Origin of the sequence: Psychrobacter sp. Ps2, from assembly GCF_022129405.1 — a bacterium.
Lineage (GTDB): Bacteria > Pseudomonadota > Gammaproteobacteria > Pseudomonadales > Moraxellaceae > Psychrobacter.
Map to the genome: position 1 here is coordinate 1 of NZ_JADQAM010000043.1, position 87,529 is coordinate 87,529.

The 87,529-nt window shown below is 42.3% G+C and carries 69 protein-coding genes, 5 tRNA genes and 1 other RNA gene; 27 read left to right on the forward strand and 48 right to left on the reverse strand.

What is annotated here, in order from left to right:
- Positions 1–334 precede the first annotated feature (334 nt).
- The 10 genes from I3254_RS04460 to I3254_RS04505 form a co-directional block, all read right to left on the reverse strand.
- Positions 335–652: a DUF6122 family protein gene (locus tag I3254_RS04460; protein ID WP_102078394.1), complete on the reverse strand. Its 318-nt coding sequence runs from the start codon at positions 650–652 to the stop codon at positions 335–337.
- A 209-nt stretch (positions 653–861) separates the two neighbouring features.
- Positions 862–936 (reverse strand) — tRNA-Thr (locus tag I3254_RS04465).
- A gap of 103 nt (positions 937–1,039) precedes the next feature.
- Positions 1,040–1,113: transfer RNA gene (locus I3254_RS04470), tRNA-Gly, on the reverse strand.
- An 84-nt stretch (positions 1,114–1,197) separates the two neighbouring features.
- Positions 1,198–1,281, reverse strand: a tRNA-Tyr gene (locus tag I3254_RS04475).
- A 67-nt stretch (positions 1,282–1,348) separates the two neighbouring features.
- Positions 1,349–1,424, reverse strand: a tRNA-Thr gene (locus tag I3254_RS04480).
- A 192-nt stretch (positions 1,425–1,616) separates the two neighbouring features.
- On the reverse strand, positions 1,617–3,113 hold the full coding sequence (gene trpE / locus I3254_RS04485) for an anthranilate synthase component I (protein ID WP_238051628.1): 1,497 nt from the start codon (positions 3,111–3,113) through the stop codon (positions 1,617–1,619).
- A gap of 175 nt (positions 3,114–3,288) precedes the next feature.
- On the reverse strand, positions 3,289–4,533 hold the full coding sequence (locus I3254_RS04490; protein ID WP_238051631.1) for an FHA domain-containing protein: 1,245 nt from the start codon (positions 4,531–4,533) through the stop codon (positions 3,289–3,291).
- A 157-nt stretch (positions 4,534–4,690) separates the two neighbouring features.
- Positions 4,691–5,542, reverse strand: a complete 852-nt coding sequence (locus tag I3254_RS04495) for an RsiV family protein (protein WP_238051634.1) — start codon at positions 5,540–5,542, stop codon at positions 4,691–4,693.
- A 203-nt stretch (positions 5,543–5,745) separates the two neighbouring features.
- The gene (locus tag I3254_RS04500; protein ID WP_102090519.1) at positions 5,746–7,341 is read right to left on the reverse strand and encodes a peptide chain release factor 3; all 1,596 of its coding nucleotides are present in this window, start codon (positions 7,339–7,341) and stop codon (positions 5,746–5,748) included.
- Positions 7,342–7,546: 205 nt separating this feature from the next.
- Positions 7,547–8,449 (reverse strand): hypothetical protein, encoded by a 903-nt coding sequence (locus I3254_RS04505; RefSeq protein ID WP_238051637.1) that lies wholly within the window; start codon positions 8,447–8,449, stop codon positions 7,547–7,549.
- Between the two features lie 268 nt (positions 8,450–8,717).
- Here I3254_RS04505 and I3254_RS04510 point away from each other — a divergent pair, with 268 nt between their 5' ends.
- From I3254_RS04510 to I3254_RS04525, 4 genes are all read left to right on the forward strand, one after another.
- The gene (locus tag I3254_RS04510; RefSeq protein ID WP_057758473.1) at positions 8,718–9,131 is read left to right on the forward strand and encodes an Ohr family peroxiredoxin; all 414 of its coding nucleotides are present in this window, start codon (positions 8,718–8,720) and stop codon (positions 9,129–9,131) included.
- A 263-nt stretch (positions 9,132–9,394) separates the two neighbouring features.
- Entirely contained in the window at positions 9,395–12,373 is a 2,979-nt protein-coding gene (gene polA / locus I3254_RS04515) for a DNA polymerase I (RefSeq protein WP_238051640.1), read from the forward strand.
- Between the two features lie 365 nt (positions 12,374–12,738).
- Entirely contained in the window at positions 12,739–13,197 is a 459-nt protein-coding gene (locus I3254_RS04520; RefSeq protein WP_238051642.1) for a hypothetical protein, read from the forward strand.
- 288 nt (positions 13,198–13,485) lie between these two features.
- Entirely contained in the window at positions 13,486–13,860 is a 375-nt protein-coding gene (locus I3254_RS04525; RefSeq protein ID WP_238051644.1) for a hypothetical protein, read from the forward strand.
- 114 nt (positions 13,861–13,974) lie between these two features.
- Here I3254_RS04525 and hemH read toward each other — a convergent pair whose 3' ends face one another.
- A complete protein-coding gene (gene hemH / locus I3254_RS04530) occupies positions 13,975–14,994 on the reverse strand; it encodes a ferrochelatase (protein WP_238051649.1) in 1,020 nt (339 codons plus the stop codon).
- Between the two features lie 488 nt (positions 14,995–15,482).
- On the opposite strand from hemH, the gene I3254_RS04535 reads away from it, so the two are divergent.
- The 4 genes from I3254_RS04535 to I3254_RS04550 all read left to right on the forward strand — a co-directional run bounded on the left by I3254_RS04535 (position 15,483) and on the right by I3254_RS04550 (position 19,720).
- Complete coding sequence (locus I3254_RS04535; RefSeq protein WP_238051741.1) at positions 15,483–16,832, forward strand: homoserine O-acetyltransferase; 1,350 nt, start codon at positions 15,483–15,485, stop codon at positions 16,830–16,832.
- Positions 16,829–17,437 carry a methionine biosynthesis protein MetW gene (gene metW, locus I3254_RS04540; protein WP_057758464.1) on the forward strand — a complete coding sequence of 203 codons (609 nt, stop codon included), beginning with the start codon at positions 16,829–16,831 and terminating at the stop codon, positions 17,435–17,437. Before I3254_RS04535 ends, metW begins: the two co-directional genes overlap by 4 nt.
- A 413-nt stretch (positions 17,438–17,850) precedes the next feature.
- Positions 17,851–18,432, forward strand: a complete 582-nt coding sequence (locus I3254_RS04545) for a tetratricopeptide repeat protein (RefSeq protein ID WP_057758462.1) — start codon at positions 17,851–17,853, stop codon at positions 18,430–18,432.
- Positions 18,433–18,661: 229 nt separating this feature from the next.
- Entirely contained in the window at positions 18,662–19,720 is a 1,059-nt protein-coding gene (locus tag I3254_RS04550) for a rhodanese-related sulfurtransferase (protein WP_238051651.1), read from the forward strand.
- Between the two features lie 149 nt (positions 19,721–19,869).
- On the opposite strand, the gene serA is transcribed toward I3254_RS04550, so the two are convergent.
- Positions 19,870–21,096 carry a phosphoglycerate dehydrogenase gene (serA, locus tag I3254_RS04555; RefSeq protein WP_057758460.1) on the reverse strand — a complete coding sequence of 409 codons (1,227 nt, stop codon included), beginning with the start codon at positions 21,094–21,096 and terminating at the stop codon, positions 19,870–19,872.
- A 336-nt stretch (positions 21,097–21,432) separates the two neighbouring features.
- On the opposite strand from serA, the gene I3254_RS04560 reads away from it, so the two are divergent.
- Positions 21,433–22,869 carry an FAD-binding oxidoreductase gene (locus I3254_RS04560; protein ID WP_238051652.1) on the forward strand — a complete coding sequence of 479 codons (1,437 nt, stop codon included), beginning with the start codon at positions 21,433–21,435 and terminating at the stop codon, positions 22,867–22,869.
- A 90-nt stretch (positions 22,870–22,959) separates the two neighbouring features.
- Here the strand turns inward: I3254_RS04560 and I3254_RS04565 are convergent, their stop codons facing one another.
- Positions 22,960–23,589 (reverse strand): BLUF domain-containing protein, encoded by a 630-nt coding sequence (locus I3254_RS04565; RefSeq protein ID WP_238051653.1) that lies wholly within the window; start codon positions 23,587–23,589, stop codon positions 22,960–22,962.
- Between the two features lie 538 nt (positions 23,590–24,127).
- On the opposite strand from I3254_RS04565, the gene I3254_RS04570 reads away from it, so the two are divergent.
- From I3254_RS04570 to lspA, 4 genes are all read left to right on the forward strand, one after another.
- Entirely contained in the window at positions 24,128–25,765 is a 1,638-nt protein-coding gene (locus I3254_RS04570) for a carbon-nitrogen hydrolase family protein (protein WP_134292634.1), read from the forward strand.
- Positions 25,766–25,951: 186 nt separating this feature from the next.
- Positions 25,952–26,500, forward strand: coding sequence for a protein disulfide oxidoreductase (locus I3254_RS04575; RefSeq protein WP_238051655.1), 549 nt, complete (start codon positions 25,952–25,954; stop codon positions 26,498–26,500).
- Between the two features lie 450 nt (positions 26,501–26,950).
- Positions 26,951–29,812 carry an isoleucine--tRNA ligase gene (gene ileS / locus I3254_RS04580; RefSeq protein ID WP_238051657.1) on the forward strand — a complete coding sequence of 954 codons (2,862 nt, stop codon included), beginning with the start codon at positions 26,951–26,953 and terminating at the stop codon, positions 29,810–29,812.
- A complete protein-coding gene (gene lspA, locus I3254_RS04585) occupies positions 29,805–30,461 on the forward strand; it encodes a signal peptidase II (RefSeq protein ID WP_238051661.1) in 657 nt (218 codons plus the stop codon). The genes ileS and lspA overlap by 8 nt, the downstream gene beginning before the upstream one ends.
- 137 nt (positions 30,462–30,598) lie before the next feature.
- On the opposite strand, the gene I3254_RS04590 is transcribed toward lspA, so the two are convergent.
- A complete protein-coding gene (locus tag I3254_RS04590; RefSeq protein ID WP_238051664.1) occupies positions 30,599–31,267 on the reverse strand; it encodes a DUF1294 domain-containing protein in 669 nt (222 codons plus the stop codon).
- A 175-nt stretch (positions 31,268–31,442) separates the two neighbouring features.
- Between I3254_RS04590 and I3254_RS04595 the strand changes: the two genes are divergently transcribed.
- The gene (locus tag I3254_RS04595) at positions 31,443–31,940 is read left to right on the forward strand and encodes a peptidylprolyl isomerase (protein WP_238051666.1); all 498 of its coding nucleotides are present in this window, start codon (positions 31,443–31,445) and stop codon (positions 31,938–31,940) included.
- 48 nt (positions 31,941–31,988) lie between these two features.
- Positions 31,989–33,029 (forward strand): aldo/keto reductase, encoded by a 1,041-nt coding sequence (locus tag I3254_RS04600; protein ID WP_238051668.1) that lies wholly within the window; start codon positions 31,989–31,991, stop codon positions 33,027–33,029.
- A gap of 169 nt (positions 33,030–33,198) precedes the next feature.
- On the opposite strand, the gene I3254_RS04605 is transcribed toward I3254_RS04600, so the two are convergent.
- Complete coding sequence (locus tag I3254_RS04605; RefSeq protein WP_238051670.1) at positions 33,199–33,999, reverse strand: lysophospholipid acyltransferase family protein; 801 nt, start codon at positions 33,997–33,999, stop codon at positions 33,199–33,201.
- A 306-nt stretch (positions 34,000–34,305) separates the two neighbouring features.
- Between I3254_RS04605 and hflX the strand changes: the two genes are divergently transcribed.
- The 4 genes from hflX to I3254_RS04625 all read left to right on the forward strand — a co-directional run bounded on the left by hflX (position 34,306) and on the right by I3254_RS04625 (position 38,542).
- Entirely contained in the window at positions 34,306–35,733 is a 1,428-nt protein-coding gene (gene hflX / locus I3254_RS04610; RefSeq protein ID WP_057758442.1) for a ribosome rescue GTPase HflX, read from the forward strand.
- Between the two features lie 376 nt (positions 35,734–36,109).
- Entirely contained in the window at positions 36,110–36,544 is a 435-nt protein-coding gene (locus tag I3254_RS04615; RefSeq protein WP_057758440.1) for a hypothetical protein, read from the forward strand.
- Between the two features lie 16 nt (positions 36,545–36,560).
- Positions 36,561–37,250, forward strand: coding sequence for an LrgB family protein (locus I3254_RS04620; protein WP_102094604.1), 690 nt, complete (start codon positions 36,561–36,563; stop codon positions 37,248–37,250).
- Positions 37,251–37,735: 485 nt separating this feature from the next.
- Positions 37,736–38,542 (forward strand): lytic transglycosylase domain-containing protein, encoded by an 807-nt coding sequence (locus I3254_RS04625; protein ID WP_179799031.1) that lies wholly within the window; start codon positions 37,736–37,738, stop codon positions 38,540–38,542.
- A 171-nt stretch (positions 38,543–38,713) separates the two neighbouring features.
- Here the strand turns inward: I3254_RS04625 and tsf are convergent, their stop codons facing one another.
- The 11 genes from tsf to I3254_RS04680 form a co-directional block, all read right to left on the reverse strand.
- Entirely contained in the window at positions 38,714–39,595 is an 882-nt protein-coding gene (gene tsf / locus I3254_RS04630; RefSeq protein ID WP_179799032.1) for a translation elongation factor Ts, read from the reverse strand.
- Positions 39,596–39,955: 360 nt separating this feature from the next.
- Positions 39,956–40,747 (reverse strand): 30S ribosomal protein S2, encoded by a 792-nt coding sequence (gene rpsB, locus I3254_RS04635; RefSeq protein ID WP_238051672.1) that lies wholly within the window; start codon positions 40,745–40,747, stop codon positions 39,956–39,958.
- A 465-nt stretch (positions 40,748–41,212) separates the two neighbouring features.
- Complete coding sequence (locus I3254_RS04640) at positions 41,213–41,662, reverse strand: chemotaxis protein CheX (RefSeq protein ID WP_057758429.1); 450 nt, start codon at positions 41,660–41,662, stop codon at positions 41,213–41,215.
- Positions 41,663–41,697: 35 nt separating this feature from the next.
- A complete protein-coding gene (locus tag I3254_RS04645; RefSeq protein WP_238051674.1) occupies positions 41,698–42,147 on the reverse strand; it encodes a chemotaxis protein CheX in 450 nt (149 codons plus the stop codon).
- A gap of 30 nt (positions 42,148–42,177) precedes the next feature.
- Entirely contained in the window at positions 42,178–42,540 is a 363-nt protein-coding gene (locus I3254_RS04650) for a response regulator (protein WP_102091535.1), read from the reverse strand.
- A gap of 61 nt (positions 42,541–42,601) precedes the next feature.
- On the reverse strand, positions 42,602–44,326 hold the full coding sequence (locus tag I3254_RS04655; protein WP_238051676.1) for an ATP-binding protein: 1,725 nt from the start codon (positions 44,324–44,326) through the stop codon (positions 42,602–42,604).
- A gap of 51 nt (positions 44,327–44,377) precedes the next feature.
- Entirely contained in the window at positions 44,378–44,782 is a 405-nt protein-coding gene (locus I3254_RS04660; RefSeq protein ID WP_238051677.1) for a hypothetical protein, read from the reverse strand.
- A gap of 12 nt (positions 44,783–44,794) precedes the next feature.
- The gene (locus tag I3254_RS04665; RefSeq protein WP_238051679.1) at positions 44,795–45,547 is read right to left on the reverse strand and encodes a transporter substrate-binding domain-containing protein; all 753 of its coding nucleotides are present in this window, start codon (positions 45,545–45,547) and stop codon (positions 44,795–44,797) included.
- 478 nt (positions 45,548–46,025) lie between these two features.
- Positions 46,026–47,285, reverse strand: a complete 1,260-nt coding sequence (locus I3254_RS04670; protein ID WP_191114724.1) for a multidrug effflux MFS transporter — start codon at positions 47,283–47,285, stop codon at positions 46,026–46,028.
- A 355-nt stretch (positions 47,286–47,640) separates the two neighbouring features.
- On the reverse strand, positions 47,641–48,453 hold the full coding sequence (locus I3254_RS04675; RefSeq protein ID WP_238051681.1) for a crotonase/enoyl-CoA hydratase family protein: 813 nt from the start codon (positions 48,451–48,453) through the stop codon (positions 47,641–47,643).
- A 223-nt stretch (positions 48,454–48,676) separates the two neighbouring features.
- Positions 48,677–52,291 (reverse strand): ATP-binding protein, encoded by a 3,615-nt coding sequence (locus I3254_RS04680; RefSeq protein ID WP_238051683.1) that lies wholly within the window; start codon positions 52,289–52,291, stop codon positions 48,677–48,679.
- Between the two features lie 608 nt (positions 52,292–52,899).
- On the opposite strand from I3254_RS04680, the gene cysM reads away from it, so the two are divergent.
- From cysM to I3254_RS04710, 6 genes are all read left to right on the forward strand, one after another.
- On the forward strand, positions 52,900–53,856 hold the full coding sequence (gene cysM / locus I3254_RS04685) for a cysteine synthase CysM (protein WP_238051743.1): 957 nt from the start codon (positions 52,900–52,902) through the stop codon (positions 53,854–53,856).
- Between the two features lie 148 nt (positions 53,857–54,004).
- Positions 54,005–54,829 (forward strand): 3'-5' exonuclease, encoded by an 825-nt coding sequence (locus tag I3254_RS04690; RefSeq protein ID WP_238051684.1) that lies wholly within the window; start codon positions 54,005–54,007, stop codon positions 54,827–54,829.
- A gap of 101 nt (positions 54,830–54,930) precedes the next feature.
- On the forward strand, positions 54,931–56,463 hold the full coding sequence (gene rlmD / locus I3254_RS04695) for a 23S rRNA (uracil(1939)-C(5))-methyltransferase RlmD (RefSeq protein ID WP_238051745.1): 1,533 nt from the start codon (positions 54,931–54,933) through the stop codon (positions 56,461–56,463).
- A 422-nt stretch (positions 56,464–56,885) separates the two neighbouring features.
- Entirely contained in the window at positions 56,886–59,411 is a 2,526-nt protein-coding gene (locus tag I3254_RS04700) for a bifunctional (p)ppGpp synthetase/guanosine-3',5'-bis(diphosphate) 3'-pyrophosphohydrolase (RefSeq protein WP_238051685.1), read from the forward strand.
- A 55-nt stretch (positions 59,412–59,466) separates the two neighbouring features.
- On the forward strand, positions 59,467–60,408 hold the full coding sequence (gene mutM, locus I3254_RS04705) for a bifunctional DNA-formamidopyrimidine glycosylase/DNA-(apurinic or apyrimidinic site) lyase (RefSeq protein WP_238051687.1): 942 nt from the start codon (positions 59,467–59,469) through the stop codon (positions 60,406–60,408).
- 290 nt (positions 60,409–60,698) lie between these two features.
- Positions 60,699–61,139 carry a hypothetical protein gene (locus I3254_RS04710; protein ID WP_114701175.1) on the forward strand — a complete coding sequence of 147 codons (441 nt, stop codon included), beginning with the start codon at positions 60,699–60,701 and terminating at the stop codon, positions 61,137–61,139.
- A 112-nt stretch (positions 61,140–61,251) separates the two neighbouring features.
- On the opposite strand, the gene mscL is transcribed toward I3254_RS04710, so the two are convergent.
- The 3 genes from mscL to I3254_RS04725 all read right to left on the reverse strand — a co-directional run bounded on the left by mscL (position 61,252) and on the right by I3254_RS04725 (position 65,461).
- Positions 61,252–61,707 carry a large conductance mechanosensitive channel protein MscL gene (gene mscL / locus I3254_RS04715; protein WP_057758404.1) on the reverse strand — a complete coding sequence of 152 codons (456 nt, stop codon included), beginning with the start codon at positions 61,705–61,707 and terminating at the stop codon, positions 61,252–61,254.
- 279 nt (positions 61,708–61,986) lie between these two features.
- On the reverse strand, positions 61,987–63,837 hold the full coding sequence (typA, locus tag I3254_RS04720; protein WP_057758402.1) for a translational GTPase TypA: 1,851 nt from the start codon (positions 63,835–63,837) through the stop codon (positions 61,987–61,989).
- Positions 63,838–64,186: 349 nt separating this feature from the next.
- The gene (locus I3254_RS04725) at positions 64,187–65,461 is read right to left on the reverse strand and encodes an OmpA family protein (protein ID WP_238051689.1); all 1,275 of its coding nucleotides are present in this window, start codon (positions 65,459–65,461) and stop codon (positions 64,187–64,189) included.
- Between the two features lie 584 nt (positions 65,462–66,045).
- On the opposite strand from I3254_RS04725, the gene I3254_RS04730 reads away from it, so the two are divergent.
- Positions 66,046–66,774 carry a GspH/FimT family pseudopilin gene (locus tag I3254_RS04730; RefSeq protein WP_238051691.1) on the forward strand — a complete coding sequence of 243 codons (729 nt, stop codon included), beginning with the start codon at positions 66,046–66,048 and terminating at the stop codon, positions 66,772–66,774.
- A 20-nt stretch (positions 66,775–66,794) separates the two neighbouring features.
- Here I3254_RS04730 and I3254_RS04735 read toward each other — a convergent pair whose 3' ends face one another.
- From I3254_RS04735 to coaD, 19 genes are all read right to left on the reverse strand, one after another.
- Complete coding sequence (locus I3254_RS04735; protein WP_238051702.1) at positions 66,795–67,568, reverse strand: pyridoxine 5'-phosphate synthase; 774 nt, start codon at positions 67,566–67,568, stop codon at positions 66,795–66,797.
- A gap of 67 nt (positions 67,569–67,635) precedes the next feature.
- On the reverse strand, positions 67,636–68,427 hold the full coding sequence (locus tag I3254_RS04740; RefSeq protein WP_238051704.1) for a DNA repair protein RecO C-terminal domain-containing protein: 792 nt from the start codon (positions 68,425–68,427) through the stop codon (positions 67,636–67,638).
- Positions 68,428–68,490: 63 nt separating this feature from the next.
- On the reverse strand, positions 68,491–69,456 hold the full coding sequence (gene era / locus I3254_RS04745) for a GTPase Era (protein WP_057762330.1): 966 nt from the start codon (positions 69,454–69,456) through the stop codon (positions 68,491–68,493).
- A 346-nt stretch (positions 69,457–69,802) separates the two neighbouring features.
- The gene (rnc, locus tag I3254_RS04750; protein WP_057758394.1) at positions 69,803–70,600 is read right to left on the reverse strand and encodes a ribonuclease III; all 798 of its coding nucleotides are present in this window, start codon (positions 70,598–70,600) and stop codon (positions 69,803–69,805) included.
- Positions 70,601–70,703: 103 nt separating this feature from the next.
- Positions 70,704–71,096, reverse strand: coding sequence for a DUF4845 domain-containing protein (locus I3254_RS04755; protein ID WP_238051706.1), 393 nt, complete (start codon positions 71,094–71,096; stop codon positions 70,704–70,706).
- 131 nt (positions 71,097–71,227) lie between these two features.
- Entirely contained in the window at positions 71,228–72,130 is a 903-nt protein-coding gene (lepB, locus tag I3254_RS04760; RefSeq protein WP_238051709.1) for a signal peptidase I, read from the reverse strand.
- A 102-nt stretch (positions 72,131–72,232) separates the two neighbouring features.
- On the reverse strand, positions 72,233–74,032 hold the full coding sequence (gene lepA, locus I3254_RS04765; protein WP_101204270.1) for a translation elongation factor 4: 1,800 nt from the start codon (positions 74,030–74,032) through the stop codon (positions 72,233–72,235).
- A gap of 363 nt (positions 74,033–74,395) precedes the next feature.
- Positions 74,396–75,637, reverse strand: coding sequence for a capsular biosynthesis protein (locus I3254_RS04770; protein WP_238051711.1), 1,242 nt, complete (start codon positions 75,635–75,637; stop codon positions 74,396–74,398).
- 145 nt (positions 75,638–75,782) lie between these two features.
- Positions 75,783–78,266, reverse strand: coding sequence for a capsular polysaccharide biosynthesis protein (locus I3254_RS04775; RefSeq protein WP_238051713.1), 2,484 nt, complete (start codon positions 78,264–78,266; stop codon positions 75,783–75,785).
- A gap of 71 nt (positions 78,267–78,337) precedes the next feature.
- Positions 78,338–80,110 (reverse strand): polysaccharide biosynthesis/export family protein, encoded by a 1,773-nt coding sequence (locus I3254_RS04780; RefSeq protein ID WP_238051714.1) that lies wholly within the window; start codon positions 80,108–80,110, stop codon positions 78,338–78,340.
- Positions 80,111–80,165: 55 nt separating this feature from the next.
- Positions 80,166–81,272: a capsule biosynthesis protein gene (locus I3254_RS04785; RefSeq protein ID WP_238051715.1), complete on the reverse strand. Its 1,107-nt coding sequence runs from the start codon at positions 81,270–81,272 to the stop codon at positions 80,166–80,168.
- On the reverse strand, positions 81,250–81,921 hold the full coding sequence (locus tag I3254_RS04790) for an ABC transporter ATP-binding protein (RefSeq protein WP_238051717.1): 672 nt from the start codon (positions 81,919–81,921) through the stop codon (positions 81,250–81,252). The genes I3254_RS04785 and I3254_RS04790 overlap by 23 nt, the downstream gene beginning before the upstream one ends.
- 57 nt (positions 81,922–81,978) lie before the next feature.
- Positions 81,979–82,791: an ABC transporter permease gene (locus tag I3254_RS04795; protein ID WP_238051719.1), complete on the reverse strand. Its 813-nt coding sequence runs from the start codon at positions 82,789–82,791 to the stop codon at positions 81,979–81,981.
- Positions 82,792–83,017: 226 nt separating this feature from the next.
- A tRNA-Met gene (locus I3254_RS04800) sits at positions 83,018–83,094 on the reverse strand.
- A 121-nt stretch (positions 83,095–83,215) separates the two neighbouring features.
- Positions 83,216–83,582, reverse strand: an RNA gene (gene rnpB, locus I3254_RS04805) — RNase P RNA component class A.
- A gap of 74 nt (positions 83,583–83,656) precedes the next feature.
- Positions 83,657–84,373 carry a dethiobiotin synthase gene (gene bioD / locus I3254_RS04810; RefSeq protein WP_238051735.1) on the reverse strand — a complete coding sequence of 239 codons (717 nt, stop codon included), beginning with the start codon at positions 84,371–84,373 and terminating at the stop codon, positions 83,657–83,659.
- Entirely contained in the window at positions 84,370–85,680 is a 1,311-nt protein-coding gene (bioA, locus tag I3254_RS04815; RefSeq protein ID WP_238051736.1) for an adenosylmethionine--8-amino-7-oxononanoate transaminase, read from the reverse strand. The genes bioD and bioA overlap by 4 nt, the downstream gene beginning before the upstream one ends.
- Positions 85,681–85,840: 160 nt before the next feature.
- Entirely contained in the window at positions 85,841–86,089 is a 249-nt protein-coding gene (locus tag I3254_RS04820) for a YfhL family 4Fe-4S dicluster ferredoxin (RefSeq protein WP_021814308.1), read from the reverse strand.
- Between the two features lie 95 nt (positions 86,090–86,184).
- Positions 86,185–86,703, reverse strand: a complete 519-nt coding sequence (gene coaD, locus I3254_RS04825; RefSeq protein ID WP_238051739.1) for a pantetheine-phosphate adenylyltransferase — start codon at positions 86,701–86,703, stop codon at positions 86,185–86,187.
- Between the two features lie 257 nt (positions 86,704–86,960).
- Between coaD and smpB the strand changes: the two genes are divergently transcribed.
- Positions 86,961–87,437 (forward strand): SsrA-binding protein SmpB, encoded by a 477-nt coding sequence (gene smpB, locus I3254_RS04830; RefSeq protein ID WP_057758370.1) that lies wholly within the window; start codon positions 86,961–86,963, stop codon positions 87,435–87,437.
- The last annotated feature ends 92 nt before the right edge of the window (positions 87,438–87,529 follow it).

Sequence of the window (87,529 nt, forward strand, 5' to 3'; positions counted from 1 at the left end):
CCGATTGTACCGACGTTGACGTGTGGCTTGTTACGTTCAAACTTGGCCTTTGCCATGGGTATTTCCTCTTTTTTTGGTGAATGATCAATAAAAAGCTGTTTAATGGCTCATAATAGAATTAAATCATCATAAACCTAGCTATCAACCGCACGAACCACTGCTTAAACAATGCTCCGAACTAATTCTTGTATCCGTTATTATACGCTGACTTGTCTTAAATAGTCATACATCTCTCAATCGAAATCAACTTCTCTCTAACTAGTAGATATAAAGCTCGATTGATTATAACCTTTCTTATAACCGTATAATTATCTTGATATGCAAGGTCGCGATATTAGCTGACCGACATCATCAAACAATCCGTAAAATCCGTTAACATATGGAACAGCAATCCAATTCCAATGATATTAAGAGGCTTACGAAGAAAGAGTAAAGCAAAATACACTAGCATCGCATAATAAGTATGTAACGGATGAAAATTAATGCTACATCTATTTGCCTGAAATATTGGGTTTGCTACCAGATGGTCTATATCAACCAGCATGGTCGCAAGCAAAATCAGATATGCTTTTTTCCACTCTTTTCTAAAAAACGCAATCGCAATAAAAAGAGGAAAACCAAAGTGCAAAAAATAATGTATTAATGTCTGCATACTGACCTATTAGTTTTAGTCTTCTCTATATAAGACCATCAAAACCAATATTTATTAATATACTGACAGCACTAAAAGGCAACACCTCAGTGTCACCTTTGAATCATTGTCTACCGCACTACTGTTATATATTTCAATATTCTATAATTTCGATATCGACGCAAAGTTATATAAATAGCAAAACAAGCATAAAAGGTATAAACAATAAATGGAGCTCATATCGAGAATTGAACTCGAGACCTCTCCCTTACCAAGGGAGTGCTCTACCGCTGAGCTATATGAGCGTATATTGAAACCTTTGAGTTGCACTAAAAAAAATATCACGATGCAGCAATAATTACTGACTCTCGTGATGATTTATTGTTATGCTTTGCGATGGTGTATATATGGAGCGGGTGGCGGGAATCGAACCCGCGTCATTAGCTTGGAAGGCTAAGGTGTTACCATTATACCACACCCGCATTTACTCTTATTCAGGATAACTCTAATCGAGAGTTATGAGATATAGAGAGTATGCTTGGCGCTATGACAAACTTTAGAAAATATGGTGGTGGGGGAAGGATTCGAACCTTCGAAGCTTTCGCGACAGATTTACAGTCTGTTGGGTTTGACCGCTCCCCAACCCCACCTTAGGTTGCTTTGAACAAAAATGACTTACATTTAAGACAAATTCATAAAAAGCTACTTTAAGAGAGATGGTGCCGACTGCCGGGATCGAACTGGCGACCTACTGATTACAAGTCAGTTGCTCTACCAACTGAGCTAAGTCGGCTTGTTCTCTTAAAGTGGTGGCTATTCTATCAAATTTTTTGAGATGCGCAAGTACTTTTTCATCTTTTTTTAAATTAATTTGATATAAATATTTAAGTCACTGATTAAGCTAGTTTTTTTATAAATAAAAATATGGCAATAAATTGGCTTTTTACTTGCAGCCTTTATTTTTGCCACATCACTGGCTATTTAATTAGCGAATACGCAAGCCATTACAGGCCATTTCTACCGCTTTTATTAGGGCCAATGCTTTTTTATTGGTTTCATCCCATTCTTTTTCTGGTACAGAATCAGCAACAACCCCTGCTCCGGCTTGAATATGTATCTCACCACGGCGCATCACCGCAGTACGGATAGCAATGGCCGTGTCCATATTACCATTCCAACCTAAATAACCAACTGAACCACCAAATACTGTTCGACGTACTGGTTCTATCTCATCGATGATTTGCATGGCGCGGATTTTGGGTGCACCCGATAGCGTACCAGCTGGGAAAGTGGCACAAAATACATCTAGTGCATCTTTGTCAGCTCGTATCGTACCCTCAACGTTAGATGCGATATGCATCACTTGTGAGTAGCGCTCTATAAACATCTTTTCTGTGACTTTGACACTGCCATACTCGCAAACGCGGCCAATATCATTGCGACCCAAATCAATGAGCATCAAATGCTCGGCCGTTTCCTTCTCATCATTTAACAGATCTTGCTCAAGCGCTAGGTCTTCAGCCTCATCTCGGCCACGTTGCCGTGTCCCTGCCAGCGGCCTTACCGTCACTTTGCCATTTTCGATACGGGATAGGATTTCAGGAGAAGCACCGATAATATCAAAGCGTTTGTGATCGTCGAGTGTATAACCATGCACCAAAAACAGATATGGTGATGGATTTAGGTAGCGAAGCGCACGATAGACGGCTAGAGAGTCACCTGTATAGTCCGCGGTCAAGCGCTGCGCTGGTACTACCTGCATGACGTCACCTGCGGCAATGTAATCTTTTATTTTATTGACATCGCTACAGTATTTTTCGGCACCTGTTTGCGATATAAATTTAGGCGTAGGCTTTACAGGTGCGCGCAAGTTAGACGGTTCTGCTAGCTTTTCCTCGATTTGTTCTAGCTCACGGATAGCTGAACTATAGCCATCTTCAGACTGACAATCAGCATAAACGATGATTGATAGCGTATTCTCTAAATTATCAAATACAATCACGCTCATCGAAAGCATCAGCCACATATCTGGCATCGACATTGGATTGGGCGCATCAGATAAGCCGACACTTTGCTCAATAATACGTACCATATCGTAGCCAAAGTAACCGACTAGACCGCCGCTAAAGCTCGGCATCGTCGGCACATCTTCAGCGGTTGGCATATGATATTGCGCCATCAGCTCACGCAGGTAATCAAAGGGATTCTCTACTGACTCTGTATCGATATGCTCGTTTCGTTTGGTCGTCATATTGCCATCAGCGTACTGCAAAATCAGATCACTACCCAATCCAATCATGGAGTATCGTGCCCAGCGCTCACCGCCTACCACAGACTCAAACAGATAGGCAGAGCCATTTAGGTCACGCACTTTTGAGAATACAGATACGGGAGTCTGCGCATCCATCAGACGCTTTTTTACTAGCGGTGCGTGACTAAAGCCTCTATCTCTAAAAGCTTGGTATTCTTCAAAAGTCATCATAATAGCGCTCTCTTAGCACCTTATAGGCAATAACAAAACTATAAGCTGCTCTATAAAATATAGCGCCAATATTCGCTAAAATATCGACGCTATAATGAGTCATTTGTTTAAAAAACGGTAAGCACAATAAGGCTCTCTATCAAAAATTACGACAAAGACCGAGTGTAAAATTGAATTATGCACCGCCCATATTAAACAACCATAAGGCCAAACCGATAATTAGAATGGTCACAAATACCCATATAAACCAGCCGCCGCTCGCTTTTTTCTCTACATGACCTGCATGTGCAGGGTTGCTGATTTCTTGATCCATCGCATTGTTGCCTTCGGTACCAAGATCGCGCGGCTGCCCTAAATTAGCCGTGCCTGAAAACTGTGCACTAGCTGCTTGTTTGGCTTTTAAAACTTCAGGGTCAGCTTCTTCTTGTAACTCTGTTTTTGTCGTTTTGTCGTGTTCGTCTTGGACTGCTGGCTCTTCATGCATTACTGGCTCTTCATGCACTGCTGGCTGCTCTTCATGCACTGCTGGCTGCTCTTCTACCACTGGCGCGCTATCAGTAGATGCTGTCTTTGGTGGCTCTGTAGTCGTCACAGCCTCTGTTTGGGTTGCTGTTGGTACAGATGCGTCAGCTACTACTTCTGTAGCAACTGGCGTGTCTTCTACTGGCGTAGGCGATGCTGCATCCGCGTCAGACAGTACTTCATCAATCCCTGTTTTTTTGACAACTGGCTCTGTAGCAACGGCTTCTTCAGTAGCTAGCTCTTCAACAGCTGGTTCTTCAACAGCCGGTTCAACGGTTTCGTGCGTAGGGGTTACTGATTCTTCGGTCATATCTGAGCCGGCATCTACAGATAAAGATTCTACAGGTACAGTATCATCTGTAGCAGGCAACATTTCTTCGATGCCAGTCTCTTTGATCACTGGCTCATTAACTGTTTGCTCTATGATCGGCTCTTCCTCAAGAACGCTTTCCTCAATTATCTGATCTTCAGTCACAGGCTCACTAGCAGTAGTTTCCAGCACGGCAGCTGTGTCAGCATTTTCATGTGCATCTGCTACTAACTCCTCTGTGGTCACTGACGCAGCAGATGCCTGTACTTGAAAGCTAAAACTTGCAAAGCCAAGCGTATCGTCTGCTTTTAGATGACTAGATTCATTACCTGCAATACGTTGCTCATTGATAAACGTGCCATTAGAAGAATCTAAGTCTTTTACGTACAGCTGACCATCTAGCACACTGAGCACTGCATGGTTGCGAGAAACCTGCTTGCTACCTAGCACTACGTCGTTGTCACTACCACGACCTATAGATGAGCTATCACTAACCGTCAGTGTCAGGTCACCTAATGCTTCCGTCAATGCATTCAGCTGCCAAGTTGTACTTGCTGCCGTATTCATACTATCTGTCTCGTTTGTCATGTTATAACTCCTTATTTTTCTATTGAATATCCAATGATGCTAAAAATAATAACTCTAAAATATTACTGCCAATTTATGATAAGTATTGTCGCTATTTTTTTAATAATATTTGCCTAGCACGGTTTATTAAGTACTTTCCTCAAACACCATACAGCATTTACTTTGGTATAAAGCGAGGTTTTATAACTTTATCAAGCTTGCTATACGGTATATTAAGGACAGGCATACCGTAAGCGTATGGACCGATAGAATAATGCTGGTAACGAATGCTAACGCCTGTATCAGTCAAGGTCACATTATCGCTTAACGTAAATGGCCAGTTTTTCTCATAACTGCTCACGTCTTCGGCAACCGTTTTAACCCATCCTTTATACGCATCATAGGCAAGCGCCTCAAAACGAGGTTTTTTACCTGAGATAAGCATATCGTCAAGCGTGACTTGCTTTTTGGTACTTGGGTCAAACACTAGGTACTCGCTATAAGGCATGCCGTGTGCACCGCCCGTATAGACATAGGAACTAATCTCAAACAGTTCAAACTCATCGACATGACCTAGATAATTGGGCGTTACCATCAGATTATAACCCCACGACACATCATCAGGCATATCTCGGAATTGCGAGCTCACAAAGCTATCAAGAGCATCCGTAATTTCTTTTTCGCTGCTTTCACCCTTGATAGGTGCTGACTCTGTCATCTGACTATTGACGACTAAGTTATCGATACGGGCATTGGCAATCTCATCTATCCAGTTTTGACTACTTTTGAGATATTTAACTTCAATCTCTGGACAGTTATCACGCTTGTCACATGTCTCTTGTATATTACTGGGTAGTTGATACGGTAGATATTCAGTGCTACTAAGAAAGCTTCCTGCATTTACCGACATACTAACGGCACTTAATAATAGGCTGCCAGTCAACATAGCAATTGAACGTCTCTGGCTTACCTTTATCGAAAATAGATCAGCCGATATAGATTTATCATCAGTTTGAGTCGTAGTGTGCATATGTCCTCTTTTATAAATATAAAATGTTGTTTATCATTCTACCGTAACAATTGCACTGTATTGTAGGAACACTGTTTGTGTTTTTAAGGTTCTGTTGACAATTAAATGCTTATCTCCTCGCATTTATCACATAAATAACAGACAATAAAAAAGACACGGCTAGCGTGTCTTAATAGATAAACAATACAGCGATGTGGCTGATTTTAATGCTCACGCGTACTGCTAAAAGTCACTTCTGGATAACGATCTTGCATCAACTGTAAGTTAACACGTGATGGTGCAAGGTACGTTAAATAACCACCACCATCTATTGATAATTGGTCATGAGCTTTCTTCTTGAACTTCGCCAATGCTACTTCATCATCGCAATGAATCCAGCGTACCGTAGCTATCGATACTGGCTCAAAGGTACATTGAACCTTGTACTCTTCTTTGAGACGATGCGCGACCACCTCAAACTGTAGGACACCGACCGCACCCAAAACCAAATCATTATTAATCTGCGGCATAAAGACCTGCGTTGCGCCCTCTTCACTTAATTGTTGAAGACCTTTTTGCAGAGCTTTTGATTTAAGCGGATCTTTTAGTACCACACGGCGGAACAATTCAGGAGCAAAATGCGGAATACCGGTAAAGCTTAACTCTTCGCCTTCAGTGAAGCTGTCACCGATGGAGATGGTGCCATGGTTATGCAAACCAATGATATCACCCGGATAGGCTTCTTCTAGCGCCTCGCGGTCACCTGCTAAAAAGGTCAGCGCATCAGCAATACGTACGTCTTTCCCCAGACGCACATGTTTCATTTTCATGCCCTTCTCGTACTTACCAGAGCACACTCGCAAGAACGCAATACGGTCACGGTGACGCGGATCCATATTGGCCTGAATCTTAAAGACGAAGCCTGTAAAATCTGTCTCGGTGGCTGATACTTCACGCTCAGTCGTTGGATGAGCTTTTGGCGGCGGTGCATACTTGACTAAGGTATCAAGTACCATGTTTACCCCAAAGTTACCCAATGCCGTACCAAACAATACTGGCGTCATCTCGCCAGCCAAAAATGCGTCAACACTGAACTCTTCTAACGCCATCTGTACCAGCTCAAGCGACTCTTCAAAAGCGTCAAACATCAACTGTCCTAGACGCTCACGGATATCTGGATAATCGTAGCCTTCTCGGGTCTCAGAGACCGTCATCTTGCCGCCATTACCTTTTTCATAAAAGTAAGTTTTATTTTCAGTCAGATGATAGACACCGATGAAGTCTTGACCCATACCGATAGGCCAAGTCACTGGGATACATTTGATTTTTAGAACGGCTTCGATTTCGCTAAGCAATTCAAGCGGCTCACGAATCTGACGATCTAGCTTGTTGACGAATGAGATGATAGGTGTATCGCGCATACGACACACTTCCATCAGCTTGATGGTTCGTTCTTCGACACCTTTTGCGCCATCGACCATCATCAGCGCACTATCCACTGCGGTCAAAGTGCGGTAGGTATCTTCACTAAAGTCGGCGTGACCTGGGGTATCTAGTAGGTTGACCATATGGTCTTTATACGGAAACTGCATGACAGACGTCGTAATCGAGATACCACGCTCTTGTTCCATGCTCATCCAATCTGAGGTTGCATGACGATCTGTCTTACGGCCTTTTACTTCGCCCACTACCTGAATCGCTTGACCCCACAACAGGAGTTTTTCGGTCATGGTGGTCTTACCAGCATCGGGATGCGAGATAATGGCAAAGGTGCGGCGCTTAGCAACTTCTTTGTTTAATTTCTTTGGATCTACGCTCATAATTTTCAGCTTCAACAGTTATGTGATTTAGAAGTGACTCTAAATAAATAAAATAAATAATGGGCGTATTGTAGCGGATTTAGCATCAGGGTGCAGAATTAGCGTATAAAAAAACACGCTCCGTTATTTCAACGAAGCGTGTTTTTGGGCTTTTAAATTGCGATTATCCTGCTTAATTAGCGCGACTAATAACCATCACTCCATCTCAATAGTAGCGTTCTATTTGCTCAGCCAAGAAATCGCCAGCTACTTCATTGACGATTATACAATCAACTACGTCAAAACGACTGTCTGTGTTCGGGTCAGTGCTACCTTTGGCGACATAGTTTGCCTCATAGACGTCTTTTCCATACTCAACACCGCTATATTCATAAGCAGGCTGATCATCGTATTCGAAAAACATGACTTGCGCGGCTTGTTGCTGATTGCCTACGCCCACTCCGAACTGAGAAGTTCTATGATCTCTATCAGCACTAAAGCGGGTTTTGGCCACTTCAATCCACCTCTCTATGGAGGCGTATCCAGTCTTGTTTTTATCATTAAAAGCCAAAAACGAACGCTCACTGGTTACCACAGGGATATAACAAACTGACCCTTCAGGAAAAGCAACATTGGTCGGAATTTCAGAATAATTATTTAAGTCGGTAATAATACCGTATCTATTGTTCACGTTTGTACTAGCAACATAGCTGTTCGCATGCAAACCCGATAAGTTGAGCGTCTTATAAATGGTTTTGTATTCTAGCTGGTTATTGGTGTTTTTTTCATAGATGGGGCGTTTGACCGTCCGATTATTAACCTCGATGTCTTTATTTTCAAGTCGACCCTCGAAATCATCTGCCAGTACGGTTCTGTCTAAATCATTCAGGCTTTGATTGCTATAACTGTTGATGAGATTGGTTGTTTTGATCTCGCGCGCACCAGTACGATACGTCTCGTCAATTCGCGCAATTGCCGTAGCATTGGCTTTGCTATCATAACTATTAGCAAAGCTTGTCAATGTAATCTTGCTACTAGCCGTCCCATAAGCGCCGTCTTCTTCTTCGCACCCTATCAAAGCGAGCGTCGTCAAAAAGCAAACACTAGGTATCGCAATCCATCTATTCATCAAACAATGTCCTTATGATTCAGATTTCTATTATCTGTACTGATAACGTATATATGGCTCATTACCGCTATTGTACCTCTTTGACAACTGTACGATAAGATTGTAAATCTAAAAACGAATAAAACTGAGCCCGAAATCTCATTTACAAACTAGCAGTATATATTTACTCTCTATGCACTGAGCTGCGTGAGCGATTTGTTATGCTAGGTTTCATATTAAGATTTACCACTTAAATATAAACATAAAAACTCACAACAAAGGATGTGTCATGAAATCTTTATACTCTACCAAATCTACTGTTACTGGCGGCCGCATGGGTACAGCAACCTTAAGCGATAGTGACCTTGAAATCAATATGGTACCACCAGGCGGTAATGAAAAAGGTAATAACCCTGAGCAATTACTGGCGATGGGTTATGGCGCTTGTTTTGATGGCGCTTTAGGCGTGGTCAAAAAAATGGAAAGCGCAACATTTGGCTCAACTGTTGAGACCTCTGTAGACCTGTTACAAGGTGATAATCATGAATATAAGCTTGCCGTAAAAATTCACGTCATCGCTGATAATACAGACCTATCTGCTGACGAGATTCAAAAATTGGTCGAAAAAGCGCATGAAGTATGCCCATATTCGAAAGCAACCAGCGGTAACATCGATGTCGAAGTCTCATCAGAAGTAAAATAATGCATTCAAAGATTTCTTATCAACTATTTAATAACAAATAGTTGATAGTCATCAGACATTAAAAGAACTCAGTTTATCTGGGTTCTTTTTTTGTTTTTACCAATTCATTTGTCTCGGAAATAGAATATCGAAAACTCAGTGTAGATTTCAATAAAAAAGAACACGATAGAACATCTCGTAACGGTTAAGCAGTTCGGCACACGATGATTTTATCGTTATAATAAGCGTATATATTTTTATCTAATAGCTGATAAGTGACTTTTATGACTGATGACATAGCTGACAATACCACCGATAACGACCACAACTCTCACCAAGCGCTTGACCCCAAAGCACTACCGAACTTCGATACCATGCCTAATGTGGCGCTGATGGATACCAGTCATGTAGACAAAGATCAGCCGCCTTTTATTTTAGTTGATGGCTCCTATTATCTGTTCCGCACTTATCACGCCTTGCCAAAAACCATGCAAAACTCGCAGGGTCTAATCACCAATGCGATACGCGGTACACTCAACGCACTACTAAAGCTGATGCGTCGCTATCATCCTACTCACATGGCTGTTTGCTTCGATACCAAATCACCGACTTTTCGCCATCATATGTCTGCTGATTACAAGGCCGCTCGTCCACCCATCGATGTCGAGCTAGTAGAGCAAATTCCTTATATTCATCGTTTGGTCACTGCATTAGGTATTCCGCTGTTACGTATCGAAGGTGCAGAGGCCGATGATATCATCGGTACACTTGCCCATCGCGCTGTCGAGCAAGGTCATCATGTGGTCATCTCAACGGGTGATAAAGACATGATGCAGCTGGTCAACGACTGCGTAATATTGGAAGACAGCTTTACGGGTAAAGTCACGGATACGCCAGCGGTAATCGATAAATTTGGCATTAACCCAAATCAAATGATCGATTTCTTAACGCTAATGGGCGATGCCTCTGACGGCATCAAAGGCGTACCTGGTATCGGTAAAAAGACCGCTAAAGACCTGCTCGTTGAGTATGGTGATATCGAAAACATGCTCAAGCACATTGGCTTTATCAAAGGTCGCGGGGCGAAAGGTCTGATCGAACACGCCGACGATATTCCTTTTAACAGAAAGCTTGCTACCATCGTCACCAACTTAGCCATCGGTCAAAATTGGAATGATCTAAAAATCAATACCGACCCTTGTGCGCATATAGACGAATTGCGCGACTTATATAATGAGCTTGAGTTTAGAAATGAGCTGGCATCGCTTGATCATCCAAATCATCCTGCCAATGGCTCTAAAAGTGTTGCTGATAGCCAAGCCGATACTGAGTCACAGGCACAGGTGGCAAAATCGCTCCAATCAACCAAGAGCGACAACATCAAAGACAGCACTAACCATGATAAAGCGTGGCACACTGTACTCGATGAGCCAGCGTTTGATAGCTTGGTCGAATTGTTAGAAGCTGCTCCGCATTTTGTCATTGATACCGAAACCACTAGCGTTCATTGGCGCGATGCACAAATTGTCGGTTTATCTTTCGCATTGCAAGCACACGAAGCCTATTACATTCCGCTTACGCATAGCCTAGAAGGTGATGAGCTAATAGCCAAGCAGCTTGATCGCGATACAGTATTAGCTCGCTTAAAACCTGTCTTAGAAAATCCAAATATCGGTAAAATCGGTCAGCATCTAAAGTATGATGCGCACATCCTCGCTCACTATGATATTGATCTAGTTGGCGCCATACATGAGCAGCCAAATAACTGGGCAATGGACACCATGCTTGCCAGCTATGTCATCAATGCGGCAGCTACTCGCCACGGTATGGATGATTTGGCACGTCATTATCTACAAACGCAAACCATCAGCTTTGAAGATGTGGCAGGTAAAGGCGCTAAGCAAGTTACCTTTGACCAAGTGGCCATCGATATCGCGAGCGACTATGCGTGTGAAGATGCCGACATCACCTATCAGTTATTTGACGTGTTCAGCGTTGAGCTGGCTAACGATGCCAATAATGCCAAACTGTTACACGAGCTAGAGATTCCAACAGCAGAGATACTTTGCCAAATGGAAGCGCATGGTATTTTGATTAAACGTTCATTCTTAAACGAGCTATCAAAACGCTTCGACGAAGAAATCATCGCCCTAGAGAAGCGCGCCTATGAAGTGGCAGGTGAAGAGTTTAACTTAGGCTCTCCTAAGCAGCTCGGTGAGATGCTGTTTGAAAAGCTGGGCGTGCCGGGCGGCAAAAAAACCAAGTCTGGTCAATACTCGACTGGTGAGGCGGTACTATCAAAAATCGATCATCCATTGGTCGATATTACGCTAGAGTATCGTGGATTATCTAAGCTCAAAAGTACTTATACCGATGCGCTGGATAATGTCGCAGATAGCGAAACCGATCGTGTGCACACTAGCTACCATCAGGCATTAACGAGCACTGGGCGTTTGTCCTCAACAGATCCTAACTTACAAAATATCCCAATTCGTACTGCGACTGGTCGCCTCATTCGTCAAGCCTTTATCGCCCCAGAAGGTCGCGTTATTTTGGCAGCGGATTATTCACAAATTGAGTTGCGTCTAATGGCGCATTTCTCAGGTGATAAAAACCTAACTCATGCCTTTAACGAAGGATTAGATATTCACGCGGCCACCGCTGCCGAAGTACTTAGTAAGGATGTCGCAGACGTCACCTCGACCGAGCGTCGTAATGCTAAAGCCATTAACTTTGGTCTGCTATACGGGATGAGTGCCTTTGGACTTGCCAAGCAACTACAGATGAGCCGCGGCGAAGCACAAGACTATATTGATATGTACTTTGAGCGCTATCCAGGCGTCAAAAACTATATGATCAATACGCGTGCCAGCGCCTATGAGCAAGGTTATGTCGAGACGATATTAGGTCGTAAGCTCTATACGCCTGATATCAATCATAGTAACCGTATGGTCAAGCAAGGTGCTGAGCGCGCGGCGATTAACGCCCCACTACAAGGCTCTGCTGCTGATCTAATCAAGCTTGCTATGATTGCCGTTGATAAAGTGTTGCCAAAAGAGCAAGCCAAAATGCTGCTACAGGTTCACGATGAATTGGTGTTCGAAGTAGATGTCGATAAAGTAGACGAAGTTAGCCAGCTGATTACTGACGCTATGCAAGATGTCTTAACGACTACAGCAGTAGAAAAAGGCTGGAATGTCGACTTTGCAGTGCCTTTATTAGTCGAGACTGATAGCGGTCAAAACTGGGATGAGGCGCATTAATCACTCACTGATATTTTATTAAGCATGCAAGGTACGATTATCGATGTACCTTGCAGATATGAGAGTTTTTGATAACTGATACTACAATAAGTCATTATATATTGTTTATATTAACAATCACTTATGACCAGTTAGTTATATTTCATAACAGTAATATCTAAATATGGGGTTTATAATAGGTCATCTGTTAAACCCTAACTATTCGATATTTTTTGCTTTAAAGTGAGCCTTTGGGCTCACTTTTTTGTTTTTAACACATTCTTTTTGATACGCAGGAGCCAGTTATTTTGAGTTCAGATGGCATCGTTGAAGTCCCTGGAATTATACTTTTGATAGTATGCCTATTGCGCAGTTCACAGTATTTTATGAAAAGTCATGTCAAACAAATTAAGGCTTTTTGGCTAGGAGCCGTACTTATATTTGTCTCTGTCATTCGTCGAGAGTTGAACTATCTACCAGACTTACTGGTTCCAAGCGATTTTTTGATGCTTGGTCAGTCTTATGACTGGTGGGAGGACAGCGTCCTTACCCTTATCTATCTCGTCGCCCTTGGTTTGCTGGTCTACTCGAGGCATTACCTATGGGCAGTGCTAAAAAACGTACCCGTTTCGCTCTATCTTAGCGTTACTGTACTGGCTATCATTCAGTACATGGGTGAGAACGCTATTGTGTTCCCGCATACATTTGGTGAAATTGTCGAAGAGCTGGCTGAGACTGCCATTTATGGTATTGCCTTGACCTATTTATGGCAATTTAAACTGGCTGACTATGAGTCATGTCTGGTACAGAAGTTAAATTATAAGTTCGACCACGCCAATAATTAACACTATAAGTTTGATTATTTATGTAGCGACTTTGCTATCTTACAAAGATTTAGCACAAATTTTATAAATAATTACGGCTACTCATCTTGAGTAGTCGTTTTGCATTCTAATCATCGTCTTACATTTTTTGAACATCCTGTCACACCTTACTACTAGTGAAAAGTTGATTAAGCGTACAAACTGAGAGGCATATTATCTACATTGCAATGAGCGATGATCTGATAAGCCAGTGCGATATTTTTACTTCTAATGATGGCAACGTCTAATAACTACAATAAGGAATTATTCATGGAAAACTCAAAAAACCCACTACCAGAAGAGATGGATCATATTGATGGTAACCGTCGTGACAACAATGACAGCGTCGATAATTTAGATAGCAATAATCAGGATGAACAAGACAACCAATTGGTTGATTTGGATAATCCTATGCTGCATACCATCGATAACGATGATGTGATTGATAATAGTGCAGGATTTAATAACTCAGAAGTCGGTAGTGATGCGACCCAAGGACTAACACCTGCGCATCGTCAAAATATCGATGAGTCACGTGTCGATGAGATTTTGGTTCAAGACAACCTTGATGACAGCGATTATCCAGATGCGATGGATATTGTTGATAGAGAAGCGGCCGAACGTAGCAACGATGATGATTTTTAGCACTTAATACGATTGTTGTTCTACCCCTCTAAACAAAAAAAGCACGCTTAACTATATTAAGCGTGCTTTTTTTATTCTACTATTCAACTTACTAAAACAGCGACTTTCGATTATCTAAACCCAGCCATCTAATGTACCAGCCCAACCTTTTACTAGAGGCAAGCTCAACGCTTCAAGCAATTCAATATGTGTTTCATCAAGGTTTAGTGCAGGAATATAATGATACTCTTGCCCGCCAGCATTAAGGAAGTTGTCACGGTTTTCAATGGCTAACTCTTCTAGTGTCTCTAGACAGTCTGCTGAAAACGCCGGACTGATTACCTGTACCGAGCTCACACCTGACTTACCCCAATCTTCCAACACCACATCGGTATACGGCTTGACCCACTCTTGCTTACCAAAGCGTGACTGGAAACTGATAATCCATTCGTCATCGTTCAGGCCAAGCTCATGTGCCACTTGTGCAGCGGTACATTTACAGCGCTTAGGATACGGATCACCTTTATCAGCATAAGGCTGCGGAATACCATGAAAACTAAACATTAACTTTTCAGGCTTGCCATGCTTCTCTTGAAAACGGCGAATAGAGTTGGCCAAAGCTTGAATATATAGCGGATGGGCAAAGTAGTCTTTGACAATCGTATAATTTGGCAAGTTGCGTTGCTTGAGCGTCCACTTCGTCAGCGCATCATATACAGCACCGCCTGAAGAGGCAGAGTACTGTGGAAACAACGGCAGTATGACAAAGTGATCAACCCCTTCACCACGTAGCGCGTCCATGACATCAGGCAAACCAGGATTACCATAGCTCATCGCAGGATGCACAGAGACACGAAACGGTGCCACACTATCGGCCAAACGTGGTTCTAATAGCCCAACTTGGCTTTTTAGTATTTTACGAATCGGTGAGTCACCTTCCCAAATGCTCGCATAAGCCTTTGCTACGCGTTTAGGACGACTGGGCAAGACAAATAGATTCAGAATAATAGCCCATAGGAATTTGGGAATCTCGATCACTCGTGGGTCTGACAAAAACTGTTTGAGGTAGCGACGTACGGCAGGTGCCGTTGGCTCATCTGGCGTACCAAGATTCACTAACAAAACGGCAATACGTGGGGGCAATTTAGGTTTCATAGCAGCACTTTATTAGCAGTAAGTTATTAAGGGTTAGGTCAAAGTAATAAGAGACGATACTGTTAAGACATAGTTGAATAGACATCTCATTAGTGTAGCATTTTATCCATTAATGACGCGGGCTAAAAGCGCCCCTATACAATTTGATACGCAGTTGCTATTTATTAACTCTTGATTACTTGATGCTAGGACTTGTTCATTATTTGCCTATGGCGAATTTTACATACAAACTATGATCGATACGCTCGAAAGGCGCGCTCGACGGTTGTACTCCAACGCGCATCACCATACAATAGGCAGGCCCAGTTTATAAAAACCGTGTAGGTAAAATAGCCTGTTAGTAACGTGCCATTTTGCTTTTATTTTATTGATGATTGTAGTCTTGCGAGGTAGCTTTGAACGCACGCTCTGATAATACCAGTGACCAGCATCCTAATTCACAACCTCACCCTAATAGCTCAGCCGATACCGACAGTGCTGTAGGGTCTGTGGGTGTCGTTACGCCTCAGAATTTTCATTTTGCTGAGCCCTTAACGTTAGAATGCAACCGTACCCTACCCTCGTTTGACTTGATGGTAGAGACTTACGGTACGCTCAATAGCGACAAATCAAATGCAATTCTGATTTGCCACGCGTTGTCCGGCAATCATCATGCAGCTGGCTTCCATAGCTCTGATGACAAAAAAGCAGGCTGGTGGGACAATATGATTGGTCCCAATAAAGCAATTGATACCAATCAGTTTTATGTGGTGTGTGTCAATAACATCGGCAGCTGTTTTGGTTCAACAGGGCCTACCACTATTAACCCTGATAGCGTTGATTCGGATAGTGTTAGTTCGGACAGCCTTGATTCAAATAGTAGCGATGAGCCGCAAGTGTATGGCCCTGATTTTCCGCTGATCACCATCAAAGACTGGGTGAAAACCCAAGCCATGCTTTCAGATCGTTTAGGCATCGACGTTTGGCATGCGATTGTCGGCGGCTCAATGGGTGGCATGCAAGCGCTACAATGGTCTGTTGATTATCCAGAGCGGTTAAAGCGCTGTGTGGTCATCGCCAGTACGCCAAAGCTATCTGCTCAAAATATCGCCTTTAACGAAGTGGCGCGCCAATCTATATTATCCGATCCTGACTTTAAAGACGGGCGCTATATACAAGAAGGCACTTATCCTCGTCGCGGACTGATATTGGCGCGTATGGTTGGGCATATTACCTATTTAACTGATGACGCGATGAAAGCCAAATTTGGCCGTGATTTAAAATCAGGTAAATTCATGTATGGCTACGATGTTGAATTTCAGGTCGAAAGCTACCTACGCTATCAAGGCGAGCGCTTTAGTGAAAACTTTGATGCCAATACTTATCTACTCATGACTAAAGCCTTAGATTACTTTGATCCGACGCGCGACTACCCATCAACCGTAGCAAAAGATACTACAGAGTCGGCAGTGCAAATAGAAGACTCAATCGCGGCGTCAGTCGAATCTAGCAAAGCCAAGGCACAGAGTGAGTTAGAAGATGCGGTCACGACGATTGAAGATATTGAGTCTGATCGTCAACAAGAGCTTTCTGCGCTTAAAGCTGCCTTTGCTCATACACAATGCCAATATCTGGTCGTATCATTCACCACTGACTGGCGCTTTGCACCTGAGCGCTCGCAAGAGATTGTCGATGCGCTGATGGCCACTGGCAAACCAGTCAGCTATATCAATATTGACGCGCCGCACGGACATGACTCATTCTTGTTTGATATTCCTCGCTACATGGGTGCGGTTAAAGGGTTTTTGACTGCGCCATTTATTACCCCTAGCCGCCCAGCCACAGGAGAGCGCTCATGAGAATGGATCACCAACTGGCAGAGCGCTGGATTGCGCCGCAAGCACATGTACTGGACTTAGGTTGTGGCAATGGCGAGCTACTTGCCCACTTACAGCAAAAACTAGGCGTAACAGGTTACGGACTAGAGATTGATGAAGACAAAATCAATGAGGCAATTGGCAATGGCTTATCAATTGTCGAGCAGGATCTCAACGATGGTCTAGCTCGTTTTGCTGATAACAGCTTTGACACGGTCGTCATGGCACGTGCCCTGCAAGCAGTAAAAGCACCTGATGAGTTGTTGCTTGATATGCTGAGAGTTGCTCGTGAAGCAGTCATCACCTTCCCTAACTTTGCGCATTGGCAAAACCGTATCCATTTAGGGCTAAAAGGTATGATGCCTGTCTCTGAAGCGCTGCCTTACGAATGGTACAACACACCAAACATTCACCTATGTACTTTCAAAGATTTTGAACTGTTATGTGCGCAGCATGATATTCATATTATTAATCGTTTTGCGGTTAGTGATTCTGAAAAAGGTCACACACCGCTAATGAAAGCGTTAATTAGGCAAGCGCCGAACTTGTTAGCAGACGTCGCTATCTACCGAGTGACCAAGAAATAGCCGATAAATCATTAGCTATCTTTGTATTTTATAGACTGCTAAACAGTACTTTACGAGTTGGTATTAACCTTAATAGATTGTTAACTTAATATAATTTTTTAGTAACTGTCTGATTTTGTTAAGGACAATCAGGTACAAACGTCTATGTGACCTTGTAATTAGTATTTGAGTTTCGTAAGTTTGGGTGTTAAGCTAGCAAAATATTGTCAGCCACCCCACTATTACGACCGTTTGTCTAATCAGTTAGGGTGAAATCTCTGATTTAGAGATGACAACCCCCTTTTGCTAATGATTAGGTAAGTTCATATCGCAAGATTACACCTAATTGTTATCGCCGTCTGACTGTCTTTAGCGAGACAATGTTTAGCGGTACAATTCTTTTTGCTTATTAACTGCCTAATTTTGGAGCTGCTATGAAATTATTAAAAGCTGCGTTGTTTACTGCATTATTTTCTTGTGCTGGTTTAGCCAATGCTGAGTTAATATCAAACGTACCGCTTGATACCTCACGTTTTGAGCTGATGCCTGTGAGCGAGTTGTCTAGTCGTGCCGCCCAAGGTAACGATCACGCTCAGTTCTATCTGGCCAAGCGTTTGCAAAAAGGTGAAGGTATTGCGCAAAATACCCAACAAGCAATCCAGTGGTACACCAAAGCCGCTCAGCAAGGTGTTGCCCCTGCTCAGTTAAACCTTGCCATCATGTATTTGCGCGGCGAAGGTGTACAGCCTAACTTGCAACAAGCCCGTCTGTGGTTAGAAAAAGCTGCGATGCGTGGCGATAACCGTGCCAGTTACACGCTTGCGCTATTAGATGAAAAGCAAAAAAATCTGGTCGATGCCTATAAATGGTATGACTTGGCTGCCCGTGATGGCATGTTAGACGAAAAAGTCCGTAACAAAGCACGCGGTAAAATTGGTCAGTTGGCATTAAACTTATCAAGTGATGACATCGCCAGTGCTCGTAGCAAAGCAGATACTTGGTTCCAGAGTAAGTAAACTCTAACTTTCGTATTACGAATTGAATATAAAAAAAGCTCAGTATTTTACTGGGCTTTTCTGTTTTCTATAACATCAAGCCAAGCAATACAAACTATTCAAAACCCATCTAAAATTTGCTACACTACGCGCGCATTAATCAATTCCACAATTGAGATAATGTTATATACCTATCTACTTTTTTATTATCATTGCACTAGGTTTGCGACCTAGCCAGCAGGAGAAAGACATGAGCATCAACAAAGAAACCGCGATAACTGACAACAATTCAGCCCCTGTATACGATAGTGTAACTAATAATATCGTCGTTGCCGCACTATATAAGTTCACGCGCTTTGCTGATTTTGAGCAATATCGTGAGCCTATCCTAAACACTATGCTCGATCACGATGTGAAAGGTACGTTGTTACTTGCAAGCGAAGGCATTAATGGTACGATTTCTGGTACGCGTCAAGGTATCGATGCCGTACTTGACTACCTGCGTAGTATTGAGGCGATTGGTACGTTTACCTTTAAAGAGTCCTATACTGACGCACAGCCTTTTTATCGCACTAAGGTGAAGCTAAAAAAAGAAATCGTCACTATGGGTGTCGAGAATATCGATCCATTGGAATCCGTTGGTCGCTATGTAAAACCAAGCGAGTGGAATGCGTTGATCTCAGATCCTGAAGTCACTTTGATCGATACGCGTAACGATTATGAGGTGCAAATCGGCACCTTCCAAAATGCAGTCAATCCGAACACTGAAACGTTCCGCGAGTTTCCAGAATACGTTTCAAAAGAGCTTGATCCAACCAAGCATAAAAAAGTGGCGATGTTCTGTACAGGTGGTATCCGCTGCGAAAAATCTACTGCCTATTTACGCGAGCAAGGGTTTGAAGAGGTCTATCATTTAGAAGGCGGTATCCTAAAATACCTAGAAGAAGTTCCTGCCAGTGACTCTATGTGGCAAGGCGACTGCTTTGTTTTTGATAACCGTGTATCCGTCAACCACAACTTAGAAAAAGGCAGCTACGAGCAGTGTTTTGCATGCCGTATGCCGATCACTGTCGATGAGATGCAAAGCCCTGCCTATATCAAAGGCGAGTCATGCCCACACTGTATCGACAAAGCGACCGACGAGCAGAAAGCCCGTTTCCGTGAGCGCGAGCACCAAATGCAGCTAGCCAAAAAGCGTGGCGAAGCCCATATCGGTAGCGACGTGATGGATGTAATCGAAAAACGTAAAGCCGCTAAGATGGAAGCTCGTCTACAAGCGGAAGCTGCAAACAATACTAAAGCCAATTAAACTTAGCATTAGTACAATAAAAAAGAAGTAAAATAAAAAAGAGAGGCTCTAATCAATAGAGCCTCTCTTTTTTTATGATAAATCTTCAATGCGTATCAAAACTATTAGCACTGATACAGTTAATCCAATTTGAAAGCGGATTGACTATATTAAAATAAGATACGTACGCGGATAGTCTCTTCTACATCTTTTAATTGGTCTAGTGCAGCGGTCGAATCGTTATAATCGACATCCATCACTAGATAACCAACATCACCTTCTGTCATCAGGCTCTGCGCTAGGATGTTGATGCCAGCTTCAGCAAATAAGCGGTTAATCTGAGACAGTACGCCTGGCACGTTTTTGTGAATGTGTAGTAGACGATGCGAGTTTTCTTTGAACGGAATAGAAACTTCTGGGAAGTTCACAGCAGTCGCCGTATCACCTTGGTCAGAGTATCTAACAAACTTATCTGCTACTTCCAGTCCGATATTGGCCTGTGCTTCTTGGGTTGAACCACCGATATGCGGCGTCAAAATCACATTATCAAACTTACGTAGTGGTGACTCAAACTCTTCGTCAGCTGATTTTGGCTCTTTTGGGAACACATCGATAGCCGCGCCCAAAATTTTACCAGACTCAAGCGCATCTGCTAGATCATCAATCTCGACGCACGTACCGCGAGCCGCATTGATAAAGTAGCTGCCTTCTTTCATTTGAGCGAATTGCTCAGCTTTCATCATATAGCGAGTGCTTGGTACATCAGGTACATGCAATGTCACGATGTCAGCCGTTGACAGTAGCTCTTCTAGGCTACCAACTTGTACCGCGTTGCCTAGTGGCAATTTGGTCACAGCATCATGATAGATGACTTTCATACCGAAGCTTTCTGCCAAGACAGACAGTTGCGAGCCGATAGAGCCATAACCGACGATACCGATAGTCTTGCCACGCACTTCGTGTGAATTGGTCGCAGACTTACCCCAGCCACCGCGATGTACGGTTGCATTCTTTTCGGGAATACCGCGGTACAGCATAATGGCTTCGGCCAATACTAGCTCAGCTACCGAACGAGTGTTCGAGAATGGCGCGTTAAAGACAGGGATACCAAGATCACGAGCGGCATCTAGATCTACTTGGTTGGTACCAATACAAAAGCAACCAATGCCGATAAGCTTATGTGCGTGCTCAAGTACTTCACGCGTCAACTGAGTGCGCGAACGAATACCGATAAAGTGAGCATCTTTGATCTTTTCAATCAGCTCGTCTTGATCTAAGGCGTGACTGATATTCTCGATGTTATGGTAACCAGCTCCTTCCAATACTTTTAGGGCATTGTCATGTAGACCTTCAAGCAATAAAAACCGGATTTTGTCTTTTTGTAGTGATAACGCCATATGAGAACTGTCCTATAATTGTTTTATAAGATTACCTGTTGGATAATCTATGATGGAGGAAACGAAAACAGTCCCGATATCTTACACAAAATTTGAGGTCGATGTTAGCAGATTAGATGAATTATTGGTTATCAAGCCTGAAAAATTTTTATGCTATAGTGAATTATTCTGTTTGAAACCGTTCGAATCAATTATTTATTACTTACCTCTTCTTATAGATAAAAATTATCATCCACTTATTACCTCTACGAGCTGACTCATCACTGAATTTATAGTTATTTCGCTATATAATAAACAGTCCCAGCATCGTGCTTACGCCAATATTGAGATTTGACCATGACGCCAACTACCGCTCAGAACACATCCGAAACCAATGCCGTGCAAACCATCTTGAGCACGCTTACTGATACCCATGATTTTGACCCGACCCAAATCAAAACCGATGCTGAGAGTTTAGAGCATTGGGGTAAAGACTGGACCAAACACTTTGCTCCTGCTGCTGCTGCCATCGTCTTTCCAAAGACCACCGAACAAGTACAGACTATCGTCCTGCTTGCCAATGAGCATAATGTTGTCCTGACGCCTAGTGGTGGTCGTACTGGTCTGTCTGCTGGTGCCGTCGCTGCTAACGGCGAAATCGTCGTTAGCATGGATAAAATGAACCAGATCGGACAGTTCTATCCTGCCGATCGCATGGTTGAAGTCGAAGCCGGTGTCGTCACCCAGCAGTTGCAAGAATTCGCTGAATCAAAAGACCTATACTACCCTGTCGACTTTGCCTCAGCAGGCTCTAGTCAGATAGGCGGCAACATCGGCACCAACGCAGGCGGCATCAAAGTCATTCGCTATGGCATGACCCGTCAATGGATTATGGGACTGACTGTTGTCACTGGTAAAGGTGATATCTTGCAGCTGAATCGCGGCATGGTAAAGAATGCCACCGGTTATGACCTACGCCAACTATTCATCGGTAGCGAAGGCACGCTTGGTCTTGTTACTCATGCGCAAATCAAACTTGAGCGTCAGCCACAAGACTTAAACGTCATGGTACTTGGTATGGATAGCTTTAACGATGTGATGAACGTACTCTCTGCTTTTCAAGCACAGATTGATTTAACAGCGTTTGAGTTCTTTGACGATGTAGCGATTGATAAGCTGATGGCACATGGTCAAGTACAAGAGCCCTTTGAATCACGTACCAAGTTTTATACGCTATTAGAGTTTGAAGCGCCTTATGAGCCGATTATGGATAAAGCCATGGCCATATTTGAGCATTGTATGGAGCAAGGTTGGGTTGTCGATGGGGTGATGAGTCAAAATCTCACACAGGCTGAAGAGCTATGGAAGCTACGTGAGTATATCTCAGAGACCATCTCAGTCTTTACCCCTTATAAAAACGATGTCTCGGTGCTAATAAGTCACGTACCGACCTTTATCGAAGAGATTGATCACATTGTCAGTAGCAACTATCCAGACTTTGAAGTCTGTTGGTTCGGTCATATTGGCGATGGTAATTTGCATCTCAATATCTTAAAACCTGAGAATATGAATAAAGATGATTTCTTTGCTGAGTGTCAGGTCGTCAATAAATACGTGTTTGAGACGGTACAGAAATATGGCGGTTCAGTGTCTGCTGAGCATGGGGTTGGTATGACGAAGAAGCCGTACCTGCACTATAGCCGCAGTGAGACGGAGATTGATTATTTACGAGAAGTCAAAAAAGTATTCGATCCAAACAACATTATGAACCGCGGTAAGATTTTCGATATGTGATTAGTACTCTAAACGCTTAACCCAAAAAAAAGACGCTAACCCGAGAGCTAGCGTCTTTTTTATGGCTTTATAATTCGCAAAAACTACAATCTATAAATATAACAGTATCAATGCGACGACCAGTAGTATGCTCAAAAACCCTTGAATAATCAGAAATGCCTGATGCGGTGCCGCGATATGGCGCACCATATTACCTAAAGCATTATAAGTAATACCTGCCGCCTTAATATGGGGTGGACTATCGAAAGTTTTGATAATTTGCAAAAACTGTTCGGTCCGATCAGATGACCAACCGTGCGGCGCAAATGGTAAAAACGGAGATAATTGTGCGGCCTGTTTCTTGGTCGCGGGTGACCATAACCAACGCTCCAAAAACAGCAAGCGCATACGCCAGTCGGCAAAGCTGCGATGATTGATGACTTGTAATAGCAATACTTCTACATTCTTATGACGACTATCGACAAAGATACGCTCTTGCAGATTAAATACATCTGACTTTTTGCCTTCGATACATTGCAGGAAGTGACCATTGCCGTAGCATAGCGTGCCTGTGATGTTATGCTGCTGATTGTAGTTGCGTGCGTGGCCTTCTACTTCGTCAAAGATAGAGGTGCTTAGACGCGAGCCAAGAGTCAGCGTACTGACATAAACCAACTGAACCAAAGCGGAGTCATCTATGTCATCCCACTTCATGATTCTATTGGTATGATTTAAAGGCATAATAAAATAATCCTAAGAAGCCGATGAGATACGGCTAAACGAAACAAGCAACACAATACTATGCCTGAGTTGAACCAAAAAATTGACTCACAAAAACGTAGCAAATATTTACTACGTGAGACTGTTATTACCGTTACAGCTTGCTATGATAACAAGCAAAACAAAAGGTGCTGATTAGATATTATTTAGATTCTATATTGAGATAATAAATAACAAGAAAGTCGCAGGTACAATGATAATGCAGAGTTGTGCGCTTATCGATGTTTACTAACCTAATAGATATAAAGCGATATAGAATGCGGCAGTCGCTATCCTTTAGCCCTCTACGTTAATCGAAACAAGCACCAAACATAATGAGTAAAACAGTCTAAGATATCAACATAACCTATTGTAAATACGGCAATAAATTATTGTAACGACAATATCTTCCTATTGGAATGTTTTTATTACTTTTTTGCACAAAAATCGGCACACCAATGTGCTATGACACCATTATTTGATACCACTACATTCAATAGCTATTCAAAACAGGAAACTTATGAGTAAGATGGAAAAACTAGATGACTTTCACCTCACGATTGCTGAGATCAAGAAAAAAGATTATCCACAATTAAAAGCCTTAATGGATCGTGTCTATGTAAACTTGGGTGGCGCGTGGTCAAAGACAACCATTCATACTTTAATCGATGCTTTTCCAGAAGGTCAGATTGCTTTGTTTGATCATGATCAGCTGATTGGTATCGTGCTCTCCATGCGCGTTGACTATGCCAAGTTTTCAAATCCACATACCTATGACGATTTGATTGGGCAAAAAGAAATCATTAGAGACAATCCAGAAGGTGATGCCATTTATGGTTTAGATGCACTCATCGACCCTGATTATCGCGGCTACCGTCTCGGTCGTCGTCTTTATGATGCACGCAAGGAGTTATGCCGACAGTTGAACTTCCGCGCTATCTTAGCTGGCGGGCGTATACCTAACTATCATAATCACAAGGATCTGACTCCAGGCGAATATATTGATGCCGTTGAAAGCCGTGAAATTCACGATTCAGCTTTGTCGTTCCAGCTGTCTAATGGCTTTATCGTTAAACGTATTTTGACCGCTTATCTGCCAGATGATAAGCAATCAAAAGGCTTTGCTACCTTGCTTGAGTGGGCAAATATTTACTATGAGCCTAAAGACTATAAGCCTAATACTCGCAAGTCTGAGGTACGTATTGGTGGTATCCAGTGGCAGATGCGTGAAGTCGAATCCCCTGAAGAATTACTGCAACAGGTTGAGTTCTTTGTGGATATTATGGCTGACTACAACTCAGACTTTGCCTGCTTACCTGAGTTTTTCAATGCGCCATTGATGGGTCTGTGTGAAGAAACCGATCAAAATATTGCTATTCGATTTTTGGCGGGTTATACCGAGTGGTTCAAAAATGAAATCTCGCATTTAGCGGTCAGTTATAACGTCAACGTCATTACCGGTTCGATGCCGTTACTGGACGAAGACGATACCTTATACAACGTCAGCTATCTGTGCCGCCGTGATGGTACGGTTGAAGAACAACGTAAAATTCATATTACTCCGCATGAGCGCAGCGCTTGGGTAATCGAAGGTGGCGATGAAGTCAAAGTGTTTGATACAGATGCGGGTCGTATCGGTATCTTGGTCTGCTACGATGTTGAGTTCCCTGAGCTTGCACGTCTGATGGCACTTGATGACATGGATATCTTGTTTGTGCCCTTCTGGACCGACACCAAAAACGGCTATCTACGTGTCCGCCACTGTGCACAAGCCCGTGCTATCGAAAACGAATGCTATGTGATGATTTGCGGTTCAGTGGGTAACTTACCGCAAGTTGAGAGTTTGGATATTCAGTATGCTCAATCGTCGATTTTTTCACCGTCAGACTTTGCGTTCCCGCATGATGCGATTATGGCAGAGACCACTGCCAACACGGAGATGGTATTCTTCTCTGATGTAAACTTGGACAAGCTGACTCACGTTCGTCACGAAGGCTCAGTACATAACCTGATTGACCGCCGTGATGATTTGTTCAGCTTAAAGTGGAAGCGCAAGGCCAAAGTTCCAGCGAGCAAATTGAGTGATGAGCAGCGCCTTGAAAATTCAGGCAGCGTGCTTATTGGTGATCCATTACAAAACCGAGCACAAAAGCCATAATAGGTTGACGTCGCACACTTATAGTAGACTTTATAAATAATGCGGCTGATTTTCAGCCGTTTATTTTTATCTACTGTCGACTCTTTGTGCAATGACTATATAGGCAATCACGATAAGATAAGCAGTGACGATAAGCCATCATTTGGAAATAACTGAGAACAATATGCAAACCAAAAAGCGGATGTCATGACGACCGATATTGAGCAAACAGAAGTAAAGCCAAAGAAGCAGCCGAAGCGAAAGATCATTTCGATACTTAAAACGATAATGTTATATGGTCTCATGTTTGTCGTGATCTATAGCGTGGTCAATTGGTGGCGACAGCCTGTCATGCCTGCCAACCCTCAATTGCAACTGACCGATTACCAAGGGCAAACTATCGACTTGGCAGCGATGAGCCACGAGCGTCCTACGCTGGTATACTTTTGGGGTACGTGGTGTTCAGTCTGTAGTTTCACCTCACCTACCATCAATAAGCTCGCAGCGGATAATTATCCCGTTGTCACTGTTGCCGTACAGTCCGGCTCAAACCAAGAGTTACGCGGCTACCTCGATCAGCATCAGTTTGATTTCACCACCATAAATGATCAACAAGGCAATATCTTTGCAGATTGGCAAGGACAAGTCACACCGTCTTATGTGGTATTAGAAAATGGCGAGATGACACAAGGGCTGACAGGTATTCAGCCGTTATGGTCATTGAAACTGCGCTTGTGGTTAGCATCTGTTTTTTAGCACTTGAGCCGTACTTTATATTTCAATAAATAAGCATTCAAGGAGCTTATAGCTGCATCTTTGCTGAGGATATATGACGTAGATAAACGATTGATATTGGACAAAATTGGGCTGACCTCGCACAGCTCTTTTTACCCTACCCTTTTTGTCATATAATAGCTGCCGATCTAAATATTTTTTTGAATTATTTTTACTAGCATATTTTATGTTGCAATCGTCTCGTTACCATTTATTATTGACGTAACTATTTGCGGACTAATGAGCGACAATGGGTATTTATTGACATGATGGTTGATAAACCGACTATGATGAGCAATATACCTACTATTAGTAATTAAGCATTATCAATACCGCGTGACACTCAGTACTATATTGAACTACATTGAACATCGAGCCTTGTATCCGGTTTTGAACCGACACACAAACCTACCTTTTAAAAAGACACCTTCTATGACTGATAAAAGCACTGACACACCAAGCCAAGATTACAAAGACACGCTGAACCTTGCGGATACGCCATTTGCGATGCGCGCAAACCTTGCCAAACGCGAGCCAGATTGGTTGGCTGCTTGGGAAGCGGATGACGTGTACGGTAAAATTCGTCAGGCGCGTGCTGGTGCAACCAAATATATTTTGCACGATGGCCCTCCATACGCCAACGGTCAGATTCACTTGGGTCATGCGGTCAATAAAGTACTAAAAGACATTATTGTAAAATCAAAAACCTTATCAGGATTTGATGCGCCTTATGTCCCTGGTTGGGATTGTCATGGTCTGCCAATCGAACAAAAAGTCGAAGCCAAGGTCGGTAAAGTTGGTCAAAAGGTTTCTGCTACTGAATTCCGTGGTCTATGCCGCGAATATGCGAGTACTCAGATTGAACTGCAAAAGGCAGACTTCAAGCGCTTAGGTGTGTTTGGTGATTGGGACAATCCGTATCTGACCATGAACTTCCATCAAGAAGCCAACATCGTACGCGCGCTTGCCAAAATCTATGACAATGGTCATGTGACTCGCGGTATGAAGCCAGTCAACTGGTGCTTGGACTGTAGCTCTGCCCTAGCAGAAGCAGAAGTAGAATATCAAGACAAAGTCTCTGATGCAATCTATGTCAGCTTTGATGTGCTCGGTACGGATAAAGTAGCCGCCTTGGCTGAAGTAGCAGGAAATGTTGCTGCTGTTATTTGGACCACCACGCCTTGGACACTACCTGCCAACCAAGCTATCTCAGTACATCCTGAGCATAACTATAGCGTGGTTGCGACCGAAAAAGGCAACTTGCTACTAGCAGCTGATCTTGTAGAAACGGCGTTGAGTGAGCTGAAATTAGAAAATAATGGCATCTTAGCGACCGTATCAGGCAGTGAGCTTGAAGGCCTACATGCCCAGCATCCACTAATTGCAGACCGTCAAGTGCCGCTCATCTTGGGCGATCATGTAACCACAGATAGTGGTACGGGTCTGGTACATACTGCACCTGGTCACGGTTTAGACGATTATATCGTTGGTCTAAAATACAACTTACCAGTGGAAAACCCAGTAAGCGGTACAGGCGTTTATTTAGATAGCGCTGCTGTATTTGCAGGCGAGCACATCTATAAAGCCAATCCAAAAATCATCGCTGCACTACATGAAAATGGTCATCTAATCAGCCATACCAAAATTGAGCATAGCTATCCGCATTGCTGGCGTCATAAGTCGCCAATCATTTTCCGTGCTACGCCTCAATGGTTTATCAACATGGAAACTAAAGGCTTACGTGCTCGCGCGCTTGCTGATATTCCTACAGTCAACTGGACCCCAGCGTGGGGACAAAACCGTATCGAATCAATGATGACGGGGCGTCCTGATTGGTGTATCTCACGTCAGCGTACGTGGGGCGTGCCGATTACCTTCTTTACGCATAAAGAAACAGGCGAACTGCATCCAAACACGCTTGAGCTAATGGAAACTGCGGCGCAAAAAATCAATGAAGGCGGCGTAGAAGCGTGGTTCGATGCTAGCTGTGAAGACTTCTTAGGTAGTGAAGCCGCTGACTATGACAAAGCAACTGACACATTGGACGTTTGGTTTGACTCAGGAACGACGCATTTTGCGGTACTGGATCAGCGTGATGAATTGACCAATCCAGCTGATATGTATCTAGAAGGTTCTGACCAACATCGCGGTTGGTTCCAGACGTCACTACTGACGTCAGAAGCCATGTATGAGCGCCCACCATTTAAGCAAGTACTGACCCATGGTTTTGTGGTCGATGAAAACGGTCGCAAGATGAGTAAGTCACTTGGCAATATCATCACCCCGCAAGAAGAAATCAATAAAACAGGTGCGGATATGCTGCGTCTGTGGATTGCCTCAAGTGACTATCGTTATGAGATGAGCGCAGGTAAGACGGTCTTTAAAGGTGCGATCGATATGTATCGCCGTATCCGTAATACCTTACGTTTCTTACTTGCCAATACCGATGACTTCAATCCAGCGACCGACAGCATTGATATCAATGAATTGGTTAGCCTTGATAAATTCATCATTGAGCGCGCACAAACCGTACAAGCGCAAATCATTAGCGCTTACGATGCGATGGACTTTCACCAAGTCACTCAGCACGTGACGGCGTTTTGCTCGCAAGACTTGGGTAGCTTCTATCTAGATATTATCAAGGATCGCCAGTACACCACGCAGGCGGATGGTCAGCCTCGTCGTTCTGCGCAGACGGCTATCTACCATATTACTCATGCGCTGATTCGCTGGATTACCCCAATCCTATCATTCACGGCGCAAGAGGCTTGGGAAGTACTGAACCAACGTGATACGGATAAAGGCGGCTATGTATTCACTCAAGAGTGGTACGAGTTCCCAGCGTTTGAGCTAAGTGCTATTAGCAATGATGACTGGCAGCGCATCATGTTCGCCAAAGACATGGTGAACAAACATATCGAGACTGCACGTGGCGAAAAAATCATCAATGCCAACTTGTCTGCCGACGTGAGTCTATATGCTGACGGTGCTATGTATGAAAGCCTAGCTAAGCTTGATGAAGAGCTTCGTTTTGTACTAATTACTAGTAACGCTGCACTAAAGCCAATGAGCGAAGCACCTGCTGATAGCATCGCACAGACAGACGAAGCGACCGACACCAATACCGAAGAGGCTGTAGATTTAGTGGTACAAGTAAGTGCGGCTACTGGTACTAAGTGCGTACGCTGCTGGCACATTCGTGATGACATCGGTACAGATAGCGCACACCCTGAGCTATGCGCGCGCTGCGTAACCAATGTCAGTGGCGATGGCGAGGTACGTCACTATGCCTAACCCAACTGATTCGTCTGAAAGCCAGCATGACCAGCAGCCGCAGGTTGAGGTTGACCATTCGCCTAAGCCTGCTCATGCAACCACGGGTAGCTCGACTACACCTAGAAGTCGTCTGAACAAGTCAACAAATAGGACACCAAAGCTGGTGGCCAATGGTAGTCGTGCTTTTATGTGGTACTTTCTGGCATTGGTTATTGTCATCATCGATCAGTGGACTAAATGGTTGGCAGAAACTAAGCTGACCTTTCATGATCCAGTGCCGGTGATTGAGCCATTTCTCAATTGGACATTGGCTTATAACTATGGCGCGGCATTTAGCTTTTTGGCAGATGCTGGCGGTTGGCAGAAGTGGTTTTTTTCAGGATTGGCACTCGTCATGTCGCTATTTTTAATCATCTATCTGATTAAAGCACCGCGCAAAGCCACGCTGTTATCTTTTGGTCTAGCCTTAGTGTTGGGCGGTGCAGTTGGTAATTTAATCGACCGCTTACTACATGGTCATGTGATTGATTTTATCCATGTGCATTATGCTGATGTTTGGCATTATCCGATTTTTAATATCGCGGATATCGGTATATCTATCGGTGTACTATTAATTGTCATTGATATGCTATTTTTGGAAAAAAAGCGTGAAATGCCACGGTCATAATTATGTGTAGTTAGATAAACCAGTTCAATTCATAAACAAAAAAGGTGGGTTACGTATTCGTAACCCACCTTTTTTATCGATCGCTTTAGTGCTTTCGTCATACCCGTAGCAATACTGCTAATCGTGAATGCTATTATTTATAGCAATTCTGATAGTAAATCAGTGACAGTCTCTAACCCACCACCTGCCAATAAAAACAGTAATCCTGCCATGTTCACAACGACGGTCAAATAATAGGTGACACGAAACTCAGGCTTTTGTGATTTGTGACGCAAATACGTCTGAGCCAATAGTGCGCCTACCCAACCGCCAAGCGCGCTTAGTATATGCAGTGTAGACTCCGGCGTACGCCAGTCGCCACTTTGCGCAGCAGCTTTGTCTTTGGCATACATTATATAAGTGATTAACCCTAGTGCAGCATACCAACCGACCACTAGCCAGCTTAGTTTATCTGTCGCTGCTAATAAAGCTAAGACACCATAAAAAGCCAGTCCAAGAAACGAGCGTTTCTTTTGGCCCGCTTCAAACTCTGCTTGATGGCTACGTTTCTGATTGCGCTGACGGATCTGATGATTTTTTTGTGCCATTTTTTGCTGTACAAGCCCAAGCTCTTGTACTTGCTTGGCTCGCTTGCGTCCCTCCGCATCCTGTCCAATGCTAAAGACCACTGCCTCACCGATATTAGGACGGCGCTGAGCCTTAAACTCACTCACATGAAAGAAGACAGACTCGCCCGCTTCAGTTTCAATAAAGCCAAACCCTTTATCGTCCTGCCATTTTTTGACAGTGCCTTGTTGTTTATTCACTACCGACACCTCATATCTTTTAGAATTGCCAATTATAGTACACCATCTGCGTTACATTATTGACGCTTACATCTGGTCTTAGATGGCTTATTATTTCTTACACTATAATACTGCAATTAAAAACACTTTAATCAAACTCATTATTTTCTATTCTAGCAACCGATGGCTTTTTATTATGACTCAATCTCAATTTATTAACCCAAACGAAGACACTCGTATCGCTTACGGCAGCCTCGTTAAGCTGCACTTTGAAGTTTCACTAGAAAATGGCACTATCATCGACTCAACCTTTAATCGTGATGCACCTGTGTCTTTGACAATTGGTGATGAGAGCTTGTTACCTGGTTTTGAGCAAGTACTGATGAATCTACGCGCCGGTGACACTCGTACCGCACACCTTGAGCCAGAGCAAGCATTTGGTGAGTGGAATCCTGAAAACATCCAACATTTTAGCCGTACTCAATTTGCGCTAGTCGCTGACAATCCAGAGATTGGCATGATGGTTGAATTCGAAGACAAAGGCAAAAACACCTTGCCCGGTACGATCAGCGCCATTGATGTTGACCAAGTCGAAGTGGACTTCAATCATCCGCTGGCTGGGCAAGACGTATTATTTAAAGTAAAAATCTTTAAGGTCACACCACCTGGCGTCACTGGTATACAACTTATGTAGTTGCCCAAACGCACAATCCACAATAAAAAAACGAGAAAGGACAATCGAATGCAATATACAACGCTACCGCAGCTCGATGAAAAAGTATCTAAGATCTGTCTAGGTACGATGACTTGGGGACAGCAAAATAATAAAGCTCAAGCACATGAGCAAATGGACATGGCACTCTCTGAGGGTGTGAACTTTTGGGATACTGCCGAGATGTACCCATCACCACCAGACAAAGACAAACAGGGTGATACCGAACGATTCATGGGTACTTGGTTTGATAAAACCAAACAGCGTGACAAAGTCATCCTTGCCAGCAAAATATCACCAATGGATTTTTTGCGCGATGGTCAAACACGCTTTAACGCGCAGCATATCAGCAGCGCTATTGACGGCAATCTTGCCCGCTTGCAAACAGACTATATCGATATTTACCAACTGCATTGGCCAGAGCGTCAAGCCAACTTTTTTGGTCAGCGTGGCTATGATGAAGAGATGGCTTCACAGTCATTAGACGATTTAACGCCATTTCTAGAGACTATTCAGGCCCTGAATGATGAGATCAAAAAAGGTCGTATTCGTGCTTATGGTTTATCGAATGATACCGCGTGGGGACTCATGCGCTACCTATGGGAAGCAGATAAAAACGGTCTAATTCCACCACTTACCGTGCAAAACCCATATAGCCTATTAAACCGCTTATACGAAGTCGGTATGGCAGAGATTGCCCATCGTGAAAACGTTGGTCTACTTGCATATTCACCGCTTGGTTTTGGTGTGTTGTCTGGTAAATATCTTGATGGTAAACGTCCAACTGGTGCACGTCTGACTATGTATGATCGTTTCGGTCGTTATGTGAATGAGCAAGCCAAATCAGCCACTGAGCAATATGCCAAGATAGCTGCTGATGCAGGTCTGGACATGGCGCAGATGTCATTGGCTTTTGTAAACTCTCGTCACTTTGTCACCAGCAACATCATTGGAGCGACAACGACCGAGCAACTCAAATCAAACATCGACAGTGTCAATGTGGAGCTAACAGCAGATGTATTAGAAGCGATTGAAGCGGTGCATACACAGCAACCTAATCCATCACCATAGTTGGTATTTTATAGAGACTGGATGTTAATAGAGCCTGCTGAATAAATAATATTAAGTTCGCTCTATTAAATCTCCTATAAGAAAGGGCGCAAATCGTTTCGATTTGCGCCCTTTTATTAACTGGCTGAGATTAGCTGCACTAGTTCAACTCTAACTAGCTTATAAGTAATCAGTCTTCAACTGGTGCGCTAAGTACTCTTGAGTGCAGCTCAGCCAACCCTTCATTCATGCGTGCTTGCAATAAATTGGTCAGCTCGCTTTTGTTACGACCCTCTGGATCTATAGGCGCGAGTGGCAATACATAAGCGGTCACATTTTTGCTATCGAGCACTTTTTTCATACTTTCTTTCATCGTCAGCTTACCATAGTATGGCAATGCGTCGCTTAGTGTGCCGTCTTTATTGACATAAGCGATGATGATCGGTCTGATAGGCACATCAGCGTCAATGGCTGCTTGCAGCAATGTTCCATAAATGCGCTTTACTTTTTTACCACTAGTGGTCGTCGCCTCAGGGAAGAAAATAATCGAAAAACCTTTGGCTAAAAAGTCAGCAATCTGCGCCGATACTGAGCTTGCATCACCGGAGCCGCGCTCAATGAAAAGCGTTCCTGCGGCATGAGCAAGTTTGCCAAATACAGGCCATTCACCGATTTCAGCCTTGGATAAAAAGAACGCTGGGCTCACAGTACCAACGACAGGGATATCCATCCATGACACGTGATTCGATACCCATAAGCCATGGAACTGCTCTACAGGTTCCACTTCTACCACTTTTACCCCAAAAGAGCCTGCCATCTTGCGGCAGAATGTCTGGATATAGCGTGGTAGGGTCTCGCGTGGTGGCTGCTTAAATGCACCGATACGCTTCGCCGCGCGTATGCCGCCGACCATGGTCGTGGTCATACCAGCCACCTGTCGGCCTCGGCTCAACTGTCGTCTGAGTGAAAAGCTTGATTTAGCTTGGCTCATCTTCGCCCTCATGATTAAATAACGGGTGTTTAATAGTCAAAAAACGAGCCCAGTATAACAAAGTTCGCACACTCAGTGATAGCTTGTTCACTCAGTGAATGCTGACTTTTATACAAATGGGTAATAAAGCAGATTTATAAAAAATTATCCGCAGCAAACGCTGTAACATAAAACCATCGCTAATTATGCTAATACGCTTTAATATCAAGTGATAAGACCATATATAGATAATCATATGAACGCTACGTCAAAGCTTCTTGAGCTGATCATAGCGAGACATTTACTTTATTAAATAGGTGATACTCTTTGGATTATTTTGAAAGACATGAAGGTGGCGAACGCGCCATTTTAGTACATTTAGACATCCGCCAAATTCAAGATCCTGACGATCTTAGTGAATTTGAGCTGTTGGCTGATTCAGCAGGTGCCGATCGTTTGGCATTAGTCACTGGATCACGCTCGCGCCCTGACGCCAAATACTTCGTTGGTAGCGGAAAAGCAGAAGAAATCGCAGAACTAGTGCGCGAACACGAAGCAGATATCGTACTGTTTAACCACAGCCTGTCGCCATCACAAGAGCGTAATATCGAAGCGCTAGTGAAGTGCCGCGTGTTGGATCGTACTGGTTTAATTTTGGATATTTTTGCGCAGCGTGCCCGTACCTACGAAGGTAAGCTGCAAGTAGAGCTGGCTCAGCTTAACCATCTATCAACACGTCTGGTACGTGGTTGGACGCATTTGGAACGTCAAAAAGGTGGTATTGGTCTGCGTGGGCCGGGTGAGACTCAGCTTGAGACCGATCGTCGTTTATTGCAGACTCGCGTCAATCAGCTAAAGAGCAAACTAGAAAAAGTTCGCCAGACCCGTGCGCAAGGTCGTGCCCGTCGCCAAAAATCAGACGTACCGACCATCTCACTGGTCGGCTATACCAATGCGGGCAAATCTACTTTGTTCAATCGTTTGGTTGATGAAAATATCTATGCTGCTGACAAACTATTTGCGACGCTAGACCCTACCCTGCGCCGTCTAGACTGGCAGGGAGTTGGTCGTGTCGTCTTAGTCGATACGGTTGGTTTTGTCCGTCATCTGCCGCATGAGCTGGTTGAGTCTTTTCATGCAACCCTAGAAGAAACGCTAGAAGCAGACTTGTTATTGCACGTTATTGACTCCTCTAGCGAGGACATGCACGAGCAGATTCAAGCGGTCAAAGAAGTATTGGCAGAAATCGATAACGATGTACCTGTGCTCAATGTCTACAACAAGATTGATCTGACTGATGAGCCTGCACATATCGGCTATGCTAGCGAAGGTCAGCCAAACCGCGTCTATGTTTCTTCTAGACAGAACCTAGGCATGGAAGAGCTAACGCTTGCCGTACAGCAACTGCTGACAGGTAAACTGACGACGTTTGATTTGACCTTGCCGTATGATGCTGGACAGTTCAAAAACACCTTATATGAACTGGGTGTTATTGAAGAAGAAAGCTACGACGATACAGGTCGTGAATGTCTGACGATTCGTCTGCCAAGTGACCGTCTAAGACAGCTACTGGGTCAAGCAAACTTGAAACCTATCGATGTATTGCCGCTTGCACAAGCAACACTACTGATGCCGGTACTCGAAGAGTTTGAGAAGGTTGACGACGTTGAAGAGCCAACCATGACAGAGGCTGAAGAAAAGGCGTTTGACGAGTTTGATGCATTACACTCAGAAACAGCTGATTCAGAAAAATAATGATCATTTCTGCAAAATAAGAATTATTGTTAAAGTGAGTCATTTGCGACAGTAGTTGAATGAACGTTTGATTCATACTGTTAGATCACAAACCCTTATATAGTACGTTAAAATAGAATAGACGATATCCATTGATATCGTCTATTTTTTTTGGATATGACCAGTCACGGTGCATAGGCTTTATTAGTTGCCCCACTCTCTATATAATCGCCTGTTATACATTCAATAAATATTGATAGATAGCGTTAATACTTTAAAAGTGAATCATTGCTACTATCAGTATGCATAGCATCATTTTCTAAGTTGTGTTCTTGGTGCGATCGCGCATTTTGTTTTGTACACCATCCATTTATATCTGACTTGGCCAGAATTGCTTATGAAGCCTGCTCACTCTCCCCATCTCCCACTATGGCTTGCGTTAATTCTAACGTTGACCATGGTTATCGTTGTCCGAGAAACGGCGGTTGTCCTCTGTCAAATGGCAGGCATCGAAAAAGCGGCCAATATTGTCGGCTTGGTTGCGATGTTTGTTATCTTGATGGCGTGGCGATTGCTTAAAGGGTTGCCGAGCTGGCTCACACAGGCCAGTAATACTTTACTAGTCGATAGTGGTTTTGCCTTCTTACCAGTTTCTGCTGGTGCAGGCTTGTTGCTATTTGCTCTAGGAGATGAGCTATTGGGTGTGATGATAACGATGATCGTTAGTACGCTCATACCACTGTGGGGACTGGCATTATTGGCCAATCGTTGGCTTAACCATGCTGCAAACACTGATAGTACGACTACCACTGAGCAAAAGGGACAGCCGTGAGCTGCGGAGAGATATTATGACTTTTGACAGCGTATTTATGGCAACCCTAGCCGCAATACTATTAACCTTGGCAGCACACGTAATTGCACGTGTATTGGCGCGTAAGTTGTCATGGTTACCGATGGTCATTACCGCACTTGTCCTAGTACTTGTTTTCCTATTTTTACTGCAGTGGGATTACAACAACTATTACAGCGCGGCAAAACCTGTATTTGACCATCTGTTGGGATATGTGACAGTACTCTTGGCTGTGCCATTGGCGGCGATGAATTTTAAAGGCTTACCAGTCAAAAAACTCACTCTAATTGTCGCTATTGCTAGTGTCGTTGGCGCATTATTGCCTATGTCACTGGCCTATTTATTTTCGCTCAGTCATGAGACCCTATTGGCTTTCGCTACCCGTTCTGTTACGACGCCGATTGGCCTGAGTGTCGCAGATTTAATCAAAGCACCATTGGCAATGGCTAACCTAATTATCATCGTCTCAGGATTGATAGGTGGTACGGTCGCTCGCTTTTTGTTCCGCGGTATCAATGATGACCGAGCCAAAGGTCTAGCACTAGGTTTAGCAGCTCACGCGTTTGGTACTGTAGAGGCATGGCAGATCAGTCATACAGCAGGACGTTATGCAGCATTTGGCTTGGCAGTGAACGGGTTAGTTACCGCAGTTTGGGTACCTATTTTTATCAGCGCTATTGGCATCTAGTCATCACTAAAAGCCTACCTACACTATTCTTATATTTTTAAGAACCTAACCATTAATAGTATTATCTACTATTAATTTCAGATTGGAAATCACCTCGACTATTCAAATGTCATTATTATTTCTTAAAAAATTGAGACACTTTATTTATCTGAATTCATAAACGAAAAAACCGACTACAAATGGCTCATAAAGTAACCCAGAAAATTTAGCATATTGATTTACCTAAGATTATTTAACAATGAAAATCTGATTTTACAACTTAGTTCGTCAATCTGATACGCCAAAAAGTTATTATATGTTATAGTAAGCAACTATTATTTTTTGTATTTATTGCAAGTGGTTCCTTATTGAAAGTAATAATTGCTCAGCTGCTGTCTTCACAGTGGGCTAAATAATTCTGCAAACTCAGTAACCGCTTAAGCGCCTAAATCAACGCATATGTAGGCAAAACAATTTGCTGTTATTCGATAAAAAGTGATTTTACTATGATAAATACGGCTACTTTGATGACTCGCTGCTTATCTCCCCTTTTACTAAGTGCCATTGCTCTTTCGACCTTTTCTGTCGCTGCCAATGCAGGCAACATGTATATCTACAAAGACAAAGGTGGACAAGTGCTGTTGACCAACGTCAATCCTAGTGGAAATTTTGATAAGTTCACGAAAAAAGTAAAAGTAACTTATTATAAAGACTCTAAGATGTATGACGGAAGTAGCGATAGCTATGGTAGCAGCGCCGCGAGCAACAGCGGAAGTCGCAACTCTTACGACAGTTACATTCGTGCGTCCGCTGAGCGCAACGGTGTGGACCCTGCCCTAATGAAAGCGATGATGCATACCGAATCAGCTTTTAATCCAAACGCACGTTCACCAGTAGGCGCACAAGGCCTTATGCAATTGATGCCAGCGACTGCGCGCCGTTTCAATGTGAGCAATCCTTGGAACCCTGCAGACAATATCGAAGGATCAGCCAAATATATCGCATGGCTTATGCGCCGCTTCAACAATAATGTCGAACATGCTGTCGCAGGCTACAATGCGGGCGAAGGCAATGTCGATAAATACGGTGGCATCCCTCCATTCAAAGAAACACGTAACTATGTTCAAAGAGTGATGAGCCGTTATCATAGCTTGTATAAGAATGATGCCGGACTGTTTGGTGCAAGCATCAGTGCTAACAATCAAACCAGTAGCACCAGTACAAGTAGTGGCTTACAAAATGTCAGTTATGGCACCAGCAGCAATGTGAATAGTGCCAGCTATGCCAACTCAGCCTACGCGGCTTTACGCTAAGCCAGTTATCTAAAAGCCAGACATAAAAAAGCCCATTAACGAATTAATGGGCTTTTTTATGTCTGGACGATTTATGTCATGATGCTTTATATCTTGATGCATTAAGAGTGATAAAGCCAAACTGTGAGCCACAATTAAGGACTCACAGCCTGATCCAACACTATTTGGTACTTACTTGTTAGCAGCCTGAGTTGCAGCAACTTCAGCAGCGAAGTCTTCTTGCTTCTTCTCGATGCCTTCACCAACTTCTAGACGTTTGAAGCCAAGTACTTTTACGTTTTCAGCTTTTAGGACTTCGCCAACTTTCTTGTCGTTGTCCATAACGTATGGCTGACGTAGTAAAGTTACTTCGTCTAGGTACTTACGTAGGCCACCTTCGATCATCTTTTCAACGATGTTGTCAGGCTTGCCAGACTCACGAGCTTTTGCTTCGATGATGTCTTTTTCACGTGCCAATACGTCAGCAGCAACATCTTCATCATCTACAGCAACAGGGTTGAATGCAGCGATATGCATAGCAAGGTTTTTGCCAGTGTCAGCGTCGCCACCTTCAAAAGATACAACTACACCGATACGTAGACCATGACGGTATGCAGCGATGTTAGCACCTTCAAGAGTTTCAACACGGCGAATCTGGATGTTTTCACCGATTTTCTGTACTAGTGATACACGTGCTTCTTCAACAGTCTGACCTTCGCCATAAGACAATTCAGAGATAGCAGCAACGTCAGTTACATTGTTTTCTAGCGCAAGGTTAGCAACTTTTTCTGCAAATGCAGTAAAGCTGTCATCTTTTGCAACGAAATCAGTCTGGCAGTTAACTTCTAACAAGAATGCTTTGTTCTCGCCTTGAGCGATGATGATAGCGCCGTCAGCTGCGATGTTACCAGCTTTTTTAGCTGCTTTAGCTTGACCAGATTTACGTAGGTTATCAATGGCAACTTCAACATCACCGTTTGATTCTTCTAACGCTTTTTTACATTCCATCATGCCAAGACCAGTACGGTCACGCAATTCTTTTACCATTTTGGCAGATACTTTTACTTCTGTCATAAGAGTCACCTTAGTATAGTTATGTATAGGAGTGCTGTATTTCTATTCAATATCTTAGTATTACTTAAAATCTAGCAGACAGCTCGTTTTGAACGATTACTAATATAGCCATAAATGATGTCAAACAAATAACATCTATACAGTACAGCGATATAACCAGTAGGAGCGATAATACTCGCCCAATAGCTGCTCGCTTATATGCATGGCATTATTAATAAGGCTTTATTCAATAACAAGGCATGACGAGTAAAACTACATCATGCCTATTATGAGCTTATACGCTGTTCAAAACATTATATGGATGCTGATAGATACACTATCAAGACATCCTTACAAAGTTAAACTTTTTAAGTCAGCTACTTATTCTGCTGGAGTTGCAGCAGCTTCTTCTGCAACTGGCGCTTCTTCAGTTGCAGCAGGTGCTTGCTCAGCTTTACCACCAGCTTGAGTTTGTGCGTATTCTTTACCAGCGATGATAGCATCAGCCATAGAAGTTACGTACAAAGTCACAGCACGGATAGCATCATCGTTAGCTGGGATGATGTAGTCAACGTTGTCTGGGCTAGAGTTAGTATCAACGATACCGATAACTGGGATACCTAAGTTCTTGGCTTCTTTAATAGCGATTGCTTCGTGATCTACGTCTACTACGAAGATAGCGTCAGGTAGGCCGCCCATGTCTTTGATACCACCTAGTGAACGCTCAAGTTTTTCCATATCGCGAGTACGCTCTAGCGCTTCACGCTTAGTTAGCTTAGCGAAAGTACCGTCTTCTGCTTGCTTTTCTAGCTCTTTTAGACGGTTGATTGACTGGCGTAGAGTTTTCCAGTTAGTCAACATACCACCTAACCAGCGATGGTCAACGTATGGCATACCAGCGCGAGCTGCTTGCTCACGTACGATACCGCTTGCAGCGCGTTTAGTACCAACAAATAATACTTTGTTTTTCTTAGCAGCTAGGCCGTTTACGTAAGTCAACGCTTCGTTGAACGCTTTTACGGTGTGCTCTAAGTTGATGATATGGATTTTGTTACGTGCGCCAAAGATGTATGGACCCATTTTTGGGTTCCAAAAACGTGTTTGGTGACCAAAGTGAGCGCCTGCTTGTAGTAAGTCGCGCATTTCGATTTTGGTTGGATTCTTTGTAGCCATGAGAATATATCCTATTGGTTGGGTTATGCCTCCACATCACAAAAACAGCCTATTTAGCGACACGCATCTGCTACCGGTTAGTTTTCATTAGTAAAGCACTAACAGATCACAAATTAATCAAGTCGCCAAACACCCAGCAATTTTTTGCCATGATGTGTGTGTCATTGGTTGGTTTAAAAAAAGAAGCTATCGCTAGATTGAAGCAAATGCTCAAATCTAAACTATAAAGTGAATTATAAAAAATAGCTGCGCTGTATTTTATCACATAACGCTTTAGAATCTCCAGCAGTTTGTTTGTAGTGTATCAATAAGATAAAAACAAAACATGGCGATAATAAAACAAAAAAAAGCGATGCATTTGCATCGCTTTTTTCATGATTATCTTCTTAATAGCTATTTTTCAAGCAGGGATACCGCCGTCACTCTCTTATAGTTATCACTCGTTTATAGAGGATTGAATATAACTTATGCAATGCAAATACCAATGACCGCTTTGTAACCACGCCACGTAAATGGTGTGATGTAGCTTTGACGGTCTTTAGGCAAATAAGACACGCTTGGCGCACTTTCTACAATGTGCGGCGGAGAGATAATAAACTCTGAACCAAACTCTGTCCGAGCGTTACCTGAGATTGTATTGGCCATTTCACCTAACAAATCTTTCATCATCGTGATTGAAGAGTCAGGCTCGCCCATCACTTTGATGACTTCTCGCAACATCACGCTTGGTGCACTGACATAGACGCAGCCTTCCAAAGGCCCTGATATCTTAATGACACCGCTATAATCAAAGCCAATCGCGCTTTTGTTGTTGTTCAAGTAAGGGGTATCAATTGACACTTCCGAGCCATCGATTTGCGCAAAAAACGCATTGATCGAGCTTAGAAACACACCCAATTTTTCTACTTTAACCATAATATATTAATATCCATCTGTATTACGTGGCAGCATTAATCTTGCAAGCAAACCACAATCTCGCCTACTTGAGAATGCCAAGTGATGGGGATGATAAAAGAACGCTCATCGTTCGGCAACACAATACTTTGCGGCGCACCTTTAAACATAAATGGTACAGAGATATGAAACTCTGAGCCAAACTCTTTGCGTGCATTGCCTGCGATTGTATTGGCCACTTCCCCAGCCAGATCTACATAGTTCTCTTCACTTTTATCGGTTTCGCCCATACTGTCTAAGATTGAAGACAGCAAGTCACGCGTCGCCGAAAAATATACCACGCCTTTTTGGCCACCAGATATACCAATCACGCCTGTATAGTCATGGACTTTTGGCTGTTTGTTTTCTAGTAAGTAAGGGGTATCGGCAATAAGCTCTTCTCCGCCAAACTGATCAAAGTAATTACTAATAATGCTCAAAAAAATCTGTAACTTTTGTTCTTTCATAATGATATCTGCTGTAGTCGATGAATGGTGTTAGTCTTGCATCAGCTCATACAAAGACTCTACAAGCTCCTCTTCCGAGAAGGGCTTGCACAAAAAGCCACTGGCACCTAGTGACAATGCTTCAATGCCGGTGGCTTTGTCCGATAACGCTGATACCACTAAAATGCGTACTTCAGGATCAATCGCGATGATTTTTTCAATACACTCTAGCCCATCCATTTGTGGCATGGTTAGGTCCATGGTGATCACATCAGGACGGTGGACATTGAACTTTTCGATGGCTTGAACACCGCTAGTCGCTGTCGCCACCAGCATGAACTTTCCTGAATCGTATGCACGCTGAATACGGTTTCTAATAATATTTGAATCATCAACAATCATTAACTTATACATAACTTATCTACTACCTTTAATGAAGTGCTTGTCGTCCCTGACAATATAATTACTATTTTGATTAAGCTTTAGGTAAAGTAATGACAAACCGTGTCATCTGACCCAGCTCGCTATTTACATTAAGCTTGCCATCATACTCTTTTACTTTTGCTTTGATGATATCAAGTCCAACACCGCGGCCACCGTCTTCATCTGCGTGCTCTTTGGTAGAAAATCCAGAAGAGAACAGCTGTTTGAGTAAGTCGCCTTTGCTAAGCTGATTTGCCTCTTCCGTACCGAAACGACCTTCTTGAATCAGCTTATTACGGATGTTGTCATAGTTGATACCCTGTCCGTCGTCTTGCACCACCAACATAAAGTTTGAACCGTTGTCTTGCACTTCCAAATCAATGGTCCCAATGTCAGTTTTGCCAGTAGCATGACGCACACTTGGCGACTCGATACCATGGACTACCGCATTACGCAGCAACTGAATACTGATTTCTTTGATTGGCTTTGCAAGATGCGCCGGAATGCTGGTTTGGGTCAGCGTCGTACTTTTTAGCTGTACTCGCTTGCCTTGTCTGGAAGCAATCTCTTTTGTAAACTCATTGTAAAAAGACAATAAATCGTCATCTGCTTCATTGTCTAAGTCGATATCTAGCCCACCATCGAAGTCAGCATTGCTAGCTGCATGGTCTGCTACTGGACTTTGAGTAGCGACTGGTGCTTGTACGGTTGACGACTTAGCTGCTGTCGGTGCTGAGCGGTTGATACGCTCACCCAATGTCGCAATTGTATTCGACAAGCTAAGCAAGTCATCCAAATGTACCGCCAATGGTAAGAAGTCATTACCAGATAACTGACCTTGGTTTTGCAATGCATGTAACTTGTCTTCAGCATCAGAAGCAATCTTCGTAAAGCTGTGTAGTTTTAGTGCTGATGCTTCACCTTTTAAGCTATGCATTTCACGATAAATAGCTTTTAATTTACCTTCAAGCTCGTATTGTGAGCTACCAGGATTTTTCAAGATGTTATTCATCTTCTCAATATGCGCTTGGGTATTACCAATAAACTCATTAATAATCTTTGGATTTACATTCAAGATAGTCGTTAACATCTCAATCTGCATATCGTTTTGTGAACGCTCTTTTTCTAGGCGCTGTTCTAAGTAGACTGCATCTGATACATCGTTCACGTTGACCAAGATACGGGCAATGTCTTTATTGTCATAAACACGTGAGAATTTAAAATCTAAGAAGCGATTATCAAGACTCTTGTCTTCAGATAGGTTATGTAGCATGACCTTGTTTAACGGGTTAAGTGAATCTACCAGTTTTTCTTTCACTCGAGGGTTATAGAGCTGTTCAATAAACTGCTGGGTGGTCTTGAGGTCTTTATCAGAGATACGACCACGTAAGACATTGGTAAAGTTCTCCCCTGCCAAGCTATCAGAGCCGATGATATTGTTCAGCGCGCGAGAATGCTGTTGACCAATATTCAAGTCCTTATCAAGTAGGAAAAGACCTGTATTTACCGTTTCCATAATCTCTTGCGTTTCTTGGCGAGCGGCAAGTGCTTCAGCATCCGTCTCACGTAGACGACGTACAAAGAAGAATACGAAGATTAGGAAGTAGGTAAAAATAGCGGCAACACCAAGCACCTGAATAAGACGAATGGTAGTTGCTTGACGTTGTGCACTATCGAACACGTCTTTTGTCAAATTATCCAAAGAATCGTTAATAAACAAACTTGATGTTTTCGCCTGTTCAACGGCCTGCGTCAATTCATCAGCAGACGTTACCATGATATTATCAGCATCTTTTAGATATGTTTGAATCTTAGGCTCTAGCGCTTTCTATTGCTCATTGGCCGCAGCAATATTGGTTTGTGCTTGACTATCAATTTTTGGCAAGTCATAGCTATTACCTTCTGCATCTGTGATTGTACTGCCTTGCTCAATAGCAGCAATCGAGCTAGTGATTAGCGCAGTATTTTGTTCTAAACGGCTTAGCACTCGTTGTATGTGTGGAGAGTTAGTATCCTCACCATAACTGCTGTCCAAGTCGAAAAGATCTTTAATTACTGCCTGTGCACTGTTTGCCACTTGGTTAGTTTGGTCAATTAAAGCGGTATTTCTTTCTAATAAGTTTGAGGTATAAAACGTGAACGCTAGCAAAGCACCGATTAGAGATAAAAATAGTGCAATTGAAATAATCAGACCTTGATAGCGCTTATTGTCAACATTAGGTACGGTTGCCATCTTCAGAATTCCTTAGTTCAATTGCTTAGTATTGGTGTCAGATTCGCTCTTTTCAGTAGGGTCAGCTTCACCCAACCAGCGCGCCTCAATTTCTTTAAATGTCCCTTTTTCTTTTAGTTTGGCAATACCTTCATTAACCGTTTTGATAAGCTGAGTATTTTCTTTTGCCATGAGCACCACTTGCTGGGCTGAAGGTGCATCTGCAGCTTCATAGGGTACAATTTTCACTTTATGCTCAGGATAGCCTTTGACGATATATTGCAAGACTGGCATATCGTACAAGAAGACATCCGTATTACCTTGAACCAAATCCTGATACGCCAAAAATGCTGTAGGTCTTGAAATTAGCTCAACTGAACTGCCCATCTCTTTTAGCGTGTCTTCTTCTTTAGGGCCTTCTAACGTACCTGCTTTTAGACCTTTTATATCGTTTAAGCTTTTTATATCGAACTTACCTTCCAAATACATGATAGTAGCTGGGTTGAAAAAGTATGGTGTTGATAGACCATATCTCACTGCCCGATCGTCTTTGTAAGAAATACCAGAAATCGCTAGATCACGCTTTCCTGTTTCGACGCTATCGAACATGTCTTGCCAAGTTTCTTTGTAAAACTCGACTTTGAATCCCTGCTCTTCACCAATAGCACGAATTGAATCAACATCAGTGCCTTGCATATTGCCATAGTCATCTTGGAACGAAAAAGGCGGCAAATCACCAGTCATGGCAACTTTCAATGTTGGCGCTGTATCAGGTAGCTTACTCACAAAGCTATCTGTGTTTTCCTTTACTGGTGTATTTGCATTTTCTTGAGTAGCAGAATTCCCACAGCCAAATAGCAAATAGGCCCACACTCAACAAAATCGGTAACGCTCGATATAACTGCTTCATAATCTATCCTTGAAACCTAACGTTGTTTTACATTTTAATTAATTGACAATCTAGCAAGGTTAAGCAATGTCTATACATATTAACTTACAGAAAGTTACGTTAGATAATACTTACCTAATTTTGCGATTGTAATAATTATGTTTGGTCATTATCTACGTTTAGTTATATATATAAAATACAGCATATAATTCGGAACAACTTATGTTTACTAAAGTCTAGTGACCTTGCTACTTAAAGTCTCTATGAGACTTGATCCTTAACTGAATAATTATTCAACACAGAAAAAAGCACTTATACGCTGTGAACGTATAAGTGCTTTTTTTGAAATACAGTTAACTTAAAATAGAGGCGCTGTTACTCTGCGTCGTCCAAGTTGAGATTACGATCAATTTTCCAAATCAGGAAAGAACCGAAACTCATTAGTGAGAACAGGGCAATACCAACTTTGAGAACTGGGTTGACTGGAAACAGGTTCAATAATAAACCGCCAAAGATACCGACTGAAAACATTAGCGAACCTTGTAGCGCACTTGCCATACCAGCACGGCGTTTCTGAAAAGCGAGCGCAATTGCAGAAGCATTGGGCTGGGTCAGACCCAATCCTGCGATACAAAAGAAAATACAAGCCAGCACCAGTGGCAACCAAGCATCCGTCCCTAAAAGCAAGCCAATCACGAATAGCAAACCCGCAGAGATAACCTGCATCATCGCCCCAAATCGCAAAATACTTAGTATTCGAAAGCGATTGGTAAGCCATTGGTTCAACTGAGTCAAACCTACAAAACCCGCCGCATTCATTCCGAACAACCAAGCGAAATGTGTCGCTGAGACACCATAAGTATCCATAATTAGCTCAGAAGCCGAGCTGATATAGACAAACATCGCTCCCATTAACAATCCACCCCCAATTGCTGGATAGTTAAAAGTCGGGTCTTTTAATAAATCCCAATATTGACTGAGCACTTCTCTTGCAGGGCGTACGTTACGATTTTCCTCGGTTAAAGTTTCAAAAAAGAAAAACTTAGTAAGTAGCAAGTTTAGAGCACCAAATGCAGCTAAGAACCAAAAGATAGAGTGCCAATCAAAAAACTGTAAGAATAGCGCGCCAAGCGATGGTGCCAATATGGGTGCTAAGCCCATCACTAAAATCATGATGGAAAAAGCTTTTGCCGTTTGTTTGGCAGTGAGGCGATCTCGAATCGCAGCGCGAGTAACTACTGCACCGACGCACGCGCCCAACGCTTGTAAAGTACGGCCTGCAAACAGTACGTACTCATTATCAGTAGTCGCACAAAGGATAGAAGCGATAACATACAGCGTCATACCTATATATAAGGGTTTGACACGGCCAACACGGTCACTGAATGGTCCGTAAAATAGCTGCCCAAATACCAAACCTAAAAAGTATGCAGGGACAGAGTTGGCCATAAAGGCCGTTGAAACACCGAAATCATCGGCCATCGATGGCAGTGCTGGCAGATACATATCAATTGATAATGGCCCTACCGCAACCATCAGCCCAAGCATCATAATCCATGCAACAGGCAAATCAGCAGAGCGCACTCGCTCAGAAGCGATAGGTTTGTTTGGAAGGGAGGGTTTTGAAGCAGACATATTTAGACCGTTTTATATAGTGGCTATTATTTTTGATATTTTATTTTTCGATGTTTAATTGCTTGCACGTGTTGTTAGGTAGGCTTTCGTCATTTTACTGTGTTATCCAGTAATCAAAATAGATACCTTTAACAACAATAGTGCATCTTTACCCACATCGGTGCAAGCAGACAATGCTATATCGTGCTATCTGCTTGCATTTCAATGGCTATAAGATAATGGCGAAACAACCGCTAACAATTAAAAATCGTCAAAATAATTTATCAAAATATGTCTGGTTTTCTTAGGTAGCAATTTCTTTTATCAGAATGAATCAAACGAAAATAACACTAGAAAATTTACTGATAGCAAAAATTTAGCGGAATTGGCGTTTGCCAAATAAGGTGCTGGCCTGCTTTGCTTTTCTGAGGGCAAGCTTACGATTGCGACCAAGCATCATTTTAAGCTGCCATGCTTTTTCTTTATATAAAGTCTTAGCAGGTTGATCATACATCGCATTTATCACGCGTTTGCTTGCTAGCACTGCATCAGGAGAGCGCTCTGCAAACTCGGCAGCAAGTTTTTGTGCCTGTTCAAGAGGTGCTTCACCACAGTGGCTAATCAAGCCTAACTCTTTGCCTTCATTAGCATCGATGATACGGGCGCTCATGGCGAGCTCTTTTAGAGTGTCTTCTCGTAGGACTCCAAATGCTGATTGGGTCAGTCCCATATCTGGCACTAAACCCCACTTAGCTTCCATAATAGATAACTGACAATCAGGATGGCTGATACGTACGTCACAAGCCAACGCCAACTGTAACCCAGCGCCGATACAATACCCTTCCAATACTGCTATGACGGGTACTGGCAGATCACGCCATACCAAGCACACCCGTTGGAACGCACTTTGCCATGGCTTGATCAGCTCCCAAAGCGCAAATGCTGTATTTTTTGGATGATTTAAGTCTCCTAAGTCAATCCCTGCACAAAAAGTTCCTTCTGCCCCATTTAGAATGACTGCGCGTATGGTTCTGTCCTTGCTAATACGACCTGCCAGCTTAATCAGCTCATTGATTACCTGAAAGCTCATGGCATTTTTTTTATGTGGACGATTTAAGGTAACCGTCAGTATGTTGTCTGTAATACTAACTTGTAAGGTCTCATACTGGTAACTTGCAATCGCGTTCATAACAATCCTTATTAATGAATAAAACATATATGGTTCTAATATTCACAATATTAGCAGGCTTGTCTTTGTTGTACCGTAGTAATAACTGACTGCCACGATACTATAGTCAGTTTCATATACAGCAGACACAGAGTACCTAGTTGATAGCGATAAGCAAATCTAACAAGATTACCTATCGCTCTCTGAATCTGAATGATTTTGTCTGTTTTGCCTTACCGTCAACTTATATCATTTTCCATGTCATGTCATTTTCGCTCAAGCGATGATAATTAAGCTGCGGATAAGAAGATAAATCCACCTTTTGCAAGTTGTCTAGCGCCGTTAACAATGCCTCATAATAAGGCTCAATCATTGCAAACTGCACAGGTGTCGTATGCTGTACATTCAGCAGGCATTTATCTTCCAAATCTTGGCTAGCCTGACGCAATTGTGGTACACCCGTATATCGACTACCGCCCAATATACGATGAGCAATTTGTGCCAGCATATTGCGATCATGCGATTCCCATGCCTGAATGAGTGCCTGTTTTTCATCATTGATAGTATCGATCATCATGATAATAAGCTTGGCCGCCAATTCAGGTTTATTCGCTGAACGAGTGAGCGCATCTTGCCAATCCAAAATATTTGAGGTATCACTTTTGCTTATATTATTGTTACTAAGGTCATTATTGATTTGCTCGTGTAAAGTCGTATTATCGTGAGCTGTTCTATCTTGAAAGCTTTGGTCTTGGGGGCTTTTATCTTGAGAGTTGTCGATAGACTTTGTTGTTGATTGTAATAGTGGCGACTGACCTTGTTTTTGTAGACGTAAGCTCTCATAGCGCGGCTGAATATCACGCGCAGTATCTCGTCTATAGCCTTCACGAGGCTGGCTATCGCGCAGATAGTCATCACGGATTTTTTTCAAGGATAATGGACGGGTAATTTTTGGCTCGCTACTGACAGAAGTACTATTACGATCTACCCCGTCTCCTCTTATTATTGGATAAGTAGCGGTTAATGTATTTGAAGATATATCTGAACTGGCTTGAGTCTCTTGCCCTTTTATATTATTAGAGAGCAAGTCGTTCGATAAATCATTATCATTAATTGAGTAACCGCGCAGCGAGTCAATAGGAGTTAACTCAGCCCCTGTTGGGTCGATACTCTGTACATTAGCATCTTGTAAATTATCACTCTGCAAATCAGAATGCTGTAAGCCAAAGCTCTGCAAATCTGTATCAGGCAACGCGGTCAATTGTGGTGTGGTACTCTTACGACCAAGCCATTTCTGTAGCACTTGCAATAACTGTGGTTGGCTAATCGGTTTGCCGACATAGTCATTGATACCGCTGGCTATAAGTTTGTCACGTTCATCTGCCAACCCATGAGCTGTCAGAGCGATAATAGGGATACGACTATCCGCATTTTCGATATTTCGAATCTGCTTAGCCGCCTCATGACCTGACATACGCGGCATTTGAATATCCATAAATATCAAATCAATATTGTCTTTGTCTTGCGTAGCCGCCTTATCGTCAGCGCTCGTGTCCTCATGATAGAACGCGCTATTTGTTTTCTTATTTATCTCATCACGTGTTTCTGCTTTAGAGAGTTGCGTTTTACTCGATAGACTTTGCTTATCGCTCTTGGCAGTTTTGATGTTTTTGGTTTGTTGTTTACTGATAATCTCGATAGCATCAAACCCACTGCTCGCAGTGACTACCTGAATACCTAGCTCACTCAATAAAGCATCAAGCACTAATAAATTAGGCAAATGGTCATCAACTGCCAGTACCGTGACCCCTTTCCAGCGTGGTTCCTGCAGGCTTTGCGGCGTACTACGGCTTTGAGTATCGAGCATCGCATACAGCTGTCTTTTGTCTAATGGCTCATACAGTATGTTGGCATGATAGCGATTGAGTAGCGCTTGATCGGCCGCCACTTGATAGCCAAATACAGCAAGCTTGCCTTGATAATGCAGACGAATTTGCTTGAGGAGCGCCATCATATCGTCTTGCGTGTCATCATCAACGATGACCCAATCCCAATAGTTACCGTGCTCTTTTAGTGACTCAAGCACACCCGGTAATGAGTTGGCCTGAGTCAGCTTAATCGGCAAATACTGCAAGCTAGCCTTTAGTACTTGTATCGAAGCGGTATGATTAATCCAAACCAGTACATTAAATTCATCGGTCTCGCTCGCCAGTGGCGCTAATACTGGTAATTCAATCGTTTGCCCTGTGGCTGCCTCTAGCACATCGACATGGGCTGGCATGCGAAACCAAAATGTCGCGCCTTGGTTTGCAATATTTTCTTGAGCATTATCATGAAACCCAATATCACCGCCCATTAAGCGTGTTAACTGTTTGGAGATAACCAGACCCAACCCTGTACCGCCATACTGACGCGTGATTGATGGATCGCCTTGGCTAAAGCTTTGGAACAGCATTTTTTGATCTGCAAGAGAAATACCTTTTCCGCTATCTTGCACGCTAATCATCAGATAATTGTCACGGTGGTCATCTAAACTCACACGCACCACCACATCACCACTATCCGTAAATTTAATGGCATTACCAACGATATTGGTCAATACTTGCTTAAGACGTAACGCATCACCATTGATACGCATCGGCACATCATTGTAAAACAGTACTGCCATGCGTAAACCCTTCTCCGCAGAGACAGGAGATAGCATATCGACCACATCGTAAATGGTGTCATAGAGATCAAATTCATGGCGATCCAGTACTAGCTTGCCTGCTTCGATTTTAGAAAAATCTAAGACATCATTTACCAAAGCGAGCAAGTGTGCTGATGACTTACGTATGGTCTGTACATACAAGTCCTGCTCAGGATTAAGCTCGCCATGACGTGCCAGCAAATTAATAAAGCCATCGATACTGTTCAATGGTGTACGCAGTTCATGACTGATATTGGCTAAAAATGCAGACTTGGCTTGGCTGGTTGAAATTGCCGCATCACGTGCATTTCGAATAGAGATGTTTTGCATTTCCATCTCATCAAATGCCAAACGTAAATCATCTTCCGTTTGCTCGGCATGGTCTTTGAGCTCTTGAAAGCTTCTATGTAAGCGGCGCAATGTTCTGACTAGATCTTGCTGTAACAAATTCAGCTCGCCATCTGACTCAACGGGTACAGGTTGGTATAAATTATCAACATGGGTACGTTGCAACTGCAACCGCAGCTCATAAATGGGGGCAATCCAACGTTTTGAATAGATATTTAGGCTCAGTAGTAGAATCAAGATAGTAAACAAGCCAGTAATCACTAACGCCATCGCAATACGGTAGCGTGCAATATAGAGCGGCTCATTATCCATATCGACGAGCAACCACAACGTTTGCCCTTCAAATTCTCCCAATACACTGCCATACGCTGTGCCTACAGGCGTTGGTCGTTGTGACAAAAAGCTTGCGGAATCACTGATTAGCGGCCATTCTTCATTGAGACCATAACCGACTGTTGCCAGTATTTGGTTACCTTCATTAATAATAGCAATGCGCTGTACATGCTGCTCTGACTGCATACGTCCAAGCTTATCTTGGATACCCTCTAGCGTCGTCATCGCCGCTTGCTGAGTACCCTCAGCACTACTCCCTACTTGCTGGCGCTCTTGTTCTAGCAGCTCAGGAATCAGTTCAGCTATGACTGGCGTATAACGAATAAGTACCGCTTCGGCCAATACTTCTTGCTCAGAGTCGCTTGCACGCATGGTTTCGTGAAATACCAAGATGCCGCCTACTGCTGCCAACACACAGATAGGCAAAAACACCAGTATGATCAGCTGACCATAAGCACTACTGGTATCGAAACGTTTTTTATATGCCATGCTAGGTCTACTCTCTACTAAGGTTCTTGCCGTGAATTATTCGTAATAAAATCAGTATTCATGTTACTTGCAGCGTGTCGTATCAGAGCATCTGGGTAAGGCGCTACTTTTAATGAAGCCACTAATCGTTAATAAGGTAACTGGTTCTGATAAGACAATTGATATACAGCTCAAGATTATCTTAACAGGATTCTATAAGTACTGGTTAGGCATTCCATGTGATGAATAACGTTATAATTAGAGTACCAACCACTCTGTGTCAAAGAGAATATGGCTTTAAGCGAACAGTCCCATTTTTGCAACCCTCAACGTAACATTGACATTGACCTAATACAGTGACTATTAATCCTTGATGCGATAAGCGCAGCTGAAAACAAAATGATATAATAAAGCCACTTTTTATTTACCACAATATATCGCTCATAGTCATAACATATGAGAGCGCACTCTAATGCCTTTCGTTTTTAGCTCGCGTATCACCGTAAACCTATAACCCAAGCGACTGTCTAAAATTATGATCAAACAATAAAAACAGCGCTTCCATCAAAAACAAGCCATTAAAAACATATTTAAAAAATAGAAAAGGATACTTTATGTCCACTACGGCCATGTCAAATGCTAACTTTATTACTCAAATCACTACCCTCGCTGATTGCGTTGGTCAAACGCCACTGGTAAAACTTCAACGTCTGCTTGAGCAAGAGCACATTGCCAATGGTGCCACAGTATTAGCTAAGCTTGAAGGCAATAATCCAGCGGGCTCTGTAAAAGATCGTCCTGCTTTTAATATGATTTATCAAGCAGAACAACGCGGTGATATCAAGCCTGGTGATATGTTGATTGAAGCCACTAGTGGCAATACTGGTATTGCATTGGCCATGGTCGCTGCAGTGCGTGGCTACCCGATAACATTGCTGATGCCGACCAACTCTACCCAAGAGCGTAAAGATGCCATGATTGCTTATGGCGCAACGCTGATTGAAGTAGACGAAGGTATGGAAGCTGCGCGCGATTTGGCATTGCAGATGCAAGCAGATGACAAAGGGGTTGTATTGGATCAGTTTAATAATCCTGATAATAGCCAAGCACATTACCTGACTACAGGCCCTGAGCTATGGGCACAGACCGACCGTAAAATTACGCATTTTATTAGCTCGATGGGCACGACAGGTACGATTACCGGTGTGTCACGTTATTTAAAAGAGCAAAATCCAGACGTCAAAATCATCGGCCTACAGCCTGATGAAGAAGCTTCGATTGCTGGTATTCGCCGTTGGCCAGCGGCTTATATGCCAGGTATTTTTGATGCAGATTTAATTGATGAAGTGATGGATATCGATCAGCGTATTGCCGAAATATATATGCGTAAATTGGCGAAAACTGAAGGTATCTTTGCTGGAGTATCTTCGGGCGCAGCTGCATGGGCAGCGACCCAAGTGGCAAAAGCAAACCCTAATGCTGTTATTGCCTTTATTGTCTGCGATCGTGGCGATCGTTATTTATCAACGGGTTTATATAACGTTGACGATAGCAATACGGATAACAGCAGCGCAGAAGTTAATTAATGCATAAGAAATACCATTTAGTATTGTTAATTTTAAAAAAGTGCAGAGCAGCCAAGTGCAGATGTAAACGTAATACTTCAAGCAAGGTTAACGCTGTTATTCTTTTATAATAAATTAACTATCAGCTCATAAATAGTCAGGATTATCTATGTCACAAGCGCTACCATCCGACCCTATATTGGTTTTTGATATCGAGACTGTCGCTGATGTCGATGCAGCACGCCGTATCTATCCGCAATTGGCCGATCTTAACGATGCAGATGCGTTAAGCGCGCTGACAGCCATACGTACACAAGAAGCAGGGCATGATTTTATGCGCTTGCCACTGCAGCGTATCGTCTGTATCTCAGCTCTGTATATCAAGGATGGTAAGTTATCGCTATTTTCTTTGACTGCCGATAAATTTAGTGAAAAAGAAATCCTAGCCAAATTCTTTAGAGCATTTACCGACATTAAGACACTGCCACAACTTATTAGTTGGAATGGCTCGGGCTTTGACATACCTGTACTGATATATCGTGCTATGCAATATGATTTGTCAGCGCCATGGCTGTTCGAAGAAGGCGAGCGTATTAAAAACATGCGCTTTGATAACTATGTTAATCGCTTTCATACACGTCATCTAGACTTGATGGATCGGTTTAGCCAGTATGGTGCTAGCCGCCGCGAAGCCATGGATATCGTCGCAAGTCTGTACGGATTACCTGGTAAAACTGATGTAGATGGCAGCATGGTCGGTGCGCTTGTTAGTAGCGGTGACTGGCAGACCCTATCTATATACTGTGAGTCTGATGTTATGAACACTTGGCTTATTTATTTACGCTGGTTACGTCTAACAGGACAGTTGTCTTCACAAGATTTTGCTGCTTGGCAGCAGCAGAGCTATGACTATTTGGCAAAGTATACCCAAGCTGACGGTAGTCCGCGACATCAAGAGTTTATCGCTGACTGGTCATCGGCACCCGAATTATAGAATTCGCATTATTAGTAGTTTTTTATTCCCCTCTTCTAGTTATTTATTATTAAGGCAGGTTTATGCAACCCACCGATTCAAAAAAATCTACAGCATCTGATATGGCAGCGCAAAGCAGTAACGCTCAAACGAATGAAGCTCAAACCAACGACACCCAAACGATTGTCATTCCGCCGAGTAAGAAAAAATCAAAGCCATCATCAAAGACACGTCGTCGTCTAAAAGATGCAGAGCCAATTCCATTCAATATTGATGGCTTATCACATGATGGTCGCGGTGTTGCTGTGTATGGTAATGGTTTTGACGTTACTGAAGGTCATGCTGAAGACAAGCATGGCAAAAAGATCTTTGTTAGCTTTGCCCTACCCGGTGAGAGCGCCTTAGTAAAAATAACCAACAGCCGTGCTAGCTTTGAAGAAGGCGATGCCATTAGCATTACTGCCAACCCAAACCCTGAACGTGCTGTACCACCCTGCCCGCATTTCGGTACCTGCGGCGGTTGTAACTTGCAACATTGGCAACCAGATGGTCAAATAAATTTTAAACAATCAGTACTGGCTGAAATGCTAATGCACCAAGCCAACGCGGAACCTGACAATTGGCTCCCACCTGTGGTCGGCGATCGTCTTGGTTATCGTACCAAAGCACGTTTGGGCGTGCGTTATGTTGTCAAAAAAGAAACCGCGCTTGTCGGCTTCCGCGAGCGTTCAAGTAACTTCTTGGCAGAGCTAAATGAATGTCATATCTTGGATCCGCGTATTGGCTTTGAGATTGAAAACCTAAAAACGCTTATTAGCACTTTAGAGAGCCGTGACAAGATTGCTCAGCTTGAGCTTGCAATGGGTGAGCAACTGCCAGAACTACCTGATGGCAATCAGCCAGTTGCGCTCATCGTACGTAACTTAGAACCGTTGTCAGATGCCGATATAGACAAACTAAAAGTCTTTTTCGCGGCGCGTAATTGGCAGCTATATTTGCAGTCGAAAGGCGTTGATAGCATTCAACGTATTGCTTTGACAGACGCTGATGATTTGAGCGAGCAATTTGGGCGTTTATATTATCAATTGCCAGAGTATGATCTGACCTTTGAATTTATCCCTACTGACTTTACCCAAGTAAATTTATCCGTAAACCGTCAGATGACCAAGCTTGCCTGTGACTTATTGGACTTAAAAGCAGGCGAACGCGTATTAGACTTATTCAGTGGTTTGGGTAACTTTAGCTTACCGCTAGCGCGCCTTGTTGGCGAGACAGGCTCAGTAGTCGGTGTCGAAGGCAGTGAAGCCATGACCGAACGTGCTGCTGACAACGCTCGTCGCAACGGTATCAACAATACTGAGTTTTATAGTCAAGATTTGACTCAAGACTGTACTGATAAGCCATGGGCTAACCAAGGCTTTGATGCGCTATTGATTGATCCACCGCGCTCTGGTGCTTGGGAGATTATGCAATATTTGCCAAAATTTAATGCTGAGCGTATTGTTTATGTCTCTTGTAATCCAGCGACCCTTGCGCGTGATACAAAAGCATTGTTAGAACAAGGCTATCGTCTGACTCATGCTGGCGTGATGGATATGTTCTGCCATACGGGTCATGTTGAATCTATCGCTCGCTTCGAAAAAATAGCGGTTTAACGTTATTAATCTTCAAAACGATTAATAGCTGGAAATGACTGATAGTTGAACCTAATTAAAGAGACAATTAAGCATTATTACAATTATCTAAGATAACTCAAAGCTTTGATAAGTTTGTGCTAATAAATAGCCATTATTTAGCGTAATTGACCACAGCCGTACAGAGGCTCGCTTGATTTGTCACTTTAAAATGAGATAATAGTAAACAATCTTCCTATGTTTTTGATGATGTTTCCAATCGCTACATAGCAAGCATTTGCACTCATAGCTTTATATATTTTACGCGCATTTTATAGCTGCTAAAAATAACATTTTTAGCAGTTGTATTGGTTTATAGCTGACACTTTATGGATCGTTAATTCAGAGTGTGTGCATAGTAGATGAGGTTATAATCAATTCAAAATAGCTAAGAGGAGTCGGCTATGGTAAAAATTCGTGAAGGATTACCGCTGGTGGATGGACAGACCACGCAGGCCGATAGTGCAACACTTGCGGCGCAACTGGTGGCGAGCCAACGCTCTCACCAGTCAGCCAATAGCTATGCCCAAATTCCCCTCGACATCAAATACCAGTTGGCAACCCACAAGCTACATACTACTTTTGATCGTTCAGCTGCACACACTTATCATTTGCATGACCCTCACACTGAAGACGAGTATTTGGATGATACCAATGCGCTATCAAACAAAGAGCTTGAGGCGGTCGACTTAGACCAAGCCAATATCGATGTACCTACTTGGCTAGATAATGTGGCCAAGCGTATTGGACAAGAGTCAGTACCCAACCTAAGTGCAGCTTGCGAGTTTATTCGCAGTCATATGAATACCAGTGAATCTGAGCGTTCAGGCGCTTATGTGACCGGTATTGGTATGACTGATATTTTGACCTATCTTTATCAAGATGAAGATGCATTGGTCGCGGCCATGCTGTATCGCAGTGCGCGCAAATCAATCATTAGTCTCGCTGAAGTGGAAAAAAACTTTGGTCCAGATATTTTGACGCTTGTGAAAGATACCCTTGCAATGGGTAAGCTGTCGGAGATTATTGAGAGCAATAAACGCTTAGAAGATCATTTCGTCAATAATCAACGTGATCAGCTATCAAATATTTATAGCATGCTCATCTCTGTCACCAACGACGTGCGCGTGGTACTTATAAAACTGGCTGAACGTACGTTCGCCATGCGTGAATTGACTTTTTCTAGGCCAGAGCGTCAAACGCGTGTCGCACGTGAAGTCATGACTATTTATGCGCCATTAGCCCATCGTTTAGGTATTGCACAGCTAAAATGGGAGCTCGAAGATTTAGCTTTCCGTTATCTTGCGCCTGACCGCTATAAAGAAATTGCTAAGCTGCTGTCAGAAAAACGTAGCGAACGCGAGTCCTATATTCAGCGCGTACAAGACAAATTAAATGAATCACTAGCAGATGCCAGTATTGAAGGCGAAGTATCTGGGCGCGTCAAACACATCTACTCTATTTATCGAAAAATGAAGCTTAAAGGCTTATCGTTCGATCAGCTTTATGACATTCGCGCCTTACGTGTCTTGGTCAATAGCCCTTCTGACTGTTATCACGTTTTAGGTCTAGTACACGGTTTATGGCGTTATATTCCTGAGCAGTTTGATGACTATATTACTAACCCTAAGTCCAATGGTTATCGCTCGCTACATACGGCTGTGATTGCAGAAAACAAGTCACTAGAAGTCCAGATTCGTACTCATGAGATGCACTTTGAGGCCGAGCTTGGCATGTGTGCGCACGTTAATTACAAAGAAGGTCTAAAGAACAAGAAAGACAACTATCTGAATCAAAGAATCAGCTCATTGCGCCAATTATTATCTATCAATAATGAGACACGCTCAGCTGTTGTAGCGGGCGAAGAGATAGACGATATCGCGTTTGATGAAGAAGAGCAACTCGTTGATTTTGATGAGCTAGAACGTATTTATATCTTTAGTCGGGATGGTGATATTACCGAACTACCAAAAGGCGCGACCGTTCTTGATTTTGCCTACTATGTGCATACTCAAGTTGGCAACCGCGCGCAGGCAGCCCGCGTCAATCAGCGCTATGTGCCACTGACCTATCAGTTGAAAACAGGCGAGCAAGTTGAGATTATCACCAAGGCATCGCGTGAGCCCAATCGCGATTGGTTGGTAGCATCGCTAGGTTATATTCATACCAATCGGGCCCGTTCAAAACTGCGCCAGTGGTTTAACAAGCAAGACCGTGATAAGAATATTGAAATAGGTCGCCAAATGCTCAGTAAAGAGCTTGAGCGCCTATCTGTTCATCCTAATAGTATTGATCTAAACGACTATATTCAGCATTTTCATGTCAATACGACCGATGATATTATCGTGGGTCTGGTGACAGGCGATATCGGCCTGAATCAATTGACCAGTCATATCTCACGTCAGCTGCATCTTGAACCTGAGATACCACCAGAGAGCTTTGTACCGCATGTAGATAACCGAGATACAGGTAAGCTCGATGCGTATAAAATCCATATCGATGGTTTGGATAATATCGAAATCAATTTGGCAGGTTGTTGCCACCCTGTACATGGCGAACCGATAGCTGGCTACATCACTTTATCGCGTGGCGTTAGCGTGCATAATCGAGGCTGCCCAGAGTACTTACGTCTGGTCGAGCGCGATCCTGAGCGCAAGATAGAAGCTGCTTGGCAAGTACAGACGGGGCGTTATCAGCCCGTTGATATTCATGTCGAAGCATATGACCGACGCGGTTTGCTACGTGATTTGACACAGATAATTGATAAAGAAAACGTCAATATTCGCCAAGTTCAAACGTTAAGCAATGACGATAATATTGCTTTTTTAAAGTTCCATATTGAAGTCTCAGGCTTAGCACATCTATCTAAGTTGCTCGCAAAATTAGAGCAGCAACATGGTATTTTGCACGCACGCCGTGCAGTCGTGTAAATAAAACCTTAAGCCAGTCGTTGTTTATTCCACAATAGAGTTGTCAAAAAATACTATGCCTGAATTACCTGAAGTAGAAACCACTAAAGCCAGTCTTGCTCCATTGTTGGGGCAACAGGTCGTTGATGTTAAAGTATTTCAACCAAAGCTGCGATGGATGATGCCAGATAACTTGGACGAGCTAGCTAATTACACATTAGAGAGTGTCGAGCGCCGAGCAAAGTATCTGATTCTTAATTTTCTGCCAGTAGATGCACAGAATAACGCTCCAATGTCAGCCAACAAAGTTGAACCACGTCAGCTTCTTATTCACTTAGGAATGTCAGGTAGCTTACAGCAACATAGCTATGGTACTGATAAGCGTAAACATGATCATCTGGTTGTCATCTTTAATGATGCTGATAATGAAAAGTCTCAGCTACACTACTATGATCCGAGACGTTTTGGTTCAGTACTATGGCATGAAGATTACGGCAATAAACTACTAGATCATCTAGGTCCTGAGCCGCTTTCAAAAGATTTTACCGCAGACTATTTGTACAATTTAATCCAGCGTATAGATTTATCTAGCCAAGATGGCAATGGGTCATCGACAGATAATACTAAAGCAAACAAACGACTAAAACCCATCTCCCGAGCGATTAAATCTGTCATCATGGAACAAGAAGTCGTGGTTGGGGTTGGCAATATCTATGCGACTGAAAGTCTGTACTTGTCCGGCATCCACCCTGCTACGCCAGCCAATCAAATTTCATACGATCAGATTGTCATTTTAGTGAGTCATATTAAAGAAATTTTAAAGAAAGCGATAAAATTAGGCGGTTCGACACTACGGGATTTCACAGTAGCAAGTGGTCAAACTGGTTACTTTCAGCAAACCTTAAATGTGTATGGTAGACAAGGAGAGAGCTGTCTGCATTGTAGTACGACGCTAGAAAACATCAAGCTTACTGGTAGAGCCAGTGTTTATTGTCCAAATTGTCAGCCGTTAAAATAGTTAATAACTGATACCTGTTTGCTTGAGGTATATTTAGATTAAATGAGGCTAATATCTAGACAGAGTATTTATTTTTAAAAGTATCAAATATTGCAAAAGCTATCACTAGATTATTCTCATTTTTGTTGCTTATTAGTGCGCATCTTGCTTTAATAGTGCTAGCGCTTACATAAATAGTGCGCATCATTTATTTTTCTGTAATATTTAGCCTAACTATTGTTGCCGCAAGATTCCTGTGTGGAAATAGCAGCAGCCATTAATCATACTACTATGAGTTTCAGGATATCGTTATGACTGTTAAAGCAAAAACTCAACGCACAGTTAAGCAGAGATTTTTTACTGTATTAGCAACTCTAGGATTGGTAGCTGCGACCATTCAGCCTACTTTTGCAGCTATAGAAATTGATGAAACTGATTTTGGTCCTTCATACGAGACGATGGTAGTCGATACGATTGTTGGTAAGCCATTGCAACTCGTAAATGCGGTAGCTGGTACGGCAGCCTATATTGTTAGCCTACCCTTCTCACTTATAGGTGGTAATGCAGATCAAGCACAGCAGAAGCTATTTGTTGAGCCTTGGGATGCTATGGGACGTTGTTTAGGCTGTACAGTCGCAGAAGATAACTATTACAAATCTCAAGTCGTTGATAATAACGTAGTACGTATCGTTGTCGATCAACCATCAGAAATTCTAATTAATACCAATGACTATGTAGTGGTCACTCCATAACAATTTGCTTTTAGTAGGCACATCAAATAGTTCACAAAAAATGACTGTGACTATTTCATAGCAAAAAGGCTAACGAGAAGTTAGCCTTTTTTGTTGTCAACGAGTCGATAATTTATTTCGTAATACTAGTATTACTTAATTTGGCACTGATTTCACGTAGCAATTTCACTTCCTCTGATGGCTCTTCTACTGCTTCTTCTATAACTTCCTCTACTTCTTCAGCACGGCGCATTTTATTGACACCTCTAACCATCATAAAGATGATGAAAGCTAAGATTAAAAAGTTAATAAGTACGGTAATAAAACTACCGTAAGCCAATACAGGTACACCTGCTTCTTTAAGCGCATCATAAGTCATAGCAATACCGTCAGGTGCATCGCCTAAAACCAAGAACATGTTTTCAAAATTAATCTCGCCACCAAAAATAAAAGCGACAATCGGCATAATAATATCATCTACCAAAGATTTTGTGATGGTGGCAAAAGCCCCTCCGATGATGACACCGACTGCCAAATCCATCACGTTACCTTTGACAGCGAACTCTTTAAACTCTGAAACCATACTCATTGTTTTTTCCTCAAAATTTATCTATAAACCAATAGATATTTATATAGTTAGTATCACATCTAGCTTTCATGTTAATAATTGAATACATTAATACCACTATTCATTCTGTCTGTATTTTTCCAAGATTACAACATAAAAAAAGCAGTATAAAGTGAACCACTAATAGCTCACCTTATACTGCTCGTTTTTGAATCACTCAGTGCCCGTAGAAACTATTGACACTAAGTGTTCGCGTCAAACATCAATACTATGAATTACTAAGTAACTCATTTATTGATATTAAGCACCTTTTTTACCACGGCCATGACGTTTACGCTCACTTTCAGTCAAGTAGCGTTTACGAATACGTACCGCTTTTGGCGTTACTTCGACTAGCTCATCGTCTTGAATAAATTCAAGCGCTTGCTCAAGAGTGAATTTCACTGCTGGCGTCAACGTCAATGCTTCGTCAGTACCACTAGCACGTACGTTAGTTAACTGTTTAGCAGTCGTTGGGTTAACAGTCATATCATCGTTACGAGAGTTAAGACCAACAATCATACCTTCATAAACTTCAAGCTGTGGTTCAGCAAACAACTTACCACGTTTCTGTAGGTTAAATAGAGCAAAACCTAGGCAAGTACCGTTTGCCATAGAAACCAATACGCCATTAGAACGACCACCAACATCACCGATCTTCTGTGGACCGTAATGTGAGAAGCTCGAGGTCATAATACCACTACCTGAAGTCAGGGTTAGGAACTCAGAACGGAAACCGATCAAGCCACGCGCTGGTATGGTTGCCTCAATACGCATACGGCCTTTACCGTCCAGCTCCATGTTAGTCATCTCGCCTTTGCGTAGACCAACTTGCTCCATGATAGAACCTTGATGCTCTTCTTCGATATCGAAGACAACGTTTTCATACGGCTCTTGTAGCTTACCATCAACTTCTTTAACGATAACTTCTGGACCAGAAACACCTAGCTCAAAACCTTCACGGCGCATGTTTTCGATAAGTACTGATAAATGAAGCTCACCACGACCTGATACTTTAAATTTGTCAGGAGACTCAGTGTCTTCTACACGTAATGCTACGTTATGAATCAACTCACGCTCAAGACGCTCACGAATGTTACGTGAAGTCACGAACTTACCTTCACGACCAGCAAATGGTGAATTGTTTACTTGGAAGTTCATAGATACTGTAGGTTGATCTACCGTTAGTGCTGGTAGTGCTTCAACGTTGTTAGGATCACAAATAGTATCAGAGATGTTTAACGCATCGATACCTGTGATACAAACGATATCACCGGCTTGTGCATCTTCAACGTCAATACGATCAAGACCATGATAACCCATGATTTTTAGGATACGGCCGTTACGCGTTTTGCCATGCTTATCAATGACAGTCACTGGCGTGTTAAGTTTAACTTTACCACGCTGAATACGGCCAATACCGATAACACCAACAAAGCTGTTGTAGTCAAGGCTTGAAATTTGCATACGGAATGGAGCGTCAGCATCAACCTGTGGAGGCTGAACAACGTCAACGATAGTTTTGAACAATGGCGTCATGTCATCAGCTAAATCATCTGCTTCTAGACCTGCGATACCATTCAATGCCGAAGCATAAACAACTGGGAAATCAAGCTGCTCATCGTTTGCACCTAGGTTGTCAAACAAATCAAAGATTTGATCCATTACCCAGTCAGGACGTGAGCCAGGACGATCGATTTTGTTAATAACAACGATCGGCTTTAGACCTTGTTCGAATGCTTTTTGCGTCACAAAACGAGTCTGAGGCATTGGGCCATCAACAGCGTCAACAACCAAAAGTACGCAATCAACCATAGACATTACACGCTCAACTTCACCACCGAAATCGGCGTGACCTGGGGTATCTACAATGTTGATACGGTATTCAGTTTCTGAAGTTTTATCTGTCCAGCGGATAGCTGTGTTTTTAGCCAAAATGGTAATACCACGTTCTTGCTCAATATCACCTGAGTCCATTGCACGCTCAGCAATGTTTGCACGGTCGCCAAAAGTACCAGACTGATGTAATAACTTATCAACCAAAGTTGTCTTACCGTGGTCAACGTGGGCAATAATTGCAATGTTACGCAGGTGTTTGATATCGTTCGCCATATAAAATGCTCGTTTCGTCTTAAAAAAATGCAGTAGCAGTAAGCGCTGCTGAATAAACTTTCATCATCAATCAGATAGATATTGAATCTAAGATGACGCAAAAAAGAATGCTATCAAATAAAAAAGTTCAATACAATCAAATATCTATACTGACGAATTCATCATACAGATTGCTATGCTAATGTACATACTGTTAATTTACAGAATGTTTGGGTGGCTAGTATAACATTATTGATTCATAAATTTATGTAATAACTCACTTTTCTCAATACATAAATAAAAAAAAGCCACCCAATGGGTGGCTTTTTTTGTAACTGTATATTTTACTATACGGTTATTTTGCTAATACTTATTGAACAACCATATCTTTAGTTTGTTCAACAGTCATTGTTTTGTCACCAGTGATGATGGCATAAACACGACGGTTCATAGCACGACCTTCTTCAGTGTCGTTTGAAGCGATTGGGTTGTTGTAACCATAGCCTACAGTTGATAGACGGTTTGGAGCGATACCGAATTCGTTAGTTAGCATAGATTTAACAGCAACGGCACGAGCTTCAGATAGACGTTGGTTATAACGTGCTGAAGGACCAGTCTTAGAAGCATGACCTTCTACACGAGCTGTAGAGTTAGGATACTCACGCATCTTCTCTGCTACTTTAGCGATTTCTGGCTTGTACTGGTTTTTGATAGCTGACTTGTCGTTATCAAAGAATACACGTAGTTCCATTTTCAGTTCGTCAGTAATGTCTACTGGTACTGGGCAACCGCGCTCATCAACTACAACGTTCATTGGAGTGCCTGGGCATGCATCGATGCTATCAGGTACGCCATCACCGTCAGAATCAAGATCAGCTTCAACAACAACTACTGGAGTGTTGTCAACTACTGGCTCTTGCATAGGTGGTACTGCTACTGTAGGTGCTAAATGGCCACCTAGTACTACTTCTAGACCGGCCAAAGCCATGCCTTCCCACCAGTTGTTGTCAAAGTTATGAATCGCACGAGCTTCACCACGTAGGCTTAGCGCGTCATTGATGCGATACATAGCACCTAGACCTAGGTTACCGATAGTGTCTTTAGAGTTTGATACTTCAGTACCAGCAGCAACTGTATTACCGTTGCTATCTTCGTACTCTTCTTGGTTTTCTACTTTAATCTTAGATTGACCAGCACCAATTAACACATATGGCTTAAGTGCGCTATCAGTGTAACCAGTGAATTCTTCAGTACCGATCAAGAAGTTACCAGAAATCATTTCTTGTTCGATATCGAAGCGGTTAACGCCAGACTTCGCTGAATCTTCAGAAGCCTCGCCATTAGCATCAGATACGCCATATTCTACTTGGAACTGAGTAGAAGGAGTAAGTTCGATACCTAGTGCTGCACCAGTGTATAAGCCACTTTCTTTAGCTACGCCACCGTTGTCGTTACCGGCACGATCTGTATTGTTTTGCAGATTCTTACCAGTAGTAAGAACTTCACGCTGCTTGTCAGAGGTATCACTGAATTCTTCAGTCATGTGATAACCAAGTAACAATGGGCTGATAGTAACACCAGCATTAGCTGCCATCGGTGCAGCCGCTACAGCAACAAGGGCTAGAGCTATTTTATTCAATTTCATGGACTTCCTCCAAAGGATAATTTTAGTGATGCATTAAGCAAAACCGATTCTCAAGACGTACTAAGATAGACATCTCTTACGCATTTTAAGTTACAAAGCAAAACCAATTAAGGAGTAGCTTAGCGATTATTAATTCAGTTTACAACTTTTTTCGTTAACGAGCTACACATTATTACACGATAATGTTGTAACTAAAACACAGTAAACAGTCTAAGTTACCCAGAACTAACACACCTTACGCTTCTTATCTTTTACACATCAGTTTGCGATAGATGAGTAGTCCATTGATAGCTATTTTCTTGAAGCATTTTATTACAATTAGAATTTTTTCTCTATTGCTAATATCGTTCTTTCACTAATTGAAACATTTTTTGACAGTCGCTATATATTACATATATATTGTAAAAAACCAATATTCTTCTGAAAATCAAGTAATTAGCAATTACATCTGTCTTATATACAGTGGAATAAGAGAAAGTCTAAAGAATTTAGACAATTGGTTAGCTTAAAAGATAGTCAACACAAGGGTGTGTGAGACGTTGTTTTTTACTTCAAAGATAAACAGCTATAGGATGTAGCGCATTATGAACTTACTTAGTAAGGTACTGGCCCATTATAAGAGAATAGCCATTTTTACCTTTTGTTTACCTATTTGTAAAAACGGCAGGTATGGAATTGATAATTTATTAGCTATTGCATCTAGGTTATTCAATAAACTATTGAAGTTTGTCATTTATAGGAAACCACTCCTTCAAAACGATAATATTTTAAATGCTAAGCAATCAAACGGCTTTACTCTCGTTGAGCTAACTGTGACGACAATGGTATTGGGAATTATCGCAGCTATTGCAGCGCCAAGTATCTTAACGCACTTAGCACGAATGGAAGCCCAACGTGTCAAGCATCAATTAGAGAACACCTTATCCTTAGCAAAGGCCGAAAGCTATATAAGTCGGCAGGATGTCTTGGTTTGTTTATCAAATGATGCACAGCAATGCCATAGGAACAGTGATAAGACGCTTCTGCTATTCGTAGATAAAAACAATAATAAGCATTTTGATTCTCAAGTAGATACCTTATTAACTCAGCAATCCTTAAACCTAAGATATAGTACAGTGAAATTAAGAGTTGGCGGTAGGCGTCACTATACTAAATTTTGGGGTGATAGTGGCAGACCACGAGGACACTTCGGTCATATAAAATATTGCCCTACCTCTTCTTATAACAAGTCAATGTACCAAATCTCTTTTAACCAATCCGGTATCGTCAAACATAAACTTAATGCAGACCACCCTACGAAATGTAATGGGTAATAGATGCCGTATATGCAAACCTATTTATACATGGCCTCTTTCATCATTGTTACAGCGCTTTCTAGTCCTACAAATACGGCATCTGCAATAAGTGCATGACCAATATTTAATTCATATATACCATCAATTTTTGCAATGGCATTAACATTGTCACACGTTAAACCATGACCTGCGTTAATAAGCAATTTATCGTCTATGCTCTGTGCTGTAGCTACTGCTTGTTCAATTCTTTTAAGTTCAGCCAACTGTGCGTCAGTATCATTTGCTAATCCTGCTTCGGCATAAGCACCCGTATGCAACTCTACCGCGTCTGCACCACACTCTATCGCGGCTGCAATCTGCTTGTCATCAGGATCAATAAACAAAGAAACCTTAATATTAGAGGCTTGCAGTTTATGAACATACTCTTTTAGAGATATGACTTGCCCTGCAACATCAAGACCACCTTCTGTCGTTAGCTCTGCACGCTTTTCAGGTACTAGACATACCCAACAAGGTTTAACTTTGCAGGCAATTGCAAGCATCTCATCCGTTGCGGCCATCTCTAGATTCATTCTCGTCGACAACTGCCCTGCCATTTCATAAACATCCGCATCTTGTATATGACGACGATCTTCACGTAGATGTATAGTGATACCATCTGCCCCTGCCTTTTCGCACAATAATGCAGCAGCCAAAGGATTTGGATAACTCACACCACGCGCTTGACGCAATGTTGCCACGTGATCAATATTCACGCCTAACAAAGGTTTTTTTGAATTGTTTTCAGATGAGGTAGATACAGAGATGCTCATAAAAAATCCTTCGGACAATTAAGCCTAACTTATATAGTTGATACTACGAGAATATTTGAGAATGCAGTTATTGATAACGCTGCTGTTGCTGCCATAACAGACGACTTTGTAGCGGCTGATAATCAAGCAAATGATCAATAAGATGTCTATGTAGCTTTGACCAATGGCTCAGCGTCTGTTCAGTAATACCTAAACGTGCCATTTCTATGATATCCGTACCCTTAAAAACAGTCTGTCCAGACTCACTGGCTAAATGCTCAGACTCTTCATTATGTACCAATACAGGGAGCAAACCTATATCTGGTAAAAAACGGTAAGTACAATCAGACTCGATGGGATCTTCAACGTTGTCATGCGTTAACGTTAAAGTGAATCCTAATTCGGTAAATAGATACTGCTCAAACTGACGTAGACAGAGACGAAGCTCGCTATTACTTAAGGGCTGCTTGAGTTGTTGTAGACTGATTTGATAATGCTGCCACAATACAGGCATTGGGTCTTCAGTAGGTAACAGCCGCCACAGAATCTCGTTTATATATAGTGCGGCATACTGATGTTGACCGCTGATATTAGCGTAAGGTACGGCTTCTAAAACAGCAGGTGTACTATCTTTTTGAACACTGTCTTTTTGAACACTGTCAGCTTGAGTCGTATCTTGCGAAGCAATATTAATTTGACTAAAGGTTTTTAAGTCGCGTTTACCAGTAGCAAAAAGCTGTAATGGCATAAATAGTGGCGCGCCTTTTTTCCCAACGCCATGTATTACACCATGTTGTTGAGAAAAAAGATAATACAAAGCGCGCTTTTCTTGATAAGGGCGCTGATGCAATAAATACCCGACGAGCGCTTCATTACGCATTTTTTATTACCTAAATAGCTAAAAGGCAGACAGTGCTTTTGAAGCGTTCGTTTTTAACCGCTATCAATAGCCCAAACTGGTCAACGCACGCTCGTCATCAGACCAACCACGTTTCACTTTGACCCACAAAGTTAACATAATTTTTTTACCGAATAACTGCTCCATATCTTTACGAGCATCCATACCAACTTGTTTGATACGCTGACCTTTGTCACCGATAACGATGGCTTTTTGACCACCACGTTCAACATAGATAGTCGCATCGATGAAAGTACAAGCTTTGCGTGGACGCCCTGTCTTTGGATCAGTATGTGCAGGTTCGTCTTTAAACTCATCAATCTGTACCGTTAAATCATATGGCACTTCATCACCCGCACTACGCATGATTTTTTCGCGAATGATTTCACTGGCCAAAAATCGCTCAGAGCGATCAGTGATTTGCTCTGTATCATAAATGGGCGCAGCAACTGGTAAATGTGAGGCAATCACTTCTTGCAAACGATCTAAGTTTTGATTTTTTAGTGCAGATACAGGAACGATATCAGCAAAATCGAAACTATCGTTGAAAGTTTCGATAAGTGGTAGCACGCTGCCTTTATCTTTTAGAGTATCTGACTTATTGATAACCAAGACGACCGTTAGATTGGTCTCACCAAGCTTTTGCAAGGTCAATAAATCATCGTCACGCCATTGATCTGAATCGACAACAAACAGTACTAAATCTACATCTACTAACGCCGATACCGCCGCTTTATTCATACGTTCGTTAATAGCACGTACTTCGTTACGGTGAATGCCGGGTGTATCAACAAACACCGCTTGCATTTCATGGTTTGACAAAATGCCATGAATACGATGACGGGTGGTTTGTGGTTTGCGTGAAGTGATAGACAACTTTTGACCTAATAAGTGGTTCATCAAAGTTGATTTACCCACATTTGGACGTCCAACAATAGCGACATAACCTGCTCTAAAATCATCAGCCATACGAGCATTGCCACTTGGTGCAAAAAACTCTTCAATAGCCATATCATTGTCTAATGCAATATCTTCTGCATCAATATCATGAGTCTCTTCGGTAACTTCGATATTGTTCTGGCTTGAATCAATATCTGTATTTTCACCCATATTTTGGGTGCTGTCTTCATTGTTTGATGGCAAATCAGTATGATTGCTCATAAGTTAATCCTATAGGGTTTGTGACTAGCCGAACAGTCTTTGATGCTAAATTTATTTAGTCACCATTAAAAACGGGCTAGAGACATTTAAAGTTTTAAAATAAATAATATGTGAGGTAGTTTTAATGTATGTTTTTCAGGCTATAAACCAATCTAAGCTAATACTCTGCATCTAAAAATGCATTAATAGACATCGGCTATACACGTTTTTTGGCAGATCCTGGCAATTTATGTAATTGGTTAATCATAAGCTCAGCTGCTTTTTGTTCAGCAATACGGCGGCTCTCACCAGATTCAGTAATATCAGGGCAGTTATTGATATTGACGTGGCAACGTACAACGAAAATTTGATGCGGTGCATTACCACGCGTTTCCATGAGCTCGTAGTTGGGCAAGTCAAACTGCTTAGATTGTAGCCACTCTTGTAACCGACTCTTGGCGTCCTTCAGCGCTTTTTGGTCATTGACATTATCAATCAGATCACCATACCAAGAGAGAACACATTTGCGAGTAATATCCATATCTTGGCTGTCTAAATAGATAGCACCAATTAGAGACTCTACGGCATCGGCCAGTATAGAAGCACGATTGCGACCGCCACCTTTGCGCTCACCTACTCCTAATATAAGATGGTTAGACAGCTCTAGGTTTTGGGCGATAATTACCAATGACTCTTGGCGCACCAATGTCGCACGCATACGCGTTAAGCGCCCTTCATTTTGACTAGGATAACGATGATATAAAGCTTCACCCACAATCATCCCTAACAGTGCATCACCTAAAAACTCTAGGCGCTCATAGTTCTTTTTACTATCAAATGAGCGATGCGTTAATGCAAGTTTAGGAAGGCTCAAGTCATTAAACTCGTAGCCTAACTTACGCGTTAATACTGCTAACCGCTGAATAAATTCTGAGCTAACAACAAGCGTGTCAACAGACGTACTATTTTTTTGGGAAGTAGGAACCGCTTGGGAATGGTGCGAAGTTGGTTTCATGCGTGGTTTGTGGTTATCCCTTCTGCTTGACAGATTTAGTTTAATAATATTATTTGATATATTTTATGAATATAATGAAGGTGCTATGTCGTACTATTGCGACTTACTCTGCTATCGTCATCTCGATGTTACCTTCGAAACGATTCACGATATCGACATTGCTAAAAAAGTTATTAGTTACTGCATATTCTTTATGGATAGCCAATTGACCTGTTTTTTTATCAGTAAAGGTAAATACTTCTTCTGCCTTGGTATCATAGTCAGCATTGATAGATAACTGTTTGTTGACACGTTCAACAAATTGCTTAGCTGTCTCTTTATTATTATTGGCTTCTTTTAACTGTGCACTTAATACTTTGGTCAATTGATAGTCACCAATCTGAGCCGGTACGATGGCTACTGTCAACTTAGTCGCAATACCCAAAAGTATAATAATAAGAACAACATTTATCACACTGGCGCCGCGCTGCATAGCCAAACCAGATAATTGCTGCATTATGATATCCTTCTAAAGATAAACGACTATTTCGAATAAGTGTATAAATAATAAATAGCTATTAATTATTTAGCAACGATATTAGCATAAAACTATTATCAACCAATCAATCTCTAGACAATCTCATAATCTTAATTGATAGTACCATTACGTTCAAAGGTCGGTAGATTAAGACCAGGTGGTTTATGCATCCAGATATAAACAGCCTTACCTGCTAGGTTTTCATCAGGAACGAATCCCCAAAATCTACCGTCTGCGCTGCGATCGCGGTTATCACCCATCACAAAATACTGATCTTCTGGCACATCAATACGCCACTCAGTACCTTCTGACTCCACCACTTCTGGTGATTGTTGCTGCAAAAATGGCGCGTATTGTGAACTGTTCATACCGTCTAAATAGCGCACGAGATGCTTGTTGTCACCTTGTACTTCTTCAAAATATTGTGCCACATCTTCTTCTTGCTGACCCATTGCAGAAGCACTCTCTTCGGTCAACACTTGCCCTGGACCAACCTGACCTGGTAAGTATAGCTGTGAGGTCAGTTCAGCATTTGCCGCGAAATCTACAGACTTAGTCTCAACAGCTACATCATTGATAGACAGCGTGCCTTGGCTATAGCTTACGGTGTCACCAGGCAAACCGATAACGCGTTTAATATAATAAATGCTCGGGTTCTCAGGATAGCGAAACACTGCCACATCACCATGCTCAGGTTCACCAGTATCCAGCACCTTATTATAGGTTAACGGCAGGCGCACGCCATATGCATACTTATTGACAGCAATAAAGTCACCCGTATATAGCGTCGGTACCATAGACGATGATGGGATATTAAATGGCTCAATTAAAAATGAGCGTACTATTAACACCACTGCTAACACAGGAAAAAAGTCATAAGCCCAGCGAACTAGTAAGCCTTCTTGACCTCGACCACGAGTTTTGCGCTGTTTGAGCGCTAGCTTATCTAACAGCCAAACAATTCCTAGGACTATAGTTAACGGCACTAAAATTAAATTAAAATCAAAATCCATACCAAATTGCCTATTAACGAGCGGCTTATCTAATACCTTTACGATAAGACTCACTACATTTGACTGTTATCTACAATGGCTATCTTAAATTAAGCTCAATGATTAGCTATCAACTTGCAACACAGCTAAGAAGGCTTCTTGTGGAATTTCCACGTTACCTACTTGCTTCATACGTTTTTTACCTGCTTTTTGCTTAGACAGTAGCTTTTTCTTACGTGACACATCGCCACCATAGCATTTTGCTAATACGTCTTTACGCATGGCTTTTACCGTACTACGACCAATAATCTGGCTACCGATAGCTGCTTGAATGGCGACATCAAACATTTGACGTGGAATCAGCTCTTTCATCTTAGTAACTAGAGCATTACCACGATAACGTGATTGGGTTTCGTGCACGATCATCGCTAAGGCATCGACTTTATCGCCATTGATTAGTACATCGACTCTCACCAATTTATCGGCTTGATAACGTTCAAAGTTATAGTCTAGCGATGCAAAACCACGTGAGACTGACTTTAGGCGATCAAAGAAATCCATGACAACTTCGCCCATTGGGATATCAAATATCAGCTGTACTTGTCGACCCATAAAACGCATATCAACCTGAACGCCACGACGCTCAATACATAGCGTCATTACATTACCTAAGAACTCTTGCGGTACTAAAATCTGACAGCGGGCAATTGGCTCACGAAACTCTTCAATATTGTTTGGCTCAGGTAGATGTGATGGGTTATCTACATAGATAACATCACCGTTCTTTTTCTCAATTTCATAGATAACTGACGGCGCCGTAGTAATCAAATCCAGATCATATTCGCGCTCTAGACGCTCTTGGATAATCTCCATATGCAGCATACCCAAGAAGCCACAACGGAAACCAAAGCCAAGCGCATCCGACGTATCTGGCTCAAAAAACAGCGAAGCATCGTTGATTTGCAGTTTTTGCAAAGCTTCACGGAATTTTTCGAAATCACTAGAATCCACTGGGAACATACCAGAATAGACTTGTGGTGTGACTTGTTTAAAGCCTGGGATACGATCCACATCAGGGGTCTTAGCATGAGTGATAGTGTCGCCTACTGGTGCTCCGGCAATATCCTTAATACCCGCAATAACAAATCCGACTTCCCCTGCTTCTAAAACACCCGTATCTACAGGCTTAGGCGTAAAGACACCAATCGAGCCAACCAGATGTGCCTCTTGAGTCGATTTGATATATAATTTATCACCTTTACGTATAGTACCTTCACGCACCCGTACCAATGAGACTACGCCCAAATAATTATCGAACCAAGAGTCAATAATTAGTGCTTGGAGTGGTGCTTCACGGTCACCAGTTGGTGCTGGAATAAACTCCACCAATGCTTCTAGTAGCTTATCAACACCAAGACCAGATTTAGCTGATACTCGCGGTGCATCAACGGCATCGATACCGATAATATCTTCAATTTCTTGAATGACGCGCTCAGGCTCAACTTGCGGCAAATCAATCTTATTTAGCACCGCCATGACTTCTAAGCCTTGATCAACAGCTGTATAGCAATTGGCCACTGACTGCGCTTCTACGCCTTGAGCGGCATCAACAACCAATAGCGCACCTTCACAAGCTGCTAATGAACGCGAAACTTCATATGAGAAGTCAACGTGGCCCGGGGTATCAATAAAGTTAAGCTGATAGCGCTCACCATTTGGATGATCATAAAACAGTGTTACTGACTGTGCTTTGATAGTGATACCGCGCTCACGCTCGATATCCATTGAGTCGAGTACCTGCGCCTGCATCTCGCGATCTTGCAAGGCACCGCACATTTGAATAAAACGATCGGCAAGCGTCGACTTACCATGATCAATGTGGGCAATGATTGAAAAGTTACGAATATTGGCTAATGCAGTCACAAAGCGCCTACTAAATTAAGGGTGATAGAATAATAAAACTAAAAAATAAATATTGTCAGATGCAATTGATAACGTGCTTGTACTTCTTTGAAGGTTAACCGTTATAACAAGCCGATTGGGCTAATACTATCGTCTAAAATCCATAGCCAAGTACATTAACTCTTATGCGTAGACATAAAAGAGTATTCTAGCAGTTTTCCACTGCAAAGTAAGGCGATTTTGTTAGAAGAGATGTGACTTGCAGATGAAATGACAAGCTAAAAAAGGATAACGCAACAATCGTTACACTTGTTGAACTTCGTTTCTTTATATAGATACTATTATAATTACTATGACTTCTTAGAAACAAAAGCGAATAAATAACTAGGGTAAATTGGTTTTAGACATATCTACGTCTGTAGTTTCACTGCCATTTTGGTACAGATACTTATACATCCATGGCGATCTGCCATAAAAAGCACCATTTATTTGAGTTTGCTCTATCAAGTACTCACGAAATCTCAAATAAAATTCATTATCTGGGCCCTTAGGCTGCTGCCAAAAATCATCAAGCGGCTTTTGATCTGTTAGCTTAGGAATATCGTAAATTGCACGACCCATAACCTTAGTAGGTTTCTTATGATAAACCGACTGCAAGCCTGTCGTACTGTTAATAGTCACCATGCCAATACTATATTTCATCAAAGTTGGCAGGTGCATATCACAACCATAGAAAACACGATGAGACACTTGATAGCGCTCAGCTAGGCTAGCTACCAGCTCCCGATAGTCTCTATGACCACGATCCAATGGATGATGCTTAAACACGAGTAACTGTTTTTGATTAGCAAATTTTGCAAAGCTTGCGATAGACTCGTCAATGAACTGTACCACATCACGATAATCACTATGATGGGTAATCTGTGAGTCATTATGTACTTGCAAACTGATCAAAAAGTAATTGTTACTTTCTTGCTTGGTCAGTCTGTTTTGCAGGTGTTTATCTGGCAAATATCCTCGTAGCTTCCGCCACGGTGCTTTTAACCAAGCGATGGCTTCTTGCCAAGCGGTCATACCACGATAATGTGAATAATGTGGGTAACGGCTTTTATAAAGCCAAGCAATGATGTAATAGACGATGGCTGCGATACTGAGGCGATAAAATCGATTATGAGTGTATAAAGGCTGATCATTGGCTTTCTTAAGTGCTTTAATCTCAGCAGTGTTTAGACGTGAATAGCCATTAATCCCATGCTCTTGCAAGGTAATGTAATCAGGACGCAAGTACCCTTCTTCAAAGACAAAAAATGAAATACCTAGCTTCTCACTGATACACGCTGCTTGAGTATGATGCGGTCGACAATCGCCAAAGCATACAATCGCATCAATGGCATTTTCTTTAATGAACGCCTGCAACCAAGAGGAAAATTGCGCTAATGTATTGGTATATTCGTAGGTATTGTCGTGATGATAAAAAAAGGCATCGCCTGCATTAAAATTGATTTTACTTACTTTAATATCTTGAGTTTGCAAGAATGACGAAAAGCGATTAAAAAACCCACCCATTTTCCCTTGTAGTAGCAAGACATGTCGATGAGTAAGCAAGTGAGACATCGAAGCTGCCATAATACAGGGCTACCATTAAATGAGAAAATAAGAAATAAAAATGAGAAAGGTCGTGCAACCGTGTGAAAACACATAGCGTAAAAGTGATTATACCGAAAAAGCATCTATTTGTCGCAATGCAATTATACGGTGCTACTCTAATAAATTAACGAGACATTTTACGCAATTTCTGTTGCCACTGGTGACGCTGCTGCATAAAACGTGTGGTCGCGTGACGTTTAAACTTTGTAGATAAAGACGAGTTCACAGTCTTAGCTGAACTATTTGAAGTACTAGGCATTTCAGATTGCGATTCTTCACTATTCGCAAGCAGATACGAGTCTTTGAGAGGGTATAAATAATCGATCACCTGTTCTACTTGTGCTAATCCATAGCCATCAGGCAGACGATACAACGGGTAACATATAAGCGCGCCATATATTAGCTGCTCAAGAGTCAAAGGTATATCTCGTTGACGCCTTTTTAGATAGGTATATTTCGGTAGCGACTGCCCGTCAATATCTGTGGTCAACCCCCAACCTGCATAAAATGGTAAACCATAGCAGGTGACGTCCAATCCACGCAGCAACGCTTCAAAACCAGTCAGTGAGCTGATCGTATGAACCTCATCCACCCATTCTAAACAATCAGGCATGGCAGTATCGTAGGCAACCGCTTGAACTTGTTGTAGATGAGCTTCTGATACTTTACCTGCTCGCAGTCCTGCCTCAACATCAGGATGCGGCTTATAAATCAAATAAGCGTCTGGGTTATCTTGTCGTACACGTTCGATCAAACCACTGTTTGTCTTTATTGTGGAACCGCAGTACTGTACTGACAAATCGTCCTCTACCTGACCGATAATAAGAACACGTCGTCTCCCAGATATTTTGGCATCCTGCATCCAAGAGTTATTTTGAATACTAGAAACATCTATACCAACCCCAACATTGTATTTACTTACCCGCTGATTCAGCAGTTTGTCTTGCAGTTTGTTTACGCGAAGACGCTGTTCAGAACTTAATGGCTGACAATTTTGCAGCAATGTTTCTAAGTCTGAAGGCTGGGTCGCATCGTAATAAATACCTTGTTTGTCTATGACAACAGACAGTGGTGCGAGTAAAGTAGCACCTAAACCATTTGATCGGATAAACCCATCTTCCATACAATAAATAGCTGGCATGTCCGAGCTTTGTTCAGCAAGTTTACTCTGTAGCTTCTTCTGTACTTGCTGACGTTTGGCCAAACCCCATACCAATAAAGGCTGGCTGAAATTGACACGGAAATGGTCTGGATGTAGAAGATTTTTTAGACGCGGTTTTGGTTTAACGAATAATGTCGTACGCGGTAGGTCTATAAAGGCTTTGACAAATGGCAGCTTCCAACGGCTAAATTCATATATCGTCAAATCGCCTTCAAGACGCGCTTGCCACCACCGATTGGTCACCAACCACTCAATGGCTGTATCGATATCACAAGCTTGTTTCGTTGCTGGATCTACATAACGACTATAATTAACATAAGCACTATAAAATAATGTTTCTAATGACGTTTCAAGCGTCTTATGTGACGTGGCAGGAAACATTGCTGAGTTTGACAAATCTCTATTACTGAGAAGTATCTCAGCTGACTCTAAACGACGTTTCTCAACTGCTTTAAGTAAGTTTTTAGGTGCATTAGTGTCATCGGTCAGCCCCCATCCGCTATACCAGCTGACTCCAAAGCAATGTACTTTTTTACCTAGCATTAATGCTTCAAAGCCCATATGTGAGCTGACGGTATAGACATCACTTACTTGCTTAAGCAGTTCAATAGGATTGAGAGACTCAGTCAATAGCCTAACGTTTTTAGGCAGTTTTAAGTTGGATAAGTAGCCTGATTTTGACGCAGGATGAGCCTTTATCCAAATATGGGCGTTAGGATGGTTGTGGCATGCAGATTTTAGCATCTTCTTAAATTGACGTTTATTCGCACCAGCACCTTTAACAGAGGCATCACCCGCTACCTGATCAATCAACAAGATATGTAATGGTGAAACACTTTCTTTTTCGTTAATATTTTCTTCATTAATCAATTTGTCCAACGACGGACAATCGATTATGGAATTATATTTACTCAGTTTTTCTTCGCATATACGTGTCATCAGATGATGAGCACGTGCCTCGTCTGCTGCGCGATCATTGCTAGTACTCTTGGTGCGCTCAACAATCAACTGCTCGAGGCGCGAGTGATGCGTCATATCAAAGTAGATACCAACGTCATCGATAACCACACTCAAACCGTGGCGACTATTAATACCTGAATCTAATGAACGCAAAAATCCATCTTCAATACTGAAAGCATTCACATTCTGACGAGTGGCGGCTTTATTAGCTCTTTGGAAGCTTTTCTTATGCCCCCATCCAATAAATGCCTCAGGTTGTGATTTTTTCTTGCGATTTATCAGGCTGTGTTGCAAGCCTGACCACGGATACCAGCGCTGGATATTGGCTTGTAACACTTGCGAGAGTAGCAAGTTATTGTGACACATACCTTTACCAATCACTGCCAACTGCTTTGGCGATTGATACTGCGATGACGAAGAAAGTAGCGCATGATCAGAGGTGGACACATCAGATACCTTGACTTCATTTGCTACTTCTTTTGCCATATCTTTAATACCTTTACTCGTTAATTTTAGTTAAATCTATTCAACAGTCATCATTAAGTCATGGCTAACCGTTATAGATCTAGAACTACTTTGGCAGCAATTGCTAACTGATAAACGATCTGTGATAGACCGCGAGCAATCTCCACACGCTTAGTTTTAACTTTCGGTAATACCATGATCTCATCACCTTGCTGAATACGATACGCAGTATTGACCACTTGACTAGCACCATTTTGATGAACCACTAAAATGTCTTTCGTATCAGCATTGTCAGAGAAACCACCAGAATTAGCCACATAATCTCCAACGGTATAGTCAGGATTAAAGGTAAGTGCCCCTTGTGCTCGTACTTGACCATTGACTGTAATGACTGATGTTTGGGCTGGTATCTCAATGATGTCGCCTTGTTGCAGAATAATATCTTGCCATGAGTTTGGTACCACAACGATTTGACCATCGGTTTGTACATTACGAGCTTTGGCGACGAACTGTTTGACCAATGCTGCATCATCTTGACGTAGTGCAGCTTCTTCACGAGTCGTTGACTGGGTAGCAAGTGTTAGCTCTTCTAGACGATCGAGCGACTCGTTAATCATGCGTTTTTGTTGTTCAGCAACAGATTCGCGGTAGATTGTTAAATGCGTCAATTTCGCCAATGGGCTTGGCTGTAATTGTGGCACGATATCTTTTAGACGCGCGCCATATGGCACAACCATCGCGCCATTACCAGTATGCGCACCTTTTACCTGTACAGCGATGGTGCCTGCATAACGATCTGAGGTTACTACCATTTGATCGCCGTTATAGACAGGAACGTTTTGGGCTTCACTTAATGAGTAGTACTCTGCCGTTTGTGCGCGCCCTGCACTACGAGTGATACTGACATTAGTAGCATTGGCTGCCGGATTAGACACTTGCAACACATCACCAATAGTCAGATCATTCACATCAAACTCAAAGGTATATTCGTTTTGAACTTGACCGCTTACCACAAATGTCTTTTTCTGTGGTGCCACAGTGATGACATCACCATCACGGAATGAAAAAGCCTGTAATTTACCCGCTAGCAAAAAATCATATAAATTGACTTGCTGTAGCATTTGACCGTTACGTTTGATTTGAATGTCGATATAACTACCGCGTGTTGGGTCAACGCCGCCTGCTCTATCTAAATAAGACAATACCGAGTCTGCTGCTAGACCACCGTAATAGCCTGGCTGCTTAACAAAACCTGTGACGAATACTTTAACTGGTTGCGCCTGCTCTAATGAAGCATAAACCCCTACATTCGAGCGGTAGATACGACTGACAGCATTTTTGACCACGTTTTGTAAGCTGCCATTTTGCACACCAGAGACGCGGACTGGTCCAACGTTCGGTAAGAAAATATTACCTTGTGGATCGACGGTCATGGTAGCAGCATACTGGTAAGCGCCCCACATTCTTACTTGGACGTTATCGCCAGGGTTAATCACATAACTGTCATTAAAGGTAGAGCCTGAAGTCGTCGAAAATGCCCCACGGAACAATTGCTCACCGAACATCATATCTTGAGTTTTAATATCTTGATAAGGACGCGTGGTATTAATAACTGACTGACTTGGTAAGCTTGCTGCGTTAACCGCTTCTTGGGTTGTTGCTTGCCCTGGTACTGCCCCAGCAAATGCTTGGGTAGACACGTTAATATTGCTCTGGTTCTGAGATTGACTCATGTTATTACTGCTTGTGCCAAAGCCTGAACCTGATATTTGATCTGCATAACTGCTTGCAGCTGTTGCAGACATACTAGTCGCCGCCATTGCCAAACTTGTCGCTATCACGATAGAACGTGGTTTCATATTCATGAGTTATATTCCTTTCCTGATCTATCGATCATTACTGATATCTGGTTTTTCAAGATTAGCTACGGTGATCACGGACAACTGCCATTACCAAACGTACAAATCCGTATAGCATTAAGAGCAACGCAAGCGATGTCCAAATAAGATACGCTTGGCGCGGATAAGTTGCATCTTCAGCTTCGTAGGGCGTTGAGATCACAATCAAGTTTTTCATTTTCTTGAATGCTTCTAGTCTTGATTTTTCAAGCGATGACAACGACAATTTATACAATTCGGTAGCAAAATCCACATCTGCCTTGATGGTCTCAAACTGTACCGCTTGACGGTTCAACTTGGTTGTATTTGGCGAGGTCAATTTGGTTTGTTCTTGAGTGATTTGCTCTTCAACGGCCTTTATCTGGCTTCTTAGTGAAACCACTTGCGGCGCATCTGGATTTAGATAACTGAGTAACTGGCGCTCTTCGGTACGCAACGAGCTTAATTGTGCTTGTAAGCTACCAATTAACTGATTGACGATCTGTGCATTGGCCTGTGGATCATAGATTTCGTTTTCGTTCTGATAGTTTAATAGCTGCTCTTTGGCATCATTTAGGCGCTCTTCTGATTCATTTAACTGAGTTTCTGCAAACGCTAATTGATCACGAGCTACTTCTTGCGAAATACGGTTTACGAACTGTTCAGACTCTCCCAAGATAGCTTTGTTCAGCTCAAAAGCATACTTTGAGTCAAAGCCTTCTGTTGATACCGAAAGCACATAGCTCTGCTCATCGAGATCAATGTGAACCCGTTTCTTGAAGTATTCGAGCAAATCTTCCTGAGTCGCATCAGGATCGATTTCATAAATAGGATCAGAACCATCAACATAGTAAGCTTCACGAAATTTAAACTTATTATCGAGTCGCTTCACCATATCATTCGACAAAATATACTCTGTCAAATAGGTCGCATCTTCTTTACTGGTACTATTAACGCCCAATAGAGCTGATAGTCCGCCACCAGATGGTACGCTAGACTCGCTAACCTGCTTAACCACTACATCTGCAGTAGAAACAAATCTTGGGTGGGCTATAGTCATGACATAGAATATCACCAACACCCAAGGCAAAATCACTAAGCCGATGAAAAGCGAAAAATTGAGTATGTTATTTTTTTGCTTTGTGGACATGCTTTTCATAAACTTTAATCGCTTCTGTTATATCATCAAACACATGTGCTGTCTGATCCATTAATACAATACCAATGTCGCAGCTTGCAGTTATATCTTTTAAACTGTGAGATACCATTAGTACTCCAGACGTTTCTTTTCGAGCCTTCAAAATCTCTCTTGATCTTTTTTTGAAGGCTGCATCACCAACAGCACCCACTTCATCAAGCATATAGTAATCAAAATCAAAAGCTAAACTTAATCCAAAGACAAGCCTTGACTTCATACCAGATGAGTAACTACGTACAGGCATATCGAAATACTTACCGATATCTGCAAACTCTTCTACAAAACGAATTTTTTCGTCGATATAAGGACCGCTTGAATAAAGACGACAAACAAAACGTACGTTTTGACGACCGGTCAAACTCCCTTGAAAACCACCTGCCACCCCAACTGGCCAAGAAATAGTCGAATCGGTAATAACCTCTCCATGATCTGGCTCATCAAGGCCACATATAATACGTAGCAAGGTTGACTTGCCCGCACCGTTACGACCTAACAAACCAACACTTTGCTTATCACCAATGGTTAGATTCAAGTCTTTAAACAGATAATGCCGACCTTTTGTAGTCATAAATGACTTTGAAACATTCTTAACTTCAATCATTTATTTACCATAAATTATCAATAACATGAATAAAATATCGATTAAATTTCAATCTACTTACTTAGAACGTATCAGATCTTTTTCAACTGCTTTATACATCAGAAGCCCTAAAAAATTTATACCAATTGTCCACTCTAAAAAATAACCTATATCAATGTGATAGGAGGGATAATTTGGGGCTAGAGAGTGTTTTATAAGCTCCAAATTGTGCACTAATGGATTATATAACAAATAACTAAAATAAGGTTCTGGAACAATAAATAAAGGGAAAATAACACCTGAAGTAAAATATAGAATTGTAAAAAATATTGTTATTACTTTAGATATCTCACCACCATAATGTCCAACAACCATCATAATAAGCGCTGTGCCAAATCCAAATAAAAAAAGTGTTATCCAGCAAAAAATAACAATATGTAAGTTACCTAGACTTGGAAATATACCGAAAAAAGACAATCCAGCTAATAATAAGATAAAAGTAAAAAAATAAATAATAAGTTCAAGAAATGAGCGAGCAATAATAACATCTATATGCCGAATTGCTCTATATATAAGCAAGCCACGATTACCTTCGACAGCACCTAGCGCTCTCGTTGCCATCTTTTGGAACATACGAAAAGGTACCATGCCTGCTACTAAAAATAACGAGAAATTCATACCTGGTATTAGGCGCTCACGAAAGGCACCGAAAATCACCAAGAATATTAGAATTTGAAAAATAACCTCTAACGGCGCCCATAAATAGCCCAAGCGATAGCCGCCGAAGCGCGTTTGGAGCTCACGCATTAGTAAAGCATGAAATGCGGCACCCATGACTTTAAGGCCACTACGATGCTGAACAGGACGATAAGGAGGTAATTGTATAGACATGGCGTTACAGGACTTTACCGAAAACAGCCCCTATGATAAGTAAGCGCGACATAAGTTACAAGAATTAATCTGTACTTAGACAGATAAATCTATGATTTAGTAAGAAATCTGTAAGTAAATCACACCTAAAACGCTATCTATCAATTGCTTCTAGTTTATAAAACCACTTATTTTAGGCAAAAAAAAACCAATCTCGATAGATTGGTTTTTTTCGTACTGCTATATATGGTGGCGATGAAGAGACTTGAACTCTTGACCTCACGATTATGAGTCATGCGCTCTAACCAGCTGAGCTACATCGCCGTTTTAGGCTGCACATTATGCCCAAGCTGTTGACTGCCGTCAACCCCTAATAAGCATTTTTTGCAAAAAAATGAATTTAATTCAGATTAATTGCAACTATTACTATAACAAACAATAAAAAAGGTTTGGTAAACCGATAAGCCGGGTTCTGTCGTGGACGATCATTCCTCTAGGCGTATCATCGCTAATACGCTCAAGCAACCTACCCGCATCGAACGCGGGCCGCGCCATGCCGATGCCTATTTGGTCTTGCTACGCGTGGAGTTTACCATGCCGTGAGATGTTGCCATTCACGCGGTGCGCTCTTACCGCACCCTTTCACCCTTACCGATGATACCCTAAGGTACTAAAGGCGGTCTACTCTCTGCTGCACTGGTCGTCAAGTTACCCTGCCCAGCCGTTAGCTGGCACGCTGCCCTATGTAGCCCGGACTTTCCTCCCCTGCTCATCTGTTGCCAGTGTGCAGCGGCGATCGCCTAGTCTACCAAGCGCGCTAGTATATCAAACTTATGACTGCCTGCGAATGTCTTTTGAATTTATTTTTAAAGACAACATAAATAGGCTAAACAAAATTTTCTGGCAGTGTTTCAATATTACCGACTAGATTATCTTTTAAATACGGAATCTGTAGCCAATGCGCTTCGGGATAATGATTGTCCAAATATTTTCGTAGAAACTCAATAGTGCTATTTGCGATCTCAGTATCCGTTTGTTCAGCATCATCATGAATATGATTATAAATTACGCTATGTACTATTAATCCGCGCGATTTTATAGCTTCTAAACTCAGCAAAGTATGATTGATGCTGCCCAATCGACCAGAGGTGACCAAAATAACTGGACAGCCTTGCTCAGCAATATAGTCTAATGTGAGTAGATTCTCTGTAATCGGCACAAGTAAGCCACCTGCACCTTCTAGTAGTACCAGCTCATACTCAGATTGCAGTCGCTTGGTAGCGTTAGTAATCATATCAGGATCAAGTGTTTCCCCTGATAACTTAGTAGCTAGATGAGGAGACGCTGGCTTCTTATAACGATGAGCACAAGTCGTAAAATCGAGGTCACATTGCTGTAAAGGAATGTCCATAAGTTGACGATGCGTAATAATATCATCAGCGATATTCATCTCACCATTATCTGGATTGATCGATACGCCCGTTTGTACTAGCTTTTGAGTGATGACATTTAAGCCTTGCTGCATAAGCGCTTTAGCAAGCAGCCCAGTAGCATAAGTTTTACCGATATCGGTATCGATACCAGAAACAAATAAAACACTCATGGTTGACCTCGGTTTTCTAAATACGTACGCACTACTTTTAGCAATGATTGGGATAAGGTAGTCAGCTCAGCATCAGTAATCACGTAAGGCGGCATGATATACACCAGCTTGCCAAATGGTCTGACCCAGATACCGTTATCAATCAATAAAGACTGAAAAATGGGCATATCGACCGCTTCATGCAGCTCAATTACAGCGACCGCGCCCAAGCAGCGCACTTCAGCAACGCCTTCTAATAAAGCAGCAGGCGCTAGTTGTTGCTCCATAATACATTGCATATTTGCGGTACGCGCTTCAATATCATAAGACATAATCAAATCAATCGATGCACACGCAACTGCACAAGCCAGTGGATTGCCCATAAAGGTTGGGCCATGCATAAGGGCTGGATAGTCACTATTATGAATGGTATCGGCAATTTTGCGGGTACATAACGTTGCGGCAAAAGTCATATAGCCACCCGTTAGCGCCTTGCCAATAGTCATGATATCAGGTCTGATGCCAGCATGTTCACACGCAAACAATTTACCACTACGGCCAAACCCAGTAGCGATTTCATCTGCAATCAATAGTACATCATGCTCATCGCACAGTTGACGCAGCAATTGCAGATATTCAGGACTATAAAAACGCATCCCGCCTGCACCCTGAATAATTGGCTCAATGATAAAACCCGCCAGCTGCTCACCATACTCTACAAAAAACTGAGCCAGCGTCTCACGTTCATCTACTGTCAATGCGCGATCAAAGCCAATGGGCGGCGCAGGGACAAAATGCTGCATCGGTAACTGCTTGCCATATAGGCTGTGCATACCATTAACAGGGTCACAGACACTCATCGCATGCCACGTGTCTCCGTAATACCCTGAATGGGTTGATGCAAATTGTTGCTTGGTTGGACGCTTGGCAGCTACTTGATATTGCAACCCCATTTTTAGCGCCACTTCTACCGCAATACTGCCACTGTCCGCATAAAAAATTGCATCAAGTCCAGTAGGGACAATGTCGAGCAGTTTTTTGCCCAGATCTATCGCTGGCTGATGGGTTAACCCACCAAACATGACATGCGCCATTTTACCCAATTGCTTAGTCAATGCTTCATTCAGTTTTGGATGGTTATAACCATGAACGCTCGCCCACCATGACGACATACCATCGATCAGGCGCGTGCCATCTTCGGTAATGATATAAATACCTTCAGCTCGATCGATAACGATATTGGAATAGGTTGGTGGCAGGCTGGCATATGGATGCCAGAGATGTTGTTGATCAAAATCGCTCGTTATTTGGTTTGCATTTATCGTCATTACATTTTTCCTAAAGCGCCTTGAACCCAAATATCATTAATAATGTATCGTTGATTCAGTTTAAAAGAGAGTCAAGGCAACCGAGCGCAGATGTATATGTGATACTTCAAATGAGGTTAACGCTGTCACTCTTTTATAGAGGATCGACTATATAAGCTACTTATTGACCCGTAATGCGTTTATATTTAGACAACAAATCGCTTTCTGTCTCGACATGATTGGGATCGTGAGGAATACAGTCAACTGGGCAAATCACAACGCATTGTGGCTCGTCAAAATGCCCGACACATTCTGTACATAGATCAGGGTCGATGACATAGATATCATCCCCTTCTGAGATGGCTTCATTGGGGCAAGCAGGCTCGCACACATCACAGTTGATGCACTCATCAGTGATTAATAGTGCCATGAACTGTTCCTTATATTTTTGCTTATATCAGTCATATATGGCTGCTCCTTACTATTTTAGCAAGTGCTAGCAGCATATCTTTGATGCAGTACCTTTTATTTACTATTTAATTTTTTGTCGAATGCTTGCAAAACACAGGGTGGAACGAATTTATTGACGTCACCGCCAAGCTTGGCAATTTCGCGAATCATGGTAGATGAGATAAATGAGTAATTTTGAGATGGGGTCAAAAACACCGCCTCAAAGTTCTCATCAAGCTCACGATTCATATTGGCTAGCTGGAATTCGTACTCAAAATCTGACATTGCACGCAATCCACGCAAAACTGCCGTGGCGTTTTTTTCACGCATAAAGTCAACAAGCAGCCCTTCAAAACCAATCACTGATACCTGCGGTAAATCTGCAAATACGGTTTCGACCAAAGCAACGCGCTCTTCAAAACTGAACAAGGGTTTTTTATGATGGCCTGAGGCAACCGCGATAACAACCTCATCAAATAGCTTGACGGCACGTGTGACCAAATCTACATGACCATTGGTAATAGGATCAAAGGTACCAGGGTATAGGATTTTGGTATGTAGCTTTGAGGAATTGGGAGAAATAGAGTGGCTCATAGCATGACTGATATAATCGGTGATATTAGGCCATATGCTAGCAAATTTTGCTCAAACTTAATACTTATCTGCTACATTTGTCCTAACAGCTGATTTACCTTTTCATCAGAGGCTTTGATACAATAGGCAGTTCGACTCATCCATCTCATAATCGAAATAAAAAACAAGACCAGTTATTGGATTAGGATGAGGAATTAGTGGGACTGATTAAATAAGGATAAGGAGCCTGTGTTTTAGGTCATCCTTATGGAGAAATTATGTCAAAAAAATCAAAAAAGCCAGATAATCAGATTTGCGCCAATAAAAAGGCCCGTCATGAGTACTTTATCGAAGAAACCTTTGAGGCAGGACTGGCATTACAAGGTTGGGAAGTCAAAGCCATTCGCGCAGGAAAAATGACGATTACTGAAGCGTACGTCATATTCCGCAATAACGAAGCTTTCTTGTTCGGTGCGCACATTCAGCCATTACTATCGAGCTCAACGCACGTTAGTCCAGACAGTATTCGTACCCGTAAACTGCTGCTGAACCGTCGTGAAATCGAGAAACTATCTGGGGCAATCAACCAGAAAGGCTACGCTTGTGTACCGCTATCTTGTTACTGGAAAAACTCACTGGTGAAATGCCAAATTGGCCTAGCCTTAGGTAAAAAGCAGCATGACAAACGCAAAACGCTAAAAGATCGTGACTGGGAACGTGATAAGCAGCGCGGTTTCAAACAACATTTAGATTAATTAGTATTCATTTAATCGGTGTAATGGACAAAATTCATGCTAAAAAGTAGAAGGTAGTCGCTAATGGACATAATTCATGCTATTTAAGTGAC

Bases quoted from the DNA above. Each gene is read 5' to 3' on its own strand.
- I3254_RS04595 (WP_238051666.1), top strand. From the start codon at position 31,443: ATGACTCAATCTCAATTTATTAACCCAAACGAAGACACTCGTATCGCT.
- cysM (WP_238051743.1), top strand. From the start codon at position 52,900: ATGTCAAATGCTAACTTTATTACTCAAATCACTACCCTCGCTGATTGC.
- I3254_RS04790 (WP_238051717.1), bottom strand. From the start codon at position 81,921: ATGATTGAAGTTAAGAATGTTTCAAAGTCATTTATGACTACAAAAGGT.
- I3254_RS04795 (WP_238051719.1), bottom strand. From the start codon at position 82,791: ATGTCTATACAATTACCTCCTTATCGTCCTGTTCAGCATCGTAGTGGC.
- ileS (WP_238051657.1), top strand. From the start codon at position 26,951: ATGACTGATAAAAGCACTGACACACCAAGCCAAGATTACAAAGACACG.
- smpB (WP_057758370.1), top strand. From the start codon at position 86,961: ATGTCAAAAAAATCAAAAAAGCCAGATAATCAGATTTGCGCCAATAAA.
- I3254_RS04670 (WP_191114724.1), bottom strand. From the start codon at position 47,285: ATGTCTGCTTCAAAACCCTCCCTTCCAAACAAACCTATCGCTTCTGAG.
- I3254_RS04700 (WP_238051685.1), top strand. From the start codon at position 56,886: ATGGTAAAAATTCGTGAAGGATTACCGCTGGTGGATGGACAGACCACG.
- I3254_RS04710 (WP_114701175.1), top strand. From the start codon at position 60,699: ATGACTGTTAAAGCAAAAACTCAACGCACAGTTAAGCAGAGATTTTTT.
- I3254_RS04620 (WP_102094604.1), top strand. From the start codon at position 36,561: ATGACTTTTGACAGCGTATTTATGGCAACCCTAGCCGCAATACTATTA.
- I3254_RS04505 (WP_238051637.1), bottom strand. From the start codon at position 8,449: ATGAATAGATGGATTGCGATACCTAGTGTTTGCTTTTTGACGACGCTC.
- mutM (WP_238051687.1), top strand. From the start codon at position 59,467: ATGCCTGAATTACCTGAAGTAGAAACCACTAAAGCCAGTCTTGCTCCA.
- I3254_RS04645 (WP_238051674.1), bottom strand. From the start codon at position 42,147: ATGAAAGAACAAAAGTTACAGATTTTTTTGAGCATTATTAGTAATTAC.
- I3254_RS04740 (WP_238051704.1), bottom strand. From the start codon at position 68,427: ATGCGTAATGAAGCGCTCGTCGGGTATTTATTGCATCAGCGCCCTTAT.
- bioA (WP_238051736.1), bottom strand. From the start codon at position 85,680: ATGACGATAAATGCAAACCAAATAACGAGCGATTTTGATCAACAACAT.
- I3254_RS04730 (WP_238051691.1), top strand. From the start codon at position 66,046: ATGAACTTACTTAGTAAGGTACTGGCCCATTATAAGAGAATAGCCATT.
- I3254_RS04520 (WP_238051642.1), top strand. From the start codon at position 12,739: ATGAAAAGTCATGTCAAACAAATTAAGGCTTTTTGGCTAGGAGCCGTA.
- bioD (WP_238051735.1), bottom strand. From the start codon at position 84,373: ATGAGTGTTTTATTTGTTTCTGGTATCGATACCGATATCGGTAAAACT.
- I3254_RS04525 (WP_238051644.1), top strand. From the start codon at position 13,486: ATGGAAAACTCAAAAAACCCACTACCAGAAGAGATGGATCATATTGAT.
- metW (WP_057758464.1), top strand. From the start codon at position 16,829: ATGAGAATGGATCACCAACTGGCAGAGCGCTGGATTGCGCCGCAAGCA.
- I3254_RS04690 (WP_238051684.1), top strand. From the start codon at position 54,005: ATGTCACAAGCGCTACCATCCGACCCTATATTGGTTTTTGATATCGAG.
- hemH (WP_238051649.1), bottom strand. From the start codon at position 14,994: ATGAAACCTAAATTGCCCCCACGTATTGCCGTTTTGTTAGTGAATCTT.
- I3254_RS04565 (WP_238051653.1), bottom strand. From the start codon at position 23,589: ATGCCTTTAAATCATACCAATAGAATCATGAAGTGGGATGACATAGAT.
- lspA (WP_238051661.1), top strand. From the start codon at position 29,805: ATGCCTAACCCAACTGATTCGTCTGAAAGCCAGCATGACCAGCAGCCG.
- polA (WP_238051640.1), top strand. From the start codon at position 9,395: ATGACTGATGACATAGCTGACAATACCACCGATAACGACCACAACTCT.
- I3254_RS04615 (WP_057758440.1), top strand. From the start codon at position 36,110: ATGAAGCCTGCTCACTCTCCCCATCTCCCACTATGGCTTGCGTTAATT.
- mscL (WP_057758404.1), bottom strand. From the start codon at position 61,707: ATGAGTATGGTTTCAGAGTTTAAAGAGTTCGCTGTCAAAGGTAACGTG.
- I3254_RS04785 (WP_238051715.1), bottom strand. From the start codon at position 81,272: ATGTCCACAAAGCAAAAAAATAACATACTCAATTTTTCGCTTTTCATC.
- rnc (WP_057758394.1), bottom strand. From the start codon at position 70,600: ATGAAACCAACTTCGCACCATTCCCAAGCGGTTCCTACTTCCCAAAAA.
- I3254_RS04510 (WP_057758473.1), top strand. From the start codon at position 8,718: ATGAAATCTTTATACTCTACCAAATCTACTGTTACTGGCGGCCGCATG.
- rpsB (WP_238051672.1), bottom strand. From the start codon at position 40,747: ATGGCTACAAAGAATCCAACCAAAATCGAAATGCGCGACTTACTACAA.
- I3254_RS04680 (WP_238051683.1), bottom strand. From the start codon at position 52,291: ATGGCATATAAAAAACGTTTCGATACCAGTAGTGCTTATGGTCAGCTG.
- I3254_RS04660 (WP_238051677.1), bottom strand. From the start codon at position 44,782: ATGGCAACCGTACCTAATGTTGACAATAAGCGCTATCAAGGTCTGATT.
- I3254_RS04640 (WP_057758429.1), bottom strand. From the start codon at position 41,662: ATGGTTAAAGTAGAAAAATTGGGTGTGTTTCTAAGCTCGATCAATGCG.
- trpE (WP_238051628.1), bottom strand. From the start codon at position 3,113: ATGATGACTTTTGAAGAATACCAAGCTTTTAGAGATAGAGGCTTTAGT.
- I3254_RS04570 (WP_134292634.1), top strand. From the start codon at position 24,128: ATGAGTAAGATGGAAAAACTAGATGACTTTCACCTCACGATTGCTGAG.
- I3254_RS04490 (WP_238051631.1), bottom strand. From the start codon at position 4,533: ATGACAAACGAGACAGATAGTATGAATACGGCAGCAAGTACAACTTGG.
- I3254_RS04725 (WP_238051689.1), bottom strand. From the start codon at position 65,461: ATGAAATTGAATAAAATAGCTCTAGCCCTTGTTGCTGTAGCGGCTGCA.
- I3254_RS04735 (WP_238051702.1), bottom strand. From the start codon at position 67,568: ATGAGCATCTCTGTATCTACCTCATCTGAAAACAATTCAAAAAAACCT.
- serA (WP_057758460.1), bottom strand. From the start codon at position 21,096: ATGGCGTTATCACTACAAAAAGACAAAATCCGGTTTTTATTGCTTGAA.
- I3254_RS04460 (WP_102078394.1), bottom strand. From the start codon at position 652: ATGCAGACATTAATACATTATTTTTTGCACTTTGGTTTTCCTCTTTTT.
- I3254_RS04755 (WP_238051706.1), bottom strand. From the start codon at position 71,096: ATGCAGCAATTATCTGGTTTGGCTATGCAGCGCGGCGCCAGTGTGATA.
- I3254_RS04495 (WP_238051634.1), bottom strand. From the start codon at position 5,542: ATGCACACTACGACTCAAACTGATGATAAATCTATATCGGCTGATCTA.
- I3254_RS04775 (WP_238051713.1), bottom strand. From the start codon at position 78,266: ATGGCAAAAGAAGTAGCAAATGAAGTCAAGGTATCTGATGTGTCCACC.
- tsf (WP_179799032.1), bottom strand. From the start codon at position 39,595: ATGACAGAAGTAAAAGTATCTGCCAAAATGGTAAAAGAATTGCGTGAC.
- I3254_RS04600 (WP_238051668.1), top strand. From the start codon at position 31,989: ATGCAATATACAACGCTACCGCAGCTCGATGAAAAAGTATCTAAGATC.
- typA (WP_057758402.1), bottom strand. From the start codon at position 63,837: ATGGCGAACGATATCAAACACCTGCGTAACATTGCAATTATTGCCCAC.
- I3254_RS04770 (WP_238051711.1), bottom strand. From the start codon at position 75,637: ATGGCAGCTTCGATGTCTCACTTGCTTACTCATCGACATGTCTTGCTA.
- I3254_RS04780 (WP_238051714.1), bottom strand. From the start codon at position 80,110: ATGAATATGAAACCACGTTCTATCGTGATAGCGACAAGTTTGGCAATG.
- I3254_RS04605 (WP_238051670.1), bottom strand. From the start codon at position 33,999: ATGAGCCAAGCTAAATCAAGCTTTTCACTCAGACGACAGTTGAGCCGA.
- coaD (WP_238051739.1), bottom strand. From the start codon at position 86,703: ATGAGCCACTCTATTTCTCCCAATTCCTCAAAGCTACATACCAAAATC.
- era (WP_057762330.1), bottom strand. From the start codon at position 69,456: ATGGCTATTGAAGAGTTTTTTGCACCAAGTGGCAATGCTCGTATGGCT.
- I3254_RS04820 (WP_021814308.1), bottom strand. From the start codon at position 86,089: ATGGCACTATTAATCACTGATGAGTGCATCAACTGTGATGTGTGCGAG.
- I3254_RS04675 (WP_238051681.1), bottom strand. From the start codon at position 48,453: ATGAACGCGATTGCAAGTTACCAGTATGAGACCTTACAAGTTAGTATT.
- I3254_RS04500 (WP_102090519.1), bottom strand. From the start codon at position 7,341: ATGAGCGTAGATCCAAAGAAATTAAACAAAGAAGTTGCTAAGCGCCGC.
- I3254_RS04655 (WP_238051676.1), bottom strand. From the start codon at position 44,326: ATGGTAACGTCTGCTGATGAATTGACGCAGGCCGTTGAACAGGCGAAA.
- I3254_RS04545 (WP_057758462.1), top strand. From the start codon at position 17,851: ATGAAATTATTAAAAGCTGCGTTGTTTACTGCATTATTTTCTTGTGCT.
- I3254_RS04625 (WP_179799031.1), top strand. From the start codon at position 37,736: ATGATAAATACGGCTACTTTGATGACTCGCTGCTTATCTCCCCTTTTA.
- I3254_RS04650 (WP_102091535.1), bottom strand. From the start codon at position 42,540: ATGTATAAGTTAATGATTGTTGATGATTCAAATATTATTAGAAACCGT.
- lepB (WP_238051709.1), bottom strand. From the start codon at position 72,130: ATGGATTTTGATTTTAATTTAATTTTAGTGCCGTTAACTATAGTCCTA.
- I3254_RS04575 (WP_238051655.1), top strand. From the start codon at position 25,952: ATGACGACCGATATTGAGCAAACAGAAGTAAAGCCAAAGAAGCAGCCG.
- I3254_RS04560 (WP_238051652.1), top strand. From the start codon at position 21,433: ATGACGCCAACTACCGCTCAGAACACATCCGAAACCAATGCCGTGCAA.
- I3254_RS04550 (WP_238051651.1), top strand. From the start codon at position 18,662: ATGAGCATCAACAAAGAAACCGCGATAACTGACAACAATTCAGCCCCT.
- rlmD (WP_238051745.1), top strand. From the start codon at position 54,931: ATGGCAGCGCAAAGCAGTAACGCTCAAACGAATGAAGCTCAAACCAAC.